Raw genomic sequence first — 115,343 nt, forward strand, 5'->3', positions numbered from 1 at the left:
GGCATCGCCGCAGGCGCGGCGAGCGCCCAGGTCGAGATCACCCCGCTGGTGCGCCGCGGATACACGATCACCGGATCCTTCGGAGCTCGCACGCGGGAGGACCTCCCATCCGTCGTCGCCCTCGCCGCCGACGGCGGCTTCGACGCCGAGGGCCTGGTGACCCGCCACTACGGTCTCGATCAGGCCGACGAGGCCTACCAGGCGCTCGCACGCGGCGAGATCACAGGCCGCGCCGTCATCGTCATGGGCTGATCCATCTCCCACCCCGACTTCCGACCCTCAGAAAGCAGCACCATGACCGACCGTCTCCTCCATTTCATCGACAACGCGCTCGCCGAACAGCCCGGCGCTCGCACCGCCCCCGTCTTCGATCCGGCGACCGGCGTGTCCTCGAAGCGGGTGCTCCTCGCCGACGCCGAGACGGTCCGTCGGGCCGTCGCCGCGGCGAGCGCGGCCTTCCCGGGGTGGCGCGACATGTCGATCGCCCGGCGCCAGGCGATCCTGTTCCGCTTCCGCGAGCTGCTCGAGTCGCGCAAGGACGAGCTCGCCGAGATCATCACCTCCGAGCACGGCAAGGTCCTCTCCGACGCCGCCGGCGAGATCGCGCGCGGCCAGGAGGTGCTGGAGTTCGCGCTCGGCTTCGCCGACATCCTCAAGGGCGACTACTCGGTGAACGCCTCGACGGGCGTCGACGTGTTCTCCTTCCGCCAGCCGCTGGGCGTGACGGCGATCATCTCGCCGTTCAACTTCCCCGCGATGGTGCCGATGTGGTTCTTCCCCGTCGCGCTGGCCGCGGGCAACACGGTCGTCCTCAAGCCCTCCGAGAAGGACCCGTCGGCCGCGCTCTGGCTCGCCGCGCTGCTCGCCGAGGCTGGGCTTCCGTCCGGCGTGTTCAACGTCGTGCACGGCGACAAGGTCGCCGTCGACGCGCTGCTCGAGGACCCGGAGGTCGCCTCGGTCTCCTTCGTCGGATCCACCCCGATCGCCCGGTACATCTACGAGACGGCGGCCCGTCACGGCAAGCGCGTGCAGGCGCTCGGCGGCGCGAAGAACCACATGCTCGTGCTGCCCGACGCGGATCTGGATCTCGTCGCGGACGCGGCGGTGAACGCCGGGTTCGGATCGGCCGGCGAGCGCTGCATGGCGATCTCGGTCGTCGTCGCGGTCGAGCCGGTCGCCGACGCGCTCATCGAGAGGGTCACTGCGCGCATGGCCGACCTTCGCATCGGCGACGGCCGCCGTGGCTGCGATATGGGGCCGCTGGTCACACGCGAGCACCGGGACAAGGTCGCCTCCTACATCGACCTCGCGGCGCAGGACGGCGCGACCGTGGTGGTCGACGGCCGCGGCATCGAGGTCGACGGAGCCGAGGGTGGCTTCTGGCTCGGCCCGACCCTCATCGACCGCGTCCCCACCACCTCGCGTGTCTACACCGAGGAGATCTTCGGTCCGGTCCTCTCGATCGTGCGTGTGCAGAGCTACGAGGAGGGCCTCTCGCTCATCAACTCCGGCGCCTTCGGCAACGGCACCGCGATCTTCACGAACGACGGCGGCGCCGCCCGCCGCTTCCAGTACGAGGTCGAGGTCGGCATGATCGGCGTGAACGTCCCGATCCCCGTCCCCGTCGCTTACCACTCGTTCGGCGGCTGGAAGGCGTCGCTGTTCGGCGACGCGAAGGCGTACGGCCGCGCGGGCTTCCAGTTCTTCACGCGCGAGAAGGCCGTCACGTCGCGCTGGCTCGACCCGAGCCACGGCGGCGTCGACCTCGGCTTCCCCAGGAACAGCTGATGGATCTGCGGCTCGACGGGCTGCGGGTCTTCGTCACCGCCGCCAGCCAGGGGCTCGGTCTCGCCTGCGCGAAGACCCTGGTCGAGGAGGGCGCCCGCGTGGTGCTCTCCTCCAGCGACGAGGGGCGCGCCGCCGCCGCGGCGGCGTCGATCGGCGCGGAGGCCGGGATCGGCTGCGACCTGACCGACGCGGCGGCTATCGACGCCGGTGTGCGCCGCGCGGCCGAACTGCTCGACGGCCTCGACGCGCTGGTGGTCAACTCCGGGCCGCCGCCCGCCAAGACCTTCGTCGACTCGGACGAGGGCGTCTGGGATGCCGCCATCGACGGCGTCCTGCGCAGCGGAGTGCGGCTGATGCGTGCTGCGATCCCTCACCTCACGCAGTCGGGCCGGGGGCGCATCATCACGCTCACGGGCTACGGCATCCGCGAGCCGCAGAGCCACCTCGTCGCCTCGGAAGCCACACGCGCGGGCATCGCGGTGTCGGCGAAGGCGCTTGCCACCGACCTCGGCCCGTTCGGCGTCACGGTCAACAACATCGCCCCCGGCCCGGTGCTGACGGACCGCCTGGTCGGCATCCAGCAGATGCTCGCGGATCAGGCGGGCCGCTCGCTCGACGAACAGCTCGCTGAGAATGCCGCCTCGGTGCCTGTGCAGCGCAACGGCAGCCCCGAGGACGTCGCCGATCTGTGCGCCTTCCTCTGTTCGCCGCGCGCCGGTTTCATCACGGGCCAGACGATCGTCGTCGACGGCGGCTTCAACCGGGCCGTTTGATCGCTGGCCCGCCTCCGCGCTCGCGTCTCGGGCGCTCCCTAGGATGAGCCCGTGAGCGCACCTCAACAGCCTCCCGTCCCACCCCCTCCCATGCCGCAGCCCCCGTACGTGGGCGGATATCCCGCGCCCGGCACCCCCGGCCAGGACGCCCCGTCGGCACCGCCCTACGGCGCCCCGGCGGGTCAGCCTTACGGCGCGCCCGCCGCGCCGTATCGGCAGCCGCAGGACACTCGCTTCGCCCCGTATCTGCAGGCCCCGTCACGGCCGGAGTCGAACGCGCTCGGACGCGTGGCGCTGATCCTGGCGCTCGTCGCGGTCATCGGGGCGAGCATCGTTCTGGCCGTCACGCTCGCCGCGATCGGGGCGGCCCTCGGCCCGCAGCTGCAGAACGTGTCGGACGACGCGGGACTGCAGTTCCTCTCCCCCGTGCGCGACATCGTGCTGGTCGCTGAGATCGCCGGCTGGGCGGGCACGGCGCTCGGCCTGTGGGCGCTCGTGCAGGGCATCGTCGCGGTGGCGAAGCGCAGCGGTCGCGGCACGGGCATCGCGGCGATCGTCATCGCCGCCGTCGGTCCTGGCATCGCGGCCGGCGCCGCCTTCGTCGGCGTCGTCGCCGGGATCGCGAGCTCGACCGCCGCCTGACGCTCAGAACACGTGTTCTCCGCGAGGACACGCCTGATCTGCGCAGATGACGCGTGTCCTCGTTGAGAACACGTGTTGTGGAGACGGGTCAGGCCTTCGGGGCGTGGAAGCGCTGCTGGGCGGCGACCAGCCCGTCCTCCACGATCCGCTCGACCGCGTCGGCGGCATCCGAGATCAGGATCGGCAGCGTCTGCCGGTCGGTCGCGCTGAACGGGTCGAGCACCCAGTCCGCGGGATCCTGGCGGCCCGGGGGACGGCCGATCCCGACCCGCACGCGGGCGAAGTCGGGGGTGCCGAGCGCCTTCGCCACGTCGCGCACGCCGTTGTGTCCGCCGTGTCCCCCGCCCGACTTGAGCCGCAGCGTGTCGAACGGTATGTCGAGCTCGTCGTGCACGACGATCACGCGCTCGGGGGCGGTGCCGTAGAAGCGCGCGAGATTCGCCACGGGCCCGCCCGAGACGTTCATGAACGAGTTCGGCTTGGCCAGCACGAGCTTCGCAGCACCCGGGCGCAGCCACGTCTCGGCGACGCGCGCGTTCGCCTTGTGCTGCTTGAAGGGCTCGCCGCGGCGCTGCGCCAGCTCGTCCATCACCATCTGACCGACGTTGTGCCGGGTCGCCTCGTACCGGGGGCCGGGGTTGCCGAGCCCCACGATCAGCCAGGTGTCCGCCATGACCTCATCCTCTCAGCGCGCGGATCCGTGCGCGGACATGCGAAGAGGGGACGCGATCGCTCGCGCCCCCTCTCGGCAGAAGTGCTCCGATTACTCGGCGGTCTCCGACTCGCCGGCCTCGTCGCCCTCGCCCTCGGCGGCCTCAGCGGCCTCCTCGCCCTCGGCCTCGGCCTCGGCGTCCGACGTGGTGTCGAGCTGCGGCGTCGACACGGCGACGACCAGCGTCTCGGCGTCGGAGACGAGCGTGGCGCCCTGCGGCAGCTCGACCTCGCCGGCGGTGATGTGCGTGCCGTCCTCGAGGCCCTCGACGTTCACGACGAGGTGCTCGGGGATGTGCGTGGCCTCGACCTCGACGGACAGCGTCATGGCGTCCAGGTTGGCGATCGTGCCGGCGAAGGGCTCGCCCTCGACGACGACGGGGACGTCGACCGTGACCTTCTCGCCCTTCTTCAGCACGACGAGGTCGACGTGCTCGATGACCTGGCGCACCGGGTCGCGCTGGACGTCCTTGACGAGCGCCAGCTGCGTCTTGCCCTCGAACGCGAGCTCGACGATCGGGTTCGCGTGACGCACGAGCAGGAGCGTCTCGTGCCCCGGCAGGGCCAGGTGCACGGGCTCGCTGCCGTGACCGTAGAGGACGGCGGGGATCTGGTGGGCGGCGCGCAGGCGGCGGGCGAAGCCCTTGCCGAACTGGGTGCGCACCTCTGCGGCGAGCGTGGTCTGCTCCGACATGGTGTGTATCTCCTCGTGGACACGCGACGGGATCCGCCGCGCGATGGTCTGTGGGATGTCTCTCGACCCAGGCGTCCGGCATCAGGCGCAACGCATGAGGAGAGCCACGAGGCTCACCCGCGTCGATAACGGCAGAGCACGCGATTACGCGGCTCGCCCTCGCCGAGGTCGTTTTCCATCCTACCGGACGAACGGATACCGTTGTGACGTGATCGATCCTTCGCACATCCTCGCCGCCATCGTCGGCCTCATGAGCCTCACGGCCGTCGTCCTGGTCGTCGGCGCCTTCTTCTCCCTCGGCCGCTCGGGCTACCGCAAGGACTGATCCCGGCGCCGCCGCCGGCGGGCGCTCACCGTCACGCACGGACTCACGTGAGGACGCGGAGCACTAGCCTGGAGGCGACGGGATCGCCTGGCGTGTCCCGTCTTCCCCGTGACACCGTCCGGTGATCCGCCATGATCCGTGTGCAAGGAGATCGCGTGACCGACGCTTCCACCACTTCGCCCGCCCAGAGCGATGCCGCCGTCGCCAACATCGGGGTCGTGGGCCTCGCCGTGATGGGCTCGAACCTCGCCCGCAACCTCGCCAGCCGCGAGGGCAACACGGTGGCGGTGTTCAACCGCAGCCGGTCCAAGACCGACGAGCTGCTCTCCGAGCACCCCGAGGCCGAGTTCGTCCCGGCGTTCTCGTACGCGGAGTTCGCGGCGTCGCTGTCCAAGCCCCGCACCGCCATCATCATGGTGAAGGCCGGCGCGGGCACGGACGCCGTGATCCAGGCGCTCACCGAGGTCTTCGAGCCGGGCGACATCATCGTGGACGGCGGCAACGCGCTGTTCACCGACACCATCCGCCGCGAGAAGTCCGTGCGCGAGACGGGCATCAACTTCGTCGGCGCCGGCATCTCGGGCGGGGAGGAGGGCGCGCTGCACGGCCCCTCGATCATGCCGGGCGGCCCGGAGGAGTCGTGGGTCACGCTCGGCCCGATCCTGAAGTCGATCGCGGCCGTCGCCGAGGGCGAGCCGTGCGTCACCCACGTCGGCACCGACGGCGCCGGCCACTTCGTGAAGATGGTGCACAACGGCATCGAGTACGCCGACATGCAGCTCATCGCCGAGGCGTACGACCTGATCCGCCGCGGCACGGGCAAGAGCCCCGCCGAGATCGCCGACATCTTCGCGGAGTGGAACAAGGGCGAGCTCGAGTCGTACCTGATCGAGATCACCGCCGAGGTGCTGCGACAGGACGATGCCTCCACCGGCAAGCCCCTCGTCGACGTGATCCTCGACCAGGCCGGCGCCAAGGGCACCGGTGCCTGGACCGTGCAGACCGCCCTGTCGCTGGGCGTGCCGGTGTCGGGCATCGCCGAGGCCACGTTCGCGCGATCGCTGTCCTCGCACCCCGAGCAGCGCGAGGCCGCATCGGTCCTGCCCGGTCCGGACGAGGAGTTCGAGGTCGCCGACGCCGACGCCTTCATCGAGGACGTCCGCCAGGCGCTGTTCGCCTCGAAGATCGTCGCGTACTCGCAGGGCTTCGACGAGATCCGCGCGGGCGCCGCCGAGTACGACTGGAAGATCGACCTCGGCGCGATCTCGAAGATCTGGCGCGCGGGCTGCATCATCCGCGCCCAGTTCCTGAACCGCATCGCGGACGCGTACGCCGAGACCCCGGACCTGCCGCTGCTGATGACGGCGCCGTACTTCGCCGACGCGCTCACGCGCGGCCAGGCGGCGTGGCGCCGGGTGGTCGTCGCCGCGACGCAGGCCGGCATCCCGTCGCCGGCGTTCTCGTCCTCGCTGTCGTACTACGACGGCATCCGGGCCGAGCGCCTGCCCGCCGCCCTCGTGCAGGGGCAGCGTGACTTCTTCGGCGCGCACACCTACAAGCGCATCGACAAGCCGGGAACCTTCCACACGCTGTGGTCGGGCGACCGCACCGAGATCGGGGCCGAGGACACGCACTGACCCGCGTCTGAACGCCGCGAGGCCGCACCCGTTCTCGGGTGCGGCCTCGGACGTCTGCGGGCGTCAGCCGATCTCGCGCACTGCGCCCTTCTCGAGGCGCAGCCGGCGCCCGGCCCGGCGCGCCACGGCCGAGTCGTGCGTCACCACGACGAGCGTGAGGCCGTCGTCGTTGAGCGCCTGCAGCACCTGCAGGATCTCGTCGCGCATGCCCTCGTCGAGGTTGCCGGTCGGCTCGTCCGCAAGCAGCACCCGGGGACGCTTCGCGATCGCCCGGGCGATCGCCACCCTCTGCTGCTGGCCGCCCGACAGCTCCCCCGGCCGGTGGTCGCCGCGCTCGGCGAGCCCGACGTGCGCGAGAGCATCGGCCACGCGACTGCGCCGCTCGTCCCCCGCCAGCCCGAGCGGCTCCAGGCCCATGTCGACGTTCTCGGCGGCCGTGAGGGTCGGGATCAGATTGAACCCCTGGAACACGAAGCCGATGTCATGCGCCCGCAGCCGGCCGAGCTCCGCGTTCGAGGCCTTTGCGATGTCCTTCCCGCCGATCACGACCTCGCCGGCGGTCGGCCGGTCGAGCGCGCCCAGGATCTGCAGGAACGTCGACTTGCCGCCGCCGGTCGGGCCCTGGATGGTGACGAAGTCGCCCTGCGCGATCTCGACGTCCACGCCGGTCAGCGCGTGCACCGTCCGCTCCTTCTGCCGGTAGGTCTTCGTGACGCCGGCGATCCGGTACGCCGGGGCCGTATGCGTGATGGTCACTTCGTCTCGCCTCGCTCGCTCGGTACGGTGCATGTCGTTCTCCTGTCGGGTATGCGGCTGCGCGGTCATGCGACGGACCTCAGCGCCTCGGCCGGGCTGAGCCGCGCGGCGCGCCAGCCGCCGAAGGCACCCGCGATGAGGCCGGCGGCGACCGCGAGGCCGACGGCCGCGAGGATCACCCACAGCGACACGGGCGCGCTGAGCGTGACGTCGGCGGCGGTCTGCGCCGCCTGACCGAACGGACCGCCGCCGCCCGGCATCCCTCCGCCCTCGGGGCCCGCTGCGCTCGCGTCCGGGGCGCTCGAGATCGTGGGGTGGATCAGGTTGATCGCCGCGATCCCGGCCAGGCCGAGGACGAGGCCCGCGGCCCCGCCGATCAGGCCCTGCACGACGGACTCGCCCGCGACCTGGCCGATCACGCGGCCATTCGACCAGCCGATCGCCTTGAGCGTGCCGAACTCGCGCGTGCGACGGGCGACTCCCGAGATCGTGAACAGCACCGCGAGCGCGACCGCCACGGCGAGCAGGATGATCGACAGCCACGTCCCGAGGTTCGTGATCAGGGTCGACGCGCTTGCCAGCGATCCGGAGACCGTGGACGCGAGGTCCGACTGGGAGCTCACGGTCGCGTCGGGCAGCGCCTCCTCGAGCGCTGCCTGCACGCCCGGGATGGCGTCGGACGACTCAGCCTGCACGTACACGGTCGAGACGACGTCACCCGCGTCGGAGATCGCCTGCGCGACGTCCAGCGGGACATAGACGTTCGCCGCGGTGTCGGCGTCGGCCGACGCGGATGCCACGAGGCCCACGATCTCCATCTCGGTGCCGCCGACGTCGATCGCGTCGCCCACCGCCAGCTCCGCACTCGCGGCGTAGGTCTCGTCCAGCACCGCGACGTCCTCGCCCTCGTCGCCCGCGTCCAGCAGTCGGCCGTCGCCGAGCGCCACCGACGACAGCGGGCCGACCGCCGTCTCGCCCGGCGCGATCCCGAGCACCGTGAACGAGTCGACGTCGAACTGTCCGCCGCCGAAGCCGCCGCCCTGCGGTGCCCCGCCGTCGGGCACCTCTCCCTCGCCCTGCGGCGCGCTCGACCTGTCCGGCAGCTCGCCGTCGAACGTCGTGTTGGTGAGACTGAGCGCCCCCGTCGCCGCCGCGACGCCGTCGATGCCGGCGACCGCGTCCACGCTGGATGCCTCGAGGGTTCCGCGCCGGAAGTCCGTCATCAGCCGCGACTGGCTGAGGCTGGTCGAGCCGTCCTCGTTCGTCGTGCCGCCGTCCTCGCCGAAGTCGAACGACGGCCGGCCTCCGCCCTCGCCGGGCTCCGCCTGGGCGCCCGCGACCGTGAGGTCGGTGCCGACGCCGTAGACGGATCCGAGTGCCGCCGCCTGTGCGTCCCGCACGCCGGCGGCCAGCGCGTTCACGACGATCACCAGCGCGATCGCGATCGCGAGGCCGGCGGCCACGATGATCGTCTGCTTCTTGCGGCCCGCGAGTTCGCGCCGCAGATATGTCACGTACATGGGTCTCCTCCGGGCCGGAGCATCCGGCCACAGCACCCGAGGCTAGGGACGCGGATGATGACGGCTCGCGGAGTGGCGTATGAGATCCCTATGGACGCGCCGCGCGGGGTCTTCCCATCCCGCGCAAAGGCGGCTCCATAGAAACCTCATAGCTTCGTGCGCAGAATGGAGCACATGAGCACGCCCCACTCCCCCGCCCTGCTGCGCGCGGACGGCACGCCCGTCCGGATCCTGGTCGTCGACGACGAGCAGATGCTGACGGATCTGCTGTCGATGGCCCTCAAGATGGAGGGCTGGCAGGTGCGCACGGCGGCGAGCGGCTTCGAGGCGCTTACGGCCGCGAAGGAGTTCCGGCCGGACGCGCTCGTGCTCGACGTCATGATGCCGGATCTCGACGGCATGAGCGTGCTGCAGCGCCTTCGGCAGAGCGGCGACGACGTGCCCGTGCTCTTCCTCACCGCCAAGGACGCCGTCTCCGATCGGGTCGCGGGACTCACGGCGGGTGGCGACGACTACGTCACCAAGCCCTTCAGCCTCGAGGAGGTCGTCGCGCGCCTGCGGGCCCTGATGCGGCGATCCGGCACCGCGCACGCGGCCGAGGACGAGCCGATCCTGCGCGTGGGCGATCTCACCCTGAACGAGGACAGCCACGAGGTCGCGCGAGACGGCGCGGAGATCGAGCTCACCGCCACCGAGTTCGAGCTGCTGCGCTTCCTCATGCGCAACGAGCGCAAGGTGGTGTCGAAGGCGCAGATCCTCGATCGCGTGTGGAGCTACGACTTCGGCGGCCGCTCGAGCGTCGTCGAGCTGTACATCTCCTACCTGCGCAAGAAGATCGACGCGGGCCGCGAGCCGCTCATCCACACCGTCCGCGGCGTGGGCTACATGATCAAGGCGCCGCAGTGACCGGGACTCCCCCGCACGCCGCGGCCCCGCCGGACGCCGCGGCCCCGCCGGACGCCGCGGCCCCGCCGGCTGCGGCGGCGCACCCCAAGAAGCGGCAGCTGTCGTTCCAGGCGCGCCTGATGCTGACGGTGTTCGGCTTCGTGTCGCTGATCTTCGTCGTCGTGGCGGGCGTCACGAGCGTCATGCTGAACAACTCGCTCGAGGAGCGTCTGACGCAGCAGGTGCGCGGCATGGTGGCGGAGGCGCAGCCGTGGCTGCGGGCGGGTGCCGTCGCGCCCGGCGCCGCGCTGGAGGGCGCGCAGATGCCTCCCGGCACGATCCTCGTCGTCGCGACGGCCGACGGCACGCGATCCGGCGCCTTCGTCGACGAGCACTTCTCGGTGGTGCCGCTGACCGAGTCGCAGCTGCGCGGGCTGTCGCTGGGCGAGCGCACGCTGCCCGAGGAGGACGCTCCGCCGACGGTCGCGGCCGTGTCGACGCTCACGGTGCCGCGGCTGGGCGAGTTCCGCGTGCTGCACGGCACGATCGAGGGCGGCTACGCGATCATGGGCCAGTCCACCGGCGACGTGCGCGCGACGATCGGGCAGATGCTGACCACGATCACCTTCACGACGGCGGCGGGGCTGTTCGTGCTGGGCGGCGCGATCACGCTCGTGATCCGGCAGGGCCTGAAGCCGCTGCGCGCCGTGGCCGAGACGGCGCAGCGCGTCGCGCGGCAGCCGCTGGATCAGGGCGTGGTGTCGATCGAGGAGCGCGTGCCGGCCGAGCAGGCGGATCCGTACACCGAGACCGGGCAGGTGGGCGCGGCCCTGAACACCCTGCTCGATCACGTCGACGCGTCGCTGCACGCGCGGCAGCGCAACGAGGAGCGGATGCGCCGCTTCGTCGCGGACGCCAGCCACGAGCTGCGCACGCCGCTCGCGTCCATCCGCGGCTACTCGGAGCTGTCGCTGCGGGATCCGTCGCTGAGCGAGACCACCGGGCAATCCCTCGAGCGGATCCAGGCGCAGTCGATGCGGATGACGGGACTCGTCGAGGACCTGCTGCTGCTGGCCCGGCTCGACGAGGGCCAGGAGCTCGTCTACGGCGCCGTAGACCTCACGCAGCTTGCGCTCGAATCGGTCGCGGACCAGCGGGTGACCGGATCGGATCACACGCTGCGGGTGGACGTCGACGAGGAGCCGGTGATCGTCGCGGGCGACGCCGCGCGGCTGAATCAGGTCATCGTGAACCTGCTCGCCAACGCGCGCACCCACACCCCCGCAGGCACGACCGTGACGGTGTCGGTGCGGCACGAGGGATCGGGCAGCGCGACGCGCGGCGTGCTGCGCGTGCACGACGACGGCCCGGGCATCGACCCGGCGCTGCAGGGCGAGCTGTTCACGCGCTTCGCGCGCGCCGACCGCTCGCGGGCGCGCGCGACCGGCGGCACCGGTCTCGGTCTCGCGATCGTGAAGGCCATCGTGGAGGCGCATCACGGCACCATCTCGGTCGCCAGCTCCCCGGGCGACACGACGTTCGAGGTGAGCCTGCCGGCCAAGCCGCGCGATCCGTCCTGACGTGCGACGAGGCCGCACCCGGATCGGATGCGGCCTCGTCCGCGTCGGAGCGGGTGGGGTCAGGCGGCCCCGTCGAACATGCTGGTGACGGATCCGTCGTCGAAGACCTCCTTGATCGCACGCCCCAGCAGGGGTGCGGCGGAGAGGACCGTGAGCTTGTCGAAGCGGCGGGCCTCCTCGAGCGGCACGGTGTCGGTCACGACGACCTCGTCGATCGACGCGTCCTGCAGACGCTCGGAGGCGGGGTCGCTGAAGATCGCGTGCGTCGCGGCGACGATGACCTTCCGGGCGCCGCTGGCCTTGAGTGCCTGAGCGGCCTTCACGATCGTGCCGCCGGTGTCGATCATGTCGTCGACGAGCAGGCACGTGCGTCCGCTCACCTCGCCGACGATCTCGTGCACCGTCACCTGATTGGCGACCTTGGGGTCGCGGCGCTTGTGGATGATCGCGAGCGGCGCGCCGAACTCCTCGGCCCACGTGTCGGCGACGCGCACGCGGCCCATGTCGGGAGAGACGACCGTCAGGGTCTCCCGGTCCTCGCCCCGCAGCGACTCCTCGAAGTAGCGCGCCAGGATCGGCTTGGCGAACAGGTGGTCGACCGGGCCGTCGAAGAAGCCCTGGATCTGCGCGGCGTGCAGGTCGACGCTCATGATGCGGTCGGCGCCGGCCGTCGCGATGAGGTCGGTCACCAGACGGGCCGAGATCGGCTCGCGGCCACGGCCCTTCTTGTCCTGGCGCGAGTACGGGTAGTACGGCGCGACCACGGTGATGCGCTTGGCCGACGCGCGCTTGAGCGCGTCGAGCATGATGAGCATCTCCATGATCCACTCGTTGACGGGGCTGCCGAAGGTCTGCACGAGGAAGACGTCGGCGCCGCGCATCGAGGTCTCGAAGCGGGTGTAGATCTCTCCGGACGCGAACGTGCGGCGCTCGGTCGGCGCGACTTCGATGCCGATGTGGTCGGCGATCGCATGCGCGAGCTCCGGGTGCGAGCCTCCGGCCACCACGACGAGCCGCTTCTTGGTCTTGGCGACGATCCCGGGCGCGATGCCCTTCTGTCGCTCGTCGTCAGTGGTCGTCCTGCTCTTGCGCGCCATCGGCCGCCTTCTCTGCGCTTCGGGCGCGCTCCGCGGCCTCGGCCGCTGCGGTGCCCGCTCGGTTCTTGTCCACCCACCCCTCGATGTTCCGCTGAGGGGCGACACTCAGGGCGAGGGCTCCGGCCGGGACGTCCTTGCGGATCACCGCCCCGGCGCCGGTCTTCGCACCGGCCTCAATCCTAACGGGCGCGACGAAGACGTTATGGGACCCGGTGTGCACCTCGTCGCCGATCTCCGTGCGGTGCTTGTGGATGTCGTCGTAGTTCGCGGTGATCGCGCCCGCGCCCAGGTTGACCCCTCGGCCGATCGTGGTGTCGCCGATGTACGACAGGTGAGGCACCTTCGATCCCTCGCCGATCTGCGAGTTCTTGACCTCGACGTAGGTGCCGACCTTGGCGCCCGCGGCGAGCTCGGCTCCCGCCCGAAGGTAGGCGTACGGGCCGACGTTCGCGCCCGCGCCGATCACGGCGAGCGTCGCATCCGCCCGGCGCACGGTCGCCCCGGCGCCGACCTCGCAGTCGACGAGCGACGTGTCCGGACCGATCGTCGCGCCCTCCGCGATCGTCGTGGCGCCGAGGATGTGCGTGTTGGGCAGGATCGTGACGTCCTCGGCGAGCGTGGCGGTGTCGTCGATCCACGTGGTCGCGGGATCCTGGATCGTGACGCCCTCGCGCTGCCAGCGGCGGACGATCCGGGCGTTCAGGATGGCGCCGACGTCGGACAGCTGGGCGCGGTCGTTCACGCCGAAGGTCACGCGCGCGTCGGCCACCGCCTGGGCGGCGACGGCGCGGCCGGCCTGGCGCAGCAGCCGGACGACGTCGGTGAGGTACATCTCGCGCTGCGCGTTGTCGGTGCCCACCTGGGCGAGGCTCTGGCGCAGCGAGGCGGCGCGGAAGACGTACACGCCCGCGTTGATCTCGGTGACCGCGGCCTCGTCGTCGGAGGCGTCCTTCTGCTCGACGATCCGGGCCACGGATCCGTCCGGGTCGCGGATGATGCGCCCGTAGCCGGTCGGGTCGTCGATCGTCGCGCTCATCAGCGTCGCCTCGGCCGCGGCCGTGCGGTGCGTCTCGACGAAGCCGGCGAGCGTGTCGACGTCCAGCAGGGGCACGTCGCCGCTGAGCACCAGCACGTCGCCGTCGAACCCGTCCGGCAGGCCCTCGACGGCCAGCTGCACCGCGCGGCCCGTGCCGGGGATCTCGTCCTGGTCGACGATCTCGACGCCCGGGATGTCCTCGAGCGTCTGCACCACCTGGTCGCGCTCGTGCCGCACGACCACGCGCACGACGGACGCGGGCAGCTGCTGCGCGGTGTGCAGGACGTGTCCGAGCAGCGTGCGTCCGCCGATCGGATGCAGCACCTTCGGCAGCTTCGAGCGCATGCGCGTGCCCTGTCCTGCCGCCAGGATGACGATCGCGAGGTCGTTGTTGTCGCTCATGCTCCGCCACCAGGATTCGAACCTGGTCCTCACAGCTCCAAAGGCTGTCGTGCTGCCGTTACACCATGGCGGACCGCGGCCCGACAGACCGCCGTCCCAGTCTGCCATCCGCGGCTCCCTAGACTCGGACCATGGCATCCGAGACGGACGAGGTCGACCGCATCGTCGGCGCGTGGGCGCAGCAGCGCCCCGACCTCGACTTCTCCCCCATGGAGGTGCTCTCGCGCGTGGACCGGCTCTCGCGGCACCTCGACCGCGCCCGGCGCGACGCGTTCCGCCGCACGGACATCGAGCCGTGGGAGTGGGACGTGCTGTCCGCCCTGCGCCGCGCGGGCGCGCCGTATCAGCTCAGCCCCAAGCAGCTGCTGCTGCAGACCCTGGTCTCGAGCGGCACCATGACGAATCGGATCGATCGCCTGGTCGGGCGCCGCTTCGTGCGCCGCGAGGCGGATCCGGCCGACGGACGCAGCGTGCTGGTGACGCTCACGGACGACGGACGCGTGCGCGTCGACGCGGCCATCACGCGCCTGATGGATGCCGAGGCCGAGCTGCTCGGCCGTCTCAGCGCGACGGAGCGCGACCGCCTCGCGACGCTGCTGCGGCGCCTCAGCCTCGGCTTCGACGTCGCGCCGCCCGGCGCCTGAGCGCGGCTGCCGCGCCCAGGCCCTCTGCGTGACGGTCGAGCGGCTCGCGCGGCGGAGGTCCCGTCAGCCGATCTCCTCCGTGAGCTCGAACCAGCGCTCCTCGGCGGCGGCGATCTCGTCCTGCAGCGCGGCGACGGCGGCCATCTCGCGGCCGAGGCCCTCGTAGTCGGACTGGTCGTGGTCGGCGAGCGCGGTGCGCGCGGCGTCGACCTGCTCGGTGAGCTTGGCGATGCGGCGCTCGAGCGCAGCGACCTCTTTCTGCGCGGTGCGCAGCTCGGCGCCGCTCAGGCCGCTCGGCGTCGGGGCCGCCGCGGCTTGCGCCTGCGTGGCTCGCGGTGCGGGCGCGGCCTGCTCCAGCTGCCGCAGCCGCAGGTACTCGTCCACCCCGCCCGGCAGATGCCGCAGCCGGCGCCCGAGGATCGCGTACTGCTGATCCGTGACGCGCTCGAGGAAGTACCGGTCGTGCGACACGACGATGAGCGTGCCGGGCCACGAGTCGAGCAGGTCCTCCATCGCCGCGAGCATGTCGGTGTCGAGGTCGTTCGTCGGCTCGTCGAGGATCAGCACGTTGGGCTGATCCAGCAGGATCAGCAGCAGCTGCAGGCGTCGCTTCTGGCCGCCCGACAGGTCCTTCACCGGCGTCGACAGCTGCGCGCTGGAGAATCCCATGCGCTCGAGCAGCTGACCGGGGCTGAGCTCGGTCGCCTTGGATCCGGATCCGAACGTGTACGTCGTGCGCAGGCGCCCGATCACGACGCGCACCGGGTCGTTCAGGTGCTCCTCGAGTTCGTCGAGGCGCTGTGTGAGGGTCGCGACCTTCACGGTCTTGCCGCGCTTGACGCGTCCCGAGGTGGGCTCGATCGTGCCGGAGATCAGGCTCAGCAGCGTCGACTTGCCGGCGCCGTTCACGCCGAGGATGCCCGTGCGCTCGCCCGGCGCGAGGCGCCACTCGACGCGCTCGATGACCTTCTGCTCGCCGTACGAGACGGACACGTCGAGCAGGTCGACGACGTCCTTGCCGAGCCGCGAGACGGCGAGCGAGGCCAGCTCGGTCTTGTCGCGGATCTCGGGGACGTCCTCGATCAGCTGGTTGGCGGCGTCGATCCGGAACCTCGGCTTCGACGTGCGGGCGGGGGCGCCGCGGCGCAGCCAGGCGAGCTCTTTGCGCGCGAGGTTCTGCCGGCGCTGCTCGATCGCCGCGGCCTGGCGGTCGCGCTCGACGCGCTGCAGGATGTACGCCGCGTAGCCGCCCTCGAAGGGCTCGACGATGCGGTCGTGCACCTCCCACGTCGCGGTGCAGACCTCGTCGAGGAACCACCGGTCGTGCGTGACGGTCAGCAGGCCGCCGGCGCTGGGGGCCCAGCGGCGCTTCAGGTGGTTCGCGAGCCACGCGATCGCCTCGACGTCGAGGTGGTTGGTGGGCTCGTCGAGGGCGAGGACGTCCCAGTCGCCCGCCAGCAGCGCCGCGAGTGCGACGCGGCGGCGCTGGCCGCCCGAGAGCGTGCCGAGCAGCGCGTCCCACGGCAGGTCGCCCAGGAGCCCGGCGATCACGTCGCGCACCTTCGCGTCGCCCGCCCACTCGTGCTCGGGGGTGTCACCGACGACGGCCTCGCCGATCGTGACGCCGTCCGGCAGCGTGTCCGCCTGGTCGAGCACGCCGATCCGCACGCCGCCGCGGACGGTCACGCGACCGGCGTCGGGCTCGCGCCGACCGGCGAGCATCGCCAGCAGGCTGGACTTGCCGTCGCCGTTGCGGCCGACGATGCCGATGCGGTCGCCCTCGTTCACGCCCAGCGAGATCGAGTCGAAGACGACCTTGGTCGGGTACTCGAGGTGCAGGGCCTCGGCCCCCAGAAGATGCGCCATATCCCCTCAAGCGTATGGGAGCGCGCCTGGGCGACCGCCCGCCGCGTCCGACGCGCGTCAGAGGTGGATGTCGCGCGTCGCCGTCAGCCGCCGCCACGGCTCGGCCAGCGCGGTCGCGGGCAGCACGTCGGCCGCCACCAGCTGATCCAGTCCGAGCTCCGTGAGCTCCGCGATGTCGGCCACCGGCACCTGGAAGGTGCGGAACGGACCCAGGTCGGGCACCTCGCCCCTCGCGCCCTGCTCGATCTCGTCGAGGTCGATCATGGGCGACTGGTCCAGGACGAAGCCGGCCGCGCGCAGCTCGCCGTAGCGGACCCAGACCGCGATCTTGAAGAAGCGCAACGGGATCAGGATGCCGCGGTACGGCAGGTCCTCGGCGCCGAGCACGGGAGCGGTGAACACCGAGATGCGGTGGTCGTGCGCGTCGGCGTACTGCAGCACGTGGTCCTCGAGGCCGACCCACAGCTCCTCCGACTGGTTGAACCCCGAGGCCTGCGGCGCGGCGTTCGTGTAGTGGAACGTGTCGCTGTTGGCGCGCTCGGCATCCTCGCCCCACACGGGGTCGCGGCGGCGCACCAGGTGCCCCCGGTCGAGGTCGTTGCGCGCGTACACGTCGGGGCCCGCCTGCCACTCGGCCGGGATCCGCTCGTCCAGGCGCCAGTCGTCGCCGCGCTCGACGTCGACCAGCGCCGCCCCGTCCACGTTCACCGCCGTCAGCCGGGCGAGCCGGCGATCCCGATCCAGGATCACGGTGAAGTGCGTGTAGTCCAGCGGCGCGGCCGAGCGCGCGGCCCCGCCCGAGAGCACGGGGAGCGGCACGGAGACGTCCAGGAAGTCCGGCGAGTAGCCCATGCCCCGACCTTAGAAGCAGGCCCGGACATGCCACGAGGGCCGCCCGGTGAACACCGGACGGCCCTCGTGGGAACGGCGATTACTTGTACGACTCGACGATCTCGAGGAGGCTCGGGACGTTGGCGTAGGCCTCGGCCGCGTTCTCCTTCGTGACGATCACCGGGTCGAGCAGGTACGACGGGACGACCTTGACGCCGTTGTCGTACTGCTCGGTGTCGTTGACGTCGACCTCGTCGCCCGCCTGGAGCTGGCCGACCATCTTGATGGTCTGCTCCACGAGCAGGGCGGTGTCCTTGTTGATCGTGGAGTACTGCTTGTCCTCCATGATCCACTTGACCGACTCGACCTCGGAGTCCTGACCGGTCACGACCGGCTGCTTCTTGCCTGCCTGCTCGACCGACGTCAGGATGGCGCGGGCGAGCGTGTCGTTCGGCGACAGCACGCCGTCGAGCTCCTCGCTGCCGTAGGTGGACGTCAGGAGACCGTCCATGCGCTCCTGAGCGTTCTCGGCGAGCCAGCCCTGCGTCGCGGTCTGCGCGATCTCGGTCTGGCCGGAGCCGACGACCAGCGTGCCGTCATCGATCTTCTCCTGCAGAACGCTCATCGCGCCGTTGAAGAACACAGCCGAGTTGGCGTCGTCGGGCGAGCCCGAGAACAGCTCGACGTTGTACGGGGCGTCGTGGCCGGCGTTGGCCTCGAGTCCGTCGAGGAGGGCCTGGCCCTGGAGCTCGCCGACCTTGAAGTTGTCGAACGCGACGTAGTAGTCGACGGCCTCGGTGTTCTCGATGAGGCGGTCGTACGCGATCACGTACGCACCGGCGTCCTTGGCCGCCTCCACCTGCGTGGCGAGCTGCTTGCCGTCCTTGGCACCGATGACGATGACCTTGGCGCCGGCCGTGACCATCGCCTGGATCTGGTTCTGCTGCTCGGCGACCGTGTTGCTCGCCGGGGCGTACTGGACGTCGGCCTTGAAGCCGGCCTCCTCCAGTCCGTCGGTGAACAGCTGGCCGGCGAGCACCCAGTTCTCGCTGGTCTTGTCCGGGAGCGCGACGCCGATCGTGGCGCCGGCCTCGAAGCCCGCGGGGGCCTCCGAGGCGCCGGTTCCACCGGGCTCCGCGGTGCCTCCGCCGCGCTCCGAGGAGCAGCCCGTCAGACCCAGCGCCAGAGCCGCGACCGCCGCCGTGGCGGTGAGAGCGATCTTCTTCATGTGATGTGTGTCCACTTTCTGTTTGGGGACGAGAGCGCGACTCAGCTGCGAGTCACGGTCTCCTTCTTCCCGGCCGCGTCCGCTGCGGCGGGAGTCTGGATGTCGCCACTGAAGTCGGCGACGGCCTTGCGGCGGTTCATCAGGAAGCCGATGACCGACGGGCGGCCCTGCTGCTTGTTCCAGACGTCGATGCCGACCGCGACGAGGAGCACGAGCCCCTTGATCATCGACACGAGGTCGGCGCCGACGCCCAGCAGCGCGAGGCCGTTGTTGAGGAACGCCATGACGAGGCCACCGATGATGGAGCCGATCACGGTGCCGATGCCGCCCGAGACGGCGGCGCCTCCGATGAAGACCGACGCGATCGCGTCGAGCTCCCAGCCGTTGCCGTCCTGCGGGCCGGAGGCCGTCGCGCGGGCGACGTAGATCATGCCCGCGATCGCGGCCAGCACCGACATGTTCATCATGACGAAGAAGTCGACGCGGCGGTCCTTGACGCCCGACAGCCGCGCGGCCTGGCGGTTGCCGCCGACCGCGTAGATGTGACGACCGAAGACCGTGCTGTTCGTGATGAACGCGTAGATGATCACGAGGACGAGCAGGATGATGCCCGAGACCGGGAAGCTCGTGCCGGGGCGGCCGGTGGCGAACATCCAGCCGGCCCAGAGGATCGCGGCCGACAGCAGCACCATCTTCAGGGCGCTGACCCACAGCGGCGCCTTGGCGGCGCCCATCTTGGCCTGGATGCGGCGCAGACGCAGCTCGGTGAACACGATCCAGGCGACGCCGAGCAGCGCGAGGATCATGGTCGGCACGTTGAACGGGAGCGGCACGGCGATCTCGGGCAGGTACCCGGCGCCGATGTAGACGAACTCGCGCGGGACCGCGACGGTCTGCGAGTCGCCGATCCACTGGTTCGCGCCGCGGAAGAAGAGCATGCCCGCCAGCGTCACGATGAACGCCGGCACTCCGACATACGCGACCCAGAATCCCTGCCACGCGCCGACGAGCACGCCCACGCCGAGACCCAGCAGGATCGCGAGCGGCCAGGGCAGGTTCCAGTCGGACATCGACTTGGCGACGATGATGCCCGTGAACGCGGCGACCGATCCGACCGACAGATCGATGTGGCCCATGATGATGACCATCACCATGCCGATCGCCAGGATCAGGATGTAGGAGTACTGGTTGACGACGTTGATCAGGTTGCCGCTGGAGAGCGTGAGCCCGGTGCCGCGGAAGATCAGCGTGAGCACCTGGAACAGCAGGATGATGACGATCAGGGCGCCGAGGATGCCGAACTGGCGCGTCACAGACTGGCCGCCGCCGAACATCGTGCGGATGTCGCTGAAGCGGAAGCCTCGGTTCTCGGTCTCGGTGGTGCTGGTCATGCGATCGCTTTCTGGCTCAGGGAGGTCATGCTGCGCATGAGCGCCTCGGGGGTCGCGTCGGCGGCGTCGAGGACGTCGGTGATCCGCCCCTCGAACACGGTGTAGATGCGGTCGCTGATGCCGAGCAGCTCGGGCAGCTCGCTGGAGATCACGATCACGCCCTTCCCGCTCGCCGCGAGGTCGTTGATGATCTGGTAGATCTCGTACTTCGCTCCGACATCGATGCCGCGCGTGGGCTCATCCAGGATCAGCAGGTCCGGATCCGTGAACATCCACTTCGCGAGCACGACCTTCTGCTGGTTGCCGCCGGACAGCGTCGAGACGCCCACGCCGACGCTCGGCGTCTTGATCCGCAGGGCGCGGCGGTACTCCTCCGCGACGCGGTGCTCGAGGCGCTCGTCCACGACGCCGTTCTTCGCGATCTTGGAGAGCTTGGCCGAGACGGTCGAGCGCTTGATCGTGTCGAGCAGGTTCAGGCCGAGCACCTTCCGGTCCTCGCTGACGTACGCCAGGCCGTGGCGGATCGCGCTCGGGACGTCGTGGAGCTCGATCTCCTGGCCGTCCTTGACGATCGTGCCGGAGACGTACTCGCCGTAGGAGCGGCCGAAGATGCTCATCGCCAGCTCGGTGCGGCCGGCGCCCATCAGGCCCGCGATGCCGACGACCTCGCCGCGGCGCACGTTCAGGCTCGAGCCCTTGACGACGAAGCGCTCCGAGACGGTGGGGTGGCGCACCACCCAGTCCTTGACCTCGAAGAAGACCTCGCCCGGGTGCGACTCGCGGTCGGGGTAGCGGCTCTCGAGCGAGCGGCCGACCATGCCGCGGATGATGCGATCCTCGTTGATCTCGCCGAGCCCGACGTCGAGCGTCTCGACCTTGCGGCCGTCGCGGATGATCGTGATCTCGTCGGCGACCTGCTCGATCTCGTTGAGCTTGTGGCTGATGATGATCGACGCGATGCCCTTGCCCTTGAGGCCGCGGATCAGGTCGAGCAGGTGCTGCGAGTCGTCCTCGTTCAGGGCCGCGGTGGGCTCGTCGAGGATCAGCAGCTTGACGTCCTTGTTGAGCGCCTTGGCGATCTCGACCAGCTGCTGCTTGCCGACGCCGAGCGCCTTGACCTGCGTGTCGGGATCGTCGCGGAGCCCGACGCGCGCGAGCAGCTCGACCGCGCGCATGCGCGCCGCGCGCCAGTCGATGGACAGCCCCGCACGCACCTCGTTGCCGAGGAAGATGTTCTCGGTGATCGACAGCTCGGGGATCAGCGCGAGCTCCTGGTGGATGATCACGATGCCCGCGGCCTCGCTCGCGCGGATGTCGCGGAAGCGCATCTCCTCGCCACGCAGCAGGATGTCGCCGGAGTAGGTGCCGTGCGGGTACACGCCCGACAGCACCTTCATCAGCGTCGACTTGCCCGCGCCGTTCTCGCCGCAGATGGCGTGGATCTCGCCCGCGCGCACCGTGAGGCTGACGTGCGAGAGCGCCTTGACGCCCGGGAACTCCTTGGAGATGTCGCGCATCTCGAGGATGGGCGGGGACACCGCCGGCATGGCTGCCGTATTGCTCACTTCGACCTCGCTGTCTGGGTCACACGTTCTCCTCGTTCATCGAGGAACCTCTGTCGTCGAGGTTTGTGACCGTTCACATCGCTGTACATCGTGCATCTCCTTGGACGACATGTCAAGCGCGCGCGCTCAGCTGCGCCAGGGCGCGGCGCTCGAGGCGCGGGCCAGCAGCTGCGACTCGAGCGGACCGAACGCGGGAGTCTCCTCGCCGCGGATCCCGGCGAGCAGCATCTCGACCGCGCGGCGGCCGAGTTCGGGGAAGTCCTGATGCACGGTCGTGAGGGGCGGCCACACGTGCGGAGCCACCGGGATGTCGTCGAATCCCACCACGCTGACGTGCCCCGGCACGTCCAGTCCGGCATCGCGGAAGCCGTGCATGAGGCCGATCGCCATCAGGTCGTTCGCGGCGAACACGGCCGTGAAGTCGCCGCGACGGGCGAGCTCGAGGCCGGCGAAGTGGCCGAAGTCCGCGGTCCAGTCACCTCGGATCGGCGGGATGGTCGGCAGGTCGGAGTCCCGCAGCGCGTCCAGATACCCGCGCATGCGGGACTCCGCCTCGATCCAGTCCTGCGGGCCCGCGAGGTGGACGATGTCGCGGTGCCCCAGCTCGATGAGGTGGTTCGTCGCGAGACGCGCGCCCTCCACCTGGTCGGCCGCGAGGCTCTCCCCCGTGGCCCCGGAGGCCGTCTGCAGGCTCACGAACGGCACGTCGATGGCCATGCCGCGCAGGACATGGAAGACGCGCACCTGCGGCGCCAGCACGACGATGCCCGCGATCTGCTCGCGCACGAGCTGGCGCACCGCGTCGCCGATCGCCTCCGGCGTGGTGGCCGGGAGGTTGACGGTCGTGACCGAGTACCCCTCGGCGCGGGCCGCCTCCTCGATCGTCGCGATGGACGACGCGGGTCCGAACTCGCCGATCGTGGCGGACATCACGCCGATCACGTTCGAGCGGCTCGTGACGAGCGCACGGGCGGCGAGGTTCGGGCGATAGTCGAGCACGCCGATCGCGTCGAGCACGCGCTGCTTCGTCTCGGGCCGGATGCTCGGGTGGTCGTTGAGCACGCGCGACACGGTCTGGTGCGAGACTCCCGCGAGGCGCGCCACATCGCGGATGCTCGGCATCCGCGCGCGTTCCGTCGCCTGATCCACGAGTGCTCCCGCCCAGTCCGTGGGCCCGCCCGCTGCTGCGCGGTCGCACGGCCCAGCCGCACGCGGTGCGCACGGCGCCGGATGTGCACGTTCACACCCGGCGACTTCATTATGCCGAGTTCGGAGCGGGGGCGCACACGGCTGTCCCGCGCCCGGGGCGCCCGATCTCAGAGCCAGCGGAGCGCGCGACCGTGCTGGTCGGCGAACCCGACCACCTCGCCGTCGAGGGCGAGCACCAGGTGACTCGCGGGCGCCTCCGCGACCAGGCCCGGCACGACGCCGGAGGCCTCCATGCTCACCCAGTGGCAGCGACCGGCCGAGACGCGCTCGCGCATCGCGGCCTCGAACGCGCGGCGGTCGGCGGCGTCCAGGTACATGATCACGGCGCTGTGGCACACGACCACCGCGGCGCCCGCCGCCTCGCGATGGGCCTGGTCGATCAGCGCGTCCAGGTCGGTGCGTAGGTCGCCGCGGAGGAGCGGGGGCGGATCCCGTCGCGCGAGGGCGACGCCGGCGCGGAGTCGCGCGAGGCGCTCGTGCTGCTCAGGCCACACGAGGGTCTCGAGCCAGCGGACCCGGTCGTCGTCGCGCACGTCGATGGGGTCCAGGTCGAGCCCGCGGCGCCACGCGATCTCCGGCCGATCCGCCGGCAGCGGCGCGGGGCCGGTCACGTCGCACACGAGCTCGGGCTCGTCCGCCGCGCCCAGCGTGCGGTCGCCGTCCGGCGTGCGCCAGCGGTACGCCCAGCGATCCGGCAGCAGGCACAGGCCCGCCGACGCGCCGAGCTCGATCAGCGCGAGCGGGCGCCCCTCCCCCGCCGACGCGAACACGGGCAGCAGCGTGGCGAGCCGCCCGGCCTCGTTCGTCTGCGTCGCGCGGGTCAGGATCGTCTCGCGGATCGCCGCGCCGCCCCCGCCGAGCAGGGCGCCTCTCAGCCCGTCGTACGGCCCGGGCGCGGGCACGCCGTGCAGGCGCGCGGCGGCGAAGACGAGGTTGGGCTGCCGCTTCACGGGCGGCAGCCCGCCGAGCCAGGCGATCACCTCGTCGTCCTCGGCCACCTCGAGCGCCCACTGCTCGAGCGTCGGCGAGGCGCCGGCGGCGTACGTCGCGAACTCGCGGTACGCCGCCCGCACCTCGCCGTAGAGGTCCACCGGGACTCGGCTAGTTCAGGCCGTTGGTCTCGAGCCACTCCGTGGCGATCTCGGCGGCCGAGCGCTGCTCCACGGTGTTCTGCACGTTCAGCGCCACGAGGCCCTCGGGCGTGAGCGCCTCGCTGACCGGGTTGATCACGTCGGCGATGTCCTCGGCGATGTCGATCGAGGCGATCGGCACGACGTTCGACGACAGGAACAGGCCCTTCGGGTCGGCCAGCGGCACGAGGTTCTCCGTCTCGATGCGCGGGTCGGCCGTGAACACGTTGGCGACGTCGATCGTGCCCGCGAGCAGGTCCTCGACCGTGGTCTCGCCCGTGCCCTCGAAGTCGAGCTCGACGCCGTAGATCTCCTTGGCGCCGATCGGGCCGTACGGGCGCTCCTCGAGCTCGGGCGGGCCGCCGAGGGTCAGCGGACCCTCGACGTCGGCGAGATCGCCGATCGACTCGAGCCCGTGCTCCTCGGCGAAGTCGGACGTGACGGTGTACGAGTCCTGGTCGGTCGCGGTCGACTGCTCCAGCGCCGTGAGGTTGTCGGGCAGCGCCTCGACGAGCGCCGCGTAGACGTCGTCGGGTGTGCGCGCCTCGGTGTCCGCGTCGAGGAACTGCAGCAGGTTGCCGGTGTACTCGGGGAACAGCTGGACCTCGCCGCTCTCGAGCGCCGGCAGGTACGCATCGCGCTGGCCGATGTTGAACTGGCGCTTGACCGTGAAGCCGGCGCCCTCCAGGGCCTGCGCGTAGATCTCGGCGATGATCTCGTTCGAGGCGTAGGCCTGCGAGCCGACCACGATCGCGTCCTCGCCGCCACCGCCCGCGTCGCCGGTCTCCGCCTCGCCGCTGGGCTCGGCCAGGGGGTCGCTCGATCCGCATCCGGTGAGGGCCGCGACGAGGCCGATTGCCCCGATCCCGGCCAGCGCCGCGCGCTTCCAGCGAGAGTGTCGTGAGGTGATCATGCTGCTGTCCCCTTGGTCGGTGTACGGGTGCTTGCGAGCCTACGCCGCGGCGGGGACACCGGGCTCGGTCGTTACGCGCCGTGACCGGGATGCCGCGCGCAGGTGCCGCGGCACCGCCGCGCGCTGCAGCAGCGCGAACACGCCGTCGAGCACGAGCGCCAGCGCGGCCACCGCGATCGCGCCGCCCAGCACCTGCTCGAAGCGCCGCAGCTGAAGACCCTGGATGATGTCCTCGCCCAGGCCCCCGAGGTTGACGTACGCCGCGAGCGTCACGGTCGCGACCACCTGCAGCACGGCGGAGCGGAGCCCGGCGACCAGCAGCGCGAGCCCGAGCGGCACCTCGATGCGCCACAGGATCTGCCACTCGGTCATGCCCTGCGCCCGGCCCGCGTCGATCGTCCGCCGGTCGATCGCCTCGAGCCCCGCGTAGGCCCCGGCCAGGATGGGCGGGATCGCGAGCAGCACGAACGCGATCGTCGCCGCCTCCGGCTTGCGCGTGACGCCCAGCAGCAGCACGAGCAGCAGGATGAGGCCGAACGACGGAATCGCGCGGGCGGCGCCCGAGACCCCCACCGCGAGCTCGCGTCCCCGGCCCGTGTGCCCGATCGCCCAGCCCGCGGGGATCGCGACGGCGGCCGCGATCACGACCGCCAAGAACGTGTAGCCGAGGTGCACGAGCACGGCCTCGGGCAGCGGATGGGAGCCCGCCAGCCGCTCGGGAGAGAACAGCCAGGCGAACGCCTCCAGCAGCAGGTTCACGCCTTCGCCCCCTTCGGCGCCGACGCCCGCGCCCATGGCAGCAGCAGGCGGCCGGCCAGCACGAGCAGCACATCGACGACGAGCGCCACGACCGCCACCGCGACGACGCCCGCCAGGATCTCCTCGACGATCCGCCGCTGGAAGCCGTTCGTGAACAGGTAACCGAGGTTCGTGACGCCGATCAGGATCCCGACCGTGGCCAGCGCGATCGTGCTCACGGCCGCGACGCGCAGCCCGGCGAGGATCACGGGGCCCGCCAGCGGCAGCTCGACGCCCCACAGTCGCCGCGCCGTCCCGTAGCCCATCGCGACGGCGGCCCGGCGCACGTCGTCGTCGACCGAGTCGAAGCCGTCGGCGACCGAGCGCACCAGGATCGCGACCGCGTAGATCGTCAGCGCCAGCACGAGGTTCAGCTCGCTGAGCGCGCTGATGCCGAAGATCACCGGCAGCAGGGGCAGCAGCGCGAGCGACGGCAGCGTGTACAGCAGGCCGGTCACGACGATGATCGGCCCGCGCACGGCGCGCCAGCGGTGCGCGATCCAGCCGAGCGGCAACGACAGCAGCAGCCCCCACAGGATCGGTAGCAGGCTCTGCCGCAGGTGCTCTGCGGTCAGCGACAGGATCAGCCCGACGTTGTCGGCGATCCAGGTCATCCGCGCTCCCCGGTCCGCAGCACGCCCTGCACCCGCCCGGCGGCGTCGACCACGACGGTGCTGTCGCCCTCGGTTCGCAGGCTGAGCTCGCGGCTCCCGCCGCCCACGAAGTCGGCGACGAAGTCGTCGGCGGGGGCTGCGAGGATCTGCGCGGGCGTGCCGCGCTGCACGATCCGGCCGCCGGTCGCGAGGATCACGACCTCGTCGCCGAGGAGGAACGCCTCCTCGACGTCGTGCGTGACGAACAGGATCGTCTTGCCGAGCTCCTGCTGCAGCCGCAGCAGCTCCTGCTGCAGCTCGCGACGCACGATCGGGTCGACCGCGCCGAACGGCTCGTCCATCAGCAGGATGTTCGGATCCGCGGCGAGCGCGCGCGCCACGCCGACGCGCTGCTGCTGGCCGCCGGACAGCTGCGACGGATACCGGTTCGCGAGCCGCGGGTCCAGGCCGACGGTCTCCATCAGCTCGGCGGCGCGCTCGCGCGCGGCGCGCCGCGGCGTGCCGGTCAGCACCGGCACGGTGGCGATGTTGTCGATCACGCGCACGTGCGGCAGCAGGCCCGCCTGCTGCATGACGTACCCGATCCCGCGCCGCAGGGCGACGGGATCCTTCTCGCGCACGTCCTCGTCGTCGATCAGCACGCTGCCCGAGGTGGGATCGACCATCCGGTTCACCATGCGCAGCAGCGTGGTCTTGCCGGATCCGGACGACCCCAGCAGCACGACCGAGCGGTGCGACGGCACCGTGAGGCTGACATCGTCGACCGCGACGATCTCGCCGGCGCCGTCCGGGTACGCCTTGCGGACGGATCGGAACTCGATGCCCACGGGTCTCCTGTCGTCGTCGTATCCCCGGGAGCCTACCGGCCGGTGCGGACGCCGGGCCGATCGCGTCGGAGTGCTACGGGAGGACGGCGACCTGACGCCCGTCGAAGGCGACGTAGCCCGCGAAGTCCACGCCCACGCGCTCGATCGCGCTGTGCATGGGCGTGGGATAGCTCCAGGCCGCGTCGACCCCCTCGTCGTGCACGTCGCCCTGGCTGTGGCGCAGCGTCCAGTACTGGCACTCGCCCTTCCACGGGCACGTGTAGGGCGTCGGGCTGGCGTGGAACATCGTGCGCTCGAGGGTGTCCGGCGGGAAGTAGGAGTTGCCCTCGATCACGACGATCCGCTCGTCCGGGGAATCGGCGACCACGTGGTCGCGCCAGAGTGCGCGCATGCTGCGAGCGTAACGCCGATCGTCGGCACGCGGCAGACGTCGAGCCACACGAGCGCAGCCCGCGTGAACGCGCAGCGCCTGCGAGCGAACCGAACCGCAGCCGGCGTCGCCCCATGCGAGCACCCCCCGGGCGCGCAGCGTCTGCGAGCGAAGCGAGCGTGCCCCGGATGGGGCCCGCGGCGCGAAGCGCTGCCGGCGATGGAGCGACGCGACAGCGCCCTCGCTCGCAAGGGCGCCGCTTGCGGCCCCGCGGCGTGCGAGAAGAAGAAAAGTCAGCTGATGATGCGGGCGCCCGGGACGGGACCGTGCACGTGCTGCGCCGCGAAGTCGACCGCCTCCAGTTCGGTGCGCAGCTCGAGGGCGTGCTCGGACGAGGCGCACAGGAACGCGAGCGTGGGGCCGGACCCCGAGACGATCCCCGCGAGCGCGCCCGAGGCCTCGCCGTGCTCCAGCACGGCCGCGAGATCGGGGCGCAGGCGCAGGGTGGCGACCTGCAGGTCGTTGCGCAGCGCCGCCGCGAGCATCGCCGCGTCGCCGGCGCGCAAGGCGTGCAGCACCTCGACGTCGACCGACGGGCGCTGCACCACCGGCCCGATGTCGACCTTGTGCCGCTCGCGGTGGGCGTCGAGCTCGCCGTAGACCTTGGGCGTCGACACGCCCTCGTCACTCGTGACCAGCACCCAGTCGAACCGTCCGCGCGCGAGCGCGGGGTTCAGCACGTCGCCGCGGCCCGTGCCGACCGCCGTGCCGCCCTTGAGCGCGAACGGCACGTCCGCGCCGAGACGCGCGGCCAGGCGATGCAGCTCGGGACCGGTCAGCCGGGTGTCCCACAGCGCGTCGCACGCCAGCAGCGCCGCGGCGGCGTCCGCAGATCCGCCGCCCATCCCGCCCGCTACCGGCACCTGCTTGTGCACGTCGAGGTGCACGCCGCCCTCGTAGCCCGCGGCGTCCGCGAGCAGCATCGCGGCGCGCAGCGCGAGGTTGCGCTCGTCCGTCGGCACGCCGTCCAGGTCCACGTCGCCCGTGACGGACAGGCTGAACCCCTCCGCGGGCGTCGCGACGACGTCCTCGTAGAGCGACACGGCCTGGAACGCCGTGGCGAGCTCGTGGTACCCGTCGCCCTGCAGCGCGCCCACCTCGAGGTAGACGTTGATCTTGCCCGGTGCGCGCACGCGCACCGACGGGATCTCCTCGGCGAACGTCACGTCGCCTCGCTGCGCTCGCTCGATGCGGCGCATGCGTCGGGGTCCCGCGGGGCGTGGTTCACCCCCACAGGCTATCCGTCAGACGGCGCGGGCGATTCGCACGAAGTCGTCGATCGACAGCTCCTCGCCGCGCGCGGTGGGCGCGACGCCGGCCCGCTCGAGCACCTCGGTCGCCCCCGCGGCGGTGCCTCCGAGCACGCCCGCGAGGGCCTGGCGCAGCATCTTGCGGCGCTGCTGGAACGCCGCGTCGACGATCCGGAAGGTCAGGATCCGCTCGGCTTCCGTGCCGCGCGGCTCGGGATCGCGCGTGAAGCCGACCAGCACGCTGTCGACGTTCGGCACGGGCCAGAACACCTGGCGCGACACCGTACCGGCGAGCCGCCACGGGCCGTACCACGCGGCCTTCACGCTCGGCGCGCCGTAGACCTTGCTGCCGGGCGCGGCCGCGATCCGCTCGCCGACCTCGGCCTGCACCATCACGACGCCGCGCTGCAGGTACGCGAACGTCTCCATGAAGTGCAGCAGGACCGGCACCGACACGTTGTACGGCAGGTTCGCGACCAGCACGGTCGGATCGCCCGGCAGCTCGGTCACGCGCAGGGCGTCGGCGTCGACCACCGTCAGCGCGCCCTCGGGCACGCCGTGCTCCGCGGCGGTCTCCGGAAGCCGCGCCGCGAGCCGGTGGTCGATCTCGACCGCGGTGACGGACGCGCCCGTCTCCAGGATCGCGAGGGTCAGCGATCCGAGACCCGGTCCGACCTCGACCACCCGGTCGTCCGGATGCACGCCCGCGACGTGCACGATCTTGCGCACGGTGTTGGCGTCGACGACGAAGTTCTGCCCGAGCTTCTTGGTGGGCGTGACGTCGAGCGACGCGGCGAGCGAGCGGATCTCGGTGGGCCCGAGCAGAGTGACCATCCGTCTATTGTCGCGGGTCGCTCAGAACGGCCCGTACACCGCGACGGTGTTGGCGGCGAGCCGCGCGCACAGCTCGTCGACGTCCACGCCGAGCTCGGCGGCCATGAAGCGCACCGTCACAGGCACCAGGTACGGCGCGTTCGGGCGGCCGCGGTGCGGCACCGGCGTGAGGAACGGCGCGTCGGTCTCCACGAGGATCCGCTCGAGCGGCGTCACGGCGAGCGCGTCCCGCAGGTTCTGCGCGTTCTTGAACGTGAGGTTGCCCGCGAACGACAGGAAGTAGCCGGCGTCGGCGGCCTCGCGCGCCATGTCGGCGTCGCCCGAGAAGCAGTGGAACACGGTGCGCTCGGGCGCGCCGACGCGGGCGAGGGTGTCCAGCACGTCGCGGTGCGCGTCGCGATCGTGGATCTGCATCGCGAGGCCGTGCTTCTTGGCGAGCGCGATGTGCGCCTCGAACGACGCGAGCTGCGCGGGGCGCCCCGGTTCGTCCGTGCGGAAGTAGTCGAGCCCGGTCTCGCCGATGGCGCGCACGCGCGGGCGCGCGGCGAGCTCGTCCATCACCGCGAGGGCCTCGTCGAGACGGCCGGCCTCGGCGTACACGGGCGCGTCGTTGGGGTGGATCGCCACGGCCGCGAGCACGCGCGGGTGCGCCTCGGCCGCCGCGACGGCCCAGCGCGAGGACTCGATGTCGCCCGACGCCTGCACGACGCCCGCGATGCCCACCGCGAGCGCGCGCTCAAGCTGCTCCTCGAGCGTGAGCGACTCGTCGCCGTCCGCGATCTCGAGGTGCGCGTGGTTGTCGTACACGGGCACGGCGAGCGGCTCGGGCGCATCCGGGTAGCGGATGTCCCGCCGGCCGTCCTTCGTCCGCTCGCGGACGTACGTCTCCGGGGTCTCCGGCGAGCTCACGTCAGTCGGCCTGCTCGATGCGCGGGAACAGCGGCGCGAGCGCCTCGGTCGCCGTGCCCGCGGGCAGCACGCCCCACGCGCCGGCGTCGCGGATCGGCTGCGCGCCGAGCGCGCCGAGCGCCTGCGCGGCGCCGAGCGCCGTCCACAGCTTCGCGGTGGCCTGCGGCATGATCGGCGACAGCAGCACGGCGAGGGCGCGCAGGCCCTCGGCGCACGTGTACAGCACGGTCGCGAGGCGCTCGCGCTGGGCCTCGTCCTTGGCGAGCACCCACGGCGCGGTGTCCGTGATGTAGCCGTTCAGCTCGTCCACGATCGTCCAGATCGACCGGATGGCCTCGTCGATCCGGAAGCGCTCGATCGCCGCGTCCGCGCGCGTTGCGGCATCCGCCACCGTCTTCTGGATCGCGAGGTCGACATCCGCGTACGTGCCCGCCTCGGGGACGGATCCGTCGAAGTAGCGCCCGATCATCGCGATCGTGCGCGAGGCGAGGTTGCCGAAGCCGTTCGCGAGCTCGGCCTGGTAGCGCGCCGAGAGGTCCTCCCAGGAGAAGGAGCCGTCCTGGCCGAAGGCGATGGCGGAGAGGAAGTAGAAGCGGAACGCGTCGCTGCCGAAGGTCTCCACCAGCGTCTCGGGCGCGATGCCCGTGGCCTTGGACTTCGACATCTTCTCGCCGCCGACCAGCAGCCAGCCGTGCGCGAAGACGCCCTTGGGCACGTCGAGCCCGGCGGCCATGAGCATGGCGGGCCAGATCACGGCGTGGAAGCGCAGGATGTCCTTGCCCACGACGTGGTAGCCGGGCCAGCGGCGGTCGAAGCTCTCCTGGTCGGCGCCGTACCCCACGCCCGTCGCGTAGTTGAGCAGCGCGTCGATCCACACGTACAGGACGTGGGACGTGTCCCACGGGATCGGGATGCCCCAGTCGAACGCCGAGCGCGAGATCGACAGGTCCTTGAGTCCCTGCTGCACGAAGGCGACGACCTCGTTGCGCGCCGACTCGGGCTGCACGAAGGCGGGCTCGTCGCGGTAGAGCGCGAGCAGGCGGTCCTGGAACTCGCTGAGCTTGAAGAAGTAGTTCTTCTCGTGCAGCAGCTCGAGCGGCTTGGAGTGGATCGCGCAGACCTTGAGCCCCTCGAACGGGCCCGTGCCGTCGACGATCTCGCTCTCGGGCTTGAACTCCTCGCAGCCCACGCAGTACAGGGCCTCGTACTCGCCCGCGTACACGTAGCCGCGGTCGTAGATCGTCTGCCAGAACTTCTGGGCGTTGGTCTCGTGCCGCTCCTGCGTGGTGCGGATGAAGTCGTCGTTCGCGACATCCAGCGTCTTCAGCAGCGGGAACCACGCCTCGGTGACGAGCTTGTCGACCCATTCCTGCGGCGTGACGCCGTTCGCCGCGGCGGCGCGCATCATCTTCTGGCCGTGCTCGTCGGTGCCCGTGAGCATCCACGCGTCGTCGCCCGCCTGACGGTGCCAGCGCGCGAGCGCATCCACCGCCACGGTCGTGTACCCGTGGCCGATGTGGGGCACATCGCTCGGGTAGTAGATCGGCGTGGTGATGTAGAACGAACGGCCGGAAGTCACCCGTTCATCCTAGTTTGGCCATGACGTCGTGTTACGCCAAGGGCAGGGACGGCGCGAGCTTCTGCAGGCGCGTGTTGGCGGCCAGCAGCGCGTCGTAGAGCTCGTCGAACAGCGGCCGCAGCGTCGCGTAGACGGCCGCGTCCGCGGCGCGGTTGCGGATCTCGTGGCTGACGGGGATCAGGTCGGCCGCCACGTCGATCGACTCGATCAGGCCCAGCGCCTGCATACCGAGCAGCGCGGCGCCGAAACCGGAGCCCTCCTGCTCCTCGAGCATGCCGACGGGCGACCCGAGCGCGTCCGCGAGCGTCTGCTGCCACAGCGGATGCTGCATCACGCCGCCCGTGGCCCGGATCTCGTCGATCTCGAGCCCCGCCGCGCGCATCGAGTGCAGCACGAGCGACAGCTGCAGCGCGACGCCCTCGACCGCGGCCCGCACCAGATGCTCGCGCTTGTGGGCCCGCGTCAGGCCGACGTACGCGCCGCGCGCGACGCTCGACCAGTGCGGGGCGCGCTCGCTCAGCAGGTACGGCAGCATCAGCAGCCCGCCGGATCCGGCCGGCACCGCGGCGGCCTCGTCGAGGAGCTGCGGGGTCGGCACCTCCGATCCGGCGATCTCCGAGCGCACCCAGTCGAGCACGACGCCGCCGTTGTTGATGGCGCCGCCGATCACCCAGCGGTCCTCCGTGAGGGCGTAGCAGAACACGCCGCCGCGCGGATCGACCGCGGGACGGTCCACGGCGACGCGCAGCGCGCCGCTCGTGCCGATGGAGCACGCCGCGACGCCGGGGCGCACGGCGCCGACGCCGAGGTTCGCGAGCGGCCCGTCGCCCGCGCCGACGACGACCGCCGTCGCGAGGGGCAGGCCCGTCGCGGCCGCGGCCTCGTCGGTGAGCTCGTCCAGCACCGTGGTGGTCGGCACGAGCTCGGGAAGCTGATCCGCCCGGATCCCGGCGAGGTGCAGCGCCTCGCGATCCCACTCGAGCCGGTGGATGTCCATCAACCCGGACGCGGACGCGAGCGAGTGGTCCACGACGAGCGCGCCGCACATCCGCAGCAGCACCCAGTCCTTGATGCCGACCCAGAACGCCGCGGCCTGCCGGATCCGCGGCTCCTGGTCGCGGAACCACATCAGCTTGGTCAGCGGCGACATCGGATGTACCGGCGTGCCGGTGCGGCGGTGCAGCGCCAGGCCGCCCGCCGAGGCCCGCACGCGGTCGGCCTGGGACGCTGCCCGCGTGTCCGCCCAGGTGACGACGGGCGTGAGCGGCTGCAGCTCGACGTCCAGGGCCATCAGGCTGTGCATGGCGGACGAGAACGAGACGCCCGCGATGCGCGGTGTCCCGATCTCGGCCACGACCTCGCGCAGCCCCTCGTACACCGCGCCCAGGATCGCGTGCGGGTCCTGCTCGGCATGGCCCGGATGCGGCTCGTCGAGCGGGTACCCGTGCGACGACGACGCCAGCTGGCGCCCGTCCGGAGTGTAGGCGACGACCTTCGTGGCGGTCGTGCCCATGTCGACGCCGATCACGACGTCGCCCGCTCGCGTGCTCACTTCGACTCGCTTCGCTCGCTCAGTACTCGCATCCGATGCCCTGCCGATCCTGGATCAGAAGATCGCGTACACGATCAGCACGATCGCGAAGCCGACGACCGACTCGATCGCCTGCTGCACGGTCCACGTCTTCAGCGTGGTCTTGACGTCCATGTTCATGAGTCGCCCGACGAGCCAGAAGCCCGAGTCGTTCACGTGGCTGGCGAACACCGAGCCCGACGCGGCGGCCAGGGTGATCGCGGCGGTGTCGACGACGCCGAAGCCGCCGGCGGTGACCGCGGGGGCCAGCAGGCCCGCCGTGGTGACGAGCGCGACCGTGGCCGAGCCCTGCGCCACGCGCAGCGCGACGGCGATCAGGTAGGCCGCGAAGATGAGCGGGAGGCCGAGGCCGTCGAGCGTCTCCGACAGCGCGGCGCCGATGCCCGACGCGCGCAGCACGCCGCCGAACATGCCGCCGGCGCCCGTGATCAGGATCACGGAGGAGACGGTGCCGAGGGTGTTCTCGACGAGCTTCTCGAGCGCCGATCCGGTCTCGCCGCGGAACTTCCCGAGCACCAGCAGCGCGATGAGCGCCGTGATCAGCAGGGCCACGGGCGACGTGCCGATGAGCATGAGGGCCTGCACCCACACCTGCTCGCGGTCGACGGCGCCGACCGAGCCGAGCGCGTTCAGGCCCGTGTTGAGGAAGATCAGGACGAGCGGCAGCAGCAGGATCGCGACGACCGTGCCGGCCTTCGGCGGGTTCTTCGGCTGGTCCTCGTCGGTCGCGCCGAACAGCGCGGGGACGATCATCGGGTAGCGCGAGTTGACGAACTTGCCCCACAGGTAACCCGAGAGGTACCAGGCGGGGAACGCGACCACGAGGCCGATGAGCATCACGACGCCGAGGTCGGCGCCGAACAGCTCGGTCGCCGAGACCGGGCCGGGGTGCGGCGGCAGGAAGACGTGCATGACCGAGAAGGCCGCAGCCCCGGTGATGCCGTACAGCAGCAGGTTCTTGCCGCCGATGCGACGGGCGACCGCGAAGATGATCGGCAGCATGACCACGAGGCCCGCGTCGAAGAAGATCGGGAAGCCCAGGATGAGCGACGTGAGGCCGAGGGCGAACGCGGCGCGCTTCTCGCCGAAGATCGACACCATCCGGTCGGCGATGACCTTCGCGCCGCCGCTGGACTCGATGAGGCGTCCCAGGATGGCGCCGAGGCCGATCAGCAGGGCGACGGATCCGAGCGTGCCGCCGAAGTTGGCCACGAGCACGTCGTTCACGAGCACGTCCATCGGCAGTCCGGTCGCGATGGCGGTCAGCAGCGAGACGACGATGAGGACGAGGAACGCGTGCAGTCGCATCCTGATGACGAGGAACAGGATCAGGGCGACGGCCGCGGCGGCGATGCCGAGCAGCGGTCCCGCCCCGAGGGTCTGGGTCCAGTCTTCCATTGGTTTCTCCGTTGAAATCGAGGGGGCCGCGCGGCGACGCGCGGCGGACGCTGGCGTCCGATCCCGAAAGGTATTACTTATCGAGAGGATAAAGTAGCACCATTCGCCTCGAGGAGGAGGGTTCCATGGCGAGCGGAGTGCACGGAGACGTGCTCGACGGCCTGGGCCGGCGTATCGCCGCGGGCGAGCCGGCGCCGGGTTCGGTGCTCACGCTGGCGCAGCTCGAGAGCGAGGCGCGGGCCTCCCGCACGGTCGTGCGCGAGGCGGTCCGGGTGCTCGAGAGCCTCGGCATGCTCGTCTCGCGCCGCCGCGTCGGGATCACGGTGCAGCCGCGCGACCATTGGGATGCGCTCGCGCCCGCGCTCATCCGCTGGAACCTCGCCGGCCCGTACCGGCAGCAGCAGCTCGAGGCCCTCATGGAGCTGCGCGTCGCGGTCGAGCCGACGGCGGCGCGCCTTGCGGCGCGGCGCGCGACGCCCGCGCAGCGCGACGAGCTGCGGCGCCTGGCCGAGCGGCTCCGCGACCTCGGCGTCGGCGGTCGCGCCGACGCCGAGGCCTTCATGGAGACCGACGTCGACTTCCATCGCGTGCTGCTGCGGGCATCCGGAAATCCGCAGCTCGCGGCGCTCGAGGCGCCCGTCGCGGAGGAGCTGCGGGGCCGCACCCGCCTCGGCCTGCACCCGAGCGTGCCGGCGCCCGGCACGCTCGACCAGCACCTCGCCGTCGCGCTCGCGGTCGCCGCGGGCGACGCGGATGCCGCGGAGCGCCACTCCCGCGCACACCTGCACGGCGTCTGGAACGAGATCTCGGCCGATGCCGGCGTACGGGAACTGCGAGCATGACGAGCCCGGTCGTCGCGCGATCGCGCACCGCGATCTTCGATTTCGACGGCACGGTGTGCATCGGCGACGGTCCCGCTCTCGTGTACGCGCAGCGCATCGCGGAGGCGCATCCGTCGCTCGCAGACCTGCCCGACCGGCTCGCACGATGGTCGGCCGGCGAGGCGCTCGCCGGATTCGAAGGCGCCTCCGACGGATACCTGGCCGTGCAGGCCGCCGCCTCCGCCGCCGGGGTCGGCCGCGACGTCACCGACGCGGCGTTCCGGTATGCGCGCGCCCGCCTGGCCGCCGAAGGACTCGGCGTGACGACTCCCCCGGCGTTCCCGGGGCTCGCGAGCGATCTGCGCGCCGCCGGCATCGCGGTGGTGCTGGTGACCAATGCGCCCGGCGACGGTCTCGATCGCATCCTCTCGCTGCTCGGCATCGCCGCGAGCTTCGACGAGGTGATCGCCGACGCCCGGAAGCCGGGCGGCCTCGACGGGGTGCTCGACCTGCTCCCGCACCCCGTGACGCATGCGCGGGTGCTCAGCGTGGGAGACATCTGGGTGAACGACCTCGCGGTGCCGCGCGACCGGGGGGCGGCGACGGCCCTGATCGATCCGTTCGGCCGCGGGGGCGGGGAGCCGGATGCGCGGGGGTCGTCGCTCGACGCACTGGCGCCCTGGATCCGCTCCTGGGCCGGGATCGACGCGGACGCAGGACGGTCTCCCGTTACGAGTTCGTGAACGATCGGTGTCGCGGCGGTGGCCGGGGCTATGTTCGGACTCGCCGGCGGCCTCGTCCCCACCGACGCCGATCCGCCGAGATCCGCACCCCGCAGCGACCATCCCCCCAGGAGCACGCATGAAGTTCAGGGCACCCACCGCAGTCCTCGCCGCCGCCGCCACCGCGATCGTCCTCGCGGGCTGCGGTGGCGGTCCGAGCACCTCCACCAGCCCGACGGACGGCACCGGCGATGCAGCCGAGCCCACCGAGCTCGTGCTCGGCCTCGTGCCGTCGCAGGACGTCGACCAGCTCGTGCTCGACGCAGAGGACCTCGGGACGATGCTCTCGGACGAGCTGGGCATCCCGGTCACGGCCGAGGTGTCGAGCGACTACACGGCTCTGGTCACGGCGATGCAGGCCGGTCAGGCCCAGATCGGCATGTTCGGCCCGATCGCCCTCGTCCAGGCGGCGGACGAGGCCGGCGCGGTGCCGATCCTGCAGTCGGTGCGGTACGGCTCCTCCACCTACGTCACGCAGTGGTTCACCGCGGACACCGATCGGTTCTGCCTCGACGACGTCGTGACCGACGACGAGGGATACACGTTCTGCAACGGCACCGATCAGGCCGAGTCGGGCCCGGTCGGCGAGGAGGCCCTGGAGCAGATCACCGCCGACGAGACGATCGCGTTCGTCGACGAGGGCAGCGCCTCCGGGTACTACTACCCGGCGACCCAGCTGCAGCAGGTGGCGGGCATCGACCCGCTCGACCTGTCGAACGCGTTCTTCGCCGGCGGCCACCCGAATGCGGTGCTGGCGGTCGCCAACGGCGACGCGACCGTCGGCGTGAGCTTCAACGACGCCCGCACCGAGGTGGTCGAGGAGAACCCGACCATCGGCGAGGACCTCACGGTGTTCGCCTGGTCGACGGACATTCCGAACGACGGCGTCGCCGTCTCCGCGGATCTTTCCGAGGAATGGCAGCAGAAGATCTCCGACGCGTTCCTGGCGATCGCCGACACGGACGAAGGCGTCGAGGTGCTGCAGGCCGTGTACAACATCGACGGCCTCGTCGCCGCTGACCTGGACGCGCTCGACGCTGCGCGTCAGGTCGAGGCGAACTTCGGCGGCGAGTGATCCACCGGCCCGGCCGCCCGTCCCGACGGGCGGCCCGGCCCCGTCTTCCGAGGCACCACCTGTGATCGAGTTCAAGGACGTCACCGTCCGCTACCCCACCGGCACGAAGGGTCTCGACGGCGTGACGCTGCGGATCCCGCGCGGCCAGTTCGTCGTCGTCGTCGGCCTCTCCGGCGCCGGCAAGTCGACGTTGATCCGTGCCGTGAACGGCATCGTCCGCACGGCCTCGGGCGCGCTGTCCGTCGACGGCCAGCGGGTCGACGGCGCCCGCGGCCGCGCCCTGCGGCTGCTGCGCGCGCGCATCGGCATGATCTTCCAGTCGTTCAACCTCGTCGAGCGCTCGACGGTTCTGAACAACGTGCTGACCGGGCGACTGCACGCGACGTCGTGGTGGCGCGCGCTTCTCGGCGCGTGGCGCCGGGAGGACGTCGAGCTCGCGTTCGAGGCCCTCGAACGCGTCGGCATCGTGGACAAGGCGTACAACCGCGCGTCGACGCTGTCCGGTGGACAGCAGCAGCGCGTCGCCATCGCCCGCGCCCTCGCTCAGCAGCCCGCCGTGATCCTCGCGGACGAGCCGGTGGCTTCGCTGGACCCGCCCACGGCGAACATGGTGATGCGGGACCTCCAGCGGATCAATCGGGACCTGGGCATCACGACCGTGGTCAATCTGCACTTCCTCGACCTCGCCACGCGATATGCAGACCGGATCATCGGCATGCGCGCCGGACGGGTCGTGTTCGACGGCACCGCCGAGGAGGCGGACGAGGCCGCCTTCGAGCAGATCTACGGTCGCGCGCTGAACGCGGAGGACCTGCTCCCCGGCCCGGTTCAGGTCGATCTGGACGCGGACACGACGGAGCCATGGTGAGCACCGCGTCCCCCGCGACGCGGCCCGTGAAGCCGCGCCCTCGTCTCCTCTTCCTCCTCGTCGCGCTCGCGGCCGTGGCCATGACCGTGTGGTCCGCGCTGCGCATCGACTTCACGATCGAGCCGCTGTTCGTCGGAAACCCGCGCGCGTGGGGCATCGTCGAGCAGTACCTCTCCCCGAACTGGGCCTTTCTCGCTCGACCCGCCGTCATGTCGGCGTGGACCCAGACGCTCGTGATGGCGATCCTGGCCACGCTTCTCGGCGCGGCGGTCGGCCTCGTGTTCGCCCTTCTCGCCTCCCGCATCACGAACCGGTCGCCGTGGTTCCTGCGGCTGATCCGCTGGTTCCTCTCCGTCCTGCGCTCGCTGCCCGAGATCGGCTACGCGTATCTCATGGTCGCGATGGTCTCCACGGGCACCTTGGCCGGCCTGCTGGCCCTGGCGGTGTTCAACACGGGCATCATCGCGAAGCTCACGAGCGAGACGGTCGATGCCGTCGCCGGCGGGCCGCTCGAGGCGGCTGACGCGGCCGGTGCCACGACGTTCCAGCGGTCGGTCACCGCCGTGCTGCCGCAGGTCTGGCCCGGGTTCCTGTCCTACGTCCTGTACGTGTTCGAGATGAACCTGCGCGCCTCGGCCATCATCGGCCTGGTCGGTGCGGGCGGCATCGGATCGCTCATCAACGTCGAGCGCGCGCGATTCCACTACGACAACGTCTCGGTGATGGTGATCGGCCTGATCGTGATCGTGATCGCACTGGACATCGCGTCGCGGTCGCTGCGCCGGAGGCTGATCTGATGGACGCGCACGCCGCCGCGACACGGACACCGGGCCGGGACGTCGACCGCCCCGTGCGGCCCGCGGCGCCGCCCAAGTGGCCCGCGACCGCGGCCTGGCTCGGCGCCGCGATCCTCGTCGTCGTCTGCGTGTGGCTGGTCGACGCCAACTGGACGCGCCTGCTGGGCCTGCCGGAGGCAGTCCTGCGCTATGCCGACCTCCTGTCGCAGGGGCTCTTCCTCAACCCGTTCCAGGATCCGCAGACGGAGTGGTGGACGGTCGCATTCGGCTTCATGCTCGACTCCGTGACGATCGCCTGGATCGGCACGTTGATCGGGGCCGTGCTCTCGCTGCCCCTCGGGTTCCTCGCCGCACGGAACGTCGCGCCCGCATGGATCGTCGCAATCGCGCGCACGATCCTGAACGTCGTGAGGGCGATCCCCGAGTTCATCCTCGCGATCGTGTTCCTCCTTCCCCTGTGGGGCTTCCACCCCGCCGCGGGCGCGATCGCCCTGGGGATCGGCTCCGTGGGCACGCTCGGCAAGCTCACGAGCGAGGCGATCGAGGGTCTCCGGCCGGGGCCCGTCGAGGCCCTCCGTGCGGCCGGCGCCGGTCAGCTCGCCGTGCTGCGGTGGGGCATGCTGCCCCAGGTTCTGCCCGAGATCATCGCCTTCTGGCTCTACCGATTCGAGATCAACATCCGCGCGGGCGCGATCCTCGGTGCGCTGGGCCTCGGCGGCATCGGCTTCCTGCTCGAGCAGCTCTTCAACGGTCGCGAATGGGCGCGCCTCGGCGTCGCCCTGGTGGTGACGATCGTGGTGACGATCGTGGTGGACCAGATCTCCGCCGTCGTGCGGCACCGGATCATCGGAGACGACATCGGCGAGGGCCGAGCGACCGCGGTGTGAGCACGGGTGCCCGGCGGGATCGGGTCGGCCTCCGAGGGCAGGTGCCTCAGCGCTTCGCGGCGAGCGCAGCCTGGTAGAGGTCCCGCGAGGAGTGGCCCGTGTGGGCGGCGACCTCGGCGGCGGCGTCCTTCAGCCGCGTGCCGGTGGCGACGAGATCCTGCACCTGGGCGAGGGCGTCCTCGAGCGGCATGTCGCCCGCGACGGCGCCGGCCACGACGATCACGAGCTCGCCGCGCACGCCCTGCTCGGCCCAGCCGGTCAGCTCCGCGAGGGTGCCGCGCGCGACCTCCTCGTGCAGCTTCGTGAGCTCGCGGCAGACCGCGGCGCGCCGATCCGCTCCGAACGCGGTCGCCATGTCCGCGAGGGTCTGCGCCACGCGCGTGGGGGCCTCGAAGAACACCAGGGTGCGCGGCTCGGCGGCGAGCGCGGCCAGCGCTCGCCGCCGCTCCCCCGGCTTGCGTGCCACGAAGCCCTCGAACGTGAAGCGGTCGGTCGGCAGCCCCGCCACGGCGAGCGCGGTCAGCACGGCGCTCGGGCCCGGGATCGCCGTGACGAGCACCCCGGCGGCCGCGGCGGCCGCCACGAGGTTGTATCCCGGATCGCTCACGGTCGGCATGCCCGCATCCGTCAGCACGACGAGATCCTGCTCCCGCGCCAGCTCGACGAGCTCGCCCGCCTTCTGCCGCTCGTTGTGATCGTGCATCGCGATGAGCCGCGGCCGGTTCGCGATGCTCAGCGCGGCGAGCAGCCGCTGCGTCGTGCGCGTGTCCTCGCTCGCGACGACGGTGGCCTGCTCGAGCACCTCGACCAGGCGACGGGACGCGTCCCCGAGGTTGCCGATGGGCGTCGCCGCGAGGATGATCACCGGTTCAGCCTAGAGGCGCATCCGGCCGTCGCCCAGCGATCGAGGATGTCAGCATCCGACGCCGAGCAGCCCCGCCCATGCCTCCGTGAGCACCTCCGTGCGGACCCGCGTCGAGGTCTCCGCCTCGCCCTCGCGGATCCAGTCCAGGTTGGCCTGGTCGAGCAGCGTCATCGCGAGGTGCGCTCGGAACGGCCGCTCGGCGGCGTCGAAGCGGTCGGCCGCGTCGAGACCCTCGCGGATGTCGGCGAGCACCTCGTTCCACCACGCGCGGAACACGGCGCGGAGATCCGGATCGACCGCCGCCGCCTCGGTCGCGACGAGGATGTACGGCTTGATGTGGGGCCAGTGCTCGATCTGTTCCGCGAGCCACGGCCCGATCGCATCCGTCGTGCCGACGCGGACGGCCTCGACGAGGCTGGTGGATGTCGAGCCGCGCTGCGACTCGCGGCGCTCGAGCACCTCGTTGAGTTCCGCGATGAGAGCGCGCATGACGCCGTCGCGTCCGGGGAAGTGCGCGTAGAAGGTGACGCGCGTCGTGCCCGCGGCCGCCGCGATCTCGTCGATCGTCGTGTTGACGTAGCCCTTGTCCTGGAACAGACCGAGGGCCGTGGAGAGCAGACGCCGACGCGTCATCTCCTTCTGGGCTGCGCGCAGATTCGCCATGCGCACAGCGTAGGCGCTGTCGCCTCTTATCTGACACTTCCTCAACTGACTTGACGCACTGTATAGTCATGCCAACCCGAGGCCGCCGCACGGACGCGCCGGCCACCCCGAACGGGAACGAAGGAGTTCCGCCCGATGTCCTCAGAGACCACCACCATCGTCGCGGCGAAGGGATCGGTGCGCGCGACCTTCATCGCCGCATTCCTGTCCGTCGCCCTCGCCCAGACCGCGTACGCGATCCCCGGCGCCCTCAACGGCACCTTCGCGGCCGAGTTCCACACGTCGGGCGCCGGCCTGACGTGGATCACCGCGATCTTCGAGATCGGCATCGTCGCCTTCGAGCTGACGTTCGGCCTGCTGGGCGACATGTTCGGCCGCAAGCGCCTCATGATCGCCGGCTCGCTGCTCGTCGTCGCCGGCGCGATCCTGTCGGCGTTCGCCGACTCGACCGGCTTCATGATCTTCGCCCAGGCCGTGATCGGCATCGGCGCCGGCCTGCTGTTCCCGATCGGCCTCGCCATGGTCGCCGCCCTCACGCCGGACCCCAGGGCTCGGGCCAAGGTGATCGCCACGTGGGCGGGCTTCCTGTCTCTCGGCGCGGTCATCTCGCCCGTGCTCGCCGGACTGACCCACCAGCTCTTCACGGTCCCCGGCGCCGAGCCCGGCGCGCCGAACGCGTTCAGCGGATGGCGCGTCGCGTTCTGGGTCGTCGCCATCGCCGGCCTCGCGCTCGTCGCCGTCTCGGCGGCGACGCGCGACTCGTCGGCGCCCGCCGGCCGCCGGCTCGACCTGCCGGGTCAGATCACGTTCGCCGTCGGCCTCATCGCCGTGCTGTACGCCACGGTCACCGCGGTCGATTCGGGTTGGACGCACTGGCAGGTCATCACCGGCTACATCGTGGGCGCGATCCTGCTCGTGTCCTTCATCGTGCTCGAACGCCGCTCGGCCGCCCCCCTGCTGCACCTCGAGCTGTTCAAGAACACGTCGTTCTCGATCGCCGCGATCGTCGCGGTCACCGGCATGTTCGCGTTCCTCGCGACATGCTTCGCGACGTCGATCTCGATGGGTGCGCTCGCGCAGAACCCGGTGTGGGTCGTCGGCATCCTGTTCGTCTGCATTCAGGGTCCGGCGTTCCTCCTCTCGCCCATCGTCGGCCGCCTGATCCACGCGGTGTCACCGCGCTGGCTGCTCAGCTCGGGCTTCGTGCTGATCGCCGCGAGCGCATTCTGGCTGTCGACGTACCGCATCGGCATCCCCGAGCAGTTCGGCGGCACTCCGTGGACGGCCTTCCTCGTGCCGCTGCTGTTGCTCGGCATCGGCTTCGCCGCGACGATCGGATCCATCACGGCCGTCGCGATCAACACCGTGCCGCAGAGCCAGATCGGCATGGCGAGCGCCACGACCAGCCTGATGCGCGACCTCGGCTTCACGCTCGGCCCGGTCATCGGCTCGGCCATCGCGTTCAGCGTCGGCGCCGCGGCCTTCGCCGGCCCGATCGTGGGCGTGCTGCAGGGCACCGGGATCCCGGGCGAGGCCGTGACCGCCCTCTCGCACGTGCCCCCGCTGGCCTGGCTGTCGGGCTGGGACGGCGTCCTCGGCCAGTTCGCGGGCGACATGGCCGCCTCGGGCGCGCCGGAGGACGCCCTCGCCGGCGCCGTCGAAGCGCTCACCGCCGCGCAGGGCGACATCATGGGCGCGGCAGGCGGATCGCTCGGGGGCGGCTTCACGGTCGTCTACCTGGTCGCGGGCTTCGCGGCCCTCGCCTCGGCGGTCCTGACCCTGTTCATGCCGACGCAGGTCGCCCCCGTCGACGAGGCCGATCTCGCCGCGACCGTCAAGATCGAGGCCTGACCGACCGCCACGGAACCCCCGGCGCTCCTCGGAGCGTCGGGGGTTCTCCGCATCGGTCGACGTGCGCGACGGGCCCGCCGACGGCGTCAGCCGGCGAGAGTCAGCCGGCGCAGCTTCGGGATCGGGATGCGCCAGTTCACCGCGACCGCCGTGTGGGATCCGTCGGGGTGCGTCCAGCGCAGCAGCGCCGAGTCCGACGCGGCATCGCCCTCCACGGTCTCGGGGTCGTCGATGAGCGGCAGATCCCCCACCGCCTTGACCGCGAGGTCGAACTGCTCGGTCCAGAAGTAGGACTGGAAGTCGAGCTCGGGCACCTCGTCACCGCGCAGCAGCGCGGCAGCGGCGGTCCTCGCCTGCTCGATCGCGCTCGTCCACAACGGCGTCCGACGCACCCCCCGGCTGCCCCGCCAGCTCGCGACGTCGCCCGCCGCCACGACGCCGTCCGCGACCCGGCCGCGGCCATCCGCGACCAGCGCGTCACCCGTGAGCACACGGGATCCGGCCAGCCACTCGATGTTCGCGTGGTCGCCGGTGGCGCCGGCGACCACGTCCGCCTCGATCACGGTGCCGTCGGCGAGCGAGACGGCGGCCCGACCGCCGCGCTCGACGATCTCGGCCGAGGGCGTCGTGACGACGCGCAGGCCCCGCTCGGTCGCCGCGCGCGCCAGCATCGTCGCCAGGAAGCCCCCGAGCTGACGTGACATGGGCGCCGAGGTGGCCACGAGCGTGACCCGGCACCCGGCGGCGAGCGCTCCCGAGGCGATCTCCATGCCGAGCACTCCCCCGCCCAGCACGACCACCTCGGGCCGGCCCGCGAGCGCGCCGCGCAGCGCGATCGCGTCGTCGAGCTCGCGCAGCGTCAGCACGGGGACGTCGACCTCGGGGCGCCGGGCGCGTGCGCCAGAGGCGATCACCAGCCCGTCGTAGGCGAGATCCTGCCCGTCGCTCAGCGCGATCCGGCGGGCGTCGACGTCCAGTCCGGTGGCCGACACGCCGCGCAGCTCGATGGCGTCGTGGGAGGAGGGCGGCAGCTCGTGCGCGCCGAGATCGCCGTCGAGCTTGAGCAGCGCCTTCGACAGCGCCGGGCGGCTGTATGGCGCATGGACCTCGGCGCCCACGACCGTCAGCTCGCCGTCGAATCCCTCCGCGCGCAGCGTGTCGCAGGCGGTGAGACCCGCGATGCCGTTGCCGACCACGACGACGCGTCGGGGCGCTCCGCTCACGAGGCCTCGACGATGCGCAGGGCGGCGACCGGGCAGATCCGCACCGCGGCGCGGGCGCGATCGAGATCCGCCCCGTCCACGTCCACATGGTCGAGCACGAGCTCGTCGTCGTCGTCCAGATGCATCAGGTCGGGTGCGGCCTCCTCGCACAGCCCGTGCGCCTCGCACCGGGGGCGATCCAGTTCGATCCTCATGGGGTCTCCTCTCCTCACGCCGCGACGATCTCGCGCACGGCGAGCTCGTGGATGCTGCGGGTCGTGTTCGCGGGGCGGCGCACCTCGTCGCCCGTGCGGAACGACGCGATGTGCGTCGCGAGGGCGCGGATCAGCGCGAGTCCCTCCATGCGCGCCAGGCCCTGGCCTGCGCAGCCGTGCGGCCCGTAGCCGAAGGAGAGGTGATCGACGGGGTTGCGCGTCACATCGAACGTGTCGGGGTCCTCGTAGTGGCGCTCGTCCCGGTTGCCGGACCCGAACAGGATCGCGATCTGCGATCCGGCCGGCACGACCGCGCCGTCGATCTCGACGTCGCGGGTCGTGATGCGTCCCCACGCGTGGATGGGCGCCCAGTACCGCAGCACCTCGTTGAGCGCCGACGCCGCGAGCGTCGCGTCCTCTCGCACCTTCGCGAACTGCTCCGGGTGGCGCCCGAAGAGCGCGAGGATGTTCGCGAACGATGCGACCGTGTTCTCGAGCCCCGCGGCGAGGTACTGATGCACGATGTGCCCGGCGCTGCCCTCGGGGATCTCACCGCGCGCCTCGGCATCGAAGATGCCCCGGCCGATCGACCCCTCCGCGAGGTCCGCCGCCGTCACGGTGCTGCACCAGCCGTACAGCTCGCCCGCGACCGGGAAGTTCTCGGCCGTGCGCTGATTCATCGGGCCGACGACCTCGTTCGCCGCGAGCCCCCAGCGCGACATGTTCGCCCTGATCTCGTCGGGAAATCCGATCAGCTCGGCGATGATGTCGAGCGGGAAGGCGCGGGCGAGGTCGTCGATGCCCTCGAACGATCCGCGGGCGGCCAGCTCCCGCACGAGCGCGTCGGCCTTCTCCTCGATGCGGCCCGCGAGGCCGCGGAGCGCACGTGGCGTGAGGTTCTCGGAGAGCACGGCGCGCAGCCGGGTGTGCTCGGGCGGATCGGAGCGCAGCGACGTGCCGGCGAGCGCCTGGTTCACGGAGGGGTTGAAGCCGATGGACGCGGACGAGAAGGTCTCCCAGTCGCCGAGCGCGTCGCGGATCGCGTCGTAGCGCGTGATCGCGTACACGTCGCTCTGCGTCAGATGCACGACGGCGCCGAGGTCGCGCAGGGTGGCGAATGTCGGATACGGATCGATCAGGATGTCGTCGGCCCAGAGGTCGACATCGGATGTCGCGGGTGCGTTCGCCATGATTCCTCGTCTTCGAGTGACACCGCCTTCATCGGCGGCTGACTTTACAGCGAGTAAAGCCTCTAGTCGCGACCCGCGCAAGGCGTCATTTGACTTGACAGTTTGTAAAGCGAGTGTCAGGATCGTCCCAACCCGACCACCCTCCGCGTCGCTGCGGAGCGATCAACTCGATGGAGAGTCCGGAGCCCCATGAGCAGCACCGTCCACACCGTCCTCGGCCCCGTCGCCGCCGATGAGCTCGGAGTCGTCGCGCTCCACGAGTCGCTGCTGTCGGTCGTCCCCGGCGCCGAATACGCGTACGACATCGAGATCGACCGGGCGGATGTGTTCGAGACGATCGCGGCGAAGCTGCGCGCGTTCAAGGCCGCCGGCGGCGGCACCGTCGTCGACAGCATCGGGATGTTCCACGGTCGCGATGTGCGCCTGTACGAGAACCTCTCGCGCGCCACGGGCGTGCACATCGTCGCCTCCACGGGCATGGGGCCCGAGGAGCAGCTCGGCGGCTACTTCCTGACCCCGCAGACCAACCCGCCCACCCCGTGGCCCGCCGAGAAGTTCGCCGATCTGTTCGGCCGCGAGGTCACCGAGGGCATGGTCGTACCGCGCGTCGAGCGCCGCGGCTCCGCCGGCTTCGTCACGACGACCGTGACCGCCGGGGGTCCCACGCTCACCGACGAGAGCCTGCTGCGCGGCGTCGCCCGCACCGCGATCGCCACGGGCGTCCCCGCATCCATCCGCTTCGGCGCCGATGCGGTCGCAGACCTCGACGTCGTGCTGGCCGAGGGCGTCGCCGCCGAGCGCGTGCTGGTCGGCGGTCTCGATCGCCGCGACGCCGTCGGCGCGCCGCAGGCCGTCGCCGAGCGCGGCGCGTACGTCGGCATCGACCACGTCGGGTCGACGGACGACGCCCACCTGAGCGACGCCGAGCGCGCGGATCTCGTCGCCGAGCTCGCCGCCGCCGGTCACGCGGCCCGCGTCATCCTGTCGTCGAGCGCGACGGGCGCGGCCTTCGGCCACGCCGGCAACGACCTGCCCTACGAGACCGTGCTGACGTCGTTCGCCCCGCTCCTCGAGGCCCGCGGGCTGACCGCGAGCGACGTCCGCACGATCGTCATCGACAACCCGCGCGACCTGCTCGCCGGCCGCTGATCCCCCGAAGGAAGAACGCAATGTCGCGCGTCAACACCGTCCTCGGCCCCATCGATGCCGCGGAGCTCGGCTTCGTCGCCATCCACGAGCACATCGGCTACGGCATGCCCGGCTCCGAGCTCGACACGCAGTGGTGGAAGAGCCCCGAGCAGCGCTACGAGGAGACCGTCCCGAAGCTGCGCACCTATCGCGAGAACGGCGGCTCGACCTTCGTCGACGCGACGGGCATCTGCAACGGCCGCGACGTCGACTACTACAAGTCGATCTCCGAGAAGACCGGCGTGCACATCGTCGCGGCGACCGGCTTCGTCGGCGGCGACACGGCCCTGCAGTTCTTCGCCGAGGCCGACGTCGACTACCTGTACCGCCAGTTCCGCCACGAGATCACGGTCGGCATCGGCCGCACGGGCGCGAAGGCCGGCATCATCAAGGTCGGCGTCAGCCGCGGGTTCCGGATGAAGGAGCTCGACCTGCGCATCTACCGCGCCGCGGCGCGCGCCGCGGTCGAGACCGGCGTGCCGATCTTCACCCACCTCGCCGTCGACGCCGAGCCCGCGCTGCAGATCTTCCGCGAGGAGGGCCTGCCGCTGAACCGCGTGCTGTTCGGCCACGTCGACGACGGCGTCAGCCAGGGCAGGATCGACGAGGCCGCGCTGCTCGAGGCCGGCGCGGTGTTCGGCTTCGACACCTTCGGCTACGACCTCGAGCTTCCCGACCCGCCGTTCTGGGGCCGCCATCGCCAGGAGCGCCTGGATCACTTCCTGCGCTTCCTGAACGCGGGACACGTCGACCAGGTGCTCGCGTCCGCCGACGCGAACTGCAGCCCGCTCGGCTGGCCGGGCGTCAAGGGCCACACCATCAACTACCTGTTCGACGACCTCATCCCGGACCTGAAGAACGCGGGAGTGAGCGACGCGACGATCGAGCGGATCTTCGTGACCAACACCGCGGCCTTCCTCGCCATGCAGCCGCAGGGCTGACTCCCCGCTTCCCCGACCCATCCCACGAAAGACGCATCAATGAAGATCGAAGAGCTCCAGAACCTCCGTGTCGCCATCATCGGCGGCGGCTACGGCGGCGCGGCCGCCGCCGTCGCGCTCGACCGCATCGGCGTGAAGGACGTGGCCGTGTACGAGCAGGCGCCCGCGCTCGGCCAGGTCGGCGCCGGCATCGGCCTGCGCCCCGAGACCGTCGAGCGCTTCCGTCGCTGGGGCATCTTCGACGCGATCGCGGCGGTCTCCTCCCCGAGCGACCACCTCGAGATCCTGAGCGGCGACGGCCAGACCGTGTTCGCCCAGGAGGAGTGGCCGAACCGCCACGCGTTCGCCGAGGTCAACGACACCCGCATCATCCACCGCGGCGACTTCATCGAGGCTTTCGCGAACGCGCTCCCGGCGGGTTCGCTGCGCCTCGACCACCGGCTCGTCGGCATCGTCGACAACGGCGCGACATCGACGCTCACGTTCGCGAACGGGAACGTGGTCGAGGCCGACGTCGTGATCGGCGCCGACGGCATCCGGTCGCTCGTGCGCTCGACGTTCTTCTCCGACAAGGCGCCCGTGTTCGCGGGCGAGCACGCCTACCGCATCGTGATCGACATCGAGGACGCCCACGGGCTCGTCACCGACGACAACCCGCGCTTCTACATGGGCCAGAACGGCACGATCGCCTACAACCTGCCGCTGCGTCACCGCGGCCAGCTGTCGTACGACATCACGGCCCCGTCCGACGACGACACGTGGGCGCCCGCGATCACGAACGACTACCTCGTGTCGCTGCTCGACGGCTTCGACGAGCGCATCGTCCAGGTCGCTCGCGAGCTCGACGTCGCCCAGGTCACCAGCCGCTCGGTGTACGACATCGACCCGGTCGACCAGTGGCACTCCGATTGCATCGTGCTGATCGGCGATGCCGCGCACGCGATGCTGCACCACCAGGGCCAGGGCGCGAACTCCGCGATCGCCGACGGCGATGCGATCGCCGACGCGTTCGCGCAGGCGGGCTCGGTCGCGGAGGCGCTCGCGCTGTTCCAGGCGACGCGCAAGCCGGTCACCGACGAGCTGCAGCGCATCTCGCGCGCGGGCTGGAACGCCGAGGCCGTCGAGGACGCGTTCCCCGGCCAGCACTGAACTCGAGAGGCTCACGACATGGCACTGCACCCGAAGGTCGCCGAGATCCTGGCGACGTTCCCCGCGCCCGAGCCCGGTCCCCTCGACCCCGTCGCGATGCGTGCGGGAGAGGAGGCCCAGGTCGGCCCGGTCGAGGAGCGCCTGCCGCTCCACTCCGTCGAGGACCTCATCGCGAACGCCGCGACGGGCGACGTCCCCGTGCGGGTGTACACGCCCGCCGAAGCCGACGCCTACGGCGTGATCGTCTACCTCCACGGCGGAGCGTTCTTCCTCGGCAGCCTGAACACGCACGACCACGTCGCGCGCGCTCTGGCGCGGCGGACGGGTCTCAAGGTCGTGTCCGTCGGCTATCGCCTGGCCCCCGAGCACGCATTCCCCGCCGGACTGGAGGACAGCCTCGCGGTCGTGCGCTGGGTCGCGGATCAGCGCGACGCGCTGAAGTGGGACGGCCGCACGCTCGCGGTGGCGGGCGACAGCTCGGGCGGCACGTTCGCCACCGCGGTCTCCGCCATGGCCAAGGACGCCGGCTTCGAGGACATCACGCACCAGGTGCTGATGTACCCGTCGCTGGACCTCGACTTCGACGAGGACCGCTATGCGTCGCTGCGGGACAACGCCGTGGGATTCGGTCTCGAGACGGCCGGCCTCAAGCCGTTCAACGCGTTCTACATCGACAGCGGCGCCGACCCGTCCGATCCCCTCGTGTCACCGATCAAGCGCGACGACCTGTCGGGCCTCCCGAAGGCGCTCATCCTCACCGCGGAGCACGACCCGCTGCGCGACGAAGGCGAGCTCTACGGCGAGCGCTTGAGGGCCGCGGGCGTGGACGCCAGGGTCAGCCGCTACGACGGCGCCGGCCACGGTTTCATCCAGCACTTCGGCTGGCTGCCGGAGTACGCGAGGGCCTACACCGAGATCGCGGAGTTCCTGAGCGACGGGGACCCCGCGTGACCGCCCCGGTCCTCCCGATCGCCGCGCCCTGGCGCCGGTTCCACCTCTTCAGCTTCCTCATCGACGCCCCCGAGCTCGCGATCGTCGACACCGGCGTGACCGAATCCGCGGCCGGTCTCCCGGCCGAGCTCAAGAAGCTCGGGAAGCGCATCGAGGACGTGCGCTGGATCCTGCTGACGCACGGCCACATCGACCACGTGGGCGGCGCCTACGCGCTCTGGGAGGCGACCGGCCGGCGCGCCGAGGTCGTCATCGGGACCTCCGACGCGCCGTTCGTGCGGTCCCGCCAGGCGCACGTCGACGAGGCGCTCGCCCTCCGCGGCGATCTCGTCGGCCGCGAGACACTCGAGGCGTCGAAGAGGGCCGAGGTCCTCGAGGCGATCTCCGGGGAGTTCGAGCCGACCCGGCTCGTGGACGACGGCGACGTGCTCGACCTCGGCGGTGTCGCGGTGCGCGTGCACGCCATCCCGGGCCACACGGCCGGCGCCGTCGCATACGAGATCGTCGGCCAGGGTGATGTCTTCGTCGGAGATGCCGTGCAGTCCTATGGCGCGGCGAGCGGCTTCCCCGGTTACGAGGACGCGGATGCGTACCGCGACTCCCTGCTCCGACTCCAGGACCTCGCGCCCCAGCGACTCCACCTCGGGCACCCGTACCGCCGGAAGGACGGCACGCCGTTCCCGATCGTGCTCGACGCCGCGGATGCGGCCGAGGCGATCCGGGGCTCGCTCGAGCGCGAGGCCGAGATCCGCGCCGCCGTCGCGCGTGCCGGCGAAGGCACACCGACCGGCTCGCCTTACTCCCCGTACGAGGCGGTCGCCGAGGAGCTCGGCTACGCGGGCGACCCGACGCTCGAGCCGTCGCCCTTCTTCACCTCCCTTCGCGCGTACAGCGCTCACTGACACCCCCGATCTCAATGGAGAGAGACATGACCACGATCGACGTGAAGGCCTTCGTCGAGGGCAGCCGATTCAGCCGCTTCCACGGCTCCATGCTGTTCTGGGCGTGCTTCATCATCACGTTCGACATGTACGACCTCGTCGTCTACGGCTCGGTGCTGCCCGTGCTGCTCGGCGAATGGGGCATCGACCCGCTCCAGGCCGGAACGATCGGCTCCGTCGGCATCTTCGGCATGGCCATCGGCGCCGTCGGCTTCGGTGTGCTGGCCGACCGCTTCGGTCGCAAGCGCATGCTGATCCTCGCGGTCGCCCTGTTCAGCGCCGCGGCGTTCCTGTGCGCCTTCGCCCCGGGCCCCGTCGTCTTCGCCGTGTTCCGCTTCATCAGCGGTGTGGGCATCGGCGGCATCCTGCCGAGCGTCATCGCGATGGCCACCGACTACGCGCCCCGCAAGCTCGCGAACACCATGGTCGCGGTCATCATGTGCTTCTTCTCGGTCGGCGGCATCCTCGCGGCCTTCGTCGCGATGCTCCTGCTGCCGACGTTCGGATGGCAGAGCGTCTACATCGTGGCGATCATCCCGCTGCTCCTGCTCCCGCTCGCGGCGCGGTCGTTCCAGGATTCGCCCACCATGCACCTCCGCCGCGGCAGCACCGAGAAGCTGCGCGCGGTGCTCATCCTCATGAACCCGCGGGCGGACATCCCTGCAGATGCGACCCTCGACGTCCCGGCCGCGGAGAAGGAGACGGGTGCATCCATCGCGACGCTGTTCCGCGGCGGACGCGCCCTCGCCACGATCATGGTCTGGATCGCGTTCTTCATGTGCCTGCTCATGATCAACGGCATCAGCACCTGGCTGCCGAACCTGATGGTCACCGCGGGCTACGCGCTCGGCGCCGGCCTGACGTTCATGATCACGTACAACGTCGGCGCGATCGTCGGCACGCTGGTGATGGGCCGCGTCGCCGACGCCTGGGGCGTCAAGCGCGTGCTCGTGCCGATGTTCGTCGTGTCCGCCGTCGCGATCGTCCTTCTCGGTCTCGGTGCCGACTTCTGGATCCTGCTCGCGCTCACCGCCCTCGCCGGCGCGTGCACGATGGGCTCGCAGAACATCTCCTACTCCTTCGTCTCGGAGTACTATCCGTCGGCCGTGCGCTCGACCGCGATCGGCCTGGCCTCGGGCGTCGGGCGCATCGGCGCCATCATCGGCCCGACCTTCGGCGGCTGGCTGCTGACCACGGGCATGCCCGCGCAGCTGACGTTCCTGTGGTTCGCCGTGCGGGGCGTCATCGCCGCGATCGCCTTCGCGTTCGTGCCGCTCGCCCGCGCCAGGACCACGGGCACGGCCCCCGAACCTCACGTCGACGCCGTCGCATCCTGAGTCCTGTGGAGGAGCAGAACATGACCGAATTCCAGACCTTCCACGCGGGGAACCAGACCATCCGCATCCGCAAGGATCTGCGGGTGCCCATGCGCGACGGCGTCGCGCTCGCCGCCGACGCGTACGAGGGCACGGACGACAAGCCGCGCCCCGCGCTCGTGGCGCTCAGCCCGTATGGCAAGGAGCTGCAGGCGCTCGCCCTGACGATCCCGCCGCAGCGCCGCCCGTCGCCCCTGTGGGACGGCTGCATCGAGGCCGGCGACATCGCGCGCGTCGTGGAGAACGACTACGTGCACGTGATCGGCGACCTGCGCGGATCCGGCGCCAGCGAGGGCGACCACGTCGGCAACTACAACGCCGGCGGTGTGCCGCTCGGGCAGGACGCGTACGACTTCATCGAGTGGGTCGCGGCCCAGCCCTGGTGCGACGGCAACGTCGGCATGATCGGCATCTCGTACTTCGGCTCGATGCAGGTGCTGGCCGCGGCCGAGCGGCCGCCGTCCCTCAAGGCGATCTTCGTCTCGGGCGGCCACTACGACTTCTACGAGACCACGTACCACGGCGGCGTGATGTGGTTCATGCCGCGCGCGGCGCGCGAGGGCCGCGGCGGCGACAGCGGCTGGGCGTTCACCGACCGCGTCGCCTCGCGCATGCTCGAGTGCGTGCCCGAGGAGGAGGTCAAGGCCCGCGTCGCCGCGCGCCTCGCCGACGCCGACGTGCAGGCCTGGCCCAACCTCGTCCACACGCTGCACTACCCCGTCCACCACGAGGCGTGGTTCGACATCATCACGAACGACCTCGACGGCGAGTGGTACGAGGAGCGCAATCCCGTGAACCTCGCCGCGAACATCGATATCCCCGTCTGGCTCAAGATGGAGCAGGGCCGCGGCTGGACGCTCGATTCCACGATCGAGACGTTCAACAGGATCCCGTCGGCGAACAAGAAGCTCACGATCGGCCCCTACCCGCCCATGCAGTCGCGCCCGTGGGTCGAGGATCACGACGAGATGTTCCGCTGGTACGACAAGTGGATCAAGGGCATCGACAACGGCGTGGACCAGGAACCGGCCGTGTCCGTGTTCGTCGAGGGCACGCGCGAGTATGTCGAGGCCGAGGCGTGGCCGCCCAAGGAGCCCGAGTTCAAGGCGCTGCACCTGCGCGGCCGCGGAAAGCTGTCGGCCGAGCCCGAGCGCTTCAACGCCGACGTCGCCGGCTACGAGGGGTACTTCCAGGCGCCGATCATCACCACCGACGAGATCGGCATGCTCTCGTGGTCGACCCCCGTGCTGGAGGAGCCGATGGAGCTCATCGGCACCGGCGCGTTCCACCTGTTCGCCGAGATCGACCAGGACGACACGAACTTCATCGCGCGGTTCTGGGACTACGCCCCGAACGGCAGGCGCCGCCTCGTGTCGACGGCCTACCTCAAGGCGAGCCAGCGCGAGCTCGACGAGGAGCGCTCGACCCAGGGCAGCCCGATCCACCCGCACACGCGGAAGGTGCCGGTCGTGCCGGGCGAGATCAACGAGTACGTGCTGCGCATCTACCCGTTCGCCGCGACGGTCCTCCCCGGCCATCGCCTCGTCGTGGAGCTCTCCGCGAACGAGCCGATGCAGGACGAGCACAACGCGCTGCTGCCGCCCGACTCGTTCCACCTGCCGATCGGACGTCCGACGACGCACAAGATCTACCGCGACGCCGCGCACCCGTCGCGGCTCGTGCTGCCGTTCGTGAACGCCTGACACGGCCACGACCGATCCGACCGCGACCGGGCGGCGCCCCTGAGGTAGGAGGATCACCGACATCAGCACGACGCTGCACAGCAGGTCGGCGAGGATGCCCGAGTCCGTCGGCGGGCGTCAGCCCCGCAGTCGCCTACCCACCCTGCGCCTGCAGACGCAGCCCGTCGAGCAGGAGGTCGAGGCCGGCGCGGAACTGGTCGGTGTCGTCGTGGTGCGCGAACTCGTCGACGATGTGGTGGACGAAGGGGAACTCCTGCGGGTCGGTCTGGCGCCACCGCTCCGCGAACGCCGCCATGTACTCGTCCGGCCCGACGGTGCCGTCGGCCACCACGGCCGGAGGCTGCTGACTGAGATCGGAGGCGATGCCGATGACGAAGCCGAGGATCGCCGAGACCGCGTGGAACGTCTGGCGCGCGGTCAGCCCGAGCCGCATGACCTGCTCGCCGATCCGCTCGTACATCCGCAGGGCGTTCGGCTGGATGTCCGTGTCGCGCATGAAGTAGGCGGTCAGCCATGGCCGATCCACGATCGCGTCGAAGAGCACCCACGCGGTCGCACGGATGCTGTCGATCGGATCCCCCGCCGCGTCATCCTGCGCGAACGGCTCTGTCGCGTCGAGCACCGCCACGAGGGCGTGATCGGTGGCGCGATCGAGCAGCTCGTCCTTGCTCGCGACGTACCAGTAGATCGAGCCCACGCCGCCGCCGAGCCGCTGCGCGAGTGCCCGGAACGTCAGCGCCTGCTCACCGGCCTCGTCGAGCAGGGCGACGGCCTCGGAGAGCACCGCCTCCATCGAGTGCGAGGCCCGGCGCCTCCCCGGCGTCCGGTCGCGGCCATGATCCTTCGGTCCTGCCATGTCTGCCATCCTCGCACTCCTTGCCAAAGCTCGAACGTTGTTCTATTCTATCGAACGACGTTCGACAGTCGAACGTCGTTCGATATGGAGACACCATGTCCTCACTCGTGCAGCCCCGCACCTACACCTCGCTGCGAGCCGCGTGGATCCCGCTGTTCGCGCTGTGCCTCGCGTTCTTCGTCGAGATGGTCGACAACACGCTGCTGACGATCGCCCTGCCGACCATCGGCCGCGACCTCGGCAGCACCACGACCGATCTGCAGTGGGTGACCGGCGCATACTCCCTCACCTTCGGCGGGCTGCTGCTGACGGCGGGATCCGTCGCCGACCGGTTCGGTCGCCGCAGGGTGCTGCTCGCGGGCCTGTCGGCGTTCGGCCTGATCAGCCTGATCGTGATCTGGGTCGAGTCGGCCACCGGGCTGATCGCGCTGCGCGCCGCGCTCGGCGTCGCGGCCGCCATGATGGCGCCGATCACCAACTCGCTGGTGTTCCGGCTCTTCGAGGATCAGGCGCTGCGCATGCGCGCGATGACCCTGATGATCGTGGTCGGCATGAGCGGGTTCATCCTCGGCCCGGTGCTCGGGGGCACGGCGCTCGCCCACATCACGTGGGAGTGGCTGCTCGTCGTCAACGCGCCCATCGCGCTGATCGCGGTCATCGGCGTGCGCCTGGGGGTTCCGGCGGACGACCCGGCGGGGCTGACCCGCGACCGGCTCGACATCCCGGGCGCGATCCTCTCGATCGCGACGATCGGGCTCGCCTGCTACGCGGCGACCAGCGGCGCGGAGAACGGCTGGGGCTCGCCCCTCACCTGGGCATGCGTCATCGGCGCGCTGCTCGCACTCGTCGCATTCATCTGGCGCGAGCGCCGCGCGGCGCAGCCGATGCTCGACCTGAGCTTCTTCACCGGTGCGGGCAGCGGCACGGTGCGCGGGGCGGCGATCGCACAGATCGCGACGTCGATCGCGATGGCGGGCGTGATGTTCGCCCTCGTGCTGCACTTCCAGTACGCCTACCACTGGTCGCCGCTGGTCGCGGGCCTCGCCAACCTGCCGCTCATCGTCACCATGATCGGCGCGACCCCGATCTCCGAGTGGCTCGGCAGGCGCTTCGGGCACCGCATCGCCTGCCTCGTCGGCGCCGGCCTGCTCGCGGGGTCGCTTGCCGGCCTCGCCTGGGGCGTGGATCAGGGGTACTGGGCCATCGCGCTGTTCATGGTCACGCTGACGATCGGACTGCGGACGGTGATGACCATCTGCGCCGTGGCGCTCATCGACGCGATGCCCGAGAACCGCACCTCGATCGCGGCCGCCCTGAACGACACCACGCAGGAGGTCGGCACGAGCATCGGCACCGCGCTGGTCGGCACGCTCATCGCGACCCTGGTGACCGTGTCGCTGCCCGACGGCGTCTGGCCGGCGGAACTGGTCGCGACGTTCTTCCACGGCGAGCGCGTGACCTTCGCGATCCTCGCCGTCGTCGTCGGAGTCATCGCCGCCGTCGGCGCGCTGACCCTGACCGACTCCCGCAACACGGAGGAGGCGCACTGAGCGGGCGGCGAGCCGCGCAGTCGGCGGCCACCGTGCGTCGCCCGTCCCGATGAGGAGCACGTCACGAAGGCAGCGGCGGTCACCACATCCGATCGTTCTCGAGCGGGTCGTCGGCGGCTACCATCGCCCCCTGTGGACGTCTTCTTCCTGCTCGGGTTCATCGGCGCCTGGCTGCTGTTCGCCGGCCCGGTGTACCAGGCCGCGATCGAGCTGCGGGAGGAGGGCTTCGATCAGGACGACCAGGAGGAGATGCGCGGCCGGGTCGCCGCGCTCGGCCGGCCGCCGCACATCAGCGCGTGGTGGTGGCTGCTGCCGCCGGTCGCCTTCGTCCTGAACCGTCGGCGCACGTCCGAGTGGCGCATGGCCATGCTCGCGCAGATGGCCCCGACGCAGCGCGAGCGGTTCCAGAGCTTCCAGAACAAGGCGACGGGCTGGCTAACGGTCGCCATGGGCGCGCTGTGCATCGCGGCCAAGGAGACCGGCGAGCTCGTCCACCACTTCGAGTGGAGCGCGTGGACGCTGATCCCGCTGCTCGTCGCGCCGTTCCTGATGGCCGTCGGATACACCGTGAGCCGGATCTCGCGCGAACGCCGGATGCGCGCGCTGCTCGAGCCCTGACGAGGCGCCGCCCGGCGCGCACCCTAGGCTTGCCGGGTGAGGATCGCGCCGCGCACCGCCGCATGGATCGTGCCGCTCGTGCTGACGCTCGTCGCGGCGCTGCTGCGGTTCATCGGCCTCGGGCACCCGCACACCCTGGTGTTCGACGAGACGTACTACGTCAAGGACGCGTGGACGCTGCTGCACCTCGGCTACGAGGGATCCTGGCCCGACGACGCCGACGCCCTGTTCACGGGCGGCGACACGGACGTCTACCAGACGAGTCCCGCGTACGTCGTGCATCCGCCGCTCGGGAAGTGGCTGATCGCGCTCGGCATGGCGCTGTTCGGCGCCGACAGCGGGTTCGGATGGCGCTTCTCGGCCGCGCTGTTCGGCACGCTGCTGGTGCCGCTGGTGTACGCGATCGCCCGCCGCCTGTCCGGCTCGGTCGCGGTCGGCACGATCGCCGGCGGCCTGCTCGCGATCGACGGGCTCGCGATCGCACTGAGCCGGGTGGCGCTGCTCGACGGCTTCCTGGCGTTCCTCATCGCGCTGGCGTTCTGGTTCGTGCTCCGCGACAGCGACCGCACGGCGCCCGCGATCATGCGGCCGGGCGGCGGGACGGGCGGGCCCGTGCTCTGGCGCCGGCCCTGGATCGTCGCGGCGGGGGCGGCGCTCGGGGCTGCGACCGCCGTGAAGTGGTCGGGGATCTACACGCTCGCGGGCGTCGGCATCCTGCTCGTCCTCCTCGACCTCGCCGCGCGCCGGCGCGCGGGCGTCGCCGGTGCGCTCGCGGGCGCGGTGCGCCAGGCGCCGGTCACGTTCCTTCAGCTCGTTCCGATCGCGGTCGTCGTGTACCTGCTGTCGTGGACCGGCTGGCTCCTGACGACGGGCGGCTACGATCGCGGCTCGGATCCGAACCCGCTGATCGCGCTGTGGAACTACCACCTGTCGATGTACGGGTTCCACGTCGGGCTGGCCACCAGCCATCCATACGCGAGCCCCGCGTGGCAGTGGCCGCTGCTGCTGCGTCCCACGGCGATGTGGCTCGCGCGGCCCGATGCGGGTGCCGCGTGGTGCGGCTGGAGCGAGGACTGCATCGGCGTGATCGGCAGTCATCCGAATCCGATCACGTGGTACGGCGGGTGGGCGGCGGTCGTCCTGCTCGGCGTGCTGCTCGCCCGCCGCCGGGGCGGCGCTGTGCGGTTCGGCGCCGTGATCGTGCTCACGGGCCTGCTCCTCACGTACGTGCCGTGGCTGCTGTACCCCGCCCGCACGATCTTCCAGTTCTACACGGTCACGATGCTGCCGTTCCTCGTGATCGCGCTGGCGCTCGCGCTGGGGTATCTCGGGCGACCCCGCGAGCCGGTGCTGCTGCCGGCGCCCAGCCACGCGGAGATCCGGTACGCGGCGCGCGCGGCCGAGACGCAGACGCGCGCGTGGCGGATGTTCGCGATCGGGGTCGTGGTCGTCGCGGTGCTCGTCGGGATCTTCTTCCTGCCGCTGTCCACGGGATTCCTCGAGCCGTACGACCTCTGGCGGGACCACATGTGGCTGCCCGGCTGGATCTAGCGGAAGGGCCCCGGATCGGCGATCCGGGGCCCTTCTCGTCGGTCGGTCAGTTGACCTCGGCGGGGTGCGAGCCCACCCGCCCCGAGCCGTCGAGCGGGTCGAGCGCGTCGATCGCGGCGACCTCGGCGTCGGTGAGCTCGAAGTCGAACACGTCGAAGTTCTCCGCCATGCGGGCGGCCTTCACCGACTTCGGGAAGACGATGAAGCCCTTCTCGAGGTGCCAGCGGATGACGACCTGCGCGGGGCTCTTGCCGTGCGCGGCCGCGGCGTCGGCGACGGCCTTCTCGCCGAACAGGTCGTACTTGCCCTGACCGAGCGGGCCCCACGACTCGATGAACACGCCGTGGTCGGCGGCCCACTGCGTGACGTCGCGCTGCTGGTAGGCGGGGTGCAGCTCGATCTGGTCGACGGCGGGCGTGACGCCCGTCTCCGCGACGATGCGCTCGAGGTGCTCGACGAGGTGGTTGGAGACGCCGATGCTCTTGGTCTGCCCGGCGTCGCGGATCTCGATCAGCTTCTGCCACGCGTTCACGTAGTGGTCGTTCGCCGGCGCGGGCCAGTGGGTCAGGTACAGGTCGACGTGCTCGAGGCCGAGCTTGTCGAGGCTCTCGGCGATCGCGGCCCTCGGCTCGTCGCCGCCCTGCCGGTCGTTCCAGAGCTTGGTCGTGATGAACAGCTCGTCGCGCGGGATGCCGCTCTTCGCGATCGCGGCGCCCACGCCCTCCTCGTTGCGGTAGATCGCGGCCGTGTCGATGTGGCGGTAGCCGGCCTCGAGCGCCTCGCTGACGGCCTTCTCGGCCTCGGCGGGCGGCACCAGGAAGACGCCGAAGCCGAGCTGCGGGATCTCGAAACCGGAGTTGAGCGTGATGGTGGGTACGGTCATGCTTCGAGCCTAGGAGCGGATCCGCGCCACCGGGGCGGGACGTGACGGATCCGCTCCCGGTCCGGTCAGGCGAAGACGCGGTCGATCGCCGCGACGCGCGCGAAGAGGCGGTCGAACACGGCCATCCGGTCGAACTGCAGCGCGTACGCGCGCGCCCGCTCCTCCCACTCGGCGCGCTCGGCGCGATCCATCGCGAGGGCGCGGTCGATGGCCGCCGCGATCTCGTCGGGCGCGTCCACGTCGATGATCAGGGCGGTGTCGCCGACGGCCTCCCCGACGCCGCCCGTGAGGGTGGTGATCGCGGGGCCGCCGCCCGACAGCGCCTTCTCGGCGAGCGCGATCCCGAACGTCTCGACGAACTCCGGGCGGGGCTTGGTCGGCAGCACGTACGCGGCCGATCCGGCGAACAGGAACGGCTTCTCGGCGTCGTCGACATCGGTGAGGAACCGGATCCGGTCGGCCGCGGGCGAGGCGGCCGCGATGCCGCGCAGCTCCTGCTCCTCGGGGCCGCGGCCCGCGATGACCAGCTGCTTGCTCGCCGCGGCCGTCGACGCGGCGAAGCCGGCGATGAGGTCCTCGACGCCCTTGGCGCGCGCGAGGCGCGAGAGGTAGAAGACGTAGCCGTCGCGCTCGAGGCCCCGGGCCGCGAGGTGCCGCTCGATGTCGCCCGGGTCGAGGTCGAGGAACAGCGACGAGTCGATCGCGGGGTACGAGATCGCGACCTTCTCGGCGCAGCGCGCGGCGTAGCGCGTGCCGTGCATGGCGTCGAGCAGCGCGGCCTCCTCGACGATGAGGTCCTTGGTGTAGTGCGAGACCGCGACGCACACGTCGCTCGCGAGGTACGACTCGAGCACGTGCGCGGCCGCGCCGAAGCGGCCGTCGGTCACACACTGGCGCACGACGTTGGTGACGTCGGATCCGACCGCCTCCGCGATCGTGACGACGTTGACCGGCAGCCCCGTCTTGCGGGCGACGTCCACGGCGTCCGTCACCGCCGTCGTGTGCGGGCTGAGGTACAGCGACATCGCGACGGTCGGCACGCCGTCGGTGAACAGCTCGACGAGCCGGCCGACGAGCCCCTGGATGTAGCGCCCGTCGACGACCTTGTAGTCGCCCACCGGCTCGGGCCGCTCCACCGTGATCCCGGCGCTGTAGGGAAGCACGGTCTCGAGCGGCTTCAGCGGCAGACCGGCGGCCTCCAGGCGCTCGATCGGCCATGTCACGATCCGCACCTCGTCGAAGCCGCGCGTCATGGCCGCCTCCGCGAGATTGCGGGCTTCTCCGGAGTGTCCGCAGATCACGGGATCGGCGCGGACGACGATGACGAGGCGACGGGACATGCGGCTCCTTGCGTGGGGGTCGTGTGTCGTCGGCGGAAGGTTCGCGCCGCCGAGTTCCGGTGATGCTACGCGATGGATATGTCAGCCGATGACGCGCTGGGGAAACTCACGGTCGCCGGCGGCCTCGCGCGGCGACCGCGGCCGGTACCCGAAGGCACCGCGTCGTCCGGGTGCCGGAGCCGGACGGCATGGGGGTGATCCCAGGTCGCGGATCCGACTTCTAGACTGGAACGCTATGCCCGAGCCCCGCATCTCCTACCCGCCCGAGCTGCCCGTCAGCGGCGCGCGGGACGAGATCGCGCGCGCCATCCGGGATCACCAGGTCGTGATCGTCGCGGGCGCGACCGGGTCCGGCAAGACCACGCAGCTGCCGAAGATCGCGCTCGAGCTCGGGCGGGAGCGCATCGCCCACACGCAGCCCCGCCGCCTCGCGGCCCGCACGATCGCGGAGCGCGTCGCGGAGGAGCTGCAGGTGCCGCTCGGCGGCGTCGTCGGCTACAAGGTGCGCTTCACCGACAAGGTGTCCGACGAGACGCGCATCGCGCTGATGACGGATGGCATCCTGCTCAACGAGATCCACCGGGATCGGATGCTGTCGCGCTACGACACGATCATCGTCGACGAGGCGCACGAGCGCTCGCTGAACGTGGACTTCCTGCTGGGGTACCTGAAGCAGCTGCTCCCCCAGCGCCCCGACCTCAAGGTGATCATCACCTCGGCGACGATCGACCCTGACTCTTTCGCGAAGCACTTCGCGGCGCAGGACGGCGCACCCGCCCCGATCATCGAGGTGTCGGGGCGGACGTTCCCGGTGGAGATCCGGTACCGGCCGCTCGTGGCGGACGCCGCGGAGGAGGCCGTCGCGGACGCGTACGACGCCGACGACGAGGTGTCGGCGATCGTCGCGGCGCTGCGCGAGCTGGACCGCGAGGCGCCGGGCGACGTGCTGGTGTTCCTGCCGGGCGAGGCGGAGATCCGCGACGCCGCCGACGCCGTGCGCGGCGCGTTCCGGGATCAGCGCGCGCCCACCGAGGTCCTGCCGCTGTATGGCCGGCTGAGCGCCGCCGAGCAGCACCGCGTGTTCGAGCGCTCGACGGTCGCGGGGCTGAAGCGCCGCGTGATCCTGTCGACCAACGTCGCCGAGACGTCGCTGACGGTGCCGGGCATCAAGTACGTGATCGACACGGGCACGGCGCGCATCTCGCGCTACAGCAACCGCGCGAAGGTGCAGCGCCTGCCGATCGAGGCGATCTCGCAGGCGTCGGCCCAGCAGCGCTCGGGCCGCGCCGGCCGCACCAGCGCGGGCATCGCGATCCGCCTGTACGGCGAGGACGACTTCGCGCGGCGGCCCGAGTTCACCGAGCCGGAGATCCTGCGCACGTCGCTCGCGTCGGTGATCCTGCAGGCGCTCGCCCTCGACTTCGGGGACATCGCGCGCTTCCCGTTCCTGACTCCCCCGGACTCGCGCGGCGTGAAGGCCGCGACCGACCTGCTGGTCGAGCTCGGCGCGGTCGTGCTGACGCGCGACGGATCGCCCCGGCTGACGCGGATCGGCCGCGACATCGCGCGCCTGCCGATCGATCCGCGGTTCGCCCGGATGCTCGTCGAGGCCGGGCGCAACGGCACGGTCGCCGAGGTGCTCGCGATCGTCTCGGGGCTGTCGATCCAGGATGTCCGCGAGCGCCCGGAGGAGCAGCGTGAGCAGGCGGATCAGTCGCACGCGCGGTTCGCGGATCCGACCAGCGACTTCCTGACGCTGCTGAACCTCTGGAACCACCTGCAGGACAAGCAGCGCGAGCTGGGCTCGAGCGCGTTCCGCCGCCTGTGCCGCGCCGAGTTCTTGAACTACGTGCGCGTGCGCGAGTGGTTCGACGTGCACCGCCAGCTGCGGGGTCTCGCATCGGGCCTCGGCGGCCGGGAGAAGAGCGCTCGGCAGGACGACACTTCGGGAGCCCCCGTGCGAGCGCAGCGAGCGTGGAGCGAAGCGACCCCGCAGCGCGAAGCGCTGCCCTCGACGGAGCGAAGCGACGGCGGGTCGCTCGCCGAGGGCCCCCGAAGGGGCGCCCGAGAGCGTGCGACGGCGAGCGCAGCGAGCAATGGGGACTCCGTCCACCAGGCCCTGCTCGCGGGTCTCCTCTCCCAGATCGGCATCCTCGACGAGCGCGAGAAGGCGAAGGACCCGCGTCGCGGCGCGGAGTACCGCGGCGCGCGCGGCATCCGGTTCTCGGTGTTCCCCGGGTCCGTGCTGCGCAGGCGCCGCCCCAAGGCGGTCATGGCCGCCGAGCTCGTGGAGACGTCGCGGCTGTTCGCGCGCACGGCCGCGCAGATCGACCCGGCGTGGGCCGAGGCGCTCGCGGGCGACCTGGCCAAGCGCCAGGTGTCGGAGCCGCACTGGTCGAAGGACGCGGGTGCGGCGGTCGCCTACGAGAAGGTCACGCTGTACGGCGTCGAGATCGTGCCGCGTCGGCGCATCCAGTTCGCGCGCGTCGACCGCCCGGCCGCGCGCGAGCTGTTCGTGCGGCACGCGCTGGTCGAGGGCGAGTGGGACCCGTCGAGGCTGGCGCAGAACGTCACGGCGTTCCTGCGGCAGAACCACGAGCTGCGCCGCCGCCTCGAGAAGCTCGAGGAGCGCGAGCGGCGCCGCGACATCCTGGCCGGCGACGAGGCCGTGTTCGCGTTCTACGACGCCCGGATCCCCGCCGAGGTGTTCGACGTGCGCTCGTTCGAGGCGTGGTGGCGCGAGGCGCTCGCGCACACGCCCAAGCTGCTCACGATGCGCGAGGCCGACCTGATCGAGGGGCAGGCGACGTCCGACGCGCGCGAGTTCCCGACGCGCTGGACGCAGGGCGATCAGACCCTCAACCTCGCATACCGGTTCGAGCCGGGCGCGCCCGACGACGGCGTCACGGTCGTCGTGCCGGTCGCGCTGCTCGCCTCGATCGAGCCGGTCGGCTTCGACTGGCAGGTGCCGGGCATGCGGTCGGAGCTCATCACTGCGCTGCTGCGCGCGCTGCCCAAGGCGATCCGTCGCCATGTCGTGCCCGCGGCAGACTGGGCCGAGAAGCTCGCGGCCGAGCTGGAGGGCTCGGGACCGGAGGACCACGCGGGCCGCCCGCCGCAGTCGCTGCGGGCGGCGCTCGCGAAGCGCATCCAGCGCGTGGCGAACCAGCCGGTGACGGCGGCCGACTTCGAGCTGGAGCGCGTGCCGGGGCACCTCACGATGTCGTTCCGGGCGGTGGACGAGCGCGGCCGCGCGCTCGGATCGGATCGCGACCTGCGCGCCCTGCAGGACCGGCTCGCCGGGCGAGCGCGGCAGAGCGTCGCACGGTCCCTCGACCGCGAGGCACGGCGATCCGGACCGGCCGAGGTCGCGGGCGCGCGCCCGGTGCTCGAGCGCGCTGGTCTGACCGACTGGGACCTCGGCGACCTGCCCGAGGTCGTGGACACGAGGGTCGCCGGCGGCGTCGTGCGCGGATATCCGGCGCTCGTGGACGAGGGGTCGTCGGTCGCGCTGCGCGTGGAGGCGACGCCCGAGAAGGCCGCCGCCGCGACGCGGCGGGGCGTGCGGCGGCTCCTGCTGCTGCAGGTGCCCTCGCCCGTGTCGTACGTGCAGGAGCACCTCACCGCGAACGAGAAGCTCGCGCTCGCGGGCTCGCCGTACCCGTCCGCGAAGGCCCTGATCGAGGACTGCCGCGCCGCGGTCGCCGACGCGGTGCTCGAGCGGGCGGGGTCGCTCCCCCGCACGCGCGCCGCCTTCGACGCCCTCAAGGCGGAGGTGAGCCGCGGATCCGTCGACGACGTGTTCGCGTGCGTCTCGCTCGTCGCCCGGATCCTGCTGTCGGCGCGCGAGGTCGAGCGCGGGCTGAAGAGCGCGAACTCGATGGCGCTGCTCGGCCCGCTCGGCGACATCCGCGGTCAGCTGGCGGGGCTCATCCATCCGGGCTTCGTGTCCGCGACGGGCCTCGCGCGCCTGCAGCACCTGCCGCGCTATCTCGAGGGCGCGCGCCTGCGCCTCGAGGTCCTGCCGGACAACCCCGGCCGCGACCGCGCCTGGATGACCGAGCTCGAGCGCGCCACCGCGGCGTACACCGAGGCGGGCGGCACGATCCCGCTGCCGCAGGACGCCCCCGCGCACCTCGCGCGCGCCCGGTGGCTGCTCGAGGAGCTGCGCGTGGGCCTGTTCGCCCAGCGCCTCGGCACGGCCGAGCAGGTCTCGGTCCAGCGCGTCCAGAAGGCCCTCCGCCCGTGACGCCGAGCGGACCGGAGCGCGGCCCGCTCCCCGACGGATGACGCTCGTGAGCGCCTGGCTGCCGGGCTGAGCGCAACGGAGGCGGACTCGCCGCCGTGGGCGGAGGAGATCTCCCTTCCCGAGGAGCGGGATCCGAGGATCCGTCCTCGATTGCGGAGATCTCCTCGGCGGAGGACGCCCGACGTCAGGCGGATTCGACGATCGCGGTGGCGCCGAGGCCCCCGGCGGCGCACACCGAGATCAGGGCACGCGCCGGCGTGCCGGTCTCGGCCGCGCGCCGGGCGACGAGCTTCGCGGCCGTGGCGAGGATGCGGCCGCCCGTCGCCGCGAACGGGTGCCCCGCGGCGAGCGAGGAGCCGTTGACGTTGAGCTTCGCGCGGTCGACCGCGCCGAGCGCGCCGTCCAGGCCGAGCTCGGTGCGGCAGTAGTCCTCGTCCTCCCACGCGGCGAGCGTGGTGAGCACGGTGGAGGCGAACGCCTCGTGGATCTCGAAGAAGTCGAAGTCGTCGAGCGTCAGCCCGTTGCGGGCCAGGAGGCGCGGCACGGCGTGCACGGGGGCCATGAGCAGGCCCTCGCGGCCGCCCACGAAGTCGACCGCGGCGGTCTCGGCGTCGACGAACCGCGCCAGCACAGGCAGGTCGCGGGCCTGCGCCCACTCCCGCGACGCCAGCAGCACCGCGGAGGCGCCGTCGGTCAGCGGCGTCGAGTTGCCGGCGGTCATGGTGGGCGTCGCGCCGTTCCGGCCGAACACGGGCGACAGCGCCGCGAGCTTCTGCATCGACGTGTCGGCGCGCAGGTTGTCGTCGCGGGTCAGGCCGCGGAACGGCGTGACCAGGTCGTCGAAGAACCCCGCGTCCCACGCCGCCGCGAGGGCCAGGTGGCTGTTCAGCGCGATCTCGTCCTGCGCCTCGCGCGTGATCCCCCACTTCGCCGTCGTGAGGGCCTGGTGCTCGCCCATCGACAGCCCCGTGCGGGGCTCGTCGGTCGAGGGGGTCAGCGGCCTGAGGTCGGCCGGGCGCAGCGACGCCAGCACCTTGAGGCGCTGCCCCAGGGTCTTGGCGCGCGACAGGTTCAGCAGCACGCGGCGCAGGCCCTCGCTCACGGCGATGGGGGCGTCCGAGATCGTGTCGGCGCCGCCCGCGACGCCGGACTCCACCTGCCCGAGCCGGATCTTGTTGGACACCGCGATCGCGGCCTCGAGTCCCGTGGCGCACGCCTGCTGCAGGTCGTAGGCCGGCGTCTGCGGTGAGAGCGACGATCCGAGCACGCTCTCGCGGATCAGGTTGAAGTCGCGCGAGTGCTTCAGGACCGCGCCGCCGACGACCTCGCCCAGCCGCTCGCCCTCGAGCCCGAACCGGCCGACGAGCCCCGCGAGCGCCGCCGTGAACATCTCCTGGTTGGACGCGTCGGCGTACTTCCGGCCGGCACGCGAGAACGGGATGCGGTTGCCGCCGACGACATAGGCGTCTCGGGAGCCGGGGATCTGCGTCTTCGGGGAATCCGTCATCCCACGATCCTCACACCCTCCCTCCGTGGGGGCGCATCCGTCGTGGCGACCTGCCAACATCCCGCGCGACCGTGCGGGGGCTCTGTAGGGCCGGCACAGGTGGCGCGATCCGCGGGTCCGGGGGCGCAGCACCGCTCCGGTATCTTGAAGTCGAGAGAATCTGCGCCCGGGCATCGCCCCACGCGGCGCCGATCGGCTGACGAAACAGGAGCTTCTTCCGCATGTCGAAGATCATCTACACGCACACCGACGAGGCGCCGCTGCTGGCGACGTACTCGTTCCTGCCGATCGTCGCGAGCTACGCGGCCAAGGCCGGCATCGAGCTGGAGACCCGCGACATCTCGCTCGCCGGCCGCATCCTGGCCCAGTTCCCCGAGCGCCTCACCGAGGACCAGCGCATCGGCGACGCCCTGAGCGAGCTCGGCGAGCTCGCGAACGACCCGTCGGCCAACATCATCAAGCTGCCGAACATCTCCGCGTCGGTGCCGCAGCTCGAGGCCGCCATCGCCGAGCTGCAGAAGCTGGGCTTCGACGTCCCCGACTACCCGGGCAACCCCGAGACGGACGAGGAGCGCGACTTCGCGGCGCGCTACGACAAGGTCAAGGGCTCGGCCGTGAACCCGGTGCTGCGCCAGGGCAACTCCGACCGCCGCGCCCCCGCGTCCGTCAAGGCCTACGCCAAGGCCCACCCGCACTCGATGGGCGCGTGGAGCGCCGACTCGAAGACGAGCGTGGCGACCATGGGTCACGACGACTTCTTCTCGAACGAGAAGTCGGTCGTGATCCCCGCCGACGACGCGCTCCGGATCGAGCACGTCGGCGAGGACGGATCCGTCACGGTGCTCAAGAGCGACCTGAAGGTCCTCGAGGGCGAGGTCGTCGACGCGACCTTCATGAGCGCCGCGGCGCTCGACGCGTTCCTGGCCGAGCAGGTCGCGCGCGCCAAGGCCGACGGCGTGCTGTTCTCCGTGCATCTCAAGGCCACCATGATGAAGGTCAGCGACCCGATCCTGTTCGGCCACGTCGTGAAGACGTTCTTCAAGCCGGTCTTCGAGAAGTACGGCGCCGACCTCGCGGCCGCCGAGCTGTCCCCGAACGACGGCCTGGGCGCGATCTACGCGGGCCTGGACTCGCTCGCCAACGGCGCCGAGATCAAGGCCGCGTTCGACGCCGCCCTGAACGACGGCCCCGCGCTCGCGATGGTGAACTCGGACAAGGGCATCACGAACCTGCACGTGCCGAGCGACGTCATCGTCGACGCGTCCATGCCCGCGATGATCCGCATCGGCGGCCACATGTGGGGTCCCGACGGCCAGGAGGCCGACACGCTCGCGGTCATCCCCGACTCGTCGTACGCCGGGATCTACCAGGCCGTGATCGACGACTGCAAGGCGAACGGCGCGCTCGACCCGGCCACGATGGGCACCGTCCCCAACGTGGGCCTCATGGCGCAGGCCGCCGAGGAGTACGGCTCGCACAACAAGACGTTCGAGATCGCCGCCGCCGGCACCGTCCGGATCGTGAACTCGGCGGGCGAGGCGCTCACCGAGCACGCCGTCCAGGCCGGCGACGTGTGGCGCGCCTGCCAGACGAAGGACGCCGCGATCCGCGACTGGGTGAAGCTCGCCGTCACGCGCGCCCGCCTCTCGGAGACGCCGGCGGTGTTCTGGCTCGACGCGGGCCGCGCGCACGACGCCAACCTCATCGGCAAGCTCGAGCAGTACCTGCCCGAGCACGACACGGAGGGCCTCGAGCTGCACGTCATGGCCCCCGCCGAGGCGACGCTGTTCTCGCTGGCGCGCATCCGCCAGGGCCTGGACACGATCTCCGTCACGGGCAACGTGCTCCGCGACTACAACACCGACCTGTTCCCGATCCTCGAGGTCGGCACGTCGGCGAAGATGCTCTCGATCGTCCCGCTCATGGCCGGCGGCGGCCTGTTCGAGACGGGCGCCGGCGGCTCCGCCCCGAAGCACGTGCAGCAGCTGCTGCAGGAGGACTACCTGCGCTGGGACTCGCTGGGCGAGTTCTTCGCGCTGGCGGCCTCGTTCGAGCACCTCGCCCAGACGACCGGCAACGCCAAGGCGCAGGTCCTGGCCGACACGCTCGACCGTGCCACCGGCACGTTCCTCGACGAGGACCGCTCGCCGGGCCGCCGTCTCGGCTCGATCGACAACCGCGGCTCGCACTTCTACCTCGCGTCGTACTGGGCGCAGGAGCTCGCGAAGCAGTCCGAGGACGCGGAGCTGGCGGCGGCGTTCGCGCCGCTCGCCGAGAAGCTGACGGCGGACGAGAAGACCATCGTCGACGAGCTCATCGCGGTGCAGGGCAAGCCCGCCGACATCGGCGGCTACTACCGCCCCGACGCCGAGAAGACCTCGGCCGTGATGCGTCCCTCCGCCACGTTCAACCAGGCGATCGACACGCTGTAAGAGACCGCACGCCCCTCGACGGCCCCGGATCCGCGCGGATCCGGGGCCGTCGTCGTCTGCTCCGGAGCGGTTGGGAGGACAGGTCAGGCAATGCTAAGTTAGGTGAGCCTCACCCGCACCAGAGGCCGTCCCCATCACCGCATCGAAGGGATTCCCCTTGCGCACTGCACGCATCCTCGGCGCGACCGTCGTCGCCACCGCCCTGACCGTCTCGCTCGCGGCCTGCTCGACCGGCGGCACGCCGGCGGGCGGCGAGTCCTCCGCCCCCGCGGGCGACGCCGGCGTCTTCCCCGTCGAGGTGAAGCACACCCTGGGCACGACGACCATCACGTCGCAGCCGGAGCGCGTGGCGTCCATCGGCTGGGGCAACCAGGACGTCGCCCTGGCCCTCGGCATCGCCCCCGTGGGCGCGGACGACCAGACCTGGTCGATGGACGGCACCGACGGCCTCGGCCTCTACGAGTGGACGACCGACGCGTACGAGGAGCTCGGCGCCGAGGAGCCCGTGGTGTTCTCGACGTCGGACGGCATCGACTCCGAGGCGATCGCCGACACGCAGCCGGATGTCATCATCGCCGCGTACTCGGGCCCCACGGAGGAGGAGTACCAGACCCTCACCGACATCGCGCCGACCGTCGCGTACCCCGGCGTCGCCTGGTACACGCCGTGGCGCGACAGCATCCTCACGAACGCGAAGGCGCTCGGCAAGGCCGCGGAGGGCGAGGCCCTCGTCGCGGACCTCGACCAGCAGATCGCAGACGCGACCGCCGACTCCGGCTTCGCGGGCAAGACCGCCGCGTTCCTGTACCTGAACCCGGCCGACCTGTCGACGTCCTCCGTCTACGCGACCGGCGACTCGCGCGCCGCCTTCCTGGCCGACCTCGGCTTCGACGTGCCCTCCGCCGCCAAGGAGGCCGCCGACGCGGGCACGTTCTACGCGGACATCTCGGCGGAGAACGTCGACAAGCTCGCCGACGTCGACGTGATCGTCGCGTACGGCGGCGACGACCTGCTCCCCGCTCTGCAGGCCGACCCGCTGTGGAACACGCTCCCCGCCGTCAAGAACGGCGCGGTCGTGCCGGTCGGCGCGGGCGACGCGCTGAGCGGCGCGGTCTCGCCCACCGCCCTGTCCATCCCGTGGATGCTCGACACGTACGTCGGTCTGCTGGACGACGCCGCCGCCAAGGCCGAGTGACCGTCCTCGCAGACGCTCGACGGCGCGCAGCCGCCCGCAAGCCGGCTGCGCGCCGTCGTTCGGCGTTCCTCATCGGGATCCTGATCGCCGTGGCGGTCTCCGTCGTCCTGTCGCTGGCACTCGGATCCCGGCCCGTCTCGCTCGGCGAGGTCACGGACGGCATCTCCGCGTGGCTGGGCGGCCGCACGGCCGACGAGATCGGTGCGATCGCGGTGCAGGAGCGCATCCCGCGCACGGTGCTCGCACTCATCGCCGGCGCCGCACTGGGCCTGTCCGGCGGTCTGATGCAGGCCGTCACCCGCAACCCGATCGCCGATCCCGGCATCCTCGGCGTCAACACGGGCGCCGCGCTGTTCGTCGTCTGCGGCATCGCCTTCCTCGGCATCACGTCCGCCTTCCAGTACCTCGCGCTGGCGTTCGTCGGCGGCACCCTCGCGGCGATCTTCGTCTACGTCGTCGGGTCGATCGGCCCCGGCGGATCCACCCCGATCAAGCTCGCCCTCGCCGGAGCCGCCACGACCGCCGCGCTGTCGTCTCTCGTGAGCGCAGTGCTGCTGCCCCGCATCGCGGCGATGGACGCGTTCCGCTTCTGGCAGGTGGGCGGCGTCGCCGGCGCCGACTGGGGGACCATGGCCGTGGTCGCCCCGTTCCTCGCCGTCGCGGCGGTCATCGCGCTGCTGTGCGCCCCCGCGCTCAACGCCCTCGCGCTCGGCGACGACGTCGCCGTCGGTCTCGGCGTGAACGTGCGCTACGCGCGCCTGTTCGCCTCCGCCGCCGGCGTCGCCCTGTGCGCCGCCGTCACGGCCGTCGCGGGCCCCATCGCCTTCGTGGGACTCATGGTCCCGCACGTCGCCCGCATGCTGTTCGGCCCCGACCAGCGCTGGCTCCTGCCGGTCTCCGCCCTCGGCGGCGCCGTGATCCTCGCGGTGTCCGACACGATCGGGCGCCTGATCGGCTACCCGGGCGAGGTCGAGGCCGGCATCGTGACGGCCTTCGTCGGCGCGCCGATCCTGATCATCATCGCCCGCCGCACCCGGATGAAGGCCCTGTGATGGCGCTGTCGCTCGCCACCGAGATCCCCGAGACCACCACCGCGATCCAGGTGGGACGCCGCCGGCGCGCCCGGCGCCGGCGGGTCGCCGTGATCGTCCTGGCGGTAGCGCTGCTCGTGCTCATGGCCGCGATGCTGATGCTCGGCAACACCATCTACCCCGTCGAGGACGTCATCGGCGTGATCCTCGGCGAGCAGGTCCCGGGCGCGTCGTTCACGGTCGGCTCGCTGCGCATCCCCCGCATGATCGCGGGCGTGCTCGCCGGAATCGCGTTCGGCGTCGCCGGGACGACGTTCCAGACCCTGCTGCGCAATCCGCTCGCGAGCCCGGACGTCATCGGCATCACGTCCGGCGCGAGCGCCGCGGCCGTGCTGTGCCTCGTGGTGCTGCACTGGAGCGCGGGTGCGACGACCGTCACCGCGCTCGTGGTCGGGATCGCGACGGCCGCGCTCATCTACGCCGCGGCGCGCGGCGGCGAGTCGACCGGCGGGCGCCTCATCCTGATCGGCATCGGCGTCGGCGCGATGCTCGACGCCCTGGTCTCGTTCCTGATCCAGCGCGCGGCCGAATGGGACGTCGCCGTCGCGATGCGCTGGCTGACGGGAAGCCTCAACGGATCGAAGTGGGACGGCCTGCTGCCGCTCGCGGTCGCGGTCGCCGTGCTCGTCCCGGTCATCCTGCTGCTCTCGCGCGACCTGCGCGCCCTCGAGCTGGGCGACGGATCGGCGACGGCCCTCGGCGTGCGCGTCGACCGCGCGCGACTGCTGCTGATCGTCTCCGCGGTCGCCCTCGCCTGCTTCGCCACCGCGACGACGGGACCGATCGCGTTCGTCGCGTTCCTCGCCGGCCCCATCGCCGCGCGCATCGTCGGCCCGGGGTCGAGCCTGACCATCCCGGCCGCCCTGACGGGCGCCGTCCTGGTGCTCGCGGCGGACCTCATCGGCCAGTTCGCGTTCGACGTCTCGTTCCCCGTCGGCGTGATCACCGGCGTCCTCGGCGCGCCGTACCTGCTGTACCTGCTCATCCGCACAAACCGCTCGGGAGGTTCCTCGTGACCGTCCACCACACTCTCGAGGCGACGCAGCTCGTCTCCGGATACGGCGGATCGCCCGTCGTGAAGGGCGTCGACCTGACCGTGCCGAGCGGCCGGATCAGCGTGATCGTGGGCGCGAACGCGTGCGGCAAGTCGACGCTGCTCAAGACCATGGCGCGCCTGCTGTCGCCGCAGTCCGGCAGCCTCGTGCTCGACGGGCAGAGCATCGGATCCGTCCCGACCAAGCAGCTCGCCCGCACCCTCGGCCTGCTGCCGCAGTCGCCGATCGCGCCGGAGGGCATCGCGGTCGCCGATCTCGTGGGGCGGGGGCGCCATCCGCACCAGAAGCTGTTCCGCTCGTGGTCGGCGGCCGACGACGCCGCGGTGGCCGAGGCGCTCGCGGCGACCGGAGTGTCCGAGCTCGCGGACCGCGCGGTCGACGAGCTCTCGGGCGGGCAGCGCCAGCGCGTGTGGATCGCGATGGCGCTCGCCCAGGAGACCGGCGTGCTGCTGCTGGACGAGCCCACGACGTTCCTCGACGTCGCGCACCAGATCGAGGTGCTCGACCTGCTGACCGACCTCAACCGCGCCAAGGGCACCACGATCGTGATGGTGCTGCACGACATGAACATGGCCGCCCGGTACGCCGATCACGTCTTCGCGATGAGCGGCGGCGAGCTGGTGGCGAGCGGGCCGCCGGCCGAGGTGATGACGAGCGAGCTCATCGCGCGCGTGTTCGACCTCGACGCCCTCGTGATCCCCGATCCGGTCTCCGGTGCCCCCATGGTGCTGCCGCGCGGCCGGCATCACGTGCTGACCGACACCGTCGCCTGACCCCGCCCCGCCCGGACCGCACTAGCCTGGCGTCATGGCGAAGGCGATCCGGTACTCAGAGCTCGGCGGCCCCGAGGTGCTCACGCTGACCGACATCCCGGATCCCGAGCCCGGTCCGGGACAGGTCGCCGTCCGCATCGAGGCGGCGGGCGTCAACCCGATCGACTGGAAGCTGCGCGAGGGCCTGCGTCCCTCCGGGCCGTTCGCGAAGCCGCGCGGCACCGGCACGGACGGCGCGGGCCACGTCACCGCCGTCGGCGAGGGCGTCGACGGCTTCCGCGTGGGCGATCCCGTGGTGTTCACGGGCGCGCTCGGCGCGTACGCCACCGATCTCGCCGTGTCCGCGGAGAAGGTGTTCGCGCGGCCGGCCGGCGTCTCGGCGGGGGTCGGCGCGGCGCTCGGCGTGCCGGTCGGCACGGCGTACCAGGCCGTCCGGTCGCTCGCGGTCCGCGCGGACGACACCCTGCTGGTCCACGGTGCGTCGGGGTCCGTCGGCCAGGCCGCGATCCAGTTCGCCTCCCTCGCCGGCGCGCGGGTGCTCGGCACGACGAGCGACGCGCGCGCCGACCGCGTGACCGGCCTCGGCGGCGAGCCGATCGCGTACGGCGCGGGTCTCGTCGATCGCGTGCGTCGGGCGGCCCCCGACGGAGTCACCGCGATCCTGGACTTCGCGGGCACGGACGAGGCGATCCACGCGTCGCTCGAGCTCCTCGAGGACCGCCACCGGATCGCGACGATCGTGCGCGGTCCGGACGCGCGCGGGTTCGGCATCCGGGCGTTCGGCGGCGGATCGCCCGACCCGCTCACGCCGCAGCAGCTGGAGTGGCGCCGTGAGGCGATCCCGGTCGCGCTCGCGCTGCTCGCCGCGGGGAGATTCGCGGTCGAGCTCGGCGAGCGCTTCCCCCTCGAGCGCGCGGGCGACGCGCAGCGCGCGAGCCGCGAGGGCGCGCCCGGCAAGCTCCTGATCGTCCCCTGACCGGCGGGGGAAGATGTCGGCCCCAGCGCCTAGGCTCGGAGCATGGGACTGCGCTGGGGAATCCTCGCCACGGGCGGCATCGCGCACGCCTTCGCCTCCGACCTGCGTACGGCGGGGCTCGACCTCGTCGCGGTCGGGTCGCGCTCGCAGGCCTCGGCCGACGCGTTCGCGGCCGAGTTCGACATCCCCCGCGCGCACGGCTCGTACGACGACCTCGCGGCCGATCCGGATGTCGACATCATCTACGTCTCGACGCCGCACCCGATGCACGCCGAGAACGCGCGCCTCGCGCTCGAGGGCGGCAAGCACGCGCTGGTCGAGAAGTCGTTCACGGTCAACCGCGCCGAGGCCGAGGGCCTGCGCGACCTCGCCGCGAGCCGGGGACTGCTCGTCATGGAGGCGATGTGGACGCGCTACCTGCCGCACATGGTGCGCGTGCGCGAGATCATCGACGCCGGCACGCTCGGCGAGATCCGCACGCTGTTCGCCGACCACACGCAGCAGATCACCTCGGACCCGTCGCACCGCCTGAACGCCCTCGCACTCGGCGGCGGCGCGCTGCTGGACCTCGGGATCTATCCCATCTCGTTCGTGTGGGACATCCTGGGCGCGCCCACCAGCGTGCAGGCCTCCGCGCGCCTGTCCGACACCGGCGCCGACGCCGAGGTCGCCACCGTCATGACGCACGCGTCCGGCGCGCTCTCCACGACCATCTCGTCCTCCCGCGGGGCGGGCCCGAACACCGCGCACGTGGTCGGCGCCGAGGCGCGCATCGACATCGACCGCGTCTGGTACACCCCCACGTCGTTCGCCGTGACCGCGCCGGACGGCACCGTGCTCGAGCGGTACGAGTCGCACGTCGAGGGCCGCGGCATGCAGTACCAGGCCCTCGCGGCCGAGCGCTTCGTCGCCGAGGGCCGGCTCGAGGGCCGCGAGCTGCCGATCGCCGAGTCGGTGGCCATCATGGGCACGCTCGACGAGATCCGCCGCCAGATCGGCGTCGCCTACCCCGGCGAGAACTGACCATCCGCCCATCCGCATCCTCCCCAGAGAAGGACCATGGCTGAAACCTCCGACGCCCGCGTGGCCGTCTACCTCGACTTCGACAACATCGTGATGAGCTGGTACGACCGCGTGCACGGGCGCAACTCGTACAGCAAGGACCGGCAGAAGATCGCCGAGGACCCGACGGATCCCGACATCGCCGCGAAGCTCGCGCTCGCCACCATCGACGTGGGTGCGATCATCGACTACGCGGCATCGTTCGGCACGCTCGTGCTGACACGCGCGTACGCCGACTGGTCCTCCCCCGTGAACGCGATCTACCGCTCGCAGCTGGTCGGCCGCGCCGTCGACCTGGTGCAGCTGTTCCCCGCCGCGGCGTACGCGAAGAACGGCGCGGACATCCGCCTCGCGGTCGACACGGTCGAGGACATGTTCCGCCTGCCCGACCTGACCCACGTCGTGATCGTGGCGGGAGACTCCGACTACGTGCCGCTCGCGCAACGCTGCAAGCGCCTGGGCCGCTACGTGATCGGCGTCGGCGTCGCCGGGTCGACCGCCAAGTCGCTCGCGGCCGCGTGCGACGAGTTCGACGCGTACGACACGCTCCCGGGCGTGCCGAACCCGGCGGACATCGTGCCGAAGAAGCCGAAGGCCGCCGCCAAGGCCGCCGAGCCCGAGCCGGAGCCGGCCGAGATGACGAGCACCCAGCGCAGCCGCCGCTCGTCGCGCGCGAAGCAGACCCCGCCGCCCGAGGAGGACACGCTCGTCCCGTTCGACGAGATCCCGCCGGAGGACCTGCACGCCGCGGCGTCGCGGCTGCTCGAGCGCGCTCTGCGGCTCGGCCGCGACAAGGGCGACGACGCCGAATGGCTGCACACGTCGGCGGTCAAGCAGCACATGCGCCGGATGGACCCGTCGTTCAGCGAGAAGACGCTCGGCTTCCGCTCGTTCACCGACTTCGTGAAGTCGCGCGAGCAGGTCGCCGAGGTGCAGGAGAGCGGTCACGAGCGCCTCGTCCGCCTGAAGGACTGAGGCCCCTCGCACCCCGAGCGGCCCATCCCCCTCGCCGAGAACACGTCCTCTCGCCGACGACATGCCTAATCCGCGCCGATTCGGCGTGTGCTCGCTGAGAGGACGTGTTCTCGAGCTACGGGAGCAGCCGGAGACGTGCGTGAAAGCGGTTTCTCCGCTAGCGTGAGCACGTGCGCCGGTACCTCCTCGATCTGGGTCCGTTCCGCACCTCGCCCGCCTACTTCCGGTTCTGGACGAGCGGCGTCTTCGGCGGCATCGGCGTGCAGCTCACAGCCGTCGCGATCGGCATCCAGGTCTATCAGCTGAGCGGGTCCACCGCCGCGGTCGCGCTCGTCGGCGGGCTCGCGCTCGCGCCCATGATCGTGATGGGCGTGCTGGGCGGGGCGATCGTGGATGCGTTCGACCGCCGCCACGTGCTGATCGTCGCGTCCTCGATCTCGTTCGTCGCCCCGGTGGGCATCGCCGCCCTCGCGTGGGCCGACGTCACGACGCTCTGGCCGTACTACGTCTTCACGACGCTGTCCTCGACCATGGGCGCCCTCGTCGGCGCCGCGCGCTTCGCGATCCACCCCCGCCTCGTTCCGCGCGAGCAGCTGCCGGCCGTCGCGGCGCTCAGCGGCCTGAGCGCTGGCCTGCAGGCGGCGCTCGGGCCCGCGCTCGCCGGCGTGCTGGTCGCCACGGTCGGCTTCGCGTGGACGTACTCGATCGACGTGGTGCTGTTCCTCGTCGGGTTCTGGGGCATCGTGTCGCTGCCCGCGATCCGGCCCGAGAAGCGCGCGGAGGCCGGATGGGCGGCGATCGCCTCGGGCTTCCGGTTCCTGCGCGGCGCGGGCAACCTGCGCACGGCGATCTGGCTGCAGCTCGTGACGTTCGTGTTCGGCCGCAGCTACGCGATCCTTCCCGCCGTGGGCGCCCTGGTCGTGGGCGGCGACGCGACCGTCGTGGGCCTGCTCACGGCCGCCACCGCGGTGGGGGTGATCCTGAGCGGGCTGCTCTCGGGCCGCCTCGGCGGCGTGCGGCGGCACGGCGTGGCTGCGACGGCCGGCACCGTCGCGATGGGCGGCGCGGTCGCGGTGTTCGGCGCCCTGCTGCTCGCCTTCGACGCGACCGGCGGGCCCGTGTCCGGGGTCCGCGCGGACGTGCCTGCGCTCGTCGTGCTGTGCGCCGCGCTCGCCCTCGTCGGCGCCTCCGACAACGTCGCGGGGATCTTCCGCACCACGATGATGCAGTCCGCCACGCCGGATCAGCTGCGCGGGCGACTGCAGGGCATCAACACGCTCGTGCTCACCGCGGGTCCGCGCGCCGGCGACGTGTACGCCGGACTGCTCGCGGCGGGCGGCATCCTGTGGTTCCCTCCCCTGCTCGGCGGCCTGCTGATCGCCGCTCTCGCCCTGCTCGCGGCGCGCCTGCGTCCCGCCTTCCGTGACTACGACGCGCTGGAGCCCGTGCCATGACCCACCCGAATCCCGGTTCCGACCGCCCGGCCAAGCTCGAGCGGATCGCGCGCCTGCTCGACGCACGCGGCGCGGACGAGATCCTGCTCACGCAGCCCGAGAACCTCGCGTGGCTGCTCGACGGTGCGCGCACGAGCGTGCCGCTGGGCGGGCCCGCGGTGTTCTCGGCGACCGTCCGGCGCGACGGCGACATCGTCGTGACGGCGCCCGCGAACGAGGCGGATCGGCTGGCCGGCGAGGAGCTCTCGGGGACGCGGATCCGCGTGGTCGACTGGTTCGGCGACCTCGCGACGCCGGGCGTGCTGCGCGACACGGATGTCGCGGGCGAGCTGCGCGCGGCCCGCGCCGCGCTGCTGCCGGTCGAGCGGGAGCGCTACGCGGCCCTCGGCCGCGACATGGCCCGCGCGATGACCGCCGTGCTGCGCGAGGCCCGGCCCGACACCACGGAGCGCGGGCTGGCCGCGGAGCTCGCGCGGGCGACCGTCGCGGCGGGGGCAGAGCCCGCGGTGCTGCTGGTCGCGGGCGCCGCGCGCGGCGGCATCCCGCACCCGCTTCCCACCGACGCACCGCTCGGCGGCCGTGGGATGGCGGTGCTGACGGGGCGCCGGCACGGCCTGCACGCGAGCCTCACGCGCTGGGTGTCGTTCGGCGAGCCGGAGCCCGACGCGCAGCGCGCGATCCGCGAGGTCGAGGCCGACGTGCTCGCCGCGACGCGTCCGGGACGCGCGCTCGACGACGTGCTGGGCGACATCCGCTCCGCCTACGCGCGCGCCGGCCTCGGCGAGGACGCCTGGCTGCGGCACCACCAGGGCGGCCCCGCCGGCTACCTCGGGCGCGACCCGAAGGTGGCGCCGGGCGTGATGGGCGCGGTGGTCGCCGGTCAGGCGTTCGCGTGGAACCCGTGGGCCCCCGGCGCGAAGATCGAGGACACCGTGGTGGTCGAGGACGGCCGCGTCGAGGTGCTCACGGCCGACCCCGAATGGCCCACGGTCGACGTGCGCGGGATCCCCCGCCCCGTCGATCTCGACCTGTCCTGAACCGGAGCCCGCCATGCGACTCGACGACATCCAGATCCGCGATCCGTTCGTGCTGTTCGACGCGGACGCCGACCGGTACCACCTGTTCGGCAGCACCGACGCCAACATCTGGTCGGGTCCCGCGACGGGGTTCGACACGTACTGGAGCGACGACCTGGAGGAGTGGCACGGTCCGACGCCGGCGTTCCGCCCCGCGCCGGACTTCTGGTCGCACACGCAGTACTGGGCGCCCGAGGTGCACCGGTACCGCGGCGCGTTCTACATGTTCGCGACGTTCACGGCGGAGGGCATGCGCCGCGGCACGCAGGTGCTGCGCGCCGAGCGTCCGGAGGGCCCGTACGCGCCGTGGTCGGACGGGCCGCTCACGCCGCGCGCGTGGGAGTGCCTGGACGGCACGCTTCATGTCGAGGACGGCGTGCCGTACCTCGTGTTCTGCCACGAGTGGAAGGACGTCGGCGACGGCGAGGTGCACGCGATCCGGCTGACCGAGGATCTGCGCGGCACCGTGGGCGATCCGGTCCTGCTGTTCCGCGCGTCGGACGCGCCGTGGGCGAGGTCGATCCCCCGCCCCGAATTCCCGCGGGTGTTCGTGACGGACGGCCCCTCGCTGCATCGCACGGCGGACGGCCGGCTGCTGATGCTGTGGTCAAGCTTCGGCGACTCCGGCTACGCGATGGGCGTCGCGACGTCGCGGTCGGGCTCGATCGCGGGCCCGTGGGTCCAGTCCGACGAGCCGATCTGGCCCGCCGACGGCGGCCACGGCATGATCTTCGCGGACGCCGCGGGCAGGTTGTTCCTGACGCTGCACACGCCGAACCGCACCCCGGACGAGCGCGCCCGCTTCTTCCCGCTCGAGGAGACGCCGGAGGGGCTGAGCCTCAGGCCGTAGGCGCGTACCGCACCGGCTCGAACGCGCCCGCCACCACCGCACGCAGGGCCTCGAGGTCGCCCGCGACCAGTCTCGCCGCGCGGGCCTGCACCAGGAGGTTGCCGATCGCGGTCGCCTCGACCGGTCCCGCGAGCACCGGAAGTCCGGCGCGGTCGGCGAGCCGCTGGCACAGCAGGGTGTTGAGCGCTCCCCCACCGACGACGTGGATCGTCTCGACCGTGACGCCCGAGAGCTCCGATGCCTTCGCGACCGCACGCGCGAAGGCCTCCGCGAGACTCTCGACGATGCAGCGCGCGAATTCCGCGTGCGACGCCGGCACGGGCCGGCCGTGGTCGCGCAGCCACGCGGCGATGCGGCCCGGCATGTCGCCGGGGGCCAGGAACACGGGGTCGTTCGCGTCGAAGGTCCCCGCGGGCCCGTCCACGGCCGCGGCCCGCGCGAGCAGCGCGGGCAGGTCGATCCGGTCGCCCGACTCGTCCTCCCACGCGCGCACGGTCTCGCTCAGCAGCCACAGGCCCATGACGTTGTGCAGGAACCGCACGCGCCCGTCCACGCCGCCCTCGTTCGTGAAGTTCGCCTCGCGCGCGGCGTCGGTCAGCACGGGCCGCTCGGTCTCGACGCCGACGAGACCCCAGGTGCCACACGAGATGTACGCCGCGCGGTCCGCCCGCATCGGCACCGCGACGACGGCCGAGGCCGTGTCGTGCGACCCGACGGCGACGACCGGCGCCTGGCCGCCGAGCTCGGCGGCGACGTGGGGCAGCAGGCCGCCGAGCGTCGTCCCCGGATCCACCAGATCCGGCAGGATGCCCGCGGGCACGCCGATCCGCTCCGCCAGCTCCCGGTCCCACTCGCGCGTCCGCACGTCCAGCAGGCCCGTGGTCGACGCGTTCGTGCGCTCCGCCGCGCGCGCCCCCGTGAGCATCCAGCCGAGCAGATCCGGGATCAGCAGGATGCCGTCGGCCATGCCGAGCGCGTCGCCCTCGGCGGCGAGCTGGTACAGCGTGTTGAACGGCAGGAACTGCAGGCCGTTGCGGCGGTACAGCTCCTCGAACGGCGCCACCGCGTGCACGGCCTCGACACCCGCAGCGGATCGCTCGTCGCGGTAGTGGAACGGGACGCCCAGCATCCGGTCCCCGCGCAGCAGCGCGTAGTCGACCGCCCACGAGTCCACCCCGATCGAGGCGAGCCCGGGCTCGGCGCGGAACGCCGCCCGCAGCCCGTCCCGCGCGCCGCGGTGAAGGCCGAGCAGGTCCCAGTGCAGGCCGTCGGGCATGCGCACCGGAGTGTTCGCGAACCGTCCGACCGTCGCCATCCCGATCCGACCGCCGTCGAAGCGGCCCAGGATGACCCGCCCGCTCGTCGCCCCCAGGTCGACGGCGGCGACGGATCCGGAGGTCATCCGGCCCCACCTCCCGCACAACGCAGGAGCGGATCCGCGGATCGCCCGCGACACGCCGGCAGCAGCCCCACCGGTCCCATCGCTTCCTGCGTTGTGCAGACGCGGGCTCTCGCGCTCATCGCAGGAAGGCCTGCGCGACGCCGGAGTCGACCGGGATGTGCAGACCGGTGGTGCGGCTGAGCTCGGGTCCGGTGAGCACGTACACGGCGTCGGCGACGTTCTCGGGCACGACCTCGCGCTTGAGGATCGTGCGGTTCGCGTAGAACTGGCCGAGGTCCTCCTCGGGGATGCCGTATGTCTTGGCGCGGTTGGCGCCCCAGCCCGATGCGAAGATCCCGGATCCGCGCACCACGCCGTCGGGGTTGATGCCGTTCACGCGCACGCCGTGCTCGCCGAGCTCGACAGCCAGCAACCGCACCTGGTGGGCCTGGTCGGCCTTGGTGGCGGAGTAGGCGATGTTGTTCGGGCCGGCGAACACGCTGTTCTTCGAGGAGATGTAGACGATGTCGCCGCCCATCCCCTGCGCGATCAGCGGCCTCGCGGCGGCCTTCGAGACCAGGAACGAGCCCTTGGCCATCACGTCGTGCTGCAGGTCCCAGTCCTGCTCGGTGGTCTCCAGCAGCGGCTTGGACAGCGACAGCCCGGCGTTGTTCACGACGAGGTCGATGCCGCCGAACGCGAGCAGGGTCGCGTCGATCGCGGCCTGCACGCCGGCGGCGTCCGCGACGTTCGCGGCCACGCCGATCGCGACATCCGCCGATCCGAGCTCCGCCGCGACCGCCCGCGCCTTCTCCAGGTCGAGGTCGGCGACCACGACGCACGCGCCCTCGGCCGCCAGCCGCGTCGCGATGGCCTTGCCGATGCCGGATGCCGCACCCGTCACGAACGCGATGCGGCCCTGGTGCGTCTTGGGCCTGGGCATCCGCTGCAGCTTGGCCTCCTCGAGCGCCCAGTACTCGATGCGGAACTTCTCGGCGTCCGAGATCGGCGTGTAGGTCGACAGCGCCTCCGCGCCGCGCATCACGTTGATGGCGTTGACGTAGAACTCGCCCGCCACGCGCGCGGTCTGCTTGTTCGCGCCGTACGAGAACATCCCCACCCCCGGCACCAGCACGATGAGCGGATCCGCGCCGCGCATGGCCGGCGACTCCGCGGTCGCGTGCGCCTCGTAGTACGCGGTGTAGTCGGCGCGGTACGCGTCGTGCAGCTCCCTCAGGCGCGCGATCTGCTCCTCCACGGACGCGCTCGCCGGCAGATCCAGGATCATCGGCTTGACCTTGGTGCGCAGGAAGTGGTCGGGGCAGCTCGTGCCGAGCGCCGCGAGCTCGGGCGCCCGTTCGGAGGCGAGGAAGTCGAGCACGACGTCCGCGTCGGTGAAGTGGCCGACCATGGGCCTGTCGTGCGACGCGAGCCCGCGGATCGTCGCGGCGAGCGCGGCCGCCCGGGTCCGGCGCTCGTCCACCGGCAGCGCCTCGAAACCGGCCCGCGCGCCGCCGAACGGGTCGGCCTTGCCGTGCTCGTCGATGTACTCGGCGGCGGTCCGGATGATCCACAGCGAGTTCGACTCGGACTCTTCCGAGGTCGCCCCCCACGCGGTGATGCCGTGCCCGCCCAGGATGCAGCCGATCGCCTGCGGGTTCGCCTTCTTGATCGCGGCGATGTCGAGGCCCAGCTGGAAGCCGGGGCGACGCCACGGCACCCACGCCACCTTGTCGCCGAAGATCCGCGCCGTGAGCTCCTCGCCATCCGCCGCCGTCGCGATCGCGATGCCGCTGTCGGGGTGCAGGTGGTCGACGTGCGCGGCGTCGACCAGGCCGTGCATGGCCGTGTCGATCGAGGGCGCCGCCCCGCCCTTGCCGTGCAGGCAGTAGTCGAACGCCGCGACCATCTCGTCCTCACGATCGACGCCGGGGTACACGTTCGCGAGCGCGCGCATGCGGTCCAGCCGCAGGGCCGCGAGCCCCTCCGGCTTCAGCGTGCCGAGGTCGCCGCCGGAGCCCTTCACCCACAGCAGCTCGACGGGCTCGCCGGTGACCGGATCCGTGTCCGCGCCCTTCGCGGACGTGTTGCCGCCGGCGTAGTTCGTGTTCCGCGGATCGGATCCGAGCCGGTTCGACCGGGCGATCAGGTCGGCGACGGTGCTGTTGGTCACGGCGCTCATGCTCCCCATCCGGCCTGCGTGCCGCCGACGCGCTCGGCCTCGATCCTCGACTGGTAGTCCGACTCCAGCTGCGCCCTCATGGGGTCGGCCGGCAGCCCGCGGCCCTCGCGCCACGCGGCGAGCGCGGGGCGCACATCGGTGTAGAAGGCGTCCATCACGATCGCGTTCGCGGTGAGCACGTCGCCCGCGACCTGCGCCGCGCGCAGCGCCTCCGCGTCGACCAGCAGGGCGCGGGCGGTCATCTCCTGCACGTTCAGCACCGAGCGGATCTGGCCGAGGATCTTGTTCTCGATGTTGTGGCACTGATCGAGCATGAACGCCACGTCGGGGCTGTTCAGCCCGCCGCCGCGGATCACCTCGAAGATGATCCGGAACAGCTGGAATGGATCGGCCGCACCCACGATCAGGTCGTCGTCGGCGTAGAAGCGCGAGTTGAAGTCGAATGAGCCGAGCTTCCCGAGGCGCAGCAGCTGCATCACGATGAACTCGATGTTCGTGCCGGGCGCGTGGTGGCCCGTGTCCAGACACACCATGGCGCGGTCGCCGAGCGCGGCCACCTGCGCGTACGACGTCCCCCAGTCCGGGACGTCCGTGTGATAGAAGGCCGGCTCGAAGAACTTGTACTCGAGCACCAGGCGCTGCTCGCCCGACAGCCGCGCGTAGATCGTCGCGAGCGACTCGTGCAGGCGGTCCTGCCGGCCCCGCAGGTCGGCCTGCCCGGGGTAGTTCGATCCCTCGGCCAGCCAGATCTTCAGGTCGCGCGAGCCCGTCGCGTCCATCACGTCGATGCACTCGAGGTGGTGGTCGATCGCCTTCTGTCGGATCCGCGGGTCCTCGTGCGTCAGCGCGCCGAACTTGTAGTCGTCGTCCTGGAACGTGTTCGAGTTGATCGTGCCGAGCGCCACCCCGAGACCCTCGGCGTGCGCGCGCAGGGCGCCGAAGTCGTCGACCTCGTCCCACGGGATGTGCAGCGCGACGGAGGGCGCCAGTCCCGTCAGCTCGTGCACGCGCGCGGCGTCCGCGATCTTCTCGAACGGATCGCGCGGCGTGCCGGGCGTCGCGAACACCTTGAAGCGGGTGCCCGAGTTGCCGAACGCCCACGACGGCAGCTCGATCGCCTGCCGCTCGAGCGTCGTCAGGATCTCCGGTGTCAGTTCACTCACGATGTGGCCTTTCTGGAGGGGGCGCCGTCGCCCCGGAAGGATCAGGATCGACCGCGCTCGGCGGCGAGCTGGCTTTCGAGATGGAAGACCTCGGGATGCGTCTGCGCCGCCTGGTCGGGGCGGCCGTCGAGGCCGACGAAGAACGGCGCCATGGAGGCCTCCCAGCGGGCGGCGACCTCGGAGCCCGCGAGGTACGCGCGCGAGGCCGCGTCGTCGTCGGTCTCGTACGTTCCGACCAGCAGTCCGTCACCCAGGTGGAAGATGGCGTAGTTCCGCCGGCCGGAGGCCGCGATCTCCTCGAGCATCTCGGGCCAGACCGGACTGTGCCGGGCGACGTACTCGTCCAGCAGCTCCGGCGCGACGCGCAGGGTGAAGCACACGCGCTGGCTCATCGTCGAGTCGTCCTCCATCGGCGGATTGAATCGTTTCATGCTAGCGCCGGATCCGTTCCCGGGGCAACAGCCGTCAGATCCGCTCCGCGACCCAGTCGAGCTGCGCGCGACGATGGAACGCGCCGCCGCCCTCGTGGTCGTTGAACGGGTAGATCTCGATCCGCCGCTCCTCGGACGCCCAGGAGTTGTACGCCGAGAACACGGTGGACGGCGGGCAGATCAGGTCCATGAGCGCGACCGAGAACAGCGTCGGCACGGTGGCGCGGCGCGCGAAGTTCACTCCGTCGAAGTAGCTCAGCGTGCGGTACGCCTGCGCCTCCCGGCCGCGGTGCGTGGCGAGGTACGCGCCGATCTCGCGGTACGGCATGGCGTCCGTAATCGTGGTGGCGCGCGGGAAGTCGCACAGGAACGGCACGTCGGGCAGCGAGCCGGCGACGTCGATCCCGCTCGCGACCGCGAGCGCGGTCGCGGCGATCGCGATCCCGCCGCCCTGGCTCGCGCCCGTGATGAACAGCGGGACGTCGCCCGCCAGCTCGCGCGCGGTCTCCACCGCCCGCAGCGCGTCGGCGAACACGCGGCGGTAGTAGTACGTCGCGGGGTCTTCGATGCCCTGCGTCATCTTGCCCGGCGCGGACGGCGCCGAGCCGTGGGGATCCGCGGTCGCGCCGGGGCGCGTGTGGTGCCAGCCCTGGCCGCGCGTGTCGACGAACAGGTGCGCGTATCCGGCGAGCGGCCAGGATCCGACGTCGTGCGCCAGGCCGCGGCCGCCGCTGTAGCCGATGAACTCGACCACGACCGCGCGGGGCGCGATGCCCGCCGGCACGTGCCACCACGCACGGATCTCGTCGCCCGCGAAGCCGGCGAACGCCACATCGCTCGTCTCGACGAGGCGCAGCCCGGTGTCGACCCGATCCACGCGCGGCGCCCAGGCGGCGGCCCGCGTCTCGGCCAGCGTCGCCTCCCAGAACGCGTCGAAGTCCGCGGGCTCGGCGACATCGGGGCGGTACTCGCGCAGCGCTTCGAGGGGCAGGTCGTACAGGGCCATGGATCCGGATTCCTTCCAGGCGGCTCCGCTGCCGCTCGCACCCGAACCTAGCGCGGGATGAGACGTTTCAGATCCGCCGGGCGCTAACGTCGGGGGTGGAAGGCGGGGGATGGGGATGGGCGTGAGCATCCGCGATGTGGCAGCGCGGGCCGGAGTGTCGGTGGGCACGGTCTCGAACGTCCTGAACCGACCCGATTCCGTGCCGGAGGCGACCCTCGAGCGCGTGCGCTCGGCCATCGCGGAGCTCGGCTACGTGCGCAACGACGCCGCGCGGCAGCTGCGGGCCGGTCGGTCCACGACCGTCGGACTGGTCGTGCTGGACGCCCGCAACCCGTTCTTCACGGACGTCGCGCGCGGCGCGGACGACGAGGCCGCGCTGCACGGCCTGTCGGTGCTGATCGGCAACAGCGACGAGCATCCCGAGCGGGAGCTGCGGCTGGTGTCGCACTTCGAGGAGCAGCGCGCGCACGGCCTGCTCATCTCCCCGATCGGCGACGACGTCGCGCGGCTGCGGGAGATCCGCGAGCGCGGCATCCCGGTCGTGCTCGTCGACCGCACGGTGGCGGGCAGCGGGTTCTCGTCCGTCGCGGTCGACGACGTGCACGGCGGCGAGCTCGCCGCGCGGCACCTGCTGGACGCCGGGCGCCGGCGCATCGCGTACGTCGGCGGACCGGCGGGGCTGCGCCAGGTCGCGGATCGCGCGGAGGGCGCGCGCCGCGCGGTGGCCGCGGTGGACGGCGCCTCTCTCGATCTCGCGGCCGTCGCGTCCCTGACCGTGGCGGAGGGTCGCACCGCCGGCGAGCGCCTCGCCGCCCTGCCCGCGGCGGAGCGTCCGGACGCCGTGTTCGCGGCGAACGATCTGATCGCGCTCGGGGTCCTGCAGGCCCTCGCGCTCGCGGGCGTCTCCGTGCCGGGCGACGTGGCGCTGATCGGCTACGACGACATCGACTTCGCCGCTGCCGCGACCGTGCCGCTGTCCTCGATCCGCCAGCCCAGCCGGCGGATGGGCGCCACGGCCCTGTCGATCCTCGTCGAGGAGGCCGCGGATCCGTCCCTCGCCCCGCGCGACGTGGTGTTCGAGCCCGAGCTGGTGGTGCGAGCCTCGACCGGCGGCTGAGCCGCCGCGTCAGCGCCGATCGAGCCAGACCTCCTCGGGCGGCACCAGGGCCTCCAGCTCGGCGAACAGCTCGTCCGGCAGCTCCGCCGCCGCCGCCGCGACGTTCGGCGCGACGCGGGCCGGCGAGGACATGCCGATCACCGTCGTCGCCGGCAGCGCGCCGTACGCGGCGAGCGCCTTGGCGAGCCGCCGCTCGCTCTCCCCCTCGCTGTAGCCGTTGGACGTGTCGATCGTCCGGATGCCCGCGTCCAGCGCGGCGGCCACGGTCTCGATCGCGTCGCCCTCCGGCACCTCGTTGCCGAACAGGCGGGGCATGGACCCGAGCGGCCCGCCGCCGAGCGTCAGCGAGGTGACCTGCAGCCCGGTCGCGCCGAGCGGGTGGAGGGGAAGAGCGGAGGAGGTCATGCGCCCACCCTCTCAGAGCACCGGGGCGACGAAGTCGACGCCGCCCCGCGCGGTCACGGCGGCGCCGGACAGCTCGACGCGCTCGTTCGGAACGATCTCGAGCGACGCGGATCCCTCGGGCAGGTCGAGCAGCCCGGCGACCGGTCGCGCGCCGATCCCGACGACCGACCGGATGCGGCCGGAGCGGTCCGCGATCACCCGCCACCCCCGCGGGAACGAGAACGCCGCCTCGCCGTCCCGGAACACCGAGACCCGCTCGTCGTCCGCCACGAGCTCCCACTCGGCGCCGTCGATCCGCCGCCCGTACGCGACCGCCTGCGCGGCGGCGCCGTGGTCGAGGCGCGTGGGGGCCAGGCCCGTGAACCACACCTCGCCGTCCGGGCGCGGCAGGATCCCGGCGTACCTCTCGACCGCATCGAGGAACCACAGGATGGACGGCGAGTACACCTCGGTGAAGCCCGCGTCGCCCGACCACGGGTCGAGGCACTGGGGGAACCGATCGGCCACGGCCAGCGCCGCCAGCACGGGCTGCGACACGAGGGCGAGCTCGGCGACGTGTCCGTGCCGCTCGAACGCGTGCGGCGCGCGCAGCTGCGCGAGGAAGTTGACCGGACCGCCCCACGAGTTGCGCGACGCGTCGTGGTCGAACCGCGGATCGTCCATCGCGACGGTCGTGAAGCCGTAGTGCGCGAGGAACTTCCGCGTGTTCATCAGGTAGCGGCGCAGGCACTGCGCGAAGAACGGCTCGTCGCCCACCTCGTTCGCGAGCACGCGCGCCAGCACGTCGCCCTGCAGCCGCACGAGCTCGCCGTCGCGGGTGCGGTCGTAGAAGAACCCGTCCTCCTCGTCGAAGCACTGCGCGTGCAGCGCCTCGAGCGACTCGCGCGCGCGGGCATCCCACTCGGTCGGGTCCCCGCCGAGCTCCGCGGCGATCCGGCCCAGGTAGGCCCGCTGGCACGCGACGTTCGACGTCAGGTCCGGCGCGACATACGGCAGCAGCGGGGAGTCCGGATCGACGAAGCGCGCGTCGCCGCGGAAGGCGCGGTCGGGCGCGAACCAGAACCGGGGCGACAGGTCGTGCCCGGTGTCGAACGTGCAGAACGCCTCGACGCCCCCGGTGCCGGCCGTGTCGCGGTATTCGGCCAGCCACGCGTCCATGCGCGCCATCGCGCCGTGCATCGTGCGCAGCAGCTCGGTATCGCCGCCGGTGAGCAGGTGGTGGTTCCACACCACGCGGGCGAGCGGCGTGACGACCTGGATCTGGCTGAACGCCGGGCCGTCGGCCGTCACCTTGTACGGGATCAGCCCATCGTCGCGCTGGTGCCGGGCGAACAGCAGCAGCGTGTCGCGCGCGACCCGCGGCGCGAAGCGCGTGAGCACCTCGGTGTTGATCGTGCCGGTGCTCTCGATCCACGCGCCGTGGTACACGCCGCCCTCGTTGAGCACGGGGGCGCCGCCTCCGGGATGGGCGGGGTCGAGCGGGCGGATGCACTGCGCCAGCTCGGCCAGGGCGGCGTGCCAGCGGTCCTCGAGCGGGCCGCCGACCGCCGCGAACCGCACGCCCTGGTCCGCGAGCTCCGCGCCCAGCGGGGAGGATCCGATCCCGGCCCGGGCGATCGGATCGCCCTCCCGCAGCCGCCGCCGCGCCTCGTCCGTCGCGTCCATCGGGTCCCTTCGTGCCACTGCTGTCAAGGAGAGTCTGCGGTCGTGGAAGCGGGCGGTCCCCGCGGAGGGGACCGCCCGCGTGTCAGCTGCGCGAAGCCGACGTCACTGCAGGGCGGCGCCCAGCTCGTCGATCCACTTCTGCGCGGCGTCCTGCGGGGTCGCGCGCCCGAACAGGACGTCCGACTCCATGCGCTGCGACAGCTCGTTCATGATCGCACCGCCGGCGGGCTGCGGCGGGGCCACGACGCCCTCGTCCAGCACGACGTCGACGTAGTCCGCGGCGATCTTGCTCGGGCCCTCGAGCGTGGGCTGGACGATCGCGAGCGCGTCCGGGTTGAACGGGACACCGCGGGTGTCCTTGATCAGCTCGAGCGCGGCCGGCTCGTGCAGGAACCAGTCCACCAGCATCGCGGCCTCGGCCGGGTGCTCGGAGGCGGCGTTGATCGACCAGAACGCCGACGGCAGCAGCGCGACGCCCGAGATGTCCGTGGACGTGGGCGGCAGCAGCATCTCGACGTTGCCGGCGCCGGCGTACGCGCTCATCAGGTTCGAATAGCCGAACGTGATCGCGGCCTGGCCGAGCGTGAAGGGCTGCTGGTCCGGCGGCAGCTGCCAGTTGGCGGTGACGACCGACGGATCGGGCAGGCCGCCGCCGTCGAGCAGCTGCTTCTCGATCTCGTACCAGCCCGCGACGTCGTCGGCGTCGACGCCGAGCTGTCCGTCCCAGTCGTACATGCCGACCTCGCTGACCTGGCCCGCGTAGGTGCCCAGGATGTCCTGGATGCGCAGGTCCACGCCGTAGATCGGCTGACCGCCGTCGTTCTCGAGACCCTTGCTGCCGATCGCGTTGGCGGCCTCGATCAGGTCGTCCCACGTCCATCCCTCGGCCGGCACGTCGACGCCGGCCTCCTCGAAGATGTCGGTGTTCACGAACGCGGCCGTCGCGTTGCCGCCGGTGGGCAGGCCGTAGAGCGTGTCGTCGACCAGCGCGTTCGTGAGCGAGAAGTCGGGGTACTTCGACGTGTCGAGCTGGTCTGAGACCTCCGCCAGGTCCAGCAGCGCGCCGAGCTCGCCGTACTCCTGCGGCTTGGCGCCGCCCAGCGCGAACACGTCGGGAGCGGTGTCGCCGCCGGCCGCGAAGTCGGTGGCGAGCCGGTTGAACAGGTCGTCGGGAGCGCCGACCGGCGTCTCCTCGACCGTGATGTTCGGGTGCTCGTCCTCGAACGCGTCGATCACGTCGGCGAACAGGGCGGCGCGCGCGTCGTCGCCCCACCACGACATCTCGAGCGTGACCTCCTCGTCGGACGGTGCGGGCTGCGCCGCGCCGCCGCCGTCTCCACCGCCGCCGGAGCAGCCGGTGAGCACCAGTGCGGTCGCCGCCGCCAGCGAGCCGAACGCGACCGGCTTCGTCGTGCCTGTGGTCGCACGCGACCGGGTGATACGCCTCATTGCGCCTCGTTTCGGGAAGAGACGGCCTCCGTGGCCGCCGTTGTTACCGGGTGCGGGACGGACGACGCTGCAGGTGGGACGCCGTCCGCGCGGGTTCCCGGACTCGGCCGGTGAAACCGCTTTCACGGAAACTAGCACCGCGTCCCCGAGGTGTCAACGCCCGCCCGTTTCCGCGCCGCGCGGGGGTCACGTGCGCGGCGCGGCGGCCGAGGCGCGCAGCTCGAGACGGGGCTGGAACAGCACGTCCTCCCCCGGCGTCTCCCCCCGGATCAGCGCGTGCATGCGACTCCAGGCGACCACGCCGAGATCGGCGTGCGGCACGGACGCGGTCGTGAGCGCCGGGTCCAGGTACTGCGCGAGCGGGATGTCGTCGAACCCCGTGACGGAGATGTCATCGGGGACCCGCAGCCCGAACTCGCGCAGCCCGCCGATCAGGCCGATCGCCACGAGGTCGTTGAACGCGAGGGCCGCGGTGGCGCCGCTCTCCCTCACGCGGGGCGCGGCCGCGCGGCCGTCGTCGGAGGCGGCGCCGGCCGGGATCCGGTCGATCCGGACGTCAGGATGGTCGCGGGCGAACTCGTCCAGCCCGCGCTCGCGGTGCGCGTTGGACGCGCTGCGCTCGGGACCGTGCACGTACGCGAGGTGCCGGTGGCCGAGCTCGTGGAGATGCTCGGCCAGCGCGCGGATGCCCGTGCGGTAGTCGATCCGCAGCGACGGCGCGCCGGACGGCCCGGAGCCCTCGGGCAGGCCGCGGTTGATCAGCACGAGCGGCTGCAGCCGCTCCACGAGCGCGGCGAGCTCGTCCTCGGGCATGCGCGGAGCGCACAGCACGATGGCGTCGGTGCGGCGCCGGATCTCGGTGGCCAGCAGCGGCTCCTCGCTCGGCGACTCGCCCGAATCGGCGATCAGCACGCGGTAGCCGTCCCGCGCCGCGGTCTTGCTGAGGCCCGCCAGCACCGACTGGAACGCGGGGTTGGCCAGATCCGGCACGACGAACGCGATCGCGTGCGTGCGCCCGAGCGCGAGGCTGCGGGCCAGCGGGCTCGGCGCGTAGGACAGCTCGTCCGCCGCGGCGCGCACGCGCTCGGCGACGACGTCTTCCCCGGCGAACCGGCCGTTCATGATCCGGGACACGGTGGCGGGCGAGACCCCCGCCCGCCGCGCGACGTCCGCGATCGTCACGCTCTCGCGCCCTGCGGCCATCCGAACCCTCCTCCGCCCGACGCCCCGCGCCGGATACGCCCCCACGATAGCGGCCGCCATTTGACGTGAAGGGCATGACGTGCTGATAATCGTGTCACCCGTGAAACCGCTTTCACGGTCGCCGGCGCGACTCGCGAGATCCGCCCCGGCATCACGCTGACGAGGAGGTCATGTGAGCAGTCTCGGCGAGCTGCGCACCATTGCGCGCACGCGCAAGGGCGGCGGGCCGCGCGTGAAGGAGAGGTACCCGGACGACAAGGCCGCGGCGCTGTTCCTCCTCCCCTGGCTGATCGGCCTCATCGGCCTGACGGTCGGCCCCATCATCGCGTCGCTCTACCTGTCGTTCACGGAGTACAACCTGCTGCGTCCCCCCGAGTGGACCGGCATCGACAACTTCACCGCGATGTTCTCGGACGCGCGGTTCTGGAACTCGTTCCGCGTGACCGTGACGTACGTGATCGTCAGCGTCCCGCTGCAGCTCGCGCTCGCGCTGGGCCTGGCCATCCTGCTCGACAAGGGCATGCGCGGCCTGTCGTTCTACCGCTCGATCTTCTACCTGCCGTCGCTGCTCGGAGGGTCCGTCGCGATCGCGATCCTCTGGCGCCAGGTGTTCGGCAAGGAGGGCCTGGTCAACGGATTCCTCGCCTGGTTCGGGATCGAGGGACCGGGATGGATCGGGCATCCGGACTTCGCGCTCGGGACGCTGATCATCCTGCACGTGTGGACGTTCGGGTCGCCCATGGTGATCTTCCTCGCCGGCCTGCGGCAGATCCCCGAGATGTACTACGAGGCCGCCGCGATGGACGGCGCGGGCAAGGTGCGCCAGTTCTTCTCGATCACGTTCCCGCTGCTGACACCCGTGATCTTCTTCAACCTCGTGCTGCAGATCATCTTCGCGTTCCAGTCCTTCACGCAGGCGTACGTGGTCTCGGGCGGCACCGGCGGCCCGGGCGACGCCACCATGTTCTACACGCTGCTGCTCTACAAGGAGGCGTTCACCGAGCTCGACATGGGCTACGCCTCGGCGATGGCGTGGTTCCTCGTGCTCGTGATCGCGGCCTTCACGGCCTTCAACTTCTGGCTTTCGAAGTACTGGGTGTTCTATGACGACTGAGACCGAGACCCTCCTCCGCCCCGGCGGCGCTCCCCTGCGGCGGCGTCGCGCGGGATCCGGGCCCGGCGCGCTGCGCTCCGTCGGCAAGCACGTGCTGCTCGCCGCGGTGTCGATCCTGATGATCTATCCGCTGCTGTGGCTCGTGGTGTCGAGCTTCAAGCCGAACGCCGACATCTTCCGCGACCTCAGCCTGTTCACCACGAGCCTGACCACGGAGAACTACGCCAACGGCTGGAACGACCTGCAGCACCCGTTCGGGCAGTTCCTGCTGAACTCGGCCGTGATCGCGCTCGGCGCGATCGTCGGCAACCTGATCTCGTGCTCGATGGCGGCCTACGCGTTCGCGCGGCTGAGATTCCGGTTCAAGAACCTGGCGTTCGCGGTCATGCTCGGCTCGATCATGCTGCCGTTCCAGGTGCTGCTCGTGCCGCAGTTCATCATCTTCAAGGAGCTCGGCTGGCTGAACACGTTCCTGCCGCTGATCGCGCCGAAGTTCCTCGCGACCGAGGCGTTCTTCATCTTCCTGATGGTGCAGTTCATCCGCGGCCTTCCGAAGGAGCTGTTCGAGGCCGCGCGCATCGACGGCGCGGGGCACATCCGCAGCTACTTCCAGATCACGCTGCCGCTCATCGTGCCCTCGCTGGCGACCACGTCGATCTTCACGTTCATCTGGACGTGGGGCGACTTCTTCGGCCCGCTGATCTACGTGCGCCTGCCCGAGCTGTTCCCCGCCTCCCTGGCGCTGAAGGGCTTCCTCGACGCGCAGTCGAGCTCGGACTACGGCTCGATGTTCGCGATGAGCGTCGTCTCGCTCGTGCCCCTGTTCCTCGTGTTCCTGTTCGGCCAGCGGTTCCTCATCAAGGGCTCCGCGACGTCCGGCATCAAGTGAAGGGCCGGTCATGACCCGCCTCCGCTACGCCCTCGTGGGCTCCGGTTCCCGCGCGCAGATGTACCTGAACGCGATCGCGACGACGCACGCCGACGTCGCGGAGCTCGTCGCGTGGACCGACACCAACGTCGGCCGCCAGGAGTGGTCGCTGTCGCAGCATCCCGCCCTCGGATCGCCCGAGCGGTTCGAGCCGGACGGCCTGGCCGACGCCATCCGGGAGCAGCGCGTCGACCGCGTGATCGTCACGTCGCCCGACTTCACGCACGCGGACTACATCGTGACCTCGCTCGACGCGGGCGCCGACGTGGTCGTCGAGAAGCCGCTCACGACAAGCGAGGAGGGCGTGCGCCGGATCGCCGACGCCGCCGCGCGCTCGGGGCGCGACGTCACGATCACGTTCAACTACCGCTACTCGCCGCGCAACAGCGCGCTGAAGCAGGTGATCGCGTCGGGCGAGATCGGCGCGGTCACGAGCGTGGACTTCTCCTGGGTGCTCGACACGGCGCACGGCGCCGACTACTTCCGCCGCTGGCACCGCGACAAGTCGCGCTCGGGTGGCCTGCTGATCCACAAGGCGAGCCACCACTTCGACCTCGTGAACTGGTGGATCGCGGATGTCCCGACGCGTGTGTACGCGTCGGGCGGCCTGCGCTTCTACGGCGCCGAGAACGCCGCGAAGCGCGGCCTCGGCCCGCGGCCCGAGCGCGGCACGACCGACTCGCCGCTGCGCGACCCGTTCAGCCTCGACCTGCGCACCGACCCCACCTGGAAGGGCCTGTACCTCGACCAGGAGCGGCACGACGGCTACCTGCGCGACCGCGACGTGTTCGATCCGGGCATCACGATCGAGGACAACCTCGCGCTCGTGGTCGACTACGCCGGTGGCAGCACGATGTCGTACTCGCTGAACGCGCACTCCCCGTGGGAGGGCTACATCGTGGCCGTCAACGGCACGCTCGGCCGCGCCGAGCTCACGGTGATCGAGCGCGGCGCGGTGCTGGTGGACGAGGAGGGCCGCACGGTCGTGGACCCGAGCGCCCGCCCGGACCTCGTGGCCGACGACACGCGGCGCCCCGTCGGCGAACGGCTCGTCGTGCAGAAGCACTTCGAAGCCGCGCGCGAGGTGCCGATCCCCGAGGGCACGGGCGGGCACGGCGGCGGCGACGCCGCGCTGCTGCGCCACGTGTTCGCGGGGCCGCAGGACGACCCCCTGGGTCGCACCGCGGACTGGTCGGACGGCGTGCGCTCGATGGTCGTGGGCCTCGCGGGCAACCGCTCGCTCGAGACCGGGCAGGCCGTGCGCATCGCCGACCTGGACCTCGGATCCGCGGGCGCCGCGCTCGCGGGGGTCGCCTCGTGAGCCGGATCGCCGTGACGGGCGGCGCGGGCCGGCTCGGGCGCAGCGTCGTGCGCGCACTGGCCGAGGCGGGGCACGAGGTCGTGTCGATCGACCGGACGTCGGCCGAGGGCCTGCCCGCGCGGCAGCTCGACCTCGACCTGCTCGACGCGGCCGCGACGCGCCAGGCGTTCGCGCGGATCGCGCCCGACGCCGTCGTGCACCTCGCGGCGATCGCGGTGCCCGGATCAAGGCCCGACTTCGAGATCTTCGACATCAACACGCGCCTGCTGTGGAGCGTGCTGGAGGGCGCGCTCGCGGCCGGCGCAGGCGCGCTGCTGGTCGCCTCGAGCCCCACGGTGATCGGCTACGGCGCGCCCTCCGGCTGGGAGCCGGCGTACCTGCCGCTGGACGAGGCGCATCCGGTCGCCCCGTGGAACGGCTACGCGACCTCGAAGGCCGCGATCGAGGAGATCGTCCGGATGGCGGTGCGCCGCGACGGCCACCGCGCGCGGTTCGGCGTGTTCCGCCCCTGCTACGTGATCGCGCCCGAGGAGTGGGCGGGCGCGCCGACCCAGCAGGGCCACACCGTGGCCGAGCGGCTGGCCGATCCGGCGCTGTCGGCGGTGGCGCTGTTCAACTACCTCGACGCGCGCGACGCCGGCGACTTCGTCACGGCGTGGCTCGACCACGCGGAGGATGTGCCCAACGGCGCGGTGTTCTTCGTCGGGGCGCCCGATGCGCTCGTCGCGGCGCCGACCGCCGAGGCGCTCGCGACCCACGTGCCCGAGACGGCCGGGGCCGCCGCCGCGCTGCCCGGCACCGCGGCCGTGTTCTCGAGCGCGCGCGCCGAGCGGCTGCTCGGCTGGCGCGCCCGCCGCACCTGGCGGACGGAGCTCGACGCCCCGCCGTCCCGTCCCGATCCGCTCCGCTCCGCGGAGGCCCCGCATGCGTGAACTCGCGATCCCCGACCGCGTGCTGTTCTTCCCGGTCACGGCGTTCGACGACGCCGGACGCGTGGACGCCGAGCTGGTCGAGCGGCACGTGTCCGACCGCGTGGGGTACGACCCGGGCGCGGTGTTCGCGGCGTGCGGCACGGGCGAGTTCCATGCGCTCGCGGTGGACGAGTACGCGACGGTGGTCGAGGCGTCCCTGCGCGCGACGGCCGGCCGCGTGCCGGTGCTGACGGGCGTCGGCGGTCCGCTCGGGCACGCGCTCGCGTGTGCGCGCGAGGCCGAGCGCCTGGGCGCCGACGGCCTGCTCGTGATGCCGCCGTACCTGGTGCAGGGTCCGCAGGCGGGGCTCGTGGCGTACGTCGAGGCGATCGCGGCGGCGACCGAGCTGCCGCTCATCGTGTACCACCGCGGCAATGCGCAGTTCACGCCCGCGTCGATCGCGCGCGTGCTCGAGCTGCCGCAGGTCGTGGGCATCAAGGACGGCGCCGGGGACCTCGCGGTCGCGCAGCGCTTCGTGCGGGTGGCGGCCGCGTCGGGCCGCGACATCCTGTTCTTCAACGGCCTGCTGACGGCCGAGATGACGCAGGCCGCGTACACCGCGATCGGCGTGCCGATGTACTCCTCGGCAGCGTTCGCCATGGCGCCCGACATCGCGGTGGCGTTCTTCGCGGCGCACCGCGCGGGCGACCTCGAGACCCAGGCGCGCCTGATCGACGGCTTCTACGCGCCGCTGATCGACCTGCGCGACGAGACGCCGGGCTTCGCGGTGTCGCTCATCAAGGCGGGGGTCCGCCTGGAGGGCCTGCCGGTCGGCCCGGTGCGCGCGCCGCTCGTCGACCCGACGCCCGCGCAGACGCGGCGCCTCGAGGCGCTCCTCGCGACCGGTCGGGAGCTGCTCGCGTGACGGACGCGCCGCCGATCCACTCCATCGACACCCGGGCCATCCGGATCCCGCTGACCCGTCCGTGGGGCCCGGATGTCACCGACATCCGGGTGGTCGCGGTCACGGTGCGGGACGCGGACGGCGGCGAGGGGCACGGGTTCTCGTGGACGCCGTCCATCGGCGGCGCGGCGGTCAAGGCGCTGCTGGACGAGGACGTGATCCCGGCCGCGCTCGGGCGCCCGGCGGATCCGACTATCTGGCACGACCTGTGGCGGCACGTGCACGAGGCCGGCGGCGGCGGCGTCACGACGATCGCGCTCGCGGGCGTGGACCTCGCGCTGTGGGACCTGCGCGCGCGCCGCGCCGGAGCCTCGGCGACCGACGTGATGGGCCGCCGCCACGAGCGTCTGCCCGCGTACGGCAGCGGCGTGAACCTGCACTATCCGCTGGACGAGCTCGTCGCGCAGGCCGAGCGCTGGGTCGAGGCGGGGTTCGAGGCGGTCAAGATCAAGGTCGGCAAGCCGGATCTCGCGGAGGACCTCGAGCGCGTCGCCGCGGTGCGGGCCGTGCTCGGGCCGGATCGCGCCCTGCTCGTGGACGCGAACCAGCGCTGGGACCTCGAGACCGCGACCCACGCGATCGAGGCGTTCGCGGAGCACGGCATCGGCTGGATCGAGGAGCCGCTGCGCGCCGACGACCTCGCGGGCTACCGCGAGCTCGCGCTGCGGCTGCTCGGCCTGGGCGTCGACATGCCGATCGCCGCGGGTGAGAACCTGCACACGGTGCACCGGTTCCGCGACTTCCTCGACGCGGGCGCGCTCGGCGTGGTGCAGCCCAACGTCGTCCGCGTGGGCGGCATCACGCCGTTCCTCGAGATCGCGGAGCTCGCGCGCGAGCGCGGCGTCGAGCTCGCGCCGCACCTGCTTCCGGAGCTGTCGGCGCAGGTGGCGTATACGCTTCCCGAGACGACCTGGATCGAGGTCGTCGAGGATGCCGGCTTCGGGCCCCTCGGCGCGCTCATCGAGCCGACCGGCGTGACCGTCGCGGACGGCTGGGTGACGGGCGGGCCGGCTCTGGGGCTCGGGCTCCGCTTCCGCTGATTCTTCCGCCGCCATCGAGAGGACCTCGCGCATGCCAGACACCACCGTCGACGACGTCGACCGGATCGCCCGCGCCGCCCAGAAGGCCTTCGCCGTCACGGTGCGCGCCGACGACGCCACACGCGCCGCCTGGCTGCGCAGCGCGGCCGACGCGATCGACGCGGACGCCGAGGGTCTCGTCGAACTCGCCGCGCGCGAGACCGCGCTGCCCGCGAACCCGCGCCTGGCGGGCGAGCTCGCCCGCACGACCGCGCAGCTGCGCCTGTTCGCGACCGTCGTCGAGGAGGGCTCGTACCTCGAGGCGACGATCGATCATCCGGATCCGTCCGCGACTCCCCCGATCCCGGACCTGCGGCGCGTGCTGCGCCCGCTCGGCCCGGTCGCGGTGTTCGCGGCGTCGAACTTCCCGTTCGCGTTCTCGGTCGCGGGCGGCGACACGGCCTCGGCCCTCGCGGTCGGCTGCCCCGTGGTCGTGAAGGCGCACCCGGGCCACCCCGAGACGTCGCGCCGGATGGCGTCCGTCGTCGCGCGGGCGCTGACCGAGGCCGGTGCGCCCGACGGCGTCTTCGCGCTGATCGAGGGCTTCGAGGCCGGGCTTGCGCTCGTGGATCACCCGGTGATCCGCGCGGTGGGCTTCACCGGTTCCGTGCGCGGCGGTCGCGCGCTGCTCGACCGCGCCGCCGCGCGCCCCGAGCCGATCCCGTTCTACGGCGAGCTCGGATCGCTGAACCCCGTGGTCGTCACGCCCGGCGCCGACGCCGCGCGCGGCGCCGCCCTCGCCGAGGGCCTCGCCGGGTCGTTCCAGCTCGGCGCCGGCCAGTTCTGCACCAAGCCCGGCGTGGTGTTCGCGCCGGTCGGATCCGCGCTCGAGGCCGCGCTGCCCGCGCACCTCGTCACGCCGCCGCGCCTGCTCACGCCTGCGATCGCCGACGGCTTCGCGGCCGGCATCGAGCGCGTCTCGGCCGTGCCGGGGGTCGAGGTGGTCGCGACCGGCGAGGCGGGCGACGGGCCGGCCCCGCTCGTCGCGGCCACGGACGTCCCGACCCTCCGCGCGCACGCCCACGAGCTGCTGGAGGAGGTCTTCGGTCCGTTCACGCTGCTGGTCCGCTACGCCTCGCCGGAGGAGCTCGAGCACGCGATCACCGGCCTGCCCGGGGGCCTGACGGCGACCGTGCACCGCGAGGACGGCGAGGACGTCGCGGCCCTCGTCACGCGCCTCGAGGAGATCGCGGGCCGAGTGCTGTTCGCGGGCTGGCCGACCGGCGTCGCGGTCAGCTGGGCCCAGCACCACGGCGGCCCCTGGCCCGCCACGAACACGCAGTTCACGTCCGTGGGCGCCGCGGCCGTCCGCCGCTTCCAGCGCCCGGTCGCCTACCAGGACGCCCCCGCCGACCTCCTGCCGCCGGCCCTCCAGGATCCCAACCCCCGGGGCATCCCCCGCCGCGTCGACGGCGCGCTCGTCCTCCCCTGAGCTCCAGCACTCGCCGAGAACATGTCCTTTCAGCGAGGACATGCCTGATCCGCGCGGATTCGGCATGTCCTCGGTGAGAACACGTCCTTTCGGCGGGGGCGGGGCCTCAGCTGAAGACGAGCGGGCGGCGTTCGGCGAAGGGGCGGGCCGGCGGGTACACGTCGTACGCGGCCAGACGGTCGGCGAAGCGCCGGGTCGTGCCGTAGTGCTCGGCTCCCCACCGCATCATCGGCCACCCGGAGCGGGCGCGGATCCAGTCCTCGCGTCGCTTCTCGTCGTAGACGATCTCATCCGCCGTCTTCCCGGCGCGCAGCGCGGGATCGAGGTACTTCACCTTCCCGTCGCATTCGCCCCAGCGCCGTACGTCGTCGAGGCCGAAGTCGATCCAGTACCAGCCTCCGTGCGAGTCCGGGAACGGCACCTGCAGCCGCGGCGGTGCGAACCCGAGACGATGAATCTGCAGCCGGCTGATGCTCTCGCCGGGGAGCTGCGCGCGCCCATCCATGAACTCGATGAGCGTCCGCGCCTGCCTCACGCCGCGCGTACCGGCTGCGGCGCGCGCACGCGCCCGCAGCTCGTCTCGCCAGCGCTCCGCGCGATCCGGATCCATCGTCTGACCGTCTACGGCGGCGAACCTCATCGCGGCGTCGAGACACACCAGCGCCGCCTCGAGCGGCATGCCGCACGCGATGTCGAATGCGGTGCGCGCGAGACTCGTCACCCGCATCCCGTCGCGATCCACGACGTCCTCGGGTGGGAGCGGCATGCGATGGCGCAGGACGACGGCGCTGCTCGCGCCCCGGTGCGGGCCCTCGCCGGTCACGTGGACGCGCGTCGGCGAATGCCGGTACAGCGGGAGATCCCAGCACACCGCCGCGGAGTCGTTCGAGAGCACCGCCCCGCCGTCGTCCTCCATCGCCGCCAGCGCCGAGAGAACCTCGAGCCTGTGCCGGTCCTCGGGCTTCAGCGCCTTCCACGTCGACGCGGCGACGTACGCGCCGTTGCGGAGCCGATGGAACCCCGCGGTCGGCGCGCGCCCGCCCGGCGCGATGGCCCCATCGTGTTCCAACGCCGCTCTCGACAGGATGAGCGGGTGCAGCTCGCGGAATGTGCTCATGACCGTACGTTGCCCCGTCCCGGGCGCGCGCGGCGTCTACTTCCTCGTGTGTGGAGGACGCATCCGGCGATCCACCTCGGGGGACGAATGCCCGCTTCCCGCCGCAGCCCTCCCCGCCGTCGGCGCGAGTGCTCCCCGCCGGCTCGAGAACACGTCCTGTCAACGACGACATGCCGAATCCGCGCAGATTCGACGTGGCCTCGTTGAGAGGACGTGTTCTCGACAACCAAGGGCCGGGAGGCCGCGGGGCCGGGTGACCGCGCGCCCGCCGGGCTACGCCAGCGGATCCGCCAGCAGCGGCTCGAACGCGGCCTCGGCGGCGCCGATCAGCAGGCGGTCGGCGCCGAGCGCCGCGGCGCGGATCTCGAGGTTCTCCGTCGGCGCGGCGAGCGCCTGGTCGCGCACCAGCGCCAGCAGCCCGTCCGGGTCGTGGTCGCGCAGGATCGCGAGGAAGCCGCCCAGCACGATCACGGACGGGTTCAGCGCGTTGACCGCGTTCGCGAGCGCGGCGGACAGGATCCGGCGCTGCCGGTCGATCTCGCCGGTGACGCCGGGCGCGGTCGCCTCGGCGAGCGCGCGCGCGAGCGTCGCGTCGTCCGCCGCCGGGAGACCCGTGGCCCCGAGCAGGCGACCGCGGTTCACCTCGTCCTCCAGCACGCCCTGGGTCGTGCGGCGATCCGACTCCAGCACGATGCCCGGGCGGCTCTGGCCCCATTCGCCCGCGTAGCCCTCCGCGCCGCCGATCGCGGTGCCGTGCAGGATGAGCCCGCCGCCGATGCCCGAGGCGCCGCCGTTGAGGTAGATGACGTCGGCGTGGTCGCGCGCCGCGCCGAACAGGCGCTCGGCGCGCGCGCCGAGGGAGGCGTCGTTGCCGATCACGAATCCGAGGCCCGTGGCGGCCTCGAGCCGCCCCGCGATGTCCTCCTCGCGCCAGCCCAGGTGCGGCGCGAGCCGGACGACGCCGTCGGCCGCGCGCACCAGGCCCGGCACGGCCGCGCCGCCTCCGACGATCCGGCAGCCGCGCAGCGATCCGGACCGCCAGCCGTCGAGGATCCGCGCGACCGCCGCGACCATGTCGTCCACATCCGCGCCGACGCTCTCCCGCGCCCGCACGCGCACCTGCCCGCCGAGCGTCACGGCGCCGACCTCCAGGGCGTCGACCTCGGGGTTGATAGCGATCGCCACGACGTCGTCGCTGGGCGCGACGATCGGCGACGGCCGGCCGACGCGGCGCGTGGGATCCGGATCCCGCTCCGCCACCAGGCCCGCGCCCGCGAGCGTCGCGACGAGATCCGACACGGTCGAGCGGTTCAGCCCGGTCTCGGCCGTGATCACCGCGCGGGAGCGCGCACCCTCGTGATGCACGAGCCGCAGCACCGCGCCGAGGTTCGTCCTGCGCACGCCCTCGACGCTCGTGGCCCGTTCGTGCATGTCAGTCCTCGGTCTTCCGGTCGGCTCTCTACGCTACCGATCCGGATCCGCTGTCCCGCGCAGGCGCGCGATCACGCGGGCGCGGACGAGGCCGCGCGGTGCATCGGGAACCCGGATGACCCCCGGCGCGATCGGGTTCGCGACGGGGGCCGTCCGGAGGCTCAGTCGATCGAGACCGCGACGGTGCGCGGGTCCTCGGGGCCGACCTCGTGCACGTCGCCCGTCAGCGTGACCACGGCGCGCGCGGTCGCGGTGCCCGTCAGCGTGCGGGCGCCGCGGGCCTTCTCGTTCGAGATGGCGCCGCCGGTGGTGTCCTCGGCGGCCGCCCCGACGGAGGCCGCGGGCGCCGCGGCCTCGGCGTGCGAGCCGACCCACACCTCGATCGCGCCGGGCTCGACCACGCGCACCAGGCGGCGGTCGGTGAACGACACGCGCTGCGTCGGCACGTCGAACGTCACGCGGCGCGACTGGCCCGCCGCGAGCTCCACGCGCGCGTACGCGAGCAGCTGCGCGACCGGGCGGGTCACGGAGGCGGCGACGTCGTGCCCGTACAGCTGCACGACGTCCACGCCGTCGCGCTCGCCCGTGTTCGTCACGGTGACGGCCGCCGTGAAGCGGTCGCCCGTCGCGGCGGTCTCGTCGACCTCGAGGTCCGCATAGGCGAATGTCGTGTACGACAGGCCGAAGCCGAACGGACGCAGGGGCGTCGAGTCGGTCGACGTGACGTCCGACGGACCGCCCAGGATCGGGTGCAGGTAGCTGTACGGCGACGAGCCGGACGAGCGCGGCAGGCTGACGGGCAGCCGGCCGGAAGGCGCGGCAGCCCCCGCGATCACGGCGGCGATCGCGGGACCGCCCTCCTCGCCGGGGAAGAAGGCCTGGATCACGGCGCCGGGGCGGGCGCCGTCGCCGTCGAGCGCCCACGAGATCGCGTACGGGCGTCCGGTCAGCACGACCATCACGACCGGCGTGCCGGTCGCGACGAGCTGCTCGACGAGCTCGCGCTGCACACCCGGCAGCTCGAGCGACTCCACGTCGTTGCCCTCGCCGACCGTGCCGCGGCCGAACAGCCCCGCCTGGTCGCCGACCACGACGACCGCGAAGTCCGCCCCCGCGGCCACCTCGACGGCCTCCGCGAAGCCCGAGCGGTCGTCGCCCTCGACCTCGCAGCCGGCGGCGAAGCGGATCTGCGCCTCAGGAAGCGCGGCGGCGAGCGCCTCGCGCACGGTCGGGATCTCGAAGCCGATCTCGTGGTCGGGGTGGTGCGCGAGCACGTGGTTCGCGAACGAGTAGCAGCCCTGCAGCGCGGCCGAGCGGTCGGCGTTGGGGCCGATCACGGCGACGCGACGCGCCTCGGCGGCGAGCGGAAGCATGCCGTCGTTCGACAGCAGCACGAGCGACTCGGTCGCCAGGCGCAGCGCGATGTCGCGGTGGCGCGGCGTGTCGAGGTCGACCGTCGCGGGCGGCTCGTCCTCGAACGCGTCGGCGTCGAGCAGGCCGAGCTCCTCCTTCTGCGCGAGCGCGCGCAGCACGGCGCGGTCGAGGTACGCCTCGTCGAGCTCGCCCGAGCGCACGCGCTCGACCAGCGGAGCGAGGTAGGCGTCGCCCGACGGCAGCTCGACGTCGATGCCGGCCTGCAGCGCATACGCCGCGGCCTCGCCGCGGTCGGCCGCGATGGCGTGCATGACCTCGAGGAACGCCACGGCGAAGTAGTCCGCCACCACGACCCCGTCGAAGCCGAGCTGCTCGCGCAGCAGCGTCGTCAGCAGGTCGGAGTTCGACGCGACGGGGACGCCGTCGATCTCGGCATAGCTGTTCATGATCGAGCGCACGCCGCCGTCGCGGATCGCCATCTCGAACGGCGGCAGGAACACGTCGGCCACCTCGCGGGGGCCCGCGTGGACCGGCGCGTGGTTGCGACCCGCGCGCGAGTTCGAATAGCCGAGGAAGTGCTTGAGCGTCGCGTGCACGCCGGTGCTCTGCAGGCCCTTCACATACGCGGTGCCCACGGTGCCGACGAGGTAAGGATCCTCGCCGATGCACTCGTCGACGCGTCCCCAGCGCGGATCCCGGATCACGTCGAGCACGGGCGCCAGCCCCTGGTGGATGCCGAGCTCGCGCATCGACTCGCCGATGACCTCGCCCATCTCGGCGACGAGCTCGGGGTCGAACGACGCGCCCCAGCCGAGCGGCGTCGGGAACGTCGCGGCCTTCCAGGCGGCGAGGCCCGTGAGGCACTCCTCGTGCACGAGCGCCGGGATCCCGAGACGCGTCTCGCGCTTGAGACGACGCTGCTCGTTCCACAGCCACGCGGCGCGCTCGGCCGGGTCGACCGGGCGGGTGCCGTACACACGGGTGTAGTGGCCGATGCCGTCCTTCGTGATGTCGGCGAGGGAGCGCCCGTCCTTCGCGGTGCTCATCTCGTCGGCCAGCGGGGCGACGACCTCGCCGCCCTGGTCGAGCCAGTAGCCGACGATCTGCGCGGCCTTCTCCTCCAGCGTCATGTCCGCGACCATCGCGCGCACGCGATCCGATGTCGTGGGCCAGGCGGGGATATCCGAGGTCATGAGGTTCTCCGGGGATGTCTGGATGAGCGCCGCGTCGGGAGGTGACGCGCTCATCCCTTCACCGCCCCCTGCAGACCGTTGACGATGCGCTTCTGCATCGCGAGGAAGAAGATCAGCGCCGGGATCATCGCGAGCGTCGTGAACGCGAACACGCCCGCCGTGTCGGCCGAGTGCTCCGAGGAGAAGTCGGCCACGCCCAGGGGCAGCGTCTTCATGTCGCTCTGCAGCAGCAGCAGCGGCAGCAGGTACGAGTTCCACGAGCCCACGAACGCGAGCACGCCGACCGTGACCATGCCCGGGCCCGACAGCGGCAGCAGGATGCGCCAGAAGAATCCGATGCGGCTGGTGCCGTCGAGCATCGACGCCTCCTCCAGCTCCTGAGGCAGCGCCATCAGGAAGGGACGCAGGATGACGACCGTCATCGGCAGCGCGAACGCCGCCTGCGGCAGGGCGACGCCCCACCAGCTGTTCCCGAGATGGAAGTTCTGCGTGATCAGGATGAACAGCGGAACCGCCGCGACCGTCGCGGGGAACAGCAGACCGACGACGAAGACCATGAACAGCGCCTCGCGGCCCTTGAACTGGTAGCGCGCCAGCGGGTACGCGGCCATGATGCCGAACAGCACCACGATCGCGGTCGTCAGCAGGGCGATGATCGTCGAGTTCAGGGCGTAGCGCCAGAACGGCGAGTCGAACGATAGCACGCCGGCGTAGTTGTCCCAGACCCACGGATCCGGGAGCCCGGCGGGAGTGGCGGCGAGCTGCGCGTTGGTGCGGAAGCCGCCGAGCACGCCGTAGACGACGGGCCCGAGGGTGAGGGCGACGACGACCAGCGAGATGCCGTAGACCAGCACGTTGCCGCCGCCGGAGCCGCGGCGCGCGCCGCGACGTGCGGCGCGCGACGTGTCGCGGACGGTGAGGAGTCGCGTCTCGCTCATGCCTTCACACCCCTCTTGCTCTTCTTCGCGACGGTGCGACCGTCGTCCGGGTTCGTGTCGCGGCTCAGGATGAACTTCTGGTAGGCGACAGCGAGGACCAGGGCGACCACGAACAGCACGACCGATGCGGCGCCCGCGATGCCGAAGTTCTGACGCTGCGTGCCCTGTTCGATCAGGAAGGTCGCCATCGTGGTGGTCGCATTCGCGGGGCCGCCCTTGGTGAGGATCCAGACCATGTCGAACAGCTGCAGGGAGCCGATCATCGACAGGAACGCCCAGGTGCGCATGGTCGGGCCGAGCAGGGGGATCGTGATCTTGCGCTGCACCTGCCACCAGGAGGCGCCGTCGAGCTGCGCGGCCTCGTAGAGGTCCTCCGAGACCCCTTGGAGGCCTGCGAGGAACAGGATCACGGCCAGGCCGAGGTACTTCCAGGTCAGCACGATCAGCACCGTCCACAGCGCGAGATCCGGGGTGCCGAGGAAGCCCTGCGGCGGACCCTGCACGCCGATCGCCTTCAGGATCGTGTCGACCACGCCGTACTGCGGCTGCAGCAGCTGGAACCACACGACACCCGCGATGACCTCGGCGAGCACGTACGGGACGAAGATGATGGTGCGCAGGGCGCTCTGGCCCCACATCTTGCGGTTCAGGAGCAGGGCGATGCCCAGACCGAGCGGCAGCTGCAACGCGATCGAGCCGACCATGATGATGAGGTTGTGGACGAGCGCGTCGGTGAAGACCTCGTTCGTCAGCACCGAGATGTAGTTGCCGAGGCCGGCGAAGTCGACCATCGGGCCGAAGCCCTTCCACTTGTACAGAGACATCTGCACAGCGGTGATGATCGGCCAGACCACGAACATCGCGAACAGGATGAGCGCCGGCGCCGTGAAGAAGGCGATCTCGGCGCGCTTGCGCCACTGGGCGGAGGCGCCTCGCTTGCGGCGTCCGCCCGTGGCGGCGCCCGCCTCGCGCACCGAGGTGCGTGAGGCGGGCGCGCCCGTGTGGGAGGACGTCGCAGGCGATGCGGCCGCGGAGGCGGTCACGTCGTCTGCCACGTCGGTCACTCCGCTTCGGCGGCCGACTGGATCGCGTCGACGATGTCCTGCGGGCCGGCCTGGCCGGCGAACATCAGCGCGATCGCGTCGTTCATGGCCCCACCGACGGACTGGCCGAGGCGCGTGTCCAGGTAGAGCTGCGTGTTGCCGCCCGCGTCACGGACGGGGATGAGCTGGGCCAGCGTCTCGTTCGCGATCGAGCCGGTCGCGGCCGGGTTGGTGGGAAGGCCCATGTCGCCCTCGGCGAAACCGGTCTGCACCTCGTCCGAGAGCAGGTACTCGGCGAAGTCCACGGCCGCGTCGGGTGCGCCGGTCGAGACGGACCAGGCGTCGCCGCCGCCCATCTGGTCGGCCGGGTCGCCGGCCTGGCCGTCGAACGTCGGGTAGGCGAACCAGCCGAGGAACGAGGGGACCTTGCCGTCCTCCGTCAGACCGCCGGCGACACCGGGCTCCCAGTGACCCGCGAGCTCCATGCCGACCTTGCCGGTGGCGAGGAGGCCCGAGGCCGAGGTCGGGCCCGACTGGGCCGGGGTGCTCAGGAAGCCCGCGTTGAAGGGCTCGAGACCGATCGTGTCCTCGAGGCGCTCGCCGGCCTTGATGAAGCACTCATCCGAGTAGTCCTTGCTCTCGATCGCGGCCTGGACCGTGTCGAACGAGCACTCGCGGACGACGTTGTAGTACCAGTAGTGCGCCGCCGGCCACTTGTCGCCCGCGCCCACCGAGATCGGCTCGGTGCCGGCGCTCTTGAGCGCCTCGACGTAGCCCTCGAACTCGTCCATCGTCGGGGCCGGGTTGACCTCGTCGATGCCCGCCGCGGCGAACAGGTCCTTGTTGTACCAGAAGCCGACGATGCCCATCGAGTAGGGCAGCGCGTAGACCTTGCCGTCGACCGTGTACTGGTCGGTGAAGCCCGAGATCTTCGAGATCGTGTCGGCGGCATCCGTGGTCAGGTCGCGCACGACGCCGGCCTCGACCTCGTTCTTGAGCTCGCCGCCACCGCGGCTCATGTAGACGTCGGGGATCTGCGCGTCGTCGCCGCTCTGGAGCGCGGCCTGCAGCTTGGTGAGCATGTCCTCGTGCTGCATGGCCTCGACCTTGACGGTCACGCCCGGGTTGGCGGCCTCGAAGTCGGCGGCGACCTTGTCGTAGTAGTCCTTGCCCTCGCCGGTGTTCGAGTTGTGCCACCAGACGACCGTGCTGCTGTCGGCGTCGCCGCCGTCGCCGCCGGTGTTCCCGGTGCTGCCGGTTCCGGCGCAGCCGGTGAGCGCCAGGCCCGTCGCCATCGCGACGGCCGCTGCGGCCGCCCATGTCCTGCGAACGCTCATGAGCGTTTCTCCTCTTCGTTGAGTGGGGACGCCCCGCCCGACGATTTCGTCGGGTCCTCCAGGATCGTCGGACACCACCATGACATTTGTTCCGGCTCCCGTCAAACGTTATCGATAACGTTTTCGACGCGGTACGCTGAGTGGGCCCTGCGACGAGGCTCGGTTCCGGTGCACCACATGCGCACCCGCCCTCGGCCGGGTCCATTCGTCAGGGGGAGAGATCACGTGAGCGTGACCGTGGGAGAGCAGATACCGTCTCGGCGTGTGACGATCCGGGATGTCGCGAGCGCGGCGGGCGTCTCCGTCGCCACCGTCTCGAAGGTCATCAACGGCCGGGACGGGATCGCTGCGGCGACCAGCGCGCGCGTGCTCGGCGTGGTCGACGAGCTGGGCTACGAGACATCCCTGATCGCATCGTCCATGCGCAAGAGCCGCACCCAGGTGATCGGCGTGTTCGTCGCCGAGTTCGAGCCGTTCGCCCTCCAGCTCCTGCAGGGCGTGTCGTACGCGCTGCGCGAGACGCCCTACGACATCCTCGCGTACGCGGGCAGCGTCTCCCCCGGCGAGCACGCCGGCTGGGAGCGCCGGTCGCTCTCCCGCCTCGGCGGAACCCTCGTCGACGGTGCGATCATCGTGACGCCGACCGTGACGCTCGATGCGACGCCCGTACCCGTCGTGGCGATCGACCCCCACTCGGGTCCCACCGGGCCTGCCATGATCGACACGGACAGCTTCGGCGGGGCGCTGACCGCCACCGAGCACCTCATCTCGCTGGGCCACCGCCGGATCGCCCACCTGCGCGGGCGCTTCGACCTCGCCTCGGCCCAGCAGCGCGAGGCGGGCTACCGGGCGGCGCACGCGGCGGCGGGCATCCCCGTGGACGACTCGCTGATCCTCGACGGCTACTACCGCGCGTCCCTCGCGACGTCCGCCGCGAATCAGGTGCTCGACCACGCCGACCGGCCCACCGCCGTCTTCGCCGCGAACGACATGACCGCGCTGGAGATGATCCGCGTCGCGACCGACCGCGGTCTGAGCGTGCCCGAGGACCTGTCGGTCGTCGGCTTCGACGACCTGCCCACGGCCGCGGCGAGCCGCCCGCGCCTCACGACCATCCGGCAGCCCCTGCTGGACATGGGCACGTCGGCCGTGCACATGCTGCTGGGCATGCTGGACGGCGGCGCGAGCGAGCACATCCGGATGCCCGCCGAGCTGATCCTGCGCGACTCGACCTGCCCGCCCCGGGAATCCGCGTGAGTCCCCGCACCGGGTGCGCGGTCAGCCCCGACGGCGACCGCACCCTCGACGTCGTGGTCGCCTGAACTCGCCCCGAAAGCACGTGCTCTCGGCGGGGACACGCCGAATCCGCGCGGATTGGGCATGTCCCCGCTGACAGGACGTGTTCTCGACGAGGGATAGCCTGACGGGATGCCCGACCTCTCCGCCCTCGCGTGGGCCGCGCTCGCGCTGGCCGCCGTGGCGGTGGGGGTGTCGAAGACCGCGCTGCCGGGCATCAACACCGTCGCGATCGCGCTGTTCGCCGCCGTGCTCCCCGCGCGGGCCTCGACCGGGGCGCTGCTCCTGCTGCTGATCGTGGGCGACTGGTTCGCGATCTGGCTGCACCGCAAGCACGCCCGGCTGCGCGCCCTGCTGCCGCTCATCCCCGCCGTGCTCGCGGGCCTGGTGCTCGGCTCCCTGTTCCTCGGCGTCGCGAGCGACGCGTGGACGCGGCGGGTGATCGGCGCGATCCTGCTGCTCGTGATCGGCGTCACGCTGTGGCGCCGCCGGCGCGGCGCGCCCGACGACCAGGCGCCGACCGGGCGCATCGCCGCCGCGGCCTACGGCACGCTCGGCGGGTTCACGACGATGGTCGCCAACGCGGGCGGGCCCGTCATGACGATGTACTTCCTCGCCGCGCGCTTCCCGATGCGGGCGTTCCTCGGCACGGCGGCATGGTTCTTCGCGGGCATCAACCTCGCGAAGCTGCCCTTCTCGATCGGGCTCGGGATCATCCAGGTCCCGACCCTGCTGATGGACCTCGCGCTCGTGCCCGGCGTGGTCCTCGGCGCGTTCCTGGGGCGCGCGCTCCTCGGGAGGCTGGATCAGCGCACGTTCGAGCGGATCGTCATCGTGCTCACGATCGCCGGCGCGCTGTACCTGCTGCTCGCCTGATCAGCATTCCTCGGGCAGCGTGAAGCGCCACCCCGCCGCGAGCCGCTCCGTGACGACCTCCCGCACGGCCGCGAGCGTGCCGCGCCGGTCACCGCCGCCGTCGTGCGCGAGCACCAGCTGCCCCGGCTTCATCGCGGCGCGGAGGTTGTCGACGAGCACGGGCACATCCTGCGTCTCCCAGTCCAGGATCGTGCCCGTCACCGCGAGCGGCCGCATCCCGAGCTCCGCGGCGACCTCGGCCGTGACGCCCCAGCTCCCGTTCGGCGCGCGCCAGAACGGGATCGGGATGTCTCCGACGGCGCCGCGGATGATCCGCGCGTTCTCCTCGAGGTCGGCGCGCACGCGGTCGGCCGGCCAGTCCCCCATGTCGGCGAACGACGTCGAGTGGCTGCACAGCACGTGCCCCTCTGCGACCGTGCGGCGCAGGATGTCGGCGCCGCCCGGGCGCAGGACGCACTCGCCGATGACCGCGAAGACGGCGCGGATGCCGTGCTCGGCCAGGAAGTCGAGCAGCGCCGGCGTCGTGCGCGGGTCGGGTCCGTCGTCGAACGTCAAGGCGGCGACGAGGCCGCTCCCCTGCGCGCGGCGGACGTGCTCGACGGAGGTGGCGGGCATGGGTCGACGATAGCGGCGTGCGCGTGCCAGACTCGCCCGGGGATCCGGATCCCGCGCGCCGGCTCTCGTTGCGCGCGGCCGGCGCGCTTGATATGTTTGATCTCACAACAATTCACCGACGACGCTGAAAGCGGGTCTGTAACACCATGTCGCTCACGCCCACCAAGGACGACAAGTTCTCCTTCGGCCTCTGGACCATCGGCTACAACGGGACCGACCCGTTCGGCGGCCCGACCCGCCCCGCGCTCGACGTGGTGCACGCGGTCGAGAAGCTCGCCGAGATCGGCGCCTACGGCCTCACGTTCCACGACGACGACCTGTTCGCCTTCGGCTCGACCGACGCCGAGCGTCAGACGCAGATCGACCGCCTGAAGCAGGCCCTCTCCGACACCGGCCTCATCGTGCCGATGGCGACCACGAACCTGTTCAGCGCCCCCGTGTTCAAGGACGGCGGCCTGACCTCGAACGACCGCGACGTGCGCCGCTACGCGCTACGCAAGCTGCTGCGCAACCTCGACCTCGCCGCCGAGCTCGGCGCCAAGACCTACGTCGCCTGGGGCGGCCGCGAGGGCGCCGAGTACGACTCGGCCAAGGACATCCGCGTGGCGCTCGAGCGCTACAAGGAGGCCTTCAACTTCCTCGGCCAGTACGTCCTCGACAAGGGCTACGACATCCGCTTCGCGATCGAGCCGAAGCCGAACGAGCCCCGCGGCGACATCCTGCTGCCGACGGTCGGGCACGCGCTCGCCTTCATCAACGAGCTCGACCACCCCGAGCTCGTGGGCCTGAACCCCGAGGTCGGGCACGAGCAGATGGCGGGCCTGAACTTCCAGGCCGGCATCGCCCAGGCCCTGTGGCACGGCAAGCTCTACCACATCGACCTCAACGGCCAGCGCGGCATCAAGTACGACCAGGACCTCGTGTTCGGTCACGGCGACCTGCACAACGCCTTCGCGCTCGTCGACCTGCTCGAGAACGGCGGCCCGAACGGCGGCCAGGCCTACGACGGCCCGCGCCACTTCGACTACAAGCCCTCGCGCACCGAGGACGAGACGGGCGTCTGGGACTCGGCCAAGGCCAACATCCAGACCTACCTGCTGCTCAAGGAGCGCGCCAAGGCGTTCCGCGCCGACCCCGAGGTGCAGGAGGCCCTGAAGGCCGCCAAGGTGAACGAGCTCGCCGTGCCGACGCTGAACGAGGGCGAGACCGTCGCCGACCTCGTCGCCGACCGCTCGACCTTCGAGGACTTCGACACCGATGCGTACTTCGGTGGCAAGGGCTTCGGCTTCGTCCGCCTGCAGCAGCTCGCCACCGAGCACCTGCTCGGCGCGCGCTGAGTCGTCCCCTGTCGACCCGATCCGCCCGAATTCTCGAGGGAATCCGGGCGGATCGGGTCGACCTCGCTGGCATGGAAGGACGGCGATGACGCTCGTCGCAGGAGTGGACAGCTCGACCCAGAGCTGCAAGATCGTGATCCGGGAGCTCGAGTCGGGCGCCGTCGTGCGCACCGGCCGGGCGCGGCACCCGGAGGGCACGGAGGTCGACCCGCAGTTCTGGTGGGACGCGCTGCAGAGCGCGATCGCCGACGCGGGCGGCCTGGAGGACGTCGCGGCGATCTCGGTCGGCGGACAGCAGCACGGCATGGTCGCGCTCGACGTCGACGGCCGGGTCATCCGGCCCGCCCTGCTGTGGAACGACACGCGATCCGCGGACGCCGCCGCCGAGCTGACCGCCGAGGTCGGCGCCGAGGAGTTCGCGCGCCGCACGGGCGTCGTGCCCGTCGCGTCGTTCACCGCGACCAAGCTGCGCTGGCTGGCCGACGCCGAGCCGGCGAACGCCGAGCGCGTGGCGGCCGTGGCGCTCCCCCACGACTGGCTGACGTGGCGCCTGCGCGGCTACGGTCCGCAGGGCGAGTCGCCGCTGGGCCCCGTGCTCGACGAGCTGGTGACCGACCGCTCCGACGCGAGCGGCACGGCGTACTTCGACGGCGCGTCCGGCGAGTACGACCGCGAGCTGCTCTCGCTGGCGCTCCGTCGCGACGCGAGCGGCGTGATCCTGCCCCGCGTGCTCGGCCCCGCCGAGTCGGTGACGGGCGGATCCGGATCCCTCGCGGACGGCCTCGTGATCGCGCCCGGCTGCGGCGACAACGCCGGCGCGGCGCTCGGCCTGGGCGCCGCCGCGGGCGACGTGGTCGTGTCGATCGGCACCTCGGGCACGGTGTTCGCGGTCACGGATGCGCCGGTGCGCGACGCGAGCGGTGCCGTCGCCGGCTTCGCCGACGCGTCGGGCCTGTACCTGCCGCTCGTCGCGACGCTCAACGCCGCGCGCGTGCTGGACGCCATCGCGCGCCTGCTGGGTGTCGACCACGACGAGCTCGGGCGCCTGGCGCTGGCCGCCGATCCGGGGGCTGCGGGCCTCGTGCTGCAGCCGTACTTCGAGGGCGAGCGCACGCCGAACCTGCCGGATGCCACCGCGACGCTGTTCGGCATGACCCTCGCCTCCACGACGAGGGAGAACCTGGCGCGCGCGGCGATCGAGGGCATGCTCTCGGGCCTCGCGGACGGCCTCGACGCCGTCCGCCGCCACGGCGTGACGGCCGAGCGGATCATGCTGGTCGGCGGCGCCGCGCAGAACCCCGCGGTCGCCGCGATCGCGGCCCAGGTGTTCGACGCGCCGGTCGTGGTGCCGCAGCCGGGCGAGTACGTCGCCTCGGGCGCCGCGGTGCAGGCCGCGTGGGCCCTGACGGGCGAGCGACCGGCGTGGCCCGTGTCGCTCTCGGCCGAGCCCGCGCCCGACACGCGCCCGGTCGTCCGCGAGCAGTACGCCGCCCGGCGCTGACGCGAAACCGCATCGCCCCGCCGAGACAGCAGGTGTCACACGCTGTCTCGGCGGGGCGTCGCTGTCTCGGCGGGGCGTCGCTGTGTCGGCGGGGCGCTGACGCCTCAGCGGATCGCGGCGGCGACCGTGTCGATGAAGCGCGCGTAGTCGTCGGGAGCGTCGCCGGGCGTGACCGCGCGCAGCACGACCTCGTCCACGGCGTCGAGGTATGCCGCGACGCGGGCGCGCGTCTCGCCGGGGCGGATGACCGTGTCGAGCGGGCCGAATCCGAGCCGCTCGAAGTTGGCCGCGTACGACGGGAAGCCGCCGTAGCGGCTCGCCTCCTCCTCGAGGCGCGGCACGGCGTCCTCGGCCGCGGCGGTCCGGACGTACAGCGCGACCCGGCCGTCGGCGTCGACCGCGTGGTGCGCGGCGGTCTGCTCCGCCGCCGCGCCGGGAGTGAGCCAGTTCAGCACCACGCCGTCGGCCCGCTCGGCCGCGAGCCGGCGCATCCTCGGGCCGAGCGCACCGAGCGCGATATCGGTCACGCCGCCCGCGCGCAGTTCCGCGATCGCGTCGCGCATCAGCCCGAGCACGCCGGAGCGCGCGGCCCCGGATCCGACGCCGAGCGTGAACCGGTCGCCGCGAAGGCCGAGCCGCGCGAGGTCGTCGAGCAGCTCCACCGCCGGCCGCCGGTCGACCGGGATCACACCGGTCGCGACGCGGATCCGCGTGGTGGCCTCCGTTGCGGCGGCGGCGACCTCGAGCGCATCGGCGCCCGGGGTCTCGTTGACCCACAGGGTGCCGAGGCCAGCCTCCTCCATGAGCGACGCGATGCGCCGGGCCACCTCGGGCCCCGCGGACGCGGCGATGCCGACGGAGACGCGATGCAGATCCATGCCTCGATCCTGGCATCCGTGTCGGACCCCGGCGTTAGCGTGGGCGACATGGAGCTCACCCCGGTCGACGCCCGCCGGATGCGCTTCGGCGCGCAGCTGCTCGGCGGGTCCGACCTGTCGCCCACGGACATCGTGGCGCGCGCGGTCGCGCTGCAGGGGCAGGATCTCCCCGGCGTGCTGCGCGCGATCGCGATCCGCTCGCGCCCGGGCACCGCGGTCGCCGACGTGCGCGCGGCATTCGACGCGGGCGAGCTCGTGCGCTCCTGGCCGATGCGCGGCACGCTGTTCGCGACGACGCCCGCGCAGCTCGCCGCGATCCTGCAGCACACCGGCGACCGCACGCGCAACGCGACGGTGCGCCGGCGCGAGCAGCTCGGGCTCGACGACGCGACGATCGACCGGGCCCGCGGGATCCTGCTGCCCGCCCTGCAGGATGCGCCGCGCACGCGCGCCGAGGCGCTCGCGCTGTGGCAGGAGGCGGGCATCGCGACCGACGGCGGGCGCGGCTACCACCTGATCTTCCACCTCGCCGTGGAGGGCCGCGTGCACTGGGGGCCGTTCGCCGGAGCGGAGCAGCAGCTCGTGCTCACGGCGCCGCGCGAGACGGATCCGGACGACCTGGTCGGCATCGTGCGCGGCTTCGTCCTCGCGCGCGGGCCGGTCTCCCCCGACGACGCCGCGTGGTGGCTCAAGCTGCCGAAGACCGCCGTGCGCATGGCCGCCGCGCGCATCGACGACCTGAGCGTCGTCACGGTCGACGGCACCTCCGCGTGGGTGATCGGCGAGCCCGAGGTGCCGGGGCCCTCGGGCGTGACGCTCGCGCCGGCGTTCGACGAGTGGATCCT

100 protein-coding genes and 1 tRNA gene (2 of these 101 only partly in view) are annotated in these 115,343 nt (G+C 72.0%); 50 read left to right on the plus strand and 51 right to left on the minus strand.

Translation table 11 applies throughout. From position 1 onward, the window contains the following. From AAD528_RS05555 to AAD528_RS05570, 4 genes are all read left to right on the plus strand, one after another. Positions 1–252 carry the 3' end of a zinc-binding dehydrogenase gene (locus AAD528_RS05555; RefSeq protein ID WP_345751050.1) on the plus strand. The gene continues 888 nt to the left of window position 1, outside the view, so the window shows 252 of its 1,140 coding nt (coding positions 889–1,140); its start codon lies off the left edge, out of view; the stop codon is at positions 250–252. Positions 253–294: 42 nt separating this feature from the next. Continuing rightward, positions 295–1,788 carry a CoA-acylating methylmalonate-semialdehyde dehydrogenase gene (locus AAD528_RS05560; RefSeq protein ID WP_345751051.1) on the plus strand — a complete coding sequence of 498 codons (1,494 nt, stop codon included), beginning with the start codon at positions 295–297 and terminating at the stop codon, positions 1,786–1,788. Continuing rightward, on the plus strand, positions 1,788–2,561 hold the full coding sequence (locus AAD528_RS05565; RefSeq protein WP_345751052.1) for an SDR family oxidoreductase: 774 nt from the start codon (positions 1,788–1,790) through the stop codon (positions 2,559–2,561). Before AAD528_RS05560 ends, AAD528_RS05565 begins: the two co-directional genes overlap by 1 nt. A 90-nt stretch (positions 2,562–2,651) precedes the next feature. Beyond that, positions 2,652–3,203: a hypothetical protein gene (locus AAD528_RS05570; protein ID WP_345751053.1), complete on the plus strand. Its 552-nt coding sequence runs from the start codon at positions 2,652–2,654 to the stop codon at positions 3,201–3,203. A gap of 88 nt (positions 3,204–3,291) precedes the next feature. Here AAD528_RS05570 and pth read toward each other — a convergent pair whose 3' ends face one another. Both pth and AAD528_RS05580 read right to left on the minus strand, forming a co-directional pair. Then, the gene (pth, locus tag AAD528_RS05575) at positions 3,292–3,876 is read right to left on the minus strand and encodes an aminoacyl-tRNA hydrolase (RefSeq protein ID WP_345751054.1); all 585 of its coding nucleotides are present in this window, start codon (positions 3,874–3,876) and stop codon (positions 3,292–3,294) included. Between the two features lie 90 nt (positions 3,877–3,966). Beyond that, positions 3,967–4,608, minus strand: a complete 642-nt coding sequence (locus tag AAD528_RS05580; protein ID WP_345751055.1) for a 50S ribosomal protein L25/general stress protein Ctc — start codon at positions 4,606–4,608, stop codon at positions 3,967–3,969. A 456-nt stretch (positions 4,609–5,064) separates the two neighbouring features. Here AAD528_RS05580 and gnd point away from each other — a divergent pair, with 456 nt between their 5' ends. Next, the gene (gnd, locus tag AAD528_RS05585) at positions 5,065–6,570 is read left to right on the plus strand and encodes an NADP-dependent phosphogluconate dehydrogenase (RefSeq protein ID WP_375339590.1); all 1,506 of its coding nucleotides are present in this window, start codon (positions 5,065–5,067) and stop codon (positions 6,568–6,570) included. Positions 6,571–6,633: 63 nt separating this feature from the next. Here gnd and AAD528_RS05590 read toward each other — a convergent pair whose 3' ends face one another. Next, positions 6,634–7,326 (minus strand): ABC transporter ATP-binding protein, encoded by a 693-nt coding sequence (locus tag AAD528_RS05590; RefSeq protein ID WP_345751057.1) that lies wholly within the window; start codon positions 7,324–7,326, stop codon positions 6,634–6,636. 65 nt (positions 7,327–7,391) lie between these two features. Continuing rightward, positions 7,392–8,846: an ABC transporter permease gene (locus AAD528_RS05595; RefSeq protein WP_345751058.1), complete on the minus strand. Its 1,455-nt coding sequence runs from the start codon at positions 8,844–8,846 to the stop codon at positions 7,392–7,394. 174 nt (positions 8,847–9,020) lie between these two features. On the opposite strand from AAD528_RS05595, the gene AAD528_RS05600 reads away from it, so the two are divergent. Both AAD528_RS05600 and AAD528_RS05605 read left to right on the plus strand, forming a co-directional pair. Further along, positions 9,021–9,752, plus strand: coding sequence for a response regulator transcription factor (locus tag AAD528_RS05600; RefSeq protein WP_345751059.1), 732 nt, complete (start codon positions 9,021–9,023; stop codon positions 9,750–9,752). Positions 9,753–9,871: 119 nt separating this feature from the next. Beyond that, the gene (locus tag AAD528_RS05605) at positions 9,872–11,311 is read left to right on the plus strand and encodes a sensor histidine kinase (protein ID WP_445974732.1); all 1,440 of its coding nucleotides are present in this window, start codon (positions 9,872–9,874) and stop codon (positions 11,309–11,311) included. A 59-nt stretch (positions 11,312–11,370) separates the two neighbouring features. Here the strand turns inward: AAD528_RS05605 and AAD528_RS05610 are convergent, their stop codons facing one another. From AAD528_RS05610 to AAD528_RS05620, 3 genes are all read right to left on the minus strand, one after another. Further along, positions 11,371–12,408, minus strand: a complete 1,038-nt coding sequence (locus tag AAD528_RS05610) for a ribose-phosphate diphosphokinase (protein ID WP_345751061.1) — start codon at positions 12,406–12,408, stop codon at positions 11,371–11,373. Beyond that, positions 12,380–13,846: a bifunctional UDP-N-acetylglucosamine diphosphorylase/glucosamine-1-phosphate N-acetyltransferase GlmU gene (gene glmU / locus AAD528_RS05615; RefSeq protein ID WP_345751062.1), complete on the minus strand. Its 1,467-nt coding sequence runs from the start codon at positions 13,844–13,846 to the stop codon at positions 12,380–12,382. Before glmU ends, AAD528_RS05610 begins: the two co-directional genes overlap by 29 nt. Before the next feature lies 1 nt (position 13,847). Then, positions 13,848–13,919: transfer RNA gene (locus AAD528_RS05620), tRNA-Gln, on the minus strand. A 58-nt stretch (positions 13,920–13,977) separates the two neighbouring features. On the opposite strand from AAD528_RS05620, the gene AAD528_RS05625 reads away from it, so the two are divergent. Next, positions 13,978–14,490 carry a MarR family winged helix-turn-helix transcriptional regulator gene (locus AAD528_RS05625; protein ID WP_345751063.1) on the plus strand — a complete coding sequence of 171 codons (513 nt, stop codon included), beginning with the start codon at positions 13,978–13,980 and terminating at the stop codon, positions 14,488–14,490. A 63-nt stretch (positions 14,491–14,553) separates the two neighbouring features. Here AAD528_RS05625 and AAD528_RS05630 read toward each other — a convergent pair whose 3' ends face one another. The 18 genes from AAD528_RS05630 to AAD528_RS05715 all read right to left on the minus strand — a co-directional run bounded on the left by AAD528_RS05630 (position 14,554) and on the right by AAD528_RS05715 (position 34,853). Beyond that, positions 14,554–16,356, minus strand: a complete 1,803-nt coding sequence (locus AAD528_RS05630) for an ABC-F family ATP-binding cassette domain-containing protein (protein WP_345751064.1) — start codon at positions 16,354–16,356, stop codon at positions 14,554–14,556. A gap of 57 nt (positions 16,357–16,413) precedes the next feature. Beyond that, positions 16,414–17,208, minus strand: a complete 795-nt coding sequence (locus tag AAD528_RS05635) for a DNA/RNA non-specific endonuclease (protein ID WP_345751065.1) — start codon at positions 17,206–17,208, stop codon at positions 16,414–16,416. A 79-nt stretch (positions 17,209–17,287) separates the two neighbouring features. Further along, positions 17,288–18,415, minus strand: coding sequence for a substrate-binding domain-containing protein (locus tag AAD528_RS05640; RefSeq protein ID WP_345751066.1), 1,128 nt, complete (start codon positions 18,413–18,415; stop codon positions 17,288–17,290). 41 nt (positions 18,416–18,456) lie between these two features. Next, positions 18,457–19,806 (minus strand): multiple monosaccharide ABC transporter permease, encoded by a 1,350-nt coding sequence (gene mmsB, locus AAD528_RS05645; RefSeq protein ID WP_345751067.1) that lies wholly within the window; start codon positions 19,804–19,806, stop codon positions 18,457–18,459. Then, complete coding sequence (gene mmsA, locus AAD528_RS05650; RefSeq protein WP_345751264.1) at positions 19,803–21,353, minus strand: multiple monosaccharide ABC transporter ATP-binding protein; 1,551 nt, start codon at positions 21,351–21,353, stop codon at positions 19,803–19,805. The genes mmsB and mmsA overlap by 4 nt, the downstream gene beginning before the upstream one ends. Positions 21,354–21,497: 144 nt before the next feature. Next, positions 21,498–22,493 (minus strand): LacI family DNA-binding transcriptional regulator, encoded by a 996-nt coding sequence (locus AAD528_RS05655; RefSeq protein ID WP_345751068.1) that lies wholly within the window; start codon positions 22,491–22,493, stop codon positions 21,498–21,500. Positions 22,494–22,687: 194 nt separating this feature from the next. Next, positions 22,688–23,671, minus strand: a complete 984-nt coding sequence (locus AAD528_RS05660; RefSeq protein ID WP_345751069.1) for a DUF2332 domain-containing protein — start codon at positions 23,669–23,671, stop codon at positions 22,688–22,690. A 10-nt stretch (positions 23,672–23,681) separates the two neighbouring features. Beyond that, positions 23,682–24,623 (minus strand): ABC transporter substrate-binding protein, encoded by a 942-nt coding sequence (locus tag AAD528_RS05665; protein ID WP_345751070.1) that lies wholly within the window; start codon positions 24,621–24,623, stop codon positions 23,682–23,684. A gap of 39 nt (positions 24,624–24,662) precedes the next feature. After that, positions 24,663–25,382 (minus strand): ABC transporter permease, encoded by a 720-nt coding sequence (locus AAD528_RS05670; RefSeq protein WP_345751071.1) that lies wholly within the window; start codon positions 25,380–25,382, stop codon positions 24,663–24,665. Then, a complete protein-coding gene (locus AAD528_RS05675; RefSeq protein WP_345751072.1) occupies positions 25,379–26,035 on the minus strand; it encodes an ABC transporter permease in 657 nt (218 codons plus the stop codon). Before AAD528_RS05675 ends, AAD528_RS05670 begins: the two co-directional genes overlap by 4 nt. Beyond that, positions 26,032–26,862: an ABC transporter ATP-binding protein gene (locus AAD528_RS05680; protein WP_345751073.1), complete on the minus strand. Its 831-nt coding sequence runs from the start codon at positions 26,860–26,862 to the stop codon at positions 26,032–26,034. Before AAD528_RS05680 ends, AAD528_RS05675 begins: the two co-directional genes overlap by 4 nt. A 73-nt stretch (positions 26,863–26,935) precedes the next feature. Next, complete coding sequence (locus AAD528_RS05685; protein WP_345751074.1) at positions 26,936–27,253, minus strand: DUF427 domain-containing protein; 318 nt, start codon at positions 27,251–27,253, stop codon at positions 26,936–26,938. 272 nt (positions 27,254–27,525) lie between these two features. Next, positions 27,526–28,458 (minus strand): 4-(cytidine 5'-diphospho)-2-C-methyl-D-erythritol kinase, encoded by a 933-nt coding sequence (locus AAD528_RS05690; RefSeq protein WP_345751075.1) that lies wholly within the window; start codon positions 28,456–28,458, stop codon positions 27,526–27,528. 78 nt (positions 28,459–28,536) lie between these two features. Further along, a complete protein-coding gene (gene rsmA / locus AAD528_RS05695) occupies positions 28,537–29,376 on the minus strand; it encodes a 16S rRNA (adenine(1518)-N(6)/adenine(1519)-N(6))-dimethyltransferase RsmA (protein ID WP_345751076.1) in 840 nt (279 codons plus the stop codon). A 21-nt stretch (positions 29,377–29,397) separates the two neighbouring features. Then, positions 29,398–30,285, minus strand: coding sequence for a TatD family hydrolase (locus tag AAD528_RS05700; RefSeq protein ID WP_345751077.1), 888 nt, complete (start codon positions 30,283–30,285; stop codon positions 29,398–29,400). Position 30,286: 1 nt separating this feature from the next. Continuing rightward, on the minus strand, positions 30,287–31,864 hold the full coding sequence (metG, locus tag AAD528_RS05705; RefSeq protein WP_345751078.1) for a methionine--tRNA ligase: 1,578 nt from the start codon (positions 31,862–31,864) through the stop codon (positions 30,287–30,289). Between the two features lie 31 nt (positions 31,865–31,895). Beyond that, on the minus strand, positions 31,896–33,416 hold the full coding sequence (locus AAD528_RS05710) for a gluconokinase (RefSeq protein WP_345751079.1): 1,521 nt from the start codon (positions 33,414–33,416) through the stop codon (positions 31,896–31,898). Between the two features lie 54 nt (positions 33,417–33,470). Continuing rightward, complete coding sequence (locus AAD528_RS05715; RefSeq protein ID WP_345751080.1) at positions 33,471–34,853, minus strand: GntP family permease; 1,383 nt, start codon at positions 34,851–34,853, stop codon at positions 33,471–33,473. Positions 34,854–34,978: 125 nt separating this feature from the next. Here AAD528_RS05715 and AAD528_RS05720 point away from each other — a divergent pair, with 125 nt between their 5' ends. The 6 genes from AAD528_RS05720 (at position 34,979) to phnE (AAD528_RS05745) (ending at position 40,083) form a co-directional block, all read left to right on the plus strand. Continuing rightward, positions 34,979–35,695 (plus strand): FadR/GntR family transcriptional regulator, encoded by a 717-nt coding sequence (locus AAD528_RS05720; RefSeq protein ID WP_345751081.1) that lies wholly within the window; start codon positions 34,979–34,981, stop codon positions 35,693–35,695. Continuing rightward, positions 35,692–36,417 (plus strand): HAD family hydrolase, encoded by a 726-nt coding sequence (locus AAD528_RS05725; protein WP_345751082.1) that lies wholly within the window; start codon positions 35,692–35,694, stop codon positions 36,415–36,417. Before AAD528_RS05720 ends, AAD528_RS05725 begins: the two co-directional genes overlap by 4 nt. A 118-nt stretch (positions 36,418–36,535) precedes the next feature. Next, the gene (locus tag AAD528_RS05730; RefSeq protein ID WP_345751083.1) at positions 36,536–37,531 is read left to right on the plus strand and encodes a phosphate/phosphite/phosphonate ABC transporter substrate-binding protein; all 996 of its coding nucleotides are present in this window, start codon (positions 36,536–36,538) and stop codon (positions 37,529–37,531) included. 61 nt (positions 37,532–37,592) lie between these two features. Then, entirely contained in the window at positions 37,593–38,399 is an 807-nt protein-coding gene (gene phnC / locus AAD528_RS05735) for a phosphonate ABC transporter ATP-binding protein (protein ID WP_345751084.1), read from the plus strand. After that, the gene (phnE, locus tag AAD528_RS05740; protein WP_345751085.1) at positions 38,396–39,196 is read left to right on the plus strand and encodes a phosphonate ABC transporter, permease protein PhnE; all 801 of its coding nucleotides are present in this window, start codon (positions 38,396–38,398) and stop codon (positions 39,194–39,196) included. The genes phnC and phnE (AAD528_RS05740) overlap by 4 nt, the downstream gene beginning before the upstream one ends. Then, positions 39,196–40,083 (plus strand): phosphonate ABC transporter, permease protein PhnE, encoded by an 888-nt coding sequence (phnE, locus tag AAD528_RS05745; protein WP_345751086.1) that lies wholly within the window; start codon positions 39,196–39,198, stop codon positions 40,081–40,083. The genes phnE (AAD528_RS05740) and phnE (AAD528_RS05745) overlap by 1 nt, the downstream gene beginning before the upstream one ends. Positions 40,084–40,129: 46 nt before the next feature. Here phnE (AAD528_RS05745) and rsmI read toward each other — a convergent pair whose 3' ends face one another. Both rsmI and AAD528_RS05755 read right to left on the minus strand, forming a co-directional pair. Beyond that, positions 40,130–40,948, minus strand: coding sequence for a 16S rRNA (cytidine(1402)-2'-O)-methyltransferase (gene rsmI / locus AAD528_RS05750; protein WP_345751087.1), 819 nt, complete (start codon positions 40,946–40,948; stop codon positions 40,130–40,132). A 48-nt stretch (positions 40,949–40,996) separates the two neighbouring features. Next, complete coding sequence (locus tag AAD528_RS05755) at positions 40,997–41,611, minus strand: TetR/AcrR family transcriptional regulator (protein WP_345751088.1); 615 nt, start codon at positions 41,609–41,611, stop codon at positions 40,997–40,999. Positions 41,612–41,746: 135 nt separating this feature from the next. Here AAD528_RS05755 and AAD528_RS05760 point away from each other — a divergent pair, with 135 nt between their 5' ends. Next, entirely contained in the window at positions 41,747–43,462 is a 1,716-nt protein-coding gene (locus AAD528_RS05760; RefSeq protein ID WP_345751089.1) for an MFS transporter, read from the plus strand. An 86-nt stretch (positions 43,463–43,548) separates the two neighbouring features. On the opposite strand, the gene AAD528_RS05765 is transcribed toward AAD528_RS05760, so the two are convergent. The 3 genes from AAD528_RS05765 to AAD528_RS05775 are packed head-to-tail and all read right to left on the minus strand — an operon-like array spanning position 43,549 to position 46,069. Continuing rightward, positions 43,549–44,685 carry an NAD(P)/FAD-dependent oxidoreductase gene (locus AAD528_RS05765; RefSeq protein ID WP_345751090.1) on the minus strand — a complete coding sequence of 379 codons (1,137 nt, stop codon included), beginning with the start codon at positions 44,683–44,685 and terminating at the stop codon, positions 43,549–43,551. Beyond that, positions 44,682–44,879 (minus strand): ferredoxin, encoded by a 198-nt coding sequence (locus AAD528_RS05770; RefSeq protein ID WP_345751091.1) that lies wholly within the window; start codon positions 44,877–44,879, stop codon positions 44,682–44,684. Before AAD528_RS05770 ends, AAD528_RS05765 begins: the two co-directional genes overlap by 4 nt. Before the next feature lie 14 nt (positions 44,880–44,893). Next, the gene (locus tag AAD528_RS05775) at positions 44,894–46,069 is read right to left on the minus strand and encodes a cytochrome P450 (RefSeq protein ID WP_345751092.1); all 1,176 of its coding nucleotides are present in this window, start codon (positions 46,067–46,069) and stop codon (positions 44,894–44,896) included. 189 nt (positions 46,070–46,258) lie between these two features. Between AAD528_RS05775 and AAD528_RS05780 the strand changes: the two genes are divergently transcribed. The 7 genes from AAD528_RS05780 to AAD528_RS05810 are packed head-to-tail and all read left to right on the plus strand — an operon-like array spanning position 46,259 to position 54,318. Further along, positions 46,259–47,218: a phosphotriesterase family protein gene (locus tag AAD528_RS05780; RefSeq protein ID WP_345751093.1), complete on the plus strand. Its 960-nt coding sequence runs from the start codon at positions 46,259–46,261 to the stop codon at positions 47,216–47,218. 20 nt (positions 47,219–47,238) lie between these two features. Further along, the gene (locus tag AAD528_RS05785) at positions 47,239–48,198 is read left to right on the plus strand and encodes a phosphotriesterase family protein (protein WP_345751094.1); all 960 of its coding nucleotides are present in this window, start codon (positions 47,239–47,241) and stop codon (positions 48,196–48,198) included. Positions 48,199–48,237: 39 nt separating this feature from the next. Further along, positions 48,238–49,347 carry an FAD-dependent oxidoreductase gene (locus tag AAD528_RS05790; protein ID WP_345751095.1) on the plus strand — a complete coding sequence of 370 codons (1,110 nt, stop codon included), beginning with the start codon at positions 48,238–48,240 and terminating at the stop codon, positions 49,345–49,347. A gap of 18 nt (positions 49,348–49,365) precedes the next feature. Further along, a complete protein-coding gene (locus AAD528_RS05795) occupies positions 49,366–50,298 on the plus strand; it encodes an alpha/beta hydrolase (protein ID WP_345751096.1) in 933 nt (310 codons plus the stop codon). Continuing rightward, positions 50,295–51,200, plus strand: a complete 906-nt coding sequence (locus AAD528_RS05800; protein WP_345751097.1) for an MBL fold metallo-hydrolase — start codon at positions 50,295–50,297, stop codon at positions 51,198–51,200. Before AAD528_RS05795 ends, AAD528_RS05800 begins: the two co-directional genes overlap by 4 nt. A 26-nt stretch (positions 51,201–51,226) precedes the next feature. Then, on the plus strand, positions 51,227–52,576 hold the full coding sequence (locus tag AAD528_RS05805) for an MFS transporter (RefSeq protein ID WP_345751098.1): 1,350 nt from the start codon (positions 51,227–51,229) through the stop codon (positions 52,574–52,576). Between the two features lie 20 nt (positions 52,577–52,596). Continuing rightward, the gene (locus AAD528_RS05810; RefSeq protein ID WP_345751099.1) at positions 52,597–54,318 is read left to right on the plus strand and encodes a CocE/NonD family hydrolase; all 1,722 of its coding nucleotides are present in this window, start codon (positions 52,597–52,599) and stop codon (positions 54,316–54,318) included. Between the two features lie 133 nt (positions 54,319–54,451). Here AAD528_RS05810 and AAD528_RS05815 read toward each other — a convergent pair whose 3' ends face one another. Further along, the gene (locus tag AAD528_RS05815) at positions 54,452–55,174 is read right to left on the minus strand and encodes a TetR/AcrR family transcriptional regulator (RefSeq protein ID WP_345751100.1); all 723 of its coding nucleotides are present in this window, start codon (positions 55,172–55,174) and stop codon (positions 54,452–54,454) included. A 95-nt stretch (positions 55,175–55,269) separates the two neighbouring features. Here AAD528_RS05815 and AAD528_RS05820 point away from each other — a divergent pair, with 95 nt between their 5' ends. The 3 genes from AAD528_RS05820 to AAD528_RS05830 all read left to right on the plus strand — a co-directional run bounded on the left by AAD528_RS05820 (position 55,270) and on the right by AAD528_RS05830 (position 58,893). Continuing rightward, positions 55,270–56,724 (plus strand): MFS transporter, encoded by a 1,455-nt coding sequence (locus tag AAD528_RS05820; protein ID WP_345751101.1) that lies wholly within the window; start codon positions 55,270–55,272, stop codon positions 56,722–56,724. Positions 56,725–56,856: 132 nt separating this feature from the next. Next, on the plus strand, positions 56,857–57,342 hold the full coding sequence (locus AAD528_RS05825) for a hypothetical protein (protein WP_345751102.1): 486 nt from the start codon (positions 56,857–56,859) through the stop codon (positions 57,340–57,342). A gap of 36 nt (positions 57,343–57,378) precedes the next feature. Continuing rightward, a complete protein-coding gene (locus AAD528_RS05830; RefSeq protein WP_345751103.1) occupies positions 57,379–58,893 on the plus strand; it encodes a dolichyl-phosphate-mannose--protein mannosyltransferase in 1,515 nt (504 codons plus the stop codon). Between the two features lie 46 nt (positions 58,894–58,939). On the opposite strand, the gene AAD528_RS05835 is transcribed toward AAD528_RS05830, so the two are convergent. Together AAD528_RS05835 and AAD528_RS05840 are read right to left on the minus strand one after the other, a co-directional pair. Further along, positions 58,940–59,776 (minus strand): aldo/keto reductase, encoded by an 837-nt coding sequence (locus AAD528_RS05835; protein ID WP_345751104.1) that lies wholly within the window; start codon positions 59,774–59,776, stop codon positions 58,940–58,942. A 65-nt stretch (positions 59,777–59,841) separates the two neighbouring features. Beyond that, complete coding sequence (locus AAD528_RS05840) at positions 59,842–61,116, minus strand: glycosyltransferase (RefSeq protein WP_345751105.1); 1,275 nt, start codon at positions 61,114–61,116, stop codon at positions 59,842–59,844. 235 nt (positions 61,117–61,351) lie between these two features. Here AAD528_RS05840 and hrpA point away from each other — a divergent pair, with 235 nt between their 5' ends. Continuing rightward, the gene (gene hrpA / locus AAD528_RS05845; RefSeq protein ID WP_345751106.1) at positions 61,352–65,365 is read left to right on the plus strand and encodes an ATP-dependent RNA helicase HrpA; all 4,014 of its coding nucleotides are present in this window, start codon (positions 61,352–61,354) and stop codon (positions 65,363–65,365) included. Positions 65,366–65,549: 184 nt separating this feature from the next. Here hrpA and AAD528_RS05850 read toward each other — a convergent pair whose 3' ends face one another. Next, complete coding sequence (locus AAD528_RS05850) at positions 65,550–66,872, minus strand: acetyl-CoA C-acetyltransferase (RefSeq protein ID WP_345751107.1); 1,323 nt, start codon at positions 66,870–66,872, stop codon at positions 65,550–65,552. Between the two features lie 221 nt (positions 66,873–67,093). On the opposite strand from AAD528_RS05850, the gene AAD528_RS05855 reads away from it, so the two are divergent. From AAD528_RS05855 to AAD528_RS05905, 11 genes are all read left to right on the plus strand, one after another. Then, complete coding sequence (locus AAD528_RS05855) at positions 67,094–69,304, plus strand: NADP-dependent isocitrate dehydrogenase (RefSeq protein WP_345751108.1); 2,211 nt, start codon at positions 67,094–67,096, stop codon at positions 69,302–69,304. 157 nt (positions 69,305–69,461) lie between these two features. After that, positions 69,462–70,499, plus strand: coding sequence for an iron-siderophore ABC transporter substrate-binding protein (locus AAD528_RS05860; RefSeq protein ID WP_345751109.1), 1,038 nt, complete (start codon positions 69,462–69,464; stop codon positions 70,497–70,499). A gap of 89 nt (positions 70,500–70,588) precedes the next feature. Further along, a complete protein-coding gene (locus tag AAD528_RS05865) occupies positions 70,589–71,551 on the plus strand; it encodes a FecCD family ABC transporter permease (protein WP_345751110.1) in 963 nt (320 codons plus the stop codon). After that, positions 71,551–72,606, plus strand: coding sequence for a FecCD family ABC transporter permease (locus AAD528_RS05870; RefSeq protein ID WP_345751111.1), 1,056 nt, complete (start codon positions 71,551–71,553; stop codon positions 72,604–72,606). Before AAD528_RS05865 ends, AAD528_RS05870 begins: the two co-directional genes overlap by 1 nt. Then, positions 72,603–73,418, plus strand: a complete 816-nt coding sequence (locus AAD528_RS05875) for an ABC transporter ATP-binding protein (RefSeq protein ID WP_345751112.1) — start codon at positions 72,603–72,605, stop codon at positions 73,416–73,418. Before AAD528_RS05870 ends, AAD528_RS05875 begins: the two co-directional genes overlap by 4 nt. A 34-nt stretch (positions 73,419–73,452) precedes the next feature. Further along, positions 73,453–74,394 (plus strand): quinone oxidoreductase family protein, encoded by a 942-nt coding sequence (locus AAD528_RS05880; protein ID WP_345751113.1) that lies wholly within the window; start codon positions 73,453–73,455, stop codon positions 74,392–74,394. A 42-nt stretch (positions 74,395–74,436) separates the two neighbouring features. Beyond that, entirely contained in the window at positions 74,437–75,417 is a 981-nt protein-coding gene (locus AAD528_RS05885; RefSeq protein ID WP_345751114.1) for a Gfo/Idh/MocA family protein, read from the plus strand. A 36-nt stretch (positions 75,418–75,453) separates the two neighbouring features. Beyond that, positions 75,454–76,431, plus strand: a complete 978-nt coding sequence (locus AAD528_RS05890) for an NYN domain-containing protein (RefSeq protein ID WP_345751115.1) — start codon at positions 75,454–75,456, stop codon at positions 76,429–76,431. Between the two features lie 170 nt (positions 76,432–76,601). Then, a complete protein-coding gene (locus AAD528_RS05895; protein WP_345751116.1) occupies positions 76,602–77,885 on the plus strand; it encodes an MFS transporter in 1,284 nt (427 codons plus the stop codon). After that, entirely contained in the window at positions 77,882–78,922 is a 1,041-nt protein-coding gene (locus tag AAD528_RS05900; protein WP_345751117.1) for a M24 family metallopeptidase, read from the plus strand. The genes AAD528_RS05895 and AAD528_RS05900 overlap by 4 nt, the downstream gene beginning before the upstream one ends. 13 nt (positions 78,923–78,935) lie before the next feature. Then, a complete protein-coding gene (locus AAD528_RS05905) occupies positions 78,936–79,811 on the plus strand; it encodes a glycoside hydrolase family 43 protein (protein WP_345751118.1) in 876 nt (291 codons plus the stop codon). Here AAD528_RS05905 and AAD528_RS05910 read toward each other — a convergent pair. From AAD528_RS05910 to AAD528_RS05930, 5 genes are all read right to left on the minus strand, one after another. Next, complete coding sequence (locus AAD528_RS05910; protein ID WP_345751119.1) at positions 79,801–81,213, minus strand: rhamnulokinase; 1,413 nt, start codon at positions 81,211–81,213, stop codon at positions 79,801–79,803. The genes AAD528_RS05905 and AAD528_RS05910 overlap by 11 nt on opposite strands. A gap of 115 nt (positions 81,214–81,328) precedes the next feature. Next, on the minus strand, positions 81,329–83,374 hold the full coding sequence (locus tag AAD528_RS05915; protein ID WP_345751120.1) for a bifunctional aldolase/short-chain dehydrogenase: 2,046 nt from the start codon (positions 83,372–83,374) through the stop codon (positions 81,329–81,331). Continuing rightward, a complete protein-coding gene (gene rhaI / locus AAD528_RS05920; RefSeq protein ID WP_345751121.1) occupies positions 83,371–84,537 on the minus strand; it encodes an L-rhamnose isomerase in 1,167 nt (388 codons plus the stop codon). Before rhaI ends, AAD528_RS05915 begins: the two co-directional genes overlap by 4 nt. A gap of 41 nt (positions 84,538–84,578) precedes the next feature. Then, on the minus strand, positions 84,579–84,947 hold the full coding sequence (locus tag AAD528_RS05925; protein WP_345751122.1) for an L-rhamnose mutarotase: 369 nt from the start codon (positions 84,945–84,947) through the stop codon (positions 84,579–84,581). 55 nt (positions 84,948–85,002) lie between these two features. Then, on the minus strand, positions 85,003–85,974 hold the full coding sequence (locus AAD528_RS05930) for an acetylxylan esterase (RefSeq protein WP_345751123.1): 972 nt from the start codon (positions 85,972–85,974) through the stop codon (positions 85,003–85,005). A 115-nt stretch (positions 85,975–86,089) separates the two neighbouring features. Between AAD528_RS05930 and AAD528_RS05935 the strand changes: the two genes are divergently transcribed. Next, positions 86,090–87,091: a LacI family DNA-binding transcriptional regulator gene (locus AAD528_RS05935; protein WP_345751124.1), complete on the plus strand. Its 1,002-nt coding sequence runs from the start codon at positions 86,090–86,092 to the stop codon at positions 87,089–87,091. Positions 87,092–87,100: 9 nt separating this feature from the next. Here the strand turns inward: AAD528_RS05935 and AAD528_RS05940 are convergent, their stop codons facing one another. From AAD528_RS05940 to AAD528_RS05955, 4 genes are all read right to left on the minus strand, one after another. Beyond that, the gene (locus tag AAD528_RS05940) at positions 87,101–87,496 is read right to left on the minus strand and encodes an aldo/keto reductase (protein WP_345751125.1); all 396 of its coding nucleotides are present in this window, start codon (positions 87,494–87,496) and stop codon (positions 87,101–87,103) included. A 12-nt stretch (positions 87,497–87,508) separates the two neighbouring features. Next, complete coding sequence (locus AAD528_RS05945; RefSeq protein ID WP_345751126.1) at positions 87,509–89,161, minus strand: MGH1-like glycoside hydrolase domain-containing protein; 1,653 nt, start codon at positions 89,159–89,161, stop codon at positions 87,509–87,511. Positions 89,162–89,263: 102 nt separating this feature from the next. Then, on the minus strand, positions 89,264–90,610 hold the full coding sequence (locus AAD528_RS05950; RefSeq protein ID WP_345751127.1) for an ABC transporter substrate-binding protein: 1,347 nt from the start codon (positions 90,608–90,610) through the stop codon (positions 89,264–89,266). A gap of 186 nt (positions 90,611–90,796) precedes the next feature. Beyond that, entirely contained in the window at positions 90,797–91,813 is a 1,017-nt protein-coding gene (locus AAD528_RS05955; RefSeq protein WP_345751128.1) for a LacI family DNA-binding transcriptional regulator, read from the minus strand. A 172-nt stretch (positions 91,814–91,985) separates the two neighbouring features. Here AAD528_RS05955 and AAD528_RS05960 point away from each other — a divergent pair, with 172 nt between their 5' ends. From AAD528_RS05960 to AAD528_RS05990, 7 genes are read left to right on the plus strand one after another with little or no spacing between them, the layout of a single operon-like run. Beyond that, a complete protein-coding gene (locus tag AAD528_RS05960; RefSeq protein WP_345751129.1) occupies positions 91,986–92,927 on the plus strand; it encodes a carbohydrate ABC transporter permease in 942 nt (313 codons plus the stop codon). After that, complete coding sequence (locus AAD528_RS05965) at positions 92,917–93,816, plus strand: carbohydrate ABC transporter permease (RefSeq protein ID WP_345751130.1); 900 nt, start codon at positions 92,917–92,919, stop codon at positions 93,814–93,816. Before AAD528_RS05960 ends, AAD528_RS05965 begins: the two co-directional genes overlap by 11 nt. 10 nt (positions 93,817–93,826) lie before the next feature. Continuing rightward, entirely contained in the window at positions 93,827–95,176 is a 1,350-nt protein-coding gene (locus tag AAD528_RS05970; protein ID WP_345751131.1) for a Gfo/Idh/MocA family protein, read from the plus strand. Continuing rightward, complete coding sequence (locus tag AAD528_RS05975; RefSeq protein ID WP_345751132.1) at positions 95,173–96,108, plus strand: NAD-dependent epimerase/dehydratase family protein; 936 nt, start codon at positions 95,173–95,175, stop codon at positions 96,106–96,108. The genes AAD528_RS05970 and AAD528_RS05975 overlap by 4 nt, the downstream gene beginning before the upstream one ends. After that, a complete protein-coding gene (locus tag AAD528_RS05980) occupies positions 96,101–97,012 on the plus strand; it encodes a 5-dehydro-4-deoxyglucarate dehydratase (RefSeq protein WP_345751133.1) in 912 nt (303 codons plus the stop codon). Before AAD528_RS05975 ends, AAD528_RS05980 begins: the two co-directional genes overlap by 8 nt. Next, positions 97,009–98,091 (plus strand): mandelate racemase/muconate lactonizing enzyme family protein, encoded by a 1,083-nt coding sequence (locus tag AAD528_RS05985; protein ID WP_345751134.1) that lies wholly within the window; start codon positions 97,009–97,011, stop codon positions 98,089–98,091. Before AAD528_RS05980 ends, AAD528_RS05985 begins: the two co-directional genes overlap by 4 nt. 31 nt (positions 98,092–98,122) lie before the next feature. Next, positions 98,123–99,562, plus strand: a complete 1,440-nt coding sequence (locus AAD528_RS05990) for an aldehyde dehydrogenase (NADP(+)) (protein ID WP_345751135.1) — start codon at positions 98,123–98,125, stop codon at positions 99,560–99,562. A gap of 106 nt (positions 99,563–99,668) precedes the next feature. Here the strand turns inward: AAD528_RS05990 and AAD528_RS05995 are convergent, their stop codons facing one another. The 6 genes from AAD528_RS05995 to AAD528_RS06020 form a co-directional block, all read right to left on the minus strand. Next, a complete protein-coding gene (locus tag AAD528_RS05995) occupies positions 99,669–100,679 on the minus strand; it encodes a hypothetical protein (RefSeq protein ID WP_345751136.1) in 1,011 nt (336 codons plus the stop codon). A gap of 273 nt (positions 100,680–100,952) precedes the next feature. Beyond that, positions 100,953–102,110: an ROK family transcriptional regulator gene (locus AAD528_RS06000; RefSeq protein ID WP_345751137.1), complete on the minus strand. Its 1,158-nt coding sequence runs from the start codon at positions 102,108–102,110 to the stop codon at positions 100,953–100,955. Between the two features lie 161 nt (positions 102,111–102,271). Further along, positions 102,272–104,677: a beta-xylosidase/alpha-l-arabinosidase gene (locus tag AAD528_RS06005; RefSeq protein ID WP_345751138.1), complete on the minus strand. Its 2,406-nt coding sequence runs from the start codon at positions 104,675–104,677 to the stop codon at positions 102,272–102,274. 50 nt (positions 104,678–104,727) lie between these two features. Continuing rightward, entirely contained in the window at positions 104,728–105,615 is an 888-nt protein-coding gene (locus AAD528_RS06010; RefSeq protein WP_345751139.1) for a carbohydrate ABC transporter permease, read from the minus strand. Further along, the gene (locus AAD528_RS06015) at positions 105,612–106,670 is read right to left on the minus strand and encodes a carbohydrate ABC transporter permease (RefSeq protein ID WP_345751140.1); all 1,059 of its coding nucleotides are present in this window, start codon (positions 106,668–106,670) and stop codon (positions 105,612–105,614) included. The genes AAD528_RS06010 and AAD528_RS06015 overlap by 4 nt, the downstream gene beginning before the upstream one ends. A gap of 5 nt (positions 106,671–106,675) precedes the next feature. Next, positions 106,676–107,995 carry an extracellular solute-binding protein gene (locus AAD528_RS06020; protein ID WP_345751141.1) on the minus strand — a complete coding sequence of 440 codons (1,320 nt, stop codon included), beginning with the start codon at positions 107,993–107,995 and terminating at the stop codon, positions 106,676–106,678. Positions 107,996–108,259: 264 nt separating this feature from the next. On the opposite strand from AAD528_RS06020, the gene AAD528_RS06025 reads away from it, so the two are divergent. After that, complete coding sequence (locus AAD528_RS06025; RefSeq protein WP_345751142.1) at positions 108,260–109,252, plus strand: LacI family DNA-binding transcriptional regulator; 993 nt, start codon at positions 108,260–108,262, stop codon at positions 109,250–109,252. A gap of 171 nt (positions 109,253–109,423) precedes the next feature. Further along, positions 109,424–110,167 carry a sulfite exporter TauE/SafE family protein gene (locus AAD528_RS06030; RefSeq protein ID WP_345751143.1) on the plus strand — a complete coding sequence of 248 codons (744 nt, stop codon included), beginning with the start codon at positions 109,424–109,426 and terminating at the stop codon, positions 110,165–110,167. On the opposite strand, the gene AAD528_RS06035 is transcribed toward AAD528_RS06030, so the two are convergent. Next, a complete protein-coding gene (locus tag AAD528_RS06035) occupies positions 110,168–110,782 on the minus strand; it encodes a polysaccharide deacetylase family protein (RefSeq protein ID WP_345751144.1) in 615 nt (204 codons plus the stop codon). It lies immediately after the preceding gene. A 146-nt stretch (positions 110,783–110,928) separates the two neighbouring features. Between AAD528_RS06035 and xylA the strand changes: the two genes are divergently transcribed. Next, a complete protein-coding gene (xylA, locus tag AAD528_RS06040) occupies positions 110,929–112,119 on the plus strand; it encodes a xylose isomerase (RefSeq protein ID WP_345751145.1) in 1,191 nt (396 codons plus the stop codon). Positions 112,120–112,204: 85 nt separating this feature from the next. Further along, on the plus strand, positions 112,205–113,620 hold the full coding sequence (gene xylB, locus AAD528_RS06045) for a xylulokinase (RefSeq protein ID WP_345751146.1): 1,416 nt from the start codon (positions 112,205–112,207) through the stop codon (positions 113,618–113,620). A gap of 104 nt (positions 113,621–113,724) precedes the next feature. On the opposite strand, the gene AAD528_RS06050 is transcribed toward xylB, so the two are convergent. Next, complete coding sequence (locus tag AAD528_RS06050; RefSeq protein WP_345751147.1) at positions 113,725–114,498, minus strand: LLM class flavin-dependent oxidoreductase; 774 nt, start codon at positions 114,496–114,498, stop codon at positions 113,725–113,727. A gap of 48 nt (positions 114,499–114,546) precedes the next feature. On the opposite strand from AAD528_RS06050, the gene AAD528_RS06055 reads away from it, so the two are divergent. Next, on the plus strand, positions 114,547–115,343 hold the 5' portion of the coding sequence (locus AAD528_RS06055; RefSeq protein WP_345751148.1) for a DNA glycosylase AlkZ-like family protein. Its footprint extends 235 nt past the window's final position; the window shows 797 of its 1,032 coding nt (coding positions 1–797); the start codon lies at positions 114,547–114,549; its stop codon lies off the right edge, out of view.

The organism is Microbacterium rhizophilum (genome assembly GCF_039605615.1).
Taxonomy (GTDB): Bacteria; Actinomycetota; Actinomycetes; order Actinomycetales; family Microbacteriaceae; genus Microbacterium; species Microbacterium rhizophilus.

Bases quoted from the DNA above. Each gene is read 5' to 3' on its own strand.
- AAD528_RS05560 (WP_345751051.1), top strand. From the start codon at position 295: ATGACCGACCGTCTCCTCCATTTCATCGACAACGCGCTCGCCGAACAG.
- AAD528_RS05565 (WP_345751052.1), top strand. From the start codon at position 1,788: ATGGATCTGCGGCTCGACGGGCTGCGGGTCTTCGTCACCGCCGCCAGC.
- AAD528_RS05570 (WP_345751053.1), top strand. From the start codon at position 2,652: ATGCCGCAGCCCCCGTACGTGGGCGGATATCCCGCGCCCGGCACCCCC.
- pth (WP_345751054.1), bottom strand. From the start codon at position 3,876: ATGGCGGACACCTGGCTGATCGTGGGGCTCGGCAACCCCGGCCCCCGG.
- AAD528_RS05580 (WP_345751055.1), bottom strand. From the start codon at position 4,608: ATGTCGGAGCAGACCACGCTCGCCGCAGAGGTGCGCACCCAGTTCGGC.
- gnd (WP_375339590.1), top strand. From the start codon at position 5,065: ATGATCCGTGTGCAAGGAGATCGCGTGACCGACGCTTCCACCACTTCG.
- AAD528_RS05595 (WP_345751058.1), bottom strand. From the start codon at position 8,846: ATGTACGTGACATATCTGCGGCGCGAACTCGCGGGCCGCAAGAAGCAG.
- AAD528_RS05600 (WP_345751059.1), top strand. From the start codon at position 9,021: ATGAGCACGCCCCACTCCCCCGCCCTGCTGCGCGCGGACGGCACGCCC.
- AAD528_RS05605 (WP_445974732.1), top strand. From the start codon at position 9,872: ATGCTGACGGTGTTCGGCTTCGTGTCGCTGATCTTCGTCGTCGTGGCG.
- AAD528_RS05610 (WP_345751061.1), bottom strand. From the start codon at position 12,408: ATGGCGCGCAAGAGCAGGACGACCACTGACGACGAGCGACAGAAGGGC.
- glmU (WP_345751062.1), bottom strand. From the start codon at position 13,846: ATGAGCGACAACAACGACCTCGCGATCGTCATCCTGGCGGCAGGACAG.
- AAD528_RS05625 (WP_345751063.1), top strand. From the start codon at position 13,978: ATGGCATCCGAGACGGACGAGGTCGACCGCATCGTCGGCGCGTGGGCG.
- AAD528_RS05630 (WP_345751064.1), bottom strand. From the start codon at position 16,356: ATGGCGCATCTTCTGGGGGCCGAGGCCCTGCACCTCGAGTACCCGACC.
- AAD528_RS05635 (WP_345751065.1), bottom strand. From the start codon at position 17,208: ATGGGCTACTCGCCGGACTTCCTGGACGTCTCCGTGCCGCTCCCCGTG.
- AAD528_RS05640 (WP_345751066.1), bottom strand. From the start codon at position 18,415: ATGAAGAAGATCGCTCTCACCGCCACGGCGGCGGTCGCGGCTCTGGCG.
- mmsB (WP_345751067.1), bottom strand. From the start codon at position 19,806: ATGACCAGCACCACCGAGACCGAGAACCGAGGCTTCCGCTTCAGCGAC.
- mmsA (WP_345751264.1), bottom strand. From the start codon at position 21,353: ATGCCGGCGGTGTCCCCGCCCATCCTCGAGATGCGCGACATCTCCAAG.
- AAD528_RS05655 (WP_345751068.1), bottom strand. From the start codon at position 22,493: ATGCCGAGCATCCGCGATGTGGCGCGCCTCGCGGGAGTCTCGCACCAG.
- AAD528_RS05665 (WP_345751070.1), bottom strand. From the start codon at position 24,623: ATGATCACCTCACGACACTCTCGCTGGAAGCGCGCGGCGCTGGCCGGG.
- AAD528_RS05675 (WP_345751072.1), bottom strand. From the start codon at position 26,035: ATGACCTGGATCGCCGACAACGTCGGGCTGATCCTGTCGCTGACCGCA.
- AAD528_RS05685 (WP_345751074.1), bottom strand. From the start codon at position 27,253: ATGCGCGCACTCTGGCGCGACCACGTGGTCGCCGATTCCCCGGACGAG.
- rsmA (WP_345751076.1), bottom strand. From the start codon at position 29,376: ATGGTCACTCTGCTCGGGCCCACCGAGATCCGCTCGCTCGCCGCGTCG.
- AAD528_RS05715 (WP_345751080.1), bottom strand. From the start codon at position 34,853: ATGGAAGACTGGACCCAGACCCTCGGGGCGGGACCGCTGCTCGGCATC.
- AAD528_RS05720 (WP_345751081.1), top strand. From the start codon at position 34,979: ATGGCGAGCGGAGTGCACGGAGACGTGCTCGACGGCCTGGGCCGGCGT.
- AAD528_RS05725 (WP_345751082.1), top strand. From the start codon at position 35,692: ATGACGAGCCCGGTCGTCGCGCGATCGCGCACCGCGATCTTCGATTTC.
- AAD528_RS05730 (WP_345751083.1), top strand. From the start codon at position 36,536: ATGAAGTTCAGGGCACCCACCGCAGTCCTCGCCGCCGCCGCCACCGCG.
- phnE (WP_345751086.1), top strand. From the start codon at position 39,196: ATGGACGCGCACGCCGCCGCGACACGGACACCGGGCCGGGACGTCGAC.
- AAD528_RS05755 (WP_345751088.1), bottom strand. From the start codon at position 41,611: ATGGCGAATCTGCGCGCAGCCCAGAAGGAGATGACGCGTCGGCGTCTG.
- AAD528_RS05760 (WP_345751089.1), top strand. From the start codon at position 41,747: ATGTCCTCAGAGACCACCACCATCGTCGCGGCGAAGGGATCGGTGCGC.
- AAD528_RS05770 (WP_345751091.1), bottom strand. From the start codon at position 44,879: ATGAGGATCGAACTGGATCGCCCCCGGTGCGAGGCGCACGGGCTGTGC.
- AAD528_RS05775 (WP_345751092.1), bottom strand. From the start codon at position 46,069: ATGGCGAACGCACCCGCGACATCCGATGTCGACCTCTGGGCCGACGAC.
- AAD528_RS05780 (WP_345751093.1), top strand. From the start codon at position 46,259: ATGAGCAGCACCGTCCACACCGTCCTCGGCCCCGTCGCCGCCGATGAG.
- AAD528_RS05785 (WP_345751094.1), top strand. From the start codon at position 47,239: ATGTCGCGCGTCAACACCGTCCTCGGCCCCATCGATGCCGCGGAGCTC.
- AAD528_RS05790 (WP_345751095.1), top strand. From the start codon at position 48,238: ATGAAGATCGAAGAGCTCCAGAACCTCCGTGTCGCCATCATCGGCGGC.
- AAD528_RS05795 (WP_345751096.1), top strand. From the start codon at position 49,366: ATGGCACTGCACCCGAAGGTCGCCGAGATCCTGGCGACGTTCCCCGCG.
- AAD528_RS05805 (WP_345751098.1), top strand. From the start codon at position 51,227: ATGACCACGATCGACGTGAAGGCCTTCGTCGAGGGCAGCCGATTCAGC.
- AAD528_RS05810 (WP_345751099.1), top strand. From the start codon at position 52,597: ATGACCGAATTCCAGACCTTCCACGCGGGGAACCAGACCATCCGCATC.
- AAD528_RS05815 (WP_345751100.1), bottom strand. From the start codon at position 55,174: ATGGCAGGACCGAAGGATCATGGCCGCGACCGGACGCCGGGGAGGCGC.
- AAD528_RS05820 (WP_345751101.1), top strand. From the start codon at position 55,270: ATGTCCTCACTCGTGCAGCCCCGCACCTACACCTCGCTGCGAGCCGCG.
- AAD528_RS05835 (WP_345751104.1), bottom strand. From the start codon at position 59,776: ATGACCGTACCCACCATCACGCTCAACTCCGGTTTCGAGATCCCGCAG.
- AAD528_RS05840 (WP_345751105.1), bottom strand. From the start codon at position 61,116: ATGTCCCGTCGCCTCGTCATCGTCGTCCGCGCCGATCCCGTGATCTGC.
- hrpA (WP_345751106.1), top strand. From the start codon at position 61,352: ATGCCCGAGCCCCGCATCTCCTACCCGCCCGAGCTGCCCGTCAGCGGC.
- AAD528_RS05850 (WP_345751107.1), bottom strand. From the start codon at position 66,872: ATGACGGATTCCCCGAAGACGCAGATCCCCGGCTCCCGAGACGCCTAT.
- AAD528_RS05855 (WP_345751108.1), top strand. From the start codon at position 67,094: ATGTCGAAGATCATCTACACGCACACCGACGAGGCGCCGCTGCTGGCG.
- AAD528_RS05870 (WP_345751111.1), top strand. From the start codon at position 71,551: ATGGCGCTGTCGCTCGCCACCGAGATCCCCGAGACCACCACCGCGATC.
- AAD528_RS05880 (WP_345751113.1), top strand. From the start codon at position 73,453: ATGGCGAAGGCGATCCGGTACTCAGAGCTCGGCGGCCCCGAGGTGCTC.
- AAD528_RS05885 (WP_345751114.1), top strand. From the start codon at position 74,437: ATGGGACTGCGCTGGGGAATCCTCGCCACGGGCGGCATCGCGCACGCC.
- AAD528_RS05890 (WP_345751115.1), top strand. From the start codon at position 75,454: ATGGCTGAAACCTCCGACGCCCGCGTGGCCGTCTACCTCGACTTCGAC.
- AAD528_RS05900 (WP_345751117.1), top strand. From the start codon at position 77,882: ATGACCCACCCGAATCCCGGTTCCGACCGCCCGGCCAAGCTCGAGCGG.
- AAD528_RS05905 (WP_345751118.1), top strand. From the start codon at position 78,936: ATGCGACTCGACGACATCCAGATCCGCGATCCGTTCGTGCTGTTCGAC.
- AAD528_RS05910 (WP_345751119.1), bottom strand. From the start codon at position 81,213: ATGACCTCCGGATCCGTCGCCGCCGTCGACCTGGGGGCGACGAGCGGG.
- AAD528_RS05915 (WP_345751120.1), bottom strand. From the start codon at position 83,374: ATGAGCGCCGTGACCAACAGCACCGTCGCCGACCTGATCGCCCGGTCG.
- AAD528_RS05925 (WP_345751122.1), bottom strand. From the start codon at position 84,947: ATGGAGGACGACTCGACGATGAGCCAGCGCGTGTGCTTCACCCTGCGC.
- AAD528_RS05930 (WP_345751123.1), bottom strand. From the start codon at position 85,974: ATGGCCCTGTACGACCTGCCCCTCGAAGCGCTGCGCGAGTACCGCCCC.
- AAD528_RS05935 (WP_345751124.1), top strand. From the start codon at position 86,090: ATGGGCGTGAGCATCCGCGATGTGGCAGCGCGGGCCGGAGTGTCGGTG.
- AAD528_RS05940 (WP_345751125.1), bottom strand. From the start codon at position 87,496: ATGACCTCCTCCGCTCTTCCCCTCCACCCGCTCGGCGCGACCGGGCTG.
- AAD528_RS05945 (WP_345751126.1), bottom strand. From the start codon at position 89,161: ATGGACGCGACGGACGAGGCGCGGCGGCGGCTGCGGGAGGGCGATCCG.
- AAD528_RS05950 (WP_345751127.1), bottom strand. From the start codon at position 90,610: ATGAGGCGTATCACCCGGTCGCGTGCGACCACAGGCACGACGAAGCCG.
- AAD528_RS05955 (WP_345751128.1), bottom strand. From the start codon at position 91,813: ATGGCCGCAGGGCGCGAGAGCGTGACGATCGCGGACGTCGCGCGGCGG.
- AAD528_RS05965 (WP_345751130.1), top strand. From the start codon at position 92,917: ATGACGACTGAGACCGAGACCCTCCTCCGCCCCGGCGGCGCTCCCCTG.
- AAD528_RS05970 (WP_345751131.1), top strand. From the start codon at position 93,827: ATGACCCGCCTCCGCTACGCCCTCGTGGGCTCCGGTTCCCGCGCGCAG.
- AAD528_RS05980 (WP_345751133.1), top strand. From the start codon at position 96,101: ATGCGTGAACTCGCGATCCCCGACCGCGTGCTGTTCTTCCCGGTCACG.
- AAD528_RS05990 (WP_345751135.1), top strand. From the start codon at position 98,123: ATGCCAGACACCACCGTCGACGACGTCGACCGGATCGCCCGCGCCGCC.
- AAD528_RS05995 (WP_345751136.1), bottom strand. From the start codon at position 100,679: ATGAGCACATTCCGCGAGCTGCACCCGCTCATCCTGTCGAGAGCGGCG.
- AAD528_RS06000 (WP_345751137.1), bottom strand. From the start codon at position 102,110: ATGCACGAACGGGCCACGAGCGTCGAGGGCGTGCGCAGGACGAACCTC.
- AAD528_RS06005 (WP_345751138.1), bottom strand. From the start codon at position 104,677: ATGACCTCGGATATCCCCGCCTGGCCCACGACATCGGATCGCGTGCGC.
- AAD528_RS06010 (WP_345751139.1), bottom strand. From the start codon at position 105,615: ATGAGCGAGACGCGACTCCTCACCGTCCGCGACACGTCGCGCGCCGCA.
- AAD528_RS06020 (WP_345751141.1), bottom strand. From the start codon at position 107,995: ATGAGCGTTCGCAGGACATGGGCGGCCGCAGCGGCCGTCGCGATGGCG.
- AAD528_RS06030 (WP_345751143.1), top strand. From the start codon at position 109,424: ATGCCCGACCTCTCCGCCCTCGCGTGGGCCGCGCTCGCGCTGGCCGCC.
- AAD528_RS06035 (WP_345751144.1), bottom strand. From the start codon at position 110,782: ATGCCCGCCACCTCCGTCGAGCACGTCCGCCGCGCGCAGGGGAGCGGC.
- xylA (WP_345751145.1), top strand. From the start codon at position 110,929: ATGTCGCTCACGCCCACCAAGGACGACAAGTTCTCCTTCGGCCTCTGG.
- xylB (WP_345751146.1), top strand. From the start codon at position 112,205: ATGACGCTCGTCGCAGGAGTGGACAGCTCGACCCAGAGCTGCAAGATC.
- AAD528_RS06050 (WP_345751147.1), bottom strand. From the start codon at position 114,498: ATGGATCTGCATCGCGTCTCCGTCGGCATCGCCGCGTCCGCGGGGCCC.